Origin of the sequence: Paenarthrobacter sp. YJN-D (genome assembly GCF_015040335.1) — a bacterium.
GTDB classification, from domain to species: Bacteria; Actinomycetota; Actinomycetes; order Actinomycetales; family Micrococcaceae; genus Arthrobacter; species Arthrobacter nicotinovorans.
Genome location: NZ_CP053549.1, coordinates 1,256,614 through 1,369,180, shown reverse-complemented (window position 1 = coordinate 1,369,180; position 112,567 = coordinate 1,256,614). Strand labels below are relative to the sequence as shown.

The following is a 112,567-nucleotide window of genomic DNA, read 5'->3' as shown; positions in this document are numbered from 1 at the left end:
CTGCTTTCGCTGCAGCGAGGATTTCGTCGGCGCGGTTGAGGTTCACGTCCAGGGGCTTTTCGATCACCACGTGCTTGCCGGCGTTGAGTACCTCCAGAGCCTGCTCGATGTGCAGTCCGCTGGGGGTAGCAATGATGACGAGATCGACGTCGGCACCTGCGAAAGCTTCGTCCAGACTCCGGAACGTGGCCGGCCGTGCCGCCCCCTGGTCTTCTATGTGCTGGGCCAGCGCGTCTGCAGCTTCCGCGATCTCATCCACCAGGGCCGTGACCTGCAGATCACCGATTTCGGCGACGGATGCCGCATGGGTGCGCCCGATAGTGCCGCAGCCGGCAATGGCGACGTTGAGGATGGGGTTGGACGTTTCGGTGCTCACTTGGTTTCCACTCCTGCTTCGTTAACGACTTTGGCAAAGGCCCGGGCGGCCATCCCGAAAGCGGTCGGTCCCGAAAAACCGCCCAGGCCATGGGCTCCGGCCAGATGTGGTTCAAGGCTCGCGAATCCTTCGAAGCCGTCAGCTTTCAACGCCTCCACGGTGCGGAGCAGATCGCCGTCGCCCTCACCGGCAGGAACCACGACGCCGTCCGCGAACCGTGCGTCTTTGACCTGCAGGTACTCGAGGTGGGGGCGGAGTTTGGCGTAGCCCTCGTCGAAGGGCTTGACGCCCACCTGGACGAAGTTGGCCGGATCCCACGCGACTTTCAAAGCCGGCGAGTTCACGGACTCGATGATGTCGAGCACACGATCGGGGGTGTCTCCGAAAATGTCCTTCTCGTTCTCGTGCAGGAGTACCACTCCGGAGTGTTCAGCGACGTCCGCCAGAGCACGCATCCGCTCGATGACATCGTCCCGGATGCTGTCCACGTCCACGCCTTCTTCGTAGTAGAAGGAGAAGATGCGGATGTAGCGGGAGCCGAGAACTTGCGCTGCGTTGGCTGCACGGCGAAGGCGTTCAACCTCGTGTTCCACGGGCAGCGTCACGTCCACCTTGCCGATGGGGGAAGCAATCGCCGAAACTCCCATGCCTGCCGCATCCAGGAGCTTCTTTAGTTCCGCCAACTGCTCGGGATCAAGGTCCACGATGTTGGTCCCCCAAGCACTGCGGACTTCGATGTGGTTCGCACCCAAAGCCTGGAGCACCGCGATCTGCAGGACCGGGTCGTCGTCGATCTCGTCTCCGAAGCCCGAAAGCGTCCACTGGACTGTTGCTGGACCGGTCATTGCTACTTAACTCCTCCGGCGGTGAGACCGCCCACTAGGTAACGTTGGAAAATCAGGTAGAGAATCACGACGGGCGCCGCACAAACGAGCGAGGCCGCCATCATTTGCCCGTACAGGGGAATGGCTCCACCCTCCTGCGAGGCTCCGAAGACCTGGAGGGCCACTGCTGCGGTCTGGCTGTCGGGCCGGGTCATCACCGAGGCGAATAGGACATCGTTCCAGCCGAGCAGGAAGGCAAAGATCCCCGAGACCACAATTCCGGGCCAGCTGAGTGGAAGGATGATCCGGACCAGGACGCCCAGGTTGCTGGCGCCGTCGATCCTTGCAGCCTCTTCAAGTTCGCGTGGCAGCCCACGCAGATAGGTGACCATCACCCAAGTGGAGAATGGCATCGCGAACGTCAGGTAGGTGATGAACAGTCCCCACTGCGTACCGATCACCTGTACGCCAAGGTAGCTGGCGGCCGAGGAAAAGAGCACGAAGACCGGAAGGACCATCAGGGTTCCCGGGACCGACTGCAGGGCAAGAAGTCCGCGGAGGATGGAGAGCCGGCCACGGAACTGGTAGCGGACCAGGACATAGGCAATGGAGACGGACATCGCAGCCGAAACCACCGCAGTGGCTCCCGCGACCAGGACACTGTTGCCGAGGCCCTTCGCCAGGCCCACACTGGACCAGATCTTGGTGTAGTTCTCCAGGGAGAACGTGGAAGGCCAGAACTCACCATTTGCCACGCCGATGTCAGAGTTGACCGAGGCCAGGAAGATATAGGCCACGGGGATCAGGACGATGGCGCTCAGGACTGTCAGGATGATCGCCAGCATGGGGCCGGGCAGGAGACGGGTTACTTCGTGCTGCCGCCTGGAACCGGGGCGGAACGTGGTTCCGGCCGGGACTCCGCGCGACGTGCCGCGGACCGAGGTGGTTGATGCGCTCACTTCTTGCCTCCCGGCGTCTCGGCGTCGTCCAGTTTGACGGCGCGCAGGTAGATGAACAGCGGAATGGCGATCAGCACCAAGGACACGAACGCCATGGCGGCGCTGAGGCCGAAGCGGAAGCTCTGGAAGCTGGTGACGTAGGTGAGGATCGGAAGCACTTCGACGTCGGACGGCGCCGGGACCCCGAACAGCACGAACGGGAGCGTGAAGTTGTTGATGTGATGGAGCATGCCGATCAGGAAGGCGAGTGCCAACGGCCCCTTGAGATAGGGGAAGATGACGTACCGCAGCTTCTTCCACCACAGCGCTCCGTCCAAGGCGGAGGCCTCGTGGACCTCGTGGTCCACGGATTGCAGGCCGGAAAGGGCCAGCAGGTAGATGAACGGCCAGGAAGCCCAGATCTGGACCAGGATCAGCGTCCAATACGTTTGCGGTCCGTTGAGCCACAATCCACCGTCCATGCCAAAGACACCCAGCGCCGAGTTGACCACTCCGTCCGGCTGGAACATGGTCCGCCACACCGTTGCCACCACGAAGGAGGGCAACACGTACGGGATCAGGAAGATCGAACGGACCAGTGCGCGGCCCTTGAAGGCATTCTGCGTGGCAACAGCCGCGGCAATCCCCAACGGCAACGTGACCACCATGGCGATCAGGGAGTAGCTGACGCTCAACCACACCGAGTGGAGCAGCGGTGAATCAGTCAGGGCCTCCACAAAGTTGTCGACACCAATGAACGGTGCGCTGACCCATTTGCGCAGTGAGTATTGGTCGAGGTTGAGCGCCGACATGTAGATGCCCAGGAACAGCGGGACCACGATGATGACGAACATCAGGACGCCGCCGGGGATCAGCATCCACAGTGGACGGTTGCGCTCACTCAAGCCCTTGCGACGGGCGGGTTTCCGGCCATTGCCGGCCGGCTGGGTGGCTCCTGTGCCTGCGTTTGGTGAGGCACCGGCGTCGAGCGCTGGTTCTGTCGACCCGGACCGGGCCAGCTGCCCGCGGGCAGCCGGACCAGCCACGGTTTTCATTTCCCTGAAGGAATCAGTGGACATGGGAAACCCTGCCTAGGACTTCGCGGCCCGGTCGAGGGAGGCCTGGCCCTTGGACTGTGCATCCTTCAGCCGTGTCTCCAGTGCGCCGTTGTCTACAGAGCCCTTGGCCAGGTCCGGAATGGACTGGACGGTGACGTTCAGGAGTCCCAGCTGGATATCGCCCCAGGCGCCTGTGAAGGGGGTTGCCTTCGACTTGCTCGCAGCATCGGCGATGGGCTGCAGTTTGGGATCAGTCAGGGACGCGAGTGCCTCGGCATTCGCAGGGAGCTCACCGAAGATCTTCTGGTAGTTCAGCTGTTCTTCCTTGGAAGTGATCAGCTCGATGTAGGCGAACGCCAGGTCCTTCTGCTGGGAGTAGTCGGCAACCACTACGTTGTCGCCGGAGAGGATGCTCGCGGCCTTGTCGCCGTCGCCCTTGGGGGAAGATTCCCCGGGAGCCGTAGTGGGCATGATCGAGTAGGCGTACTTGCCGGCGATGGCTGACTTGTCCAGGGTGGGGATCGAACTGGATGTGGTCATCATCAGGTATCCGGCCTTGCCGGACGCGAAGGCCGCTACGGCGTTGCTGTTGCTCCAACCGATGGCTGCCGGATCCACTACCTTGTCCTTGGTGAGCCAGCCGAAGTAGGTCTCGTACGCTTTCTTGACGGTGGGGTCATCCATCTTCAGCTTGTCGCCGTCCACCAGGGGGTTTCCTGCCTGCACGGACATGGCCCAGATGAACTTCCACGGGTCGAAGTTGTCCTTGTACCCGGTTGCCAGGCCATAGGTTCCGGTGCCTGCGTTGGTCATCTTCTTGGCCTGTTCGGCAAGCTCATCCCAAGTGGTTGCGGGCTTTTCGATGCCTGCGGCGGCGAGGAGGTCCTTGTTGTACGCCATGACAAACGGGCGGCTGACGAAGGGGATGCCGGCCTGGTGCTCGGAGTCAGGACCTGAAATGCCCAGTGCGGCCGGGTTGAAGCGGTCCTTACCGCCGACCTTCCTCCAGTCATCCTCCGACAACGTCACGAAGGCCTTGGTGGCGTAGGCGGTGGGCGTGAAGGTGGTGCCCAGGCTGTAGACGTCCGGGCCCTGGCCGGAAACAACGGAAGTCTGGATGCGGGTCAGCTCATCGTTGGCTGAAGCAAAGGTCTCGAACTCGACGTCGGCTCCGGTCTTCGCCTTGAACTTTGCGGCGATGTCCTTGAACCATTCCTTCTGCTGCTCGGGGTACTGGTTGTTGACGCCGGTCAGGACATTCAGTTTCTTGCCCGTTCCGTCAACGGCGCCCCCGGAGCTGTTGGACGTGCTGCTGTTGTCGCTCCCCCCACACGCTGTCAGTGCCAGGGCCGCCGTCAGAGCGACGGCGGCAAGTTTGGCTGATGGTGCAAACCTCATTGTTTCCTCCTTGGATACACAGCCCGTTAGTGGTCTACGTCACAGGGGCTTCGGCATCGAGTCTATGAGTCCGGCAATGGTGCGGCAAGCGGTTGCCAAAAGTTGCCATGAATGGTGCAATCTTCCTATGGCTGAGACAAACGCGCGGGGATCCGCACCCACCATCCGGGACGTCGCCGCATTGGCGGGAGTGGCCACGTCCACTGTCTCCCGGGCCCTGTCCAACCCCGACCGCGTCAACAGGGCCACCCGCGAACGCATCGAAAAGGTGGCTGCCGAGCTCAACTACGTCCCCAGTTCACAAGCCCGTGGACTCAGCTCGGGGCGCACCAACGCCATCGCGCTCCTTGTTCCCGACGTCACCAACCCGTTCTACTTCGACATCATCCGGGGCACCCAGAACCAGCTCAAGGCAGCGGGTTACACGCAGTTGCTGGTTGACACCGAAGAGTCTGCGGAAATGGAGGCCGATACGCTCCAGAAGATGCAGCGGACAGCTGACGGGTTCATCCTGGCCGCCTCCCGCCTCACCGATGCCCAGATCCTCGAAGCGGCAACGTCGCAGGCAATCGTCACCATCAACCGGTCATCAGCCAATGCCCCCACGGTCGTCATCGATACCCCGGGCGCCGTCGTCCAGGCGCTTGAACACCTGACATCACTGGGCCACACCAGGATCTGCTACGTCGGCGGCCCGGCGTCGTCATGGTCGAACGCCAAGCGTTGGAAGACCTTCGAAGACGAAAGCCGCGACAGGGGACTGACGACGTCCCGCGTCGGGCCCTTCACGCCGAAGACGACCTCCGGGGCAGCAGCAGCCGACGCTGCGGCGCGAACCGGGGCAACGGCGTGCATCGTGTTCAACGACCTGCTGGCCATCGGCATGTTGCAGCGCCTCAGGGAACGCGGGATCCGTGTGCCGGAAGACATGAGCATTGTGGGTTGCGACGACATCTTTGGCGCCGACTTCTGCAATCCGCCGCTCACCACCATGGCTTCACCGATTGAACAGGCAGGGCGGGTGGCCGTTTCGATGCTCCTGGCGCAACTCGACCCCCTGCACGCAGGCTCCAGCCGGCGCCTTGCGGTCATGCCCACCCATCTCACCGTGCGGGGATCAACGGGGCCGGTGTCCCCCAACTAGCTGACACGTGGGCTGGATGTGTGCAATATGGTTGAGCGTCCGCAGCCATGCTGACTAGTGTGGAACACATGCGCGAACTCCAGGCCAAGATCATTGAGGAAATGGGCGTCCAGCCCCGGATCGATCCTGCGGAGGAGATCCGCAAGCGGGTCACCTTCCTGAAGGATTACTTGAAGGCAACAGGAACCAAAGGCTTTGTCCTGGGCATTTCGGGCGGCATCGATTCGTCGTTGGCCGGCCGCCTCGCCCAGCTCGCAGTGGAGGAACTGGAGGCCGAAGGTGTCGATGCAAACTTCGTGGCTGTCCGCCTTCCCTACGGCGTGCAGCACGACGAGGACGACGCCCAGGCAGCACTGGACTTCATCAAGGCCAAGACCGAATGGACCTACAACATTTCCCGGGCCGTTGACGGTTTCGAGGACGAGTTCGAGAAAACCACCGGCGCTCCGATCTCCGACTTCCACAAGGGCAACACCAAGGCGCGCGCACGGATGATCGCCCAGTACGCACTAGCCGGCGAACACAACTACCTGGTGATCGGAACCGACCACGGCGCCGAGTCCGTGACGGGCTTCTTCACTAAATTCGGCGACGGCGGCGCGGACATCCTGCCGCTGTTCGGCCTCAACAAACGCCAGAACCGCGCACTCCTTGCCGAGCTCGGAGCTCCGTCGCGCGTCTGGGAGAAGGTCCCCACGGCCGACCTCCTGGATAACAAGCCCGGCCGCACCGATGAGGACGAGCTCGGCATTACCTACGACCAGATCGACGACTACCTTGAAGGCCGCGACGTCGACCAGGCGTCAGCGGAACTGATCGAGCAGAAATATCTCCGGACCCGCCACAAGCGGACGGTGCCGGTCACGATCTTCGATACCTGGTGGAAGTAGGCGCAGCCTTCCAGCGACGCCACTAAAGACATCCACGACGGCGGGTGCGGACTTAGCGATAAGTCCGCACCCGCCGTCGTTCTTTAACCCTCCCTCACCTCCCGCGCCCTTCCCCCAAACCCTCCCTCACCTCCATTGACACTGCGATAGCTACCGATATATCGTTAACTATCGCCGATACTCCTTCGGTGACAACTATCGAAAGGACGATGCTGTTATGAAAGGCATCCACAATCACGAAGAAAACTCTTTCCCGGAACGCGGCGAAGGTCCCCACGGCCGCAGCCGCTTCAACCGCAGCAAGGGCCGTCGCGGTCCGGGCGGGCACGGCGGAGGCGGCTTTGGGCCAGGGCGCGGACCAGGCTTTGGCCCGGGATTCGGCCCCGGCGGATTCGGTCCCGGCGGATTCGGGCCGAGAGGCTTCGGCCCGGGCGGCCCCCGCCGTAACCGCGGCGATGTCCGCGCGGCAATCCTCTCCCTGCTCGCTGAGGCTCCTTCCAACGGCTACGGCCTGATCAAGACCATTGCCGAGAAGACGTCCGGAGCGTGGCGCCCGAGCCCCGGCTCCGTCTACCCCACCCTCCAGCAGCTGGTTGATGAAGAGCTCATCACGGCAGTGGGCGAGGGTCGCCGGACGGAATTCACCCTCACCGATGACGGCCGCGCCTACGTTGCCGAGCATGAGGAAGAACTCGCCAACGCTTGGAATACCGAGGCCGACGGAAACATGCAGGAATTCCACCAGAGCATCGGCAAGCTGATGGGGGTCATCCACCAGTTCCGCGGCGCGGCCACGGAGGAACAGCGCCGGGCCGCAATCGAGAAACTGGACGAAACCCGCCGGGCGCTCTACCTGATCCTGGCCGACTAGTGGCAGGCACGATCCCCTTGACCTTGACGTAACGTCAACCTCTAATGTCGAAGCACAAGGAGGAGACGGAGGACAGATGGACTGGTCAATCCAGGAAATCGCAAGGATCGCAGGGACTACCAGCCGCACACTGCGTCACTACGACGACATCGGGCTGCTCAAGCCAAGCCGGACCGGCCATAACGGCTACCGCTACTATGACGGTCCGGCCTTGGTCCAGCTCCAGCGCATCCTCCTGCTCCGGGAACTGGGGCTCGGCCTGCCGGCCATCGCCGAAGTGCTCCATCGCGAGACGGACACGGTCAAAGCACTGAGCAGCCATCTGGAATGGCTCGGCCAGGAGCGGGACCGGCTTGCCCGGCAAATCGCCTCAGTCCGGCAAACAATCGACACGATGCAAGGGGATGGAAAGTACATGGCACAGGACATGTTTGATGGTTTCGACCACACACAGTACAAGGACGAAGTCGAGGAACGCTGGGGCAAGGATGCCTACGCCGCCGGCGATTCCTGGTGGCGCGGTATGAGCGCCGAAGAAAAGCAGCAATGGAAGGACCGTGTCCGGAAGCTCGGCTCGGACTGGATTGCGGCCGCCGAATCCGGCGTCGAACCGGACAGCGCTGAAGCGCAGGACCTCGCGAAACGGCACGTCGAGTGGTTGCGCGGCATCCCGGGAACCCCGACGGCGGCACCTGGCGGAGACGTCAAAGGTTACGTCTCGGGCCTGGGCGAAATGTATGTGGCAGATCCGCGTTTTGCCGCCAATTACGGCGGGGAATCAGGGGCCGCTTTTGTGCGGGATGCCCTGCGTATCTACGCGGAAAGAAACCTCTAGGCGGTCGGGATGCGCTGATCCGGGTTTGGCAATAGTCTGGCCGGATGGGTACAAGCACCGTAAAAACCGGCGAACAGGCTGACAGGCAGACACGCATCCTCGAAGCAGCCCTGGAGTTGCTGTCCCGCCACGGCATTTCGGGCATCAACATGCGTGCGGTGGCGCGCGAAGCCGGCGTGGCCCTGGGGCTTGTGAACTACTACTACGAGGACAAGTCGAGCCTGATCCGTGCGGTGCTGCACCAGATTGAGGAACACGACCTTCTGTTGGTGGAGCCTGAACCGGCTTCGACTCCCGAGGAGCAGTTGCGGGAGGCTCTTCGGCGCGTTGCCGACCCCGGACTCCTGACAACGAGGTATCTGTCCCTTCGCCTTCACTTGTGGGCCCTCGCCCAGGCCGATGAGGAGTTCGCACAAATCAACGCCGCAGCCTTTGACCGGTACCTGCAGGGGCTGGCTGCACTGATCGGAAACGCAGTTCCCGGGCTCTCCGCCGATGAATGCAAGGCCCGGGCGGACGACGTCGTCGTCGTGCAAAACGGCATGTGGCTCACCACGCTTCTGGGCATCGACAAGGCGGCCATCGAGCGGGGAATTGCGCGCACGGAAGAGATTGCGTTTGGCTCTGCCCTTCAGGGCGAGCACCGCTAGGTAGCAGGAAGGCAGTCAGGGACGTTCGCGGAGGACCGTGCTTGCCGTCTCGATGGCCCTGACCCAGCCGGCGGTGGCAGCGCAGCGCATGTCCACTAGTTCGACCACTCTCTTCAGATCGTCGGCGAGGTGTCGTTTGAAGATTGGTTCATGGTGGGCGATACGGTTCCGGAGCAGACGAATTGCATCCAAGTCTGCATAGATCTGTCCACGCAAGGCCTCTGCGGTCTTGGCTGATGCATGAGGGAACAGGGATAAAATGGCTTGATCCCAAAGGCGTTCGTCATGACGCGCGGTGAACATCTTCTGCCAGAAGACGAACTTCAATTCAGCGATGACTTTGCCCGTTGTAGGTTGGCTAGTACGGGTCGAGACCAAATCCCACCGAGGACTGTAACGTCCACGAGGCCCCCTGGGAGGCTGCCCTCGAACGTTGGGTTCCATGGCCAGTCCGGACCGTAAAGTCCGGTCAAGGCATCAGACACAGCGTTCCGAACGATAACTTCGGCGAAATGCGCTGGCAGCATCAGGGCTGCCGACGCCCGAGCATTCCATCCGTAGAGGTCCAACGCTCTTTTCGAGTCTCCAGAGGTGGCCTGAAGGTAGGTGGACATGCGGGGTCCGGACAGGGACGCGTGAATCGCGGCCTGTGCAGCTGAATTGGCATACGGCACATATTTATCCTAAAGTGATTACCACGAGTCGCGTGTTTCGTGGGCTTAGGCCTCCCCTCGCGGACAAAAGATTACGAAAGAGCCCGCTGTCCAGCGGGCTCTTTCTCTTTCCGAAACCATCTCTTGGTTCCCGGCCGCATCGTCACGGATGAGCAGACACTCCGAATAGCTCGTTGACGAGTACCCGCAGCTACTCCACCGTCACCATCACCGACGGCCAGCCCGAGGCGCCGTCAGGCACAGGATCTGCGCGCTTTTCCGTCTGGACTTCTCCGGTACCGTCGGTGGCGCGGGCCTTGACGTAATGGATCCCGGGTGTGGCATCCCATTCATAGGACCACTGGCGCCAAGTAATTGTGGATGCCTCATCGGAGAGGGTTGCTTCGACCCACTCGCCGTCGTCGATCTGCACTTCCACCTTGGTGATTCCCCGCGTCTGCGCCCATGCACTGCCACCCACGGCGACCTTGCCTGCCGGGAACTTCGCAAAGGACTTGGGTACGTCCACACGTGCCATGGTCTTGATGGGGCCGCGCTCCGACCAGCCACGCTCAGTCCAGTACGCCTTACTGTCCGCGAAGCGGGTGACTTCCAGGTCCACCACCCATTTAGTGGCTGAAACGAACCCGTACAGCCCCGGAACCACCATCCGCACAGGGTATCCGTGCTCCACCGGAAGCGGCTCCCCGTTCATGCCGATCGCCAGCATGGCATCGCGGTCATCCTGAAGGACCTCGAGCGGGGTGGAAGCACTGAAGCCGTCGATGGATTTCGAAAGCACCATGTCCGCGCCTTCCTTGGGTTTGGCCCTGGCCAGGACCTCGCGGATGGGAAGACCCAGCCACTTGGCGTTGCCTGCCAGCTTTCCGCCCACAGGGTTGGACACGCAGGTCAGCGTTACATGCGATTCGATCAGTTCGGCATCGAGCAGGTCCTGGAAGCTGAGGGTGACCTCTTCCTCGACCATTCCGTGCACCCGCAATTGCCAGTCATTGACGTTGATTTCCGGGACACTCAGGGCGGTATCAATACGGTAGAACTCGCTGTTGGGTGTCAGCCATTGCAAGACTCCCTCAACCGGGGACTGGACGCCGGCCGGCACGGGAGGCGCGGCCTTGACCGGCGCGGGGAGCTTCAGCGCGTTCCGGGCCTCGGCTATGTTGTTGCGCGCGGCTCCGAGCAACCGCCCACCGGTTGCGGCGATGCCGGCAGCCACCGCGGTGATTCCGGCAGCGGCAAAGAAACGACGGCGGCTGGTCCCGGCGGTGCCAACGCCGGCACTGCCGTTGCGGACTTCGGCGTCGGCCGCCATGTCCGCGGGAGCTTCCGGCCACGCCTTCATCCCCCACAACGGCACCATGAGGCGCCGCAGGACCAGAAGCCCGGCGATGGTTCCCAGGATCGAGGGGATGGCGTCGGCGAAACCCACCCCTGCACGGGTCAGGACGCAGGCCACGATCACTGCGCCCATGAACAGCACGCCCAGGACGCCGAGGGCCCACTTACGGTAGGCCACCACACCCAGTACGCAGGCAAGCACGGCGATGGTTACGCCCATGCCCACGAACAGGGCGGCCTTGTCGTTGGTGCCGAACGTGGCGATCGCAAAGTCCTTCATCCAGGGCGGCGTGAAGTCGATGAAGGTGGATCCCAGTGCAAACACCGGGGTTGCCCTGGCAGTGAAGAATGCGCCGATCAGTTCCGCTACGGCGAGCACGACGCCGGCCGACACCACGCCTGCCAGCGCCGCCATGCTGTCGGTACCTCTGGTCCGGGATCCAAGCTTTTTCATGCAACTGATTCGTAGCGGCCCGGGGCTTGGATGGGTTGACGAATGCCGCGTCACTGGAAGGACGAGACAGCTACCACTTTGAACATCTGTTCATGATTTTCCTTGAACAGATGTTCAAAGTGAACTAACCTGCTTCGTATGACCCAAGCCACATTTTCTGATTCCGCATCCACTCTTTTCATCAACGGATCGTGGGAGCCGGCTGCGTCCGGCGCGGTCCGCGACATTCACAACCCAGCCGACGGCGAGTTGGTCGCCACGGTATCCGAGGGCGGCCGCGAAGACGCCGAGCGCGCTATTGCCGCAGCCCGCGCGGCCTTCGACTCCGGAGTCTGGTCCTCCGTCCCGGCACCCGAGCGGGGCGCATTCCTGCTCAAAGTCGCCGCGGAACTGCGCGAACGCCGCGAGAAGTTCGCCCGCGCAGAATCCCTGGACACCGGCAAGCGCATTATCGAGAGCCGGATCGACATGGACGACATCGCGGCCTGCTTCGAATACTTCGGCAGGCTCGCGGGCCAGCAGCCGGGCCGCGTTGTGGACGCCGGAAATCCCGACGTCGTCAGCCGGATCGTCTACGAACCCGTAGGCGTCTGCGGCCTGATCACACCGTGGAACTACCCACTGCTGCAAGCAGCCTGGAAGATCGCCCCGGCACTGGCCGCCGGCTGCTCTTTCGTCCTCAAGCCCGCCGAGCTGACGCCGTCCACCGCCATTCTCACCATGCAGCTGCTGAAGGATCTTGGCCTGCCCGACGGCGTCGCGAACCTTCTCACCGGACCCGGCCGCAAGGTGGGCGCACCGCTGACGGAACATCCCGACGTCGACCTCGTTTCCTTCACCGGCGGACTGGAAACCGGCAAGAGCATCGCCGCGGCCGCAGCCGCCACCGTCAAGAAGGTGGCGCTGGAACTCGGTGGCAAGAACCCCAACGTTGTCTTCGCCGACGCCGACTTCGATGCCGCCGTCGACAACGCCCTCAACGGAGCCTTCGTCCACTCCGGGCAGGTTTGCTCCGCAGGTGCCCGCCTGGTGGTGGAGGAGTCCATCGCAGAGCGTTTTGTCGACGAGCTTGTCCGCCGCGCCGAAACCATCCGCCTGGGCGGGCCGTTCGATGAGGACGCCGAAACCGGCCCCCTGATCTCCGCCGAACACCGCGACAAAGTCCACGAGTACGTCCAGCGCGGCATCGCGGAAGGCGCCCGGCTGCGGACCGGCGGCTCGGCGCCTGAAGGACAGAAGTACGACGCCGGGTTCTACTACCAGCCGACCATCCTGGACCGCGTCACCCGGGGAATGTCGGTGGTGGTCGACGAGGCGTTCGGCCCGGTAGTAACCGTTGAGACCTTCCGGACCGAGGACGAAGCCGTGGCCATCGCCAACGACACCATCTACGGACTGGCTGGAGCTGTCTGGACGCAGGACGCCGGCAAGGCACAGCGCGTGGCCGGCCGGTTGCGTCACGGCACCATCTGGATCAACGACTACCACCCCTACCTCCCCCAGGCGGAGTGGGGCGGCTTTGGCCAATCGGGAGTGGGCCGCGAGCTCGGCCCCACCGGCCTGGCTGAGTACCAGGAAGCCAAGCACATCTACCAGAACACCAGCCCCCAGGTGACCGGCTGGTTCGCTGACCACGGCAAGGAGAACTAGATGCACAGCGACAACATCGAAACCCTCGGCGAGCGCGCGTTCGACTACGTCGTCATCGGCGGCGGGTCCGCAGGGGCCGCGGTTGCCGCCCGGTTGAGCGAGGATCCGGACGTGACGGTGGCCCTCGTTGAAGCCGGTCCGGATGACCGCAACCTGCCCGAAATCCTGCAGCTGGACCGCTGGATGGAACTGCTGGAGTCGGGGTACGACTGGGACTACCCGGTGGAACCACAGGAGAACGGCAACTCCTTCATGCGTCACGCCCGCGCCAAGGTCATGGGCGGCTGCTCCAGCCACAACTCCTGCATAGCTTTCTGGGCTCCCCGCGAGGACCTGGACGAATGGGAATCCAAGTACGGGGCCACGGGATGGAACGCCGACGCCGCCTGGCCGCTGTACAAAAGGCTCGAAACGAACGAGGACGCCGGCCCGGACGCTCCCCACCACGGCGATTCCGGCCCGGTCCACTTGATGAATGTCCCCCCGGCGGACCCTGCCGGAGTGGCCTTGCTTGATGCCTGCGAGCAGACAGGGATCCCCCGGGCCAAGTTCAATACGGGCACCACTGTTGTGAACGGAGCCAATTTCTTCCAGATCAACCGCCGCTCGGACGGAACCCGCTCGTCCAGCTCGGTGTCTTACATCCACCCGATCATTGACCGCCCCAACTTCACGCTCCTCACGGGCCTCCGGGCCCGCCAACTGGTGTTCGACGCGGACAAGCGCTGCACCGGCGTCGACGTGGTTGATTCAGCCTTCGGCCGCACCCACCGCCTCTCGGCACATCGCGAGGTGATCCTCTCCACCGGCGCCATTGATTCCCCGAAGCTCCTCATGCTCTCCGGCATCGGCCCCGCCGACCACCTGGCGGCCCATGGCATCGAGGTGCTGGTGGATTCGCCCGGCGTGGGCGAGCACCTGCAGGACCACCCGGAAGGCGTCGTCCAGTTCGAAGCCAAGCAGCCGATGGTGCAGACCTCCACCCAATGGTGGGAAATCGGCATCTTCACCCCCACCGAGGAGGGCTTGGACCGTCCGGACCTGATGATGCACTACGGCTCGGTCCCCTTCGACATGAACACCCTGCGCTACGGCTACCCCACCACGGAGAACGGCTTCAGCCTCACCCCGAACGTCACCCATGCCCGTTCCCGCGGGACTGTGCGGCTCCGCAGCCGGGACTTCCGCGACAAGCCCATGGTGGATCCCCGGTACTTCACCGATCCGGAAGGCCACGACATGCGCGTCATGGTGGCCGGCATCCGCAAAGCCCGGGAAATCGCGGCCCAGCCGGCCATGGCTGAATGGGCCGGCCGGGAGCTCTCCCCCGGCATCGAAGCGCAGACCGACGAGGAACTGCAGGATTACATCCGCAAGACGCACAACACCGTCTACCATCCCGTCGGGACAGTCCGCATGGGCCCGGTGAGCGACGACATGTCGCCCCTGGATCCCGAACTGCGCGTCAAGGGCGTAACGGGCCTTCGCGTGGCCGACGCCTCCGTTATGCCCGAGCACGTCACGGTAAACCCCAACATCACCGTGATGATGATTGGCGAGCGGTGCGCAGACCTCATCCGCGCCGGCCGGTCGGGCGAAACGACGACGGCGGAGGCGGACTTCAGTTTGTCCCTTGCCTGAGCGGGCACGGGACATCATCCGAAACCAGCGGTGAAGAGGGCGCGCCTTCACCGGCGCTTCCGCGCACCCCCAGGGGCGCGGCGGTGAACGGAAAGGCGCGCATTATTCTTGAACATTTGTTCATTCACAAGTCTTGAACGCATGTTCAAACTAAACTAACCTGCTTCTTATGACCCACGCCACACTTAAACGGAAGTGGCTTGGCGGACCGGCCCGGACATCGACCACCTCGAACGTCCCGGCCAGCCACGCAACATCAACGGGGGAAACAGCCTGAGGCACGCAGATGTGCCCGGCCTTTTGATTTCGACTGCGACCAATGGCGGCCGCAGGTCATCACCATTCGTGCATGTCTGAGTTAGGAGTTCGAATGTCAGAACCCAGCAAATTAGGACCCTGCAAGAGCGATGCAAGCGGTATGGACGAGTTTGGCTATGCCCAAACCCTGGACCGCAGCATCGGAAAGTTTGCCAGCTTCGCAGCCGGCGTCAGTTACATCTCCATCCTCACCGGCGTTTTCCAACTGTTCTACTTCGGCTTCTCCACGGCCGGTCCCGCGTACGCGTGGTCATGGCCCATCGTGTTCGTCGGCCAACTCATGGTTGCCCTGTGCTTTGCGGAATTGGCCGGACGCTACCCCGTGGCCGGCTCGGTCTACAACTGGGCCAAGCGGCTCTCAACAGGAACCTGGGCGTGGCTGGCCGGATGGCTGCTGCTGCTCTCGTCCATCATGGCGCTGGGATCTGTTGCCCTGGCCCTTCAAATCACCTTGCCGCAGATCTGGAGCGGTTTCCAACTGGTCGGCGACGGTACCGGCCCGTACGACTTCGCCGTCAACGGGGTCATCCTTGCCAGCATCATGATCGGCATCTCCACGCTCATCAATGCGTTCGGCGTAAAGCTCATGACCATGATCAACAGCGTGGGCGTGTTCGTGGAACTGGTGGCGGCCGTCCTGCTCATCGTGGCCCTCATCTGGCACTCCGTGCGCGGACCGGAAGTTCTCCTGGACACCGCCGGGTTCGGCGAGGAACACCCCTTGGGCTTCTTCGGCGTGTTCCTCATCGCCGCAATGGCTTCCGGCTACGTCATGTACGGATTCGATACCGCCAGTTCACTCGGTGAAGAAACCAAGGACCCCAAGCGCACGGCCCCCAAAGCGATCCTGCGTGCCGTCACAGCATCCTTCCTGCTGGGCGGGCTGCTCCTCCTGGGCGGAATCCTGGCAGCCCCGGATCTTTCCGATCCCAAAATCGGAGCGGCCGATGGCGGCTTGCAGTACATCGTACTTTCGGTGCTGGGCGGCCCCTTCGGCAAGGCCTTCCTTGTCTGCATCGTCGTGGCCGTCGTCGTCTGCACCCTGGCCGTCCACGCAGCCGCCATCCGGATGATGTTCGCCATGGCGAGGGACAACAACCTTCCCTTCAGCCGCCAGCTCAGCAAAGTGCATCCCACCCGGAAAACCCCCACGGTGGCCGCCATCGTCATCGGCGTCGTGGCAGTGATCCCGCTGATCGTCAACATCTCGCAGCCTGCAATCTTCACTATTCTCTCCAGCATCAGCATCGTCCTGATCTACCTCTCCTACCTGCTGGTCACCGTGCCGATGCTGCGGCGCCGGTTCCTCAAAAAGTGGCCACTGAAGGACGACGGATCAGAACCCGGATTCAGCCTCGGCAAGTGGGGGCTGCCCGTGAACATCCTGGCAGTCCTGTGGGGCGGCGCGATGACGCTGAACCTGGTGTGGCCGCGACCGGAGATCTACAACTCAGTCCCGCCCTTCGAGTGGTACCTGCAATGGGGCGGTGTGATGTTCGTTGCCGCAGTGGTGGTGGGCGGAGCCCTCCTCTACCGCCTCCGCATCAGGCACAAGACAGGGGTCCTGGCCGAACACGCTGCCGTGCCGGCTGCCGCGCCGGAAGACCAGGCAGACCCGGCAAAGGCCGACCCCTCCCTCGCCGCGGCCCGCAATTCCTAGCAAGCACACCCCTGGCAATCACACCCCATAGCAAGCACGACAAGGGCATCCCTTCGCTGGTTCCGCACCAGCGAAGGGATGCCCTTTCCACTTTTAGACGAACGCCGATTTCCCCGTCACCGCGCGGGCCACGATCATCGAGTTGATCTCGTAGCTGCCCTCGTAGGTGTAGAGGATTTCGGCGTCACCGAACAGCTTTCCCATCTCGTAATCGGTGGTGATTCCGTTCCCGCCCAGGAGGGACCGGCCCATGGCCACCGATGAACGCGCCAGGCGTGTGGTGGTGGCCTTGCACATGGCGGCCTGCACCATCTGGAGCTTTCCCGCCTGCTGGATCCGCGCCAGTTCAACCATCATGGACAGGGAAGCATTGGCGTTGCCCAGGATGTCGGCGAGCTGCTGTTGCACCAGCTGGAAGCGGGCGAGTTCCTTGCCGAACTGCTTCCGCTCCAAGGCGTAGGACCGCGCAATATCAAAAGCGGCCAACTGGATGCCCGCAGCCTGCCAGCCCACCCACGCACGGGAATCCCGCAGGAGATCGTTCGCCCGGGAGAACTCTGTTGCGCCCGGCAGGAGGTTCGACGCCGGGATCCGGACCTCCTCCAGGACAATATCGGCATTCTGCATGATGCGGAGGCCGATTTTGTTGGAGATTTTCGTCGCAGAATAGCCTGGCCGGTCCGTTTCAACAATGAAGCCCTTGACGTGGCCGTCGGAAACATCACGCGCCCAGACCAAAGCGAAGTCGGCGATGGTGCCGGCCCCGATCCAGCGCTTGGCACCGCTGATGACCCATTCGCCGCCGTCGCGCCGCGCCGTCGTCGAGAGTCCGCCGGCGATATCCGAACCGTGGTCCGGTTCCGTCAACGCGAAGGCGCCCAGCTGGGTGAAAGCCTGCAGGCCGGGCAGCCACTTGCGCTTCTGCTCCGGGGAGCCGAGCTCGTTGATCATGCCGACGATGAGTTCATTGTGGATGCCCACCAACGCGGAAAGGGACACGTCGGCGCGTGCAACTTCGGTGTACATGAGCCCCTTGAACAGCTGCGAGGAGCCGTCCGTTTGCAGCCCACCCAGCCCGAACCCCGCCATCTCCGCGAGCAGTCCGAAGGGAAATTCTTCCCGGTTCCAGTAATCGATACTGGCTGCACGGATGTGTGACTGCAGGAACTCCCTGATCTGCACGTACCGCTCCCGTTCCCCGTCGGGGAGCAGGTCGACCACGTGCATGAGGTCCGCCTCCGGGTAAGGAGGGAGGACGCGTTCTGAAGCTGGACCGCTGGTAACGGTGCCGGCAGCTTTTTGCTCGAGCATTAGACCCCTTCGTCATGTCCCGGAAGGCTCTTCCAAACCCTTGGATGTCCTAGTATATTGCAAGGTGATGTGGATCACTAGGCGGGATGCCGGGCAAGGGTGCCCTGGCAATCCCACAGCGAAAGGCGGACTATGACAGTCACAGAAGACTTCCGTGCGGCCCGCGACCGGCTGCTGGCATTGCGCGAGGACTACGCGACCGCGCACGCAGAATTTCAGTGGCCCCGCTTCGACGAGTTCAACTTCGCCCTGGATTGGTTCGACCAACTCGCAGCGGACGGGGAACGGGGCAACAAGCCCGCGCTCATCATCGTGGAGCAGGACGGCAGCTCCACGCGGCGCACGTTCAAGGAACTGTCGGACAGGTCGTCACAGCTCGCCACTTGGCTCCGTGGCCAGGGGGTACGGCGCGGCGACCACATGATCATCATGCTCGGCAACCAGGTGGAGCTCTGGGAACTCATGCTGGCGGGCATCAAGCTGGGCATCGTCATGATCCCCACCACCACGCTCATGGGAGCCAGGGATCTCCAGGACCGTGTCGAGCGGGGCGGCGCAGCCTGGGTGGCGGTCGGCAGTGCCAACATCGGCAAGTTCGCCGACGTCGAGGGCAACTACCAACTCATTGAGGTCGGCGCGGAGCGCACCAACGCGGACGCCAAACAGTACACGGATTCCTACGACGCCGGCACGGACTTCACGCCCGACGCCCCCACCCGCGCCGACGAAACCCTTCTGCTCTACTTCACGTCCGGCACCACATCCCGCGCCAAGCTGGTGGAGCACACCCACACTTCCTACCCAGTGGGCCACCTTTCCACCATGTACTGGATCGGCTTGGAACCGGGCGACGTGCACCTGAACGTCGCCTCCCCGGGCTGGGCCAAGCACGCGTGGTCCAACGTCTTCACGCCATGGATCGCCGAGGCCACGGTCTTCATCTACAACTATGAACGCTTCGACGCGGCCGCCCTCATGGCACAAATGGGCCGGGAAGGCGTGACAAGTTTCTGCGCCCCGCCCACCGTGTGGCGCATGCTCATCCAGGCCGACCTCACGCAGCTGGCCACCCCGCCACGGAAGGTAGTCTCGGCAGGCGAACCGCTCAACGCGGAGGTCATCGGCCAGGTGGAGCAAGCCTGGGGCGTCACCATCCGCGACGGCTTCGGCCAAACCGAATCGACAGTCCAGATCGCCAACACCCCCGCCCAGCCGGTCAAGATCGGCTCCATGGGCCGGCCGCTGCCCGGGTACGACGTGGTCCTGGTGGACCCGGTCACCGGAGAGGAAGCCGACGACGGCGAACTTTGCCTGCGCTTGGACCCCAGGCCCGTGGGGCTGATGAAAGGCTACTTCGGCGATGCAGCCAAGACGGCCGATGCCTTCCGCAACGGTTATTACCACACCGGCGATATGGCCAGCCGGGACGCCGACGGGGTGATCACCTACGTCGGCCGGGATGATGACGTCTTCAAGTCCTCCGACTACCGGTTGTCCCCCTTCGAGCTCGAAAGCGTCCTGATCGAGCATCCCGCAGTGGCGGAGGCCGCCGTCGTGCCTTCGCCTGATGCCGTGAAATTGTCGGTGCCGAAAGCTTTTGTGGTGCTGGCCGCGGGCTACGAGCCCGGCCCTGCCGTGGCGGAGGACATCCTGAAATACTGCAGGGAACAACTTGCACCCTTCAAGCGGATCAGGCGCCTGGAGTTCGGCGAATTGCCCAAAACGATTTCAGGCAAGATCCGGCGGGTGGAGCTCCGGGGAACGGAAGTTGCCCGGCATGGAGACGGTCCGCTTCCCACAGGTTTAGGGGTGGAATACACCGAAGAAGAGTTCCCGAATCTGAAAGACTAAGCACCCGAGCAACCAAGGAGGCCCATGGGCACCCCACTCCCCCGCGATCCCATCGCCGATGCCCAGCGGAACTGGGAACGGCATGGTTGGGGCGATGTCGCCGCGCCCATGGCAGCCATCACCGCGATCATGCGCACGCAACAGATCCTGCTTGCGCGGATCGAAACCGTCCTCAAACCGTTCGGGCTGACGTTCGCAAGGTACGAGCTCCTGGCGCTGCTGAGTTTCGCCCGCAGCGGCGCGCTGCCCATGAACAAAGCCAGTGCGCTCCTGCAAGTGCACCCCACCTCGGTAACCAACGCCGTCGACCGCTTGGAAAAGGCCGCCCTGGTGGCGCGTTCACCGCACCCCACTGATGGCCGCACCACGCTCATTGAGCTGACTGCTGAGGGCCGCACCCTCGCGAAAAAGGCGACGGCGGCTCTCAACTCGGAGGTGTTTGGCAAGTCGGGTTTCGGGGACGACGACGTCGACCACCTCATCCGCGTACTCGGCGCCTTCCGCAGGGATGCCGGAGACTTCACGGAAGAATAACGCCCACGTCAACGCCGAGGGCAATGAGGGCCCTACGTTCTGGAGGGTCGGTATCCAGGTAGTGGCGGGGCCTTTGACCGGTAGCTGTGTCCTGTGGGGGTTCTGATTTCGAGCGTATGCACGTCACCGTGGATGGCTCTGGCGGACCAGCCGGGGTTTTCCTTGGTGTGATTGCAGGCTTCGCACAGTCCTGCGCCGTTGGCGAGGTTGGTCTCGCCTCCGGAACGCCAAGGCACAATGTGGTCGATATGCCGGATGGGTGCATCGCAATACGGTGTCCGGCAGGTATCGTCGCGGGTTCCGATGAATCGCCGAAGTCGACCAGTAAAGAGCCGCGCTTTGGAATCGGTGGCAAGCAGCTCTCCCGTGGACGGCGCGGTGTATAGCCGGCGAAGCCAGACAGTGAGCTCGTTGGCATGGTTCTCATCAGGTTGATCCTGCTCAACTTGGCCCTCGGCGACCATTGATCTGGCCCACTCGGCAGGGACGATTCCGTAGCCGTTGAGGCGTGCTGGTTCGCTATCGCCCTGAAAAAGGGTCCGGTCGGTCATGACGAGGTCCAGATTGATCCCGGAGATTCCGCCCGGGGTACCAGTGACGCGCTCAACCAGAGTATCGGCCATGAGCTGGCCGCGTGTCGGGACGACCCCGGCAGATACGGCATCCCCACCAGCCAGTTCACTGTGGCAGCGGGCCGAATCAGCAGCCTTGGTCAGGGCTGCGTAGACCGCCACTCCTTGGGCGACGGGAAGCAGCGCGGTCAGGTACGTCATGGTGTCCGGCGCAGGACGCAGGCTCACGGTTCGTTCGGCCGCGGCACGGCTGGCACGCCCGACCACCGACCTCGGATCCCGTCGATACGCCGCCGCCTTCGCAGCTGCAATGATCGCCCGGTCGCCCTTGCCCGCAAAGGTCCCGGTATCGGGCGCGAGTTCCTCATCCACTGCGCACCGATCCTCAACAGACAGACACGCAGTCTCCTTCACCAGCAGTGTGGCCCGCCACTCATTCAGCTGCCCGGACTGCAGCGCTGCCAAAGTCCGCGGCATCTCCATAACAAGGGCTTTCGCCAAACCAAGCAGCCGGGAACCACGGTTCGGTGACTCCCGCCGGGCCAACGCAACCTGGGCACCTACTCCTTGGCCACGCTTCGATGCGGGGACGTTGGCCTCGGCTTGTTCGGCGCGCTGGGCAAGGTCAAAGGCGACGGCAACCCGCGCCTGCAATCCGCAGATGGCTGACTTCATCTCCTCCAGGACACGCAACTGCTCGATCAAGTCCGCGCTGACGGTGCTGGCCGGAAGTACGCCGACACCGGGCGGAAGGAAGCCCGGTTGACCAGCATCCGGCGCGGAGCGACCACGCCCAAGCGCCACTGCTGCGCCCGGTCCACTCTCCCCAATCAGCCCCATGTCCCAACTCTGGCAGCAGGCACCGACAATATAACGAAGGAAGTCGCAGGGGCCTTGGACCTCCATAGAGGAGGGGGCAGAGCCCCGCTGCTAAGCTCCGAGGGCCGACAACTCAGGAGGAAACAGCGTGAGCTTTGCCAATGAACTCAGGAACCAGCACGCCGAGGACTGGGACGCCGCCGTCAACCATCCGTTCGTGGACCAGTTGTTGGACGGTTCCCTCCCCGATGAAAACCTGCGCCACTACCTCGTGCAGGACTATCAGTTCTGTGATGCCTTCACAGCCCTGCTGGGCCAAGCGGTGGCCTCAGCGCCGTCGTTGCCCTCCCGGTTGGTCTTCGCCGGTGTACTGGGAGGCTTTGCCTCCGATGAGAACACCTACTTCCAGGATTGCTTTGCCGAGCTCGACGTTCCCGAGGCAGATCGCGCGGCGCCCGCACTCCACAGGGTGACCCGCGACTTCGATGCCCTCATGCGCAGCGCCCTGGCAACCCGCTCCTACCCTGAGGTCCTGGCGGTCCTTCTGGTGGCAGAGTGGCTGTACGGCGATTGGGCAGCCCGCGCCGGCGACCCCGGTCAGTGGCCCACCTCGGCAAAGCACGCCGAGTGGATCCGTCTCCACAACAACCCGGAGTACAACGCATGGGTGACCTGGCTGCGCGACGAGTTCGACGCCGTCGAGCCTAAAGACGCCGCAGCCCGGGGGCGCGTGGCAACCACCTTCGCCGAAGCCGTGCGGCTGGAGCGCGCGTTCTTTGACGCGGCGCTGGTCCCGGCGGAGGTCCGGGGGATGGAACGTGAGCCGGGCCCCGCTGCATTGCGGAAGTAAACGCGGAGAACAGCCGCTGCGTGTCGGCCGGCCCGGTTTGAGCGATCTCCTACCGGTGCTTGAACTCCGGCTCCCGTTTTCCGCTGAACGCGGCCATGCCTTCCTTCTGGTCTTCGGTGGCGAAGAGCGAGTGGAAGATCCTGCGCTCGAAAAGTACCCCTTGGGCCAGCCCGGTTTCGAAGGCCGCGTTGACGGCTTCCTTTGCCATCATCGCCACGGGCTTGGACTTGGATGCGATGACTTCGGCCGCTTTGACAGCTTCCTCAATGACCTCCGCAGCCGGCACCACCCGGGACACCAGCCCGGAACGCTCAGCCTCTTCAGCATCCATGTACCGTCCGGTCAGCACCATGTCCATCGCTTTGGCCTTGCCGACGGCGCGTGTCAGCCGCTGCGAACCGCCCATGCCCGGAATGACGCCCAGGTTGATTTCGGGCTGGCCGAACCGTGCGTTGTCACCGGCGATGATGAAGTCAGCCATCATGGCGAGCTCGCACCCTCCACCCAGGGCAAAACCGGAAACGGCTGCGATGACGGGGATCCTCAATCGGGTGAGGTCCTCCCAGTGCCGGAACCAGTCCGCCGCGTACATTTCCATATAGCTGTTGGAAGACATTTCCTTGATGTCGGCGCCTGCCGCGAAGGCCTTGGCCGATCCCGTGATCACTACCGCCCCAACATCGGGATCGGTGTCCATGGCGGACACGGCTTCCACGAGTTCGTTCATGAGAGCAGTGTTCAGCGCGTTCAGCGCCGACGGCCGGTCCAACGTCACCAAGCCAACCCTGCCCCGCCGTTCCACCACAATGTTCTGGTACTGCTCCGTCATGCTCTCCCTCTCGTCAAAACCCTCATGGACACAGCTCAAACTCTCACACGGATTTGTCCCGGATCTCGGTGATGATTCCGGAGAAGTCCCTCCCCGCGCCCTCGCCTGCCGCGAAAGCGTCGTAGATCCGGGAGGCCAGCGGACCCATCTCGGCGGCAACGCCTGTGCTTTCCAAGGCGTTCACGGCCAACCGCAGATCCTTGGCCATCAAAGCGCCGGCGAACCCGGGCTGGTAGTCACGGTTGGCGGGGCTGGTGGGTACCGGCCCTGGGACCGGGCAGTTGGTGGTCAGTGCCCAGCACTGGCCGGAGGCATTGGAGGCGACGTCGAACAGCGCCTGGTGCGTGAGGCCCAGCTTCTCGCCGAGTACGAAGGCTTCCGCAACTGCGATCATGGACACCCCCAGGATCATGTTGTTGCACACCTTTGCGGCCTGCCCGGCACCGTGGTCACCGCAATGGACAATCCTCTTCCCCATCAGTTCAAGGATCGGCTTTACGGTTTCGAAGTCCTCCGGCAAAGCACCCACCATGAAGGTCAGCGTGCCTGCCTCGGCCCCCACCACACCACCGGAAACCGGCGCGTCCACGGACCGGTGGCCTGCTTCCACGGCAATGACGGCGGCCTGCCGGGCCTCGTCAACGTTGATGGTGGAACAATCCAGGAACAAGGTGTCCGGCTTGGCGACGGAAAGCAGTCCCGGCCCGTCCACACCCCGGTACGCATCCAGCACGTGCTTGCCGCTGGGCAGCATGGTCAACACCACCGCGGCTTCAGCTGCAGCCTCGTGTGCCGAGGCAGCCATGGGAATCCCGTGCGCTTCCGCAGCTTCAACGGCTGCGGGGACGGGGTCATAGCCAATCACCTGGTGGCCGGCCTTGATCAGGTTGGCGGCCATGGGTCCGCCCATATGACCCAGGCCGAGGAAAGCGATGAGTCCCGTTGCGGATGCTGCGTTCTCTGTCATGTCGTCTCCTTCGACTGGCTGCTGAATAGCTGCTGACTGCAGGTCATGTGGTTTTCGCGCCCAAGGAGGCGAGGCCCAACTCCCGTTCGCCGAGCGGCGCAAAGTAGCCCTCGACGTCGGATGCCTGGACGTCCGCGAGGGTTGCCGGCTTCCATTGCGGATTTCGGTCCTTGTCCACCACCTGGGCCCGGATGCCCTCCCGGAAATCGGGCCCGGCCAGGCAACGCAGCCCCACACGGTATTCCTGGTCCAGCGCTTCCTCCAGCGTCACTCCCCGGACGCGGCGCAAGGACTCCAAGGCCACCTTCACGGACGTGGGCGATTTTGCCTCGATCGTGTCCGCCGCGGACGCTGCCTCTCCCCCAGCTTCGCGCAGGCTCCGCACGATTTCCTCCGCGTCGTCATACGCGTAGGCGGGATCGATCCACCCCCGCTGTGCCGCAAGCGCCGAGTCCGGCGCGGCTTGCGCAAAGCGCTCGACGGCGGCCTCCGCCGTCGAGCTTTCCAGCGCTTCTGCCAGCGCGGGGAGGCTGTCGGACGGCACAAAGTGATCGGCGAGCCCAAGGAACAGGGCATCCCCACCGGATAGGTGGGCGCCGGTGAGTGCAGCGTGGGTGCCCGCTTCACCAGGTGCGCGGGACAGCAGGAGCGTGCCACCGACGTCGGGCACGAAACCGATGGTGGTTTCCGGCATCCCGGTGCGGGTCCGTTCGGTGACCACACGGACCGAGCCATGGGCCGAAACGCCAACGCCCCCGCCCAAAACCAGCCCATCCATGAAAGCCACATAGGGCTTGGGGTATTGCGAAATGAGCAGGTTCAGCCGGTACTCGTCAGCCCAGAACGCAGCCGTTTCCGTGCCGCCGTGCAGCATGTCCTTGTAGATGGCCACGATGTCGCCGCCGGCGCAGAGCCCACGGTCTCCGGCACCGCGCACCAAGACAGTTTGCACCGAATCGTCATCAGCCCAGGCAACCAGTTGTCGAAGCATGGCTTTGACCATGCCGTGATTCAGGGCGTTGACCGCTTTGGGACGGTTGAGCGTGACAACCCCCAAGTGTCCGCGACGCTCAAACAGGACTTCGTCTTCCTCCTGCGGATCTCCCATCAGCTGCCTGCCGGCATCACGAAGCTGGCGCCCTGGCGGATGCCGGAGGGCCACCGCGAGGTGACGGTCTTGGTCTTGGTGTAGAAGCGGAAAGCGTCGGCGCCGTGCTGGTTCAGGTCGCCAAACCCGGAGGCCTTCCAGCCACCGAAGGTGTAGTAGGCAATCGGGACGGGAATCGGCACATTGATCCCCACCATGCCCACCTCGACGCGGCTGGCGAAGTCGCGTGCGGAGTCGCCGTCGCGGGTGAAGATTGCGACGCCGTTGCCAAACTCGTGCTCGCTGCAGAGCCTCAGCGCTTCGTCGTAGTCAGCTGCCCGCAGCACGCTGAGGACGGGGCCGAAGATCTCTTCCTTGTAGATCTTCATGTCCTTGGTGACGTTGTCGAAGAGTGTGGGGCCAACCCAGAACCCGCCGTCGTAGCCTTCCACGGTGAGGCCGCGACCATCCGTGACCAACGTTGCGCCTTCGTCCACGCCGGACTGGATGTAGCCCTCGATCCGTTCCTTCGCGGAAGCTGCCACCACGGGCCCGAAGTCGGAGTCCTTGTCCAGGCTGTGGCCCACCTTCAGGTCCTTCACGCGCTCGGTCAGCTTGGCCACCAACGCGTCGGCGGTTTCCTGGCCAACGGGCACCGCCACGGAGATGGCCATGCAGCGTTCGCCCGCGGAACCGTACCCGGCACCAATCAGGGCGTCGGCAGCCATGTCGAGGTCGGCGTCGGGCATGATCACCATGTGGTTCTTCGCCCCGCCGAAGCACTGCGCACGCTTGCCGTGGGCGGCGGCCGTGGCATAGATGTACTGGGCAATCGGCGTGGAGCCAACAAAGCCGATCGCCTTCACCCGAGGGTCCTCCAGCAGTGCGTCCACGGCTTCCTTGTCACCGTTGATGACGTTGAAGACGCCGTTCGGCACGCCGGCTTCGCTGTACAGCTCGGCGAGGCGCAGCGGAACCGAGGGGTCCCGCTCCGAAGGCTTCAGGATGAAGGCGTTGCCTGCTGCGAGCGCCGGGCCGGACTTCCACAACGGGATCATGGCCGGGAAGTTGAACGGCGTGATCCCTGCGACGACGCCCAGCGGCTGGCGCAGCGAATGGACGTCGATGCCCTGTCCGGCGTTGTCCGAGAACTCGCCCTTGAGCAGATGCGGGGCACCCGCGGAGAATTCAACGACTTCGATGCCGCGCTGGATGTCTCCTTTGGCATCGGCAAAGGTTTTGCCGTGTTCGGAGGACAGGAGCCGGGCGAGTTCGTCCATGTTCTCGTTGACGAGGTCCACGAACTTGAGCAGGATGCGTCCCCGACGCTGCGGGTTCATGGCTGCCCATTCGAGCTGGCCCTTTTCGGCATTTGCGACGGCGTTGCGAACCTCGTCGGCGCTGGCCAGCGGCAGCCTGGCCTGGACTTCGCCCGTGCAGGGATCGTAGACGTCGCTGAACCGGCCCGATGTGCCGTCAACCCTCTGGCCGTCTACGTAGTGTGAAAGCTCGCGCACCATAGTGGAATGCTCCTTTGCATCGTGAATGACTACCGTGCCGCTCAGTGCTGGGAACACGGCGGGAACACGTGACCAACTGTGATCCAGGTCATCTCTGAATCCGAATATACTCGGACTTCCTACTAATTTCCAGAGGGCTGTTTTTCGGATCCGGCAGCGCCGCCCACCGCCTCCGTCCGGGCGGGCCAGTGCCCGGTGACCTGATGAAAGTCGATGGCGCGCAAGAGCGGTGTCATGTCGTAGGCCCTGATATTCAGGCTGAGCTTGACGCCGTTTACCGACTTGACCGTCAGGTACGGCTGCCCCTTCAAGGTCTGGAAGCTGTAGTGCGCAATGTCGCTGTAGTGAAGAATGTGCTCTTTGCCGAGAACACTGCGGAAAGCCACCTCAAAGTCGCGGGGTGCCACATAGAAGTTGCGGTACATGAGAACGAATACCACTCCACCCACCACGATCGCCACCGAAGCGATACGGAAGGCCAGAGGGTCCCGTGCATGGTCGGAGGTGAAGGCGACGAGTCCCATCAGGAGGCCCACAACAAGGAAAAGCCAACCAACTCCCGGCACGACCTTTGGCATGCGAACCCGCTCCGGGTACTCCTTGGACCGGTTGGGATGCTTACGGGCCCACCAGGCAACCGCAGCGATGAACATGGCCGCGAACGCCATGATGAGGACCTTCAGGATGGACTCCGTCGACATGGACCCAGCCTATAGCCGGGCCTGCGGGACCTGCGGGACCTCCTTAGTGGACTTCCCTCATCTCCTTGTAAGCCTCCAGCGCTTCGGCGCGGGTGGTCTTCAGATCAACGATCTCCTCCGGATATTCGGGAGTGCCGAACTCGGGAATCCAATGGGCAATGTACTTCCCCTGGGGATCGAACTTCACGCGTTGGGCCTCCGGGTTGAAAATCCTGAAGAACGGCGAGGCGTCAGCCCCGGACCCTGCCACCCACTGCCAGTTGGCGGGGTTCGACGCCGGATCGGCGTCCACCAGGGTGTCCCAGAACCACTGCTCACCGAGCTGCCAATGGATGCCAAGGTTCTTCACCAGGAAGCTGGCAGCGACCATGCGGACACGGTTGTGCATCCAGCCTGAGTGCCACAGCTGGCGCTGGCCCGCGTCCACCATGGGGAAGCCGGTGCGGCCCTGCTGCCAGGCGCGGAACTCCTCGGGTGCCGACTCATGGCCGGGATGTTTGCCATTGCCGTTATTGCTGCCCGGCCACGCCCAGGGGAAACGGTCAAACTCGGGACGAAGGTTGGCTGTGGCCAGGTTCGGATTGTGAAAGTACTGGTGCCAGCAAAACTCCCGCCACCCCAGCTCCGAGGCGAAAATGCCCGCACTTTCGGAGCGCTTGGACCCCAGCGCGTGCCACACCTCGAACGGGCTGAGCTCACCCCAGCGCAGGTAGGGCGAGAGGCAGCTGCTGCCATCGGTGTCCGGACGGTTTCGGCCCTCGCTGTAGTTGGAGAGACCGTCAGCCACGAAAGCGTCCAACCGCTTGTGCCCCGCGGCAGCACCAGGAGTCCACATCTCCGCCAGCCCGCCCGACCAGTCAGGCTTGCCGGGCAGGAGGTTCCAGGAATCCAGCTCGTCATAAGCCGGGAGCTTGCCGGTGAATCCGTGGCCTTTTTCCGGTACGGCCAACGGCTCCCGGAAGTCCTGCGCGGACACCGTCCGCCAGAAAGGCGTGAAGACCTTGTACTGGCCACCGGTCTTGGTGGTGACCTCCCAGGGTTCATGAAGGAGGGAGGCCTGGAAGCTGGCAACATGCAGACCGGCCTCACCCGCCCAGGCCTTGATCCCGGCGTCGACGGTGCGCTCGGCCGCACCATAGCGCCGGTTCCAGTACAAACCGCCGGCACCGAGCGCCGTCGTGGTTTTTTGGACAACGGAGGCAGCGTCGCCGCGCCGCAGAAGCAGGGGGATGCCAAGGGCCGCGAGGTCCTCGCGAAGGGACACCAGCGAATGATGCAGCCACCAGCGGGAAGCGCCACCGTGAGGTCTGAGGCCTTCCGATTCCTCGTCAAGGACGTACAGGGCCACCGCAGCACCGTCGTCGACGGCGGCCCGCAAGGCCGGGTTGTCGGCAACCCTGAGGTCATCCCGGAACCACACAATGGAAGGCTTCACGTATTTCCCTTCAGAAGACAGCCCGGACATGGAAACAGCCCATGCCCCTATCAAATCCTAGGTGCATGGGCTGTAGAAGCGACGTGATATCAGGCGATGGACGGAACCGCATCCTCCACAGCCTCGGAAAGTGCATAGGCGCTGGCTGCGGAGTCGTTCCACATGGGAACGCTGTTGACTACGTAGTCCCTTGCGGCCGGGCCGACCATGCTCATGCCAGGGTAGATCCGCTGGCCATTCAGCTTGATGGTTTTGAGGCCCTCCCGCTCAAGGGCGGTCTTGAAGGCGGAGTCGGGGATGGGGATTTTTCGTCCGAGAACGCACCAGCTGATGTACAGGCCGTAGAAAGTGTCAAATTCCAAGCCGTTCTCAGTGTCGTCCTCAAACACCACACAGTCGCGGATAAAGCTACTAATTTGGGTGTCGGTCATTACGGGGCCTCCGGCGTCGGAAGAAAAAGCGGGCCGCCGGGCTGCATCAGCGAATGTCCTGTTCTCTCACTATAGACCCCTTCTGGTTTCCCGGACGAGGAAATGAGATTAACTCTGGATGACGGGCCGGCACCTCCTTGCGCCGGGAAGTCATATAGAGGGTGTGGAGAGCGGCCGGGATCTGGCGCCGATCCTTCCGTCGGCGTAGCGTCGACTTCATCTCCACAAGCGGCCGGACAGGCGGCATCGGCTGCAGCTCAAGCGGATCGATAAGGAGCGTCTCGTGGCTGGATGGAACGCTGATACAGCAGCTGGACCCCTTGGTGCCGGGACCGTGACCCTGGTGGAAGGCTCATCCTTCTGCATCTCCTCCGCCAACGGAGACATCCACCCCGAATTGCCCCAGGGCGTCTTCCATCTGGACACCCGGATCCTCTCCAAATGGGAGCTCACTGTCAACGGACAAGTCATCGAACCCTTGGCAGCAGAAACCAGGGAACCGTACCGGGCGTCATTCGTCGGCAGGGTTCCCCGCCCGGATGGGTACGCCGACAGCCCCTTGTTGGTGGAGCGGCTTCGGGAGGTAGGAAACGGAATCCGCGAAGAAATCACCGTTCGGAATTATTCAAACCAGGCAACACAATGCCGCATCCTGCTTTCTGCCGAATCGGATTTCGCTGATCTTTTCGAAGTCAAGGAAGCACGGATCACGCGGCAATGGACCGAAACCCACCTGCCGGATGGTGATTCCCTGGAAATCCGCGGAAAATGGGAGGACATTCGGAAAAGCGTCCTGATACGGGCCGACGGCGCCGGTGCAGGTGCCAGGGCATTGGGTTTCACGGCCAAAATTCCCGCGTTCGGGAGCTGGAGTACGCGGGCCAGCGTGGTGCCAAAGCAACCAAGTGCCGGGGCCGCTTTCACCCACCAGGATCCGGTCGGGCTCTCACCCAGCGATCAGCGCAGGCAGGATTGGGTAGCCCGGATCCCCGTTGTGCAGCTCAGCAACCGGTCAATCGAAGACACCCTCCGCCGCAGCTACGAGGACCTTGGGGCGCTCCGCATCCAGGATCCGGACCACCCCGAAAGGGTGGTGGTGGCCGCCGGCGCCCCGTGGTTCATGACGCTGTTCGGCCGGGATTCCCTGTGGGCGTCCGAAATGGCCCTTCCCGTGGACCCCTCCCTGGCCCTGGGCACCCTGCGAACGCTGGCCGACCGCCAGGGCACGGTGGTGGATCCCGCCACCGAAGAAGAACCCGGGAAGATCCTGCATGAGGTCCGGCTGGGCGTCTCCGGCGGCCTGGCGTTGGGCGGAAAGTCCGCTTATTACGGAAGCGTGGACGCCACCCCGCTGTTTGTGGTGGTCCTTGGCTCGGTGAGCCGCTGGGGTTTCGGCAAAGACGCGATCTCGGGCCTGCTCCCCCACGCGGACCGCGCCTTGGAATGGATCCGGACCTACGGCGACCGTGACGGCGACGGTTTCGTGGAGTACGGGCGGCCCAACGAGCACGGACTCATCAACCAGGGCTGGAAAGACTCCTGGGACGGCATCAATTTTGCGGACGGCACCCTCGCTGAACCGCCCCTGGCGCTGTGCGAGGTCCAGGCGTATGTGCACGGGGCCTATGTGGCGCGCGCCTGGATGGCGTACGACGACGGCGACCTCACCTTGGCGGAAAGCCTGCGGGAACGTGCCGAGGACCTGAAGAAGCGGTTCAACGAACAGTTCTGGATGCCGGACAAGGGCTACTACGCTGTGGCGCTGGACCGCAACAAGCGGCCCGTGGACGCTTGTGCTTCCAACATGGGCCATTGCCTGTGGTTTGGTCTGATTGACGAAGACAAGGCCCCTGCGGTGGTGGAGCGGCTGATGTCCCCCGAAATGTTCAGTGGATGGGGTGTCCGGACGCTGGCCAGGAACATGGGCGCCTACAACCCGGCCAGCTATCACAACGGCTCCGTGTGGCCCCATGACAATGCGCTGATCGTGTCCGGACTCCTCCGCTATGGCTTCGTGGAGGAAGCCCAACGGATAGCAACCGCAATGCTTGAAGCCGCCGAGATCTCTGGCGACCGATTGCCCGAACTCTTCTGCGGATTCGACCGCACGCAATTCCGGGAACCCGTCCCTTATCCCACGGCTTGCTCACCCCAGGCGTGGGCCGCCACGACGCCCATCCACCTGGTCATGAGCCTGTTGCGCTACGACACGCACATCTCCTTGGGCGGCATCTGGCTGGATCCGGTGCTGCCGCCGTCGTTCGGGGACCTGCACATCCGCAATGCGCCCATGGGCGGCGGGCGGATCACCATTGACGCTTCCGGCACGGAAGCGACGGTTCAGGGCATCCCCGACGGCCTCACGGTCCATCACGGGCAACGGCCGTGGATGTCGGAACTTGTTGAGCGGGCGCACCACCGGACTCCCGACAAAACCTAGGCACGGAAGCCTGTTACTGGATGGCTGCTTTGAGTTCCTTCGCAGCCAGTTCAGGATCAGCGGCACTGTAGATGGCGCTTCCGGCCACTGCTACGTCGGCACCTGCCAACTGCACGGCCGCAATGGTGGATGCGTTGACGCCTCCGGCCACGGAGAACGGCACGCGGGCTTCTTCTCCGGCATTGAGGAGTCCGCGCAGGTCATAGCCCGGCTGTGCCTGCTCGTCGAGGCCCGCGTGGAATTCGATGAACCTGGCTCCGAGGGAACGGGCTTGCTTGGCGCGGGAGACCTTGTCGGCCACGCCAATGAGATCCACCACGATGCCCTTGTTGTGGGACTGAGCGGCCTTGACGGCACCGGCGATGGTGGAGTCATCCGCAGTTCCCAGGACGGACACAAGATCGGCACCCGCCTTGAAAGCGATGTCCGCTTCGAGTTCACCGGCGTCCATGGTCTTCATGTCGGCAAACACGATCTTGTTGGGGTGGGCTTCCTTGATGGCCGTCACGGCGGCGAGACCCTCAGCCTTGATCAGCGGAGTACCGAGCTCGATGATGTCCACGTGCTCGGCAACTTTGCCGGCGAGTTCCAGGGCATCTTCGATGGTGAGGAGGTCAAGGGCGACTTGCAGTTTCATGGTGTATCGCTTTCTTCTGTTTGGGGTGGCTTTGGAGGACGGGTTTGCGGTCTATTCGAGGTTTGCGTGACGCAGCCAGAGCTTCTCGGCGGGCTCTGCAGTGGCTTCCCACAGAGTTTGGAAAACCGACTCCGTCACCAGGAAAAGGGATTGTTCAAAGAGGCTGCCCGAGTATTGCCGGGACAGGTCGGAGCCGTGGTCTGTCTTCCGCGCGGCGGGAATGACCACCAGCGCGTCGGCGAAGCCCGCAACAGCGGACGAGGGGTTGGTGGTTACTGCTGCCACCCGCGCCCCAGCGGACAGTGCTGTCTGGGCTGCTTTGACCACGCCGGAGGTGGTCCCGGAACCGGATGCCACCAGCAACAAATCGCCGGCAGTGATGGCCGGTGTTGTGGTGTCGCCGGCTACGTGGACCGTCAGGCCCAGATGCATCAAGCGCATCGCGGCCATGCGGAGCACCAGCCCGCTCCGGCCGGCTCCGGCCAGGAAGACGCGCTCCGCTGCGCCAACTTCCTCTGCAAGGCGGGCAACCTGGCCGTAGTCCAGTTCGGAAGCAATGCCCCCAAGCTCTGCGAGGATCAGGGAGGCGTTGCCGGCTACGTCTTCAGCTGTGGCTGTCGCGGTGTCCGCAAAGACGTTCACGGTTCACTCCGTTCGTGGGTGGTTGATAGCGGCCTTCCGACCTTGTAACTATTCTTCCGGCTGGCAGGGGTGACTGAAACGCCGAAAAAGGACAGTCTTGGCCACCCTTTCGGGTAGGTAAGAAGGTAGCTGCTCGTCTACGCTTGGGATATGCCCCAGCAACCGTCCGTGCCCTGGCAGCTCCTCAAAGCCATTGAAGACATCGCCCAAGCGCCCCTCGCGCGTATCGCGGAGAGCCTGCGGACGGCCCTCTCGCCGTTGGTCCCCTCCAGCGCCTTGGTGATTTTCACGGAAGAATGCACGGGCCGGCCCCAGAAAAAGGCTGGTGCCGAGGGCATTGTCAGCCGCGTTTCCATCCCCGAGCTTGATGGGATCCGGGCATCCATGGAGGCGAAAGGGCCGTGGCGGACGCGAGCGTGGATTGCGGGGCAGGAGCGCGACATTCTGGCCTTCACCTACCCGCCCAGCAACGCCCTCCTGGTCCTCACCGACCCGGAGTTGCCGGAAGACGATGAACCACTGCGCCTCGCCTCCTACCTTTGGGGACTCACAGCGGCCCGTATCCAGGAGAAGGTCAGTGACGCGCCGCCGTCGTATCTTTTGGAGTCCCGGGCAGCATCAGCTGAACGGATCCGCGTAACCGCGGAGCTGGTGGACCAGCACTCCACTACCCTCGAAACCCTGCTGGCCGCACTGCGGTCCAACTCCTTGGACGATCACGCGGCCCGGGTCTCCGTGACCGACCTCGCCGTCAAGGCACTGATCGGCCTCAGGACCCTGAACGACCGCACCAGCGATCTCGTGGAAGAACCTGTGAGCACCGCCTTCCAAAGGCTCCGGGAGGACCTCCGTCCATTGATGCACTTCAGCAACATCGACATCCAGTTCATCGAGCCACCCGCCAACGGACGTGCCCTGCCCGGAGAGGTAGCCCACGCTGCCAGGGCCGTCGTCCGGGGCCTGGTCCTGGCGATCGCCGAGCAACCCGATGTGCACCGCGTACGCGCCCAATGGGACTGCGACGGGGAAAGCCTGCTGATCAATGTCAGGGATGACGGACGCGGGGAACTGTCCCCGGATGCCCCGAACATGGAACGGCTTCGACAGAAGGTGCAGGCCCTTGACGGCAAAATGAGCGTCGACGTCATGCACGGGTGGGGAGCAGACATCTCAGTGGCGCTTCCCTTGGACCCGCCGGCAGCGCCCGTGGGGGATGTCGCGGCGTGGGGCCTGGCCACCAGGGAATTGGAAGTTCTTCAGGCATTGGCCGCCGGGCAACGCAACCGGGCCATCGCCGCAGAGCTGAACATCAGTGAAAACACGGTCAAATTCCATCTGCGGAACCTGTTCCGGAAGCTGGACGTCCGGTCCCGCACTGAGGCCATTGCGCTGGCCCACAGTGCGGGACTCCGGTAACAGCTAGGCGTCGATCACCATATCGGTGCGCGCCGTGGAGCAGCAGGGCAGGAACTTGCCGGCGTCGATTTCCCGCGAGCGGATTCCGCCCTGGTGGTTCATTTCCACCTCGCCGGAAAGCTTGACCACCTTGCAGGAACCGCACATGCCCTCTTTGCAGTTGGCACCGATCCTGACACCGGCCCGCTGGGCCACGCCCAGGATGTGCTCATCGGGGTCAATGCGGACATTGACGCCGGTGCGCAGGAAGGACAGGGTGAGGCTTCCCGTTCCTACGGTCTCGAAGCTCGAGGCATCAGGCGTTGCAGCCTCGGGCGCTTGGCTTGGACCGCCGTCGGAAGCTTGCTGACCTGAGGCGTCCGGTTCGGAGGTTTCCAGCGGGAGGCCCGTGGCTTCCAAAGTCCCGTCCGCGTCGTAACCCGGCTCGTAGAGCCCGAACGCTGCCGGCTGGCTTTCGTAGTAGTCCTCGGCGGAATCGGCGATTTCCTCGGCGATTTCCTCCGCAATATCTGCCGCGAGCGCGAGCTCTGCCTGGTATTCGAGGAGGGTCTGGCGGTCACCGGTGAAGAACTCCATGTAAATGGAGGTGTCGTCAACGCCTACCTTTTTCAGCAGCTCAGTGGCCGTGTTCAGGTAGCCTTCCGGGCCGCAGGCATAGACCTGCCTGCCGTTGGCGTCAGGGGCCACCTCTTCGAGCATGGCCGCTGTGAGCCGTCCGCTGAACCCTTCCCATCCTTCCGGTTTGCTGCGGTCGCCCAGGGAGTAGAAGACCTTCACGCGTGAGTCCACGGAGGCGATGTATGCCAGCTCCCGGTGGAACGCGAAGCCGCCGGCCTCCGCTCCGTGGTACAGCACCACGACGTCGGCATGGCCGGGCAGGGAGTGGATGGTCCGCACCATCGACATGATGGGGGTGATCCCGGCACCGGCGGCCAACAGGAGGTACCTGGCGCGCCGGTCGGCGTCTGGCAGGTGGAAAGCCCCCACCGGTCCGAGCATGTCCAGCACAGTGCCGGGCTTGACGTTCTCATGAACCCATGGCGACACAAGGCCTGTGGGATCGCTCTTGACAGTGATGTTGAAGGTCCAGGGCTCCGTGGGCGAACTGGACAGCGAGTAGCTGCGGTCCACCGGGTCCTGGTCCTCGCCGTTTACCGGAAAAGCGATGTTGACATACTGGCCGGCACGGAACGCCAGGGGCGCCCCGTCGCAACGGCGGAAGACGAAGGTCATCATTCCGCCGGCCTCGGGAACAGTCTCAACACATTCGGCCATGAACTCCTGCGGATGCCAGGGACCCAGGGCGCGTGCGGCACGCGCGGGTGCCTCGCTGCTGCCCATCACCCGGTTCCACGGCATCTCAAGACCCCGGATGCGCTGCGGCTCCCGGATTGCCGTTTCAGTGAGGAGTTCAATCATGCCAAGTGCTCCTGCACGCGCTGGACGTACCAGTTGATGAATGCCTCCACCTGGTATTCGCTCTTCATGTAGGGGCCGGGCTCGTAGGCGGGGCTGCCGGCACCCGTCTGGCACAGCTCAACGAACGCCTTGTCCTGCAGGTTCGTCTGCTTCCAGGTGTAGGTGAGTTTTTCCAGGTCGTAGTCGACGCCTTCCACGGCGTCGTCAGCCACCAGCCAGGTGGTGCGGACCAGCGACTGGTGTTCGTTGATGGGGAAGACGCCGAACGTGATGACGTGGTCGCTCTGGAAGTGGAACCAGCTGTTGGGCTGCAGGTGCATGGAGCAGCGGCCGAGGCGGAAGTCGCGCAGATCGCCCAGGAGCTTCTTGGAAAGCCTGCGCCCGTCGGGCGAGAACGATTCGCCTTCACCGTCCAGGGATTCGCGAGAGATGCGGATGCCGGCGATGCGCGTGTCGAGTTCCTCCACTACCTCGTAGGGGAGGCCATAGCGGCGGCAGCGCTCCTCGAGGGAGGACTGGGCTTCCTTGTTGCGGTCCCAGACTTCCTCAAGGTGGGCCGGAATCAGGCCCTCGGTGAGTCCCCACGTGGGAAAGAGCGAGCAGGCGAGTTCCGGGTGCCCATCGCAGTGGTAGCACTCACGGTTGTTCTCCATGACGAGCTTCCAGTTGCCCTCTTCGATGATGTTCTGCTGGTAGGCGATTTTTGTCTTCGCCAGATCGTGGGGCGCGAGGTAGGGCTCGAAGATCTTGGAGGTTTCATCGAAGTCGGCCGGCGGCTCGCTCGCGATGCAGACGAAAATGAGCCCCGCGACGACACGGCTGTGGGCGCGCTTGAGGGCGAAGCAGTTCTTGTCGAACTTCGTCTCCCCCGGTGCCGAGGCGTGGATCAGGTTGCCCTCGGGCGAGTAGGTCCAGGAGTGGTAGCCGCACACCAGGTTTCCGGTGGAGCCTGCGGCTTCGGTCAGCACCCGGGCACCGCGGTGGCGGCAGACGTTGTGCAGGACGTTGACGTCGCCGTCGTCGTTGCGCAGGACGATCAGGGAGTACGGGCCGTAGTCCACCGTGATGTAGTCACCCGGTTCCGGCAGTTCGGCGACGCTTCCGGCAAAGATCCAGTGCGCACCGAAGATGGCTTCCATGTCGATCTTGAAGATCGTGGGATCGGTGTAGAAGGGGGCGTCCAAGGAGTAGCCGGTGCGCCGGAACTCGAACAGGGCACTGATCTCGGCCAGCTGCTCGGCAGGCAATGTTGAGGCGAGTTTTCCGCGTGAATTCAGGGGCACGTTCACTTGAGCAGTCATGGGTTTCCTCCCGGGAGGCTGGGTAAGTTGGGGGATCTTGGGGGCCGCGGGTGCATCGTCGCAAGCGGCGTTATCGAAGTCTTCGTAGTACGAGATTAGGGACGAATGCACTGCAACAAAAGCGCAATATTTAGGAGATAACCATGCGCAATGGGTGCATGATTGGTCCATGATCGATCAGAGGCTGATAACACTTCGGGTGTTTGCCCGATGTGGCACCGTGGGGGCGACGGCCGAGCTCACGGGATATTCCCCTTCCGCCGTCTCGGCGCAGCTGCGCGAGCTCCAGCGCGTCCTCGGCATGCAACTGCTGACCAAGGACGGCCGGGGCGTGCGGCTGACCGCCACAGGACGCTTCCTCGTGGCGGGTTCGGACAGCCTTATCGCCGAATGGGAGAGCCTGAGAGCCGCGGCAATGGAGGCCGGCGACCAGGTGCAGTCACATTTCGGCCTGGGCGGATTCTCGACGGCGGCCGCGCAGCTTCTCGCGCCACTGGCCGCAACGCTGCGCTCCACGCGGCCCCTGCTGGAGGTGCAGGTGCTGGAGGCAAATCCATCACGTTGCTTCGACCTGCTTGTGGCAGAACGCATCGACCTCGCCGTCATTGTGGCCATGCAGTCCGACACCTACGGCGAGGACGATCCCCGCTTCGAGCAGACGGTCCTGCTGGACGATCCACTGGACGTCATCATTCCCGCGGACCATCCCCTGGCTTCACGGCAGACGGTGACGCTCGAGGAACTGGCGTCGGAGCCGTGGATCACGGAGGCAGCGGGGTCCACCTACCATTCCTTGTTCACCGCAGCATTTACGGCAGTGGGAGTGACGCCGCGGATCGCGCATGAGGCAGTTGAATGGGAGACCCAGATCGCGTTCGTAGGGGCCGGGCTTGGCGTAGGCCTGCTGCCCCGGCTGGCGCCACTGCACAGCGCGGAGAACGTGGTGCGGCTGCGCATTACGGGCAAGGGGAAACCTGCGCGCCGCATTGTCGCAGCGGTCCGCAGGGGCAGCATCGCCTCGCCCCTGATCCAGGAGTCACTGGGCATCCTGCAGGCCAGCGCCAAACGGATTCTGGCGGCGCGGCCCGAAGACGACCTCTGAGCCCCACGGCAACAAAACCGGCCCGGCCGGCAACAGCGCTCCGGCTAAGCCCAGACCTGGTAGCCGGTGGACTTGTCAAAGAGCCGCCGGGTGTCGGCTCCCGCCGCCGCGATCCACAAGACGGAGTCGTCATCCGCCGCCTGCTCCACCACGCCCGTCATGACGTGGTCTTCGAAAAGCCAAACCTCCACGGTGTGGCCGGTCAGCTTGGCCCAATCCATCCGCAGTCCCCGGCCGTCCGCCGTCCTCACCGGCCTCACGTCCAGCACCCCGGCCTACCAGCCGCGTTCTGCGAGGCGGTGGGGCTGCGGGATTTCGTCGACGTTGATGCCGACCATCGCTTCGCCCAGGCCGCGGGAGACTTTGGCAATAACGTCAGGATCGTCGTAGTAGGCAGTAGCGTTCACGACGGCGGCCGCACGCTCTGCCGGGTTGCCGGACTTGAAGATACCCGAACCGACGAACACCCCATCGGCGCCGAGCTGCATCATCATCGCAGCATCAGCCGGGGTCGCGATGCCACCGGCAGTGAACAACACCACCGGAAGCTTGCCCGTGGCAGCGATTTCCTTGACCAGCTCGTACGGGGCCTGCAGCTCCTTGGCCGCAACATACAGCTCATCCTCGGGCAGGGCGGCGAGCTTGGCGATCTCCGAACGGATCTTGCGCATGTGACCGGTGGCGTTGGAAACATCCCCGGTACCGGCTTCGCCCTTGGACCGGATCATCGCCGCGCCCTCGTTGATACGGCGCAAAGCCTCACCAAGGTTGGTGGCACCACACACGAACGGAACAGTGAAGTTCCACTTGTCGATGTGGTTGATGTAGTCCGCCGGGGTCAGGACCTCGGACTCATCGGTGTAGTCAACACCGAGGGACTGCAGGACCTGGGCTTCGACGAAGTGGCCGATACGGGCCTTGGCCATCACCGGGATGGACACGGCAGCGATGATCTGATCGATCATGTCCGGATCCGACATGCGGGACACGCCACCCTGGGCGCGGATATCAGCCGGGACACGCTCAAGCGCCATCACGGCGACCGCACCGGCATCCTCGGCGATGCGGGCCTGCTCGACATTAACGACGTCCATGATGACGCCGCCCTTGAGCATCTCAGCCATGCCCCGCTTAACGCGGCTGCTGCCCGTGAGCGGAATGTGTTCGAAAAGAGGGTGTCGTGTAGTCACGTGGTACTCCAGGGACGTGGGGGCCGTGATTGCATCACGAGCACAGGACCAGGATGGGCCAGGTAGGCCGCGCCTAATATCCGAGTGATATATTAGTAAGAAGTCCAGTATGCAAGTGACCCGTCGCCGAGTCAACCACTTTGGCGGCAGACGCCCTTAGGCGGCGAACAGCGCCTGACGAACAGCCTGCTCAAATCCGCTGACATGGACGCGGGCGAGTTCGGCGGCCTCTTCTTCGTTGCCGTCAATCACAGCCCGCAGAAGATCCAGGTGCTCGCGCACGTGGTGCTCGAGGTCCGGAAGCCTGTCAAGTACCATGCACCAGATCCGCGTGGCCAGATTGTCATAGCGGATCAGCACGTCCTCCAGGTGCGGATTCGCTGCAGCCGAATAGATGCCCTGATGCACGCTCGCGTCAAGACGCAGGGTTTCCACCACGGACGCCGCGCTGACATCGAAGTCCTCCACGGCCCGCATCACGTTCCGCAGATGTTCCCTGGTGGCAGCTGAAGCCACCCGCGCTGCGCGGGCCGCGGCAAGCGGTTCAAGCTGGGCGCGGATTTCGGAGATGAAGGCGAGGTCGGTTACCTCCACACGGGTGGCGAACGTTCCGCGCCGGGGGTAGGTAATCACCAGCCGATCCAGCTCCAGCCGTTTCAAAGCTTCACGGACGGGAGTCCGCCCCACTTCCAGCTCCTTGGCGAGCTGTTCGTCATTAAGGATGTCCCCTGGCTTGATTTCAAGCATCAACAAGCGGTCGCGCAGCCGTTCGTAGGCCACGTCGGCCAGTGATTTCCTGGTGGCGTCGCCAATGCTTGCGAGAGTTCCAGTAGCCACAGCGTGAGCTCCTTCTTCAAAACCGGGAAATCTATTGACCTGCCCCGGACACCAGTATACGCTGATTTCCAATCCTAATATATCAGTTTGTATTTCAGGAATATATCTAGGCACACACCTAAGGAGGACACATGACCCTCGTGGCTTCAGACTCACACCTCAGCACCCTTCCGGCAGAACGCGGCCAGCTCAAGGACGAGCAGGCGCAGAAGTTCGTACTCACACTGTCGTGCGTCGAACAGCCGGGCATCGTGCAGGCAGTCACCACTTTCCTCTTCGAGCGCGGCTTCAACATCGAAGAGCACCAGCAGTTCGATGACAGCCTGCGCCAGACATTGCACCTGCGCACTGCCTTCTCCGGCGGCCAGACTTACTCACCGGATCAGCTGGAGGATGAGTTCCGTTCCATCGCGGACCGCTTCGATATGAAATTCAGCTTCCACGACCAGACCAAGCAACGCGTCCTGGTGATGGTCTCCAAGTTTGGCCACTGCCTCAACGACCTCATCTTCCGCTGGCGCGGAGGCAGCCTCGGCGGCGAGCTCGTCGCCGTCGTCTCCAACCATGAGACCCACCGCGCCATGGCCGAGGCAGCCGGGCTGCCCTTCATCCACATCCCCGTAACCCCGGACACCAAGGCCGAGGCGGAGCAAAAGCTCCTGGAACTTGTGGACGAATACAAGGCCGACCTCGTGGTCCTGGCCCGCTACATGCAGGTCCTTTCGAACGACCTGTGCCGCAAGCTGGAAGGACGCGCGATCAACATCCACCATTCCTTCCTCCCCGGCTTCAAGGGTGCCCGCCCCTACCACCAGGCCTACGACCGCGGCGTGAAGCAGGTGGGTGCTACCGCCCACTACGTCACCGCCGACCTGGACGAGGGCCCGATCATCGAGCAGGAAGTCATCCGCGTGGACCACAGCTACGGCCCCAACGCGCTTTCCACTGTGGGCCAGGACGCAGAAGCACTGGCACTTTCCCGTGCCGTCCGCTGGCACTGCGAACACCGCGTCCTCCTGGACCGGACCAGCACGGTCGTCTTCCGCTAACCAGCCCGTTCAAGCCCGCCCCACACGAACTTCCGCAGGAGAATTTTCATGGCATCCACGCCTCGCATTGTCATCATCGGAGCCGGGATCGTCGGCACCAATCTCGCCGACGAACTGGTCACCCGTGGCTGGAACAACATCACCGTCCTGGACCAGGGCCCCCTGAACATGCCCGGCGGTTCCACCTCGCATGCACCGGGACTGGTGTTCCAGACCAACCCTTCAAAGTCCATGGCGTTGTTCGCCAAGTACACGGTGGAAAAGCTCCTCTCGCTGACCGAGGACGGCCAAAGCTGCTTCAACCAGGTGGGCGGCCTTGAAGTAGCCACCACGGAAACCCGCTTGGCGGACCTCAAGCGCAAGCTGGGTTACGCGCAGTCGTGGGGCATCGACGGCAAGATCCTCTCCCGCGAAGAGTGCAAGGCGCTGTACCCCCTCATCAACGAGGAAGACATCCTCGGAGGCCTGCACGTTCCCACGGATGGCCTGGCCCTGGCCGCCCGCGCGGTCCAGCTGCTCATCAAGCGCACCGAGGCCGCCGGCGTCAAGTACATCGGCAACACCGAGGTGACCGGGATCGAGCAGTCCAACCGCCGCGTCACCGGCGTCGAGACCGCCGACGGCGTGATCCCCGCGGACATCGTGGTTTCCTGCGCCGGCTTCTGGGGCGCCAAGGTAGGCGAGCTGATCGGGATGTCCGTCCCGCTCCTGCCGCTGGCCCACCAGTACGTCAAGACCACACCGGTCCCTGCACAGAAGGGCAAGAACGAACTGCCCAACGGCGCACAGCTGCCCATCCTGCGCCACCAGGACCAGGACCTTTACTACCGCGAGCACGGCGAACGCTACGGCATCGGCTCCTACGCGCACCGCCCCATGCCCGTGGACCTGGACGAACTGGGCAGCTACGAGCCCAGCAGCATCAGCGAACACAACATGCCTTCCCGCCTGGACTTCACCCTGGAAGACTTCCTTCCCGCGTGGGAAGCTACCAAGCAGATCCTCCCGGCACTGCGTGAAAGCGAGATCGAGGACGGCTTCAACGGGATCTTCTCCTTCACCCCGGACGGCGGCTCCCTGGTGGGCGAGTCCAAGGAAGTGGATGGCTTCTTCGTAGCCGAGGCCGTGTGGGTTACCCACTCCGCCGGCATCGCCCGCGCCGTGGCAGAGCTGCTGGTGGACGGAAAGTCGAAGATCGACCTTGGCGACTGCGACATCCACCGCTTCGAAGAGGTCCAGCTGACGCCCGAGTATGTCAGCGAAACGTCCCAGCAGAACTTCGTGGAGATCTACGACGTCCTGCACCCGCTCCAGCCCAAGCTGTCCCCCCGCAACCTTCGCGTCAGCCCCTTCCACGCCCGCCACAAGCAGCTGGGCGGCTACTTCCTGGAAGGTGCCGGTTGGGAACGCCCCTACTGGTTCGAAGCGAACGCCGAGTTGCTGAAGGAAATGCCGGACGAGTGGCAGCCGCCGGCCCGCGACGCCTGGTCCGGGATGTTCAGCTCCCCCATCGCTGCGGCGGAGGCGTGGAAGACCCGCACGGCAGTTGCCATGTACGACATGACGCCGCTGAAGCGCCTGGAAGTTTCCGGCCCCGGCGCCTTGAAGCTCCTGCAGGAACTGACCACCGGCGATCTCGCCAAGAAGCCCGGTGCCGTTACCTACACCCTGCTCCTGGACGAAGCCGGCGGAATCCGAAGCGACATCACGGTGGCACGCCTGAGCGAAGACACCTTCCAGCTGGGCGCCAACGGCAACATCGACACCGCCTACTTTGAGCGCGCGGCCCGCCACCAGACCGAAAACGGCAGCGCAGGCGACTGGGTCCAGGTCCGCGACACCACCGGCGGCACCTGCTGCATCGGCTTGTGGGGCCCTCTTGCCCGCGACCTCATCAGCACCATCAGCAACGACGACTTCAGCAACGATGGCCTGAAGTACTTCCGCGCCAAGAAGGTCACCATCGGCGGGGTCACGGTGACCGCGATGCGCTTGTCCTACGTCGGCGAACTCGGTTGGGAGCTCTACACCAGCGCAGACAACGGCCAGCGCCTCTGGGATGCCCTGTGGAAGGCCGGCCAGCCGTTCGGCGTCATCGCAGCCGGTCGCGCTGCCTTCAGCTCGCTGCGCCTCGAAAAGGGCTACCGCTCCTGGGGCACGGACATGACCACCGAACACGACCCCTACGAAGCCGGCCTCGGTTTCGCCGTGAAGATGACCAAAGAGAACTTCGTCGGCAAGGCCGCCCTGGAAGGACGCAGCGAGGAAAGCTCGGCCCGCCGCCTGCGCTGCTTGACGGTCGACGACGGCAGGAGCCTGGTGCTGGGCAAGGAACCGGTGTTTTATAAGGACCAGGCGGTGGGTTATGTCACCAGCGCCGCCTACGGTTACTCGGTCCGCAAGCCGATCGCGTACGCCTACCTGCCGGCAGCGGTCTCGCTGGGAGACTCCGTAGAGATCGAGTACTTCGGCCGCCGCATCCAGGCAACGGTCACCGAGGATCCGCTGTACGACCCCACGATGAGCCGGCTCCGCGGCTGACCCCGCACACTGCGGGTCCGTCAACGACCCGCAGCCAGGACATGCGGCCCGGGCCCTTCCCCTCTCCCGACAGACCGGGGTCCGGGCCGCTGTTTCCGGCCTTCACATCCAGTTCAGCGTCTTACCCAGTTCAGCCAGGACGGCACATGATCAGCTCTGAAACCATCAATGATTACCTCTCCAGGCTGGCCTCCCGCCAGCCCACACCGGGCGGCGGTGCTGCCGCTGCGCTGCACGCGGCACAAGGAGCCGCGTTGGTTGCCATGGTGGCCCGGTACACCACAGGCGCGAAGTTTGAGCAGCATGCCGCGCTCGTAGCCCGGATCACCAGCGCCGCCGACCACCTGATAGTGGAAGCCTTGCGCCTGGCCGACGCCGATGAGCACGCCTTCCAGACCGTCATTGACTCCTACAAACTCCCGTCGGACACGGACGAACTCAAGAGTGCCCGCAGCGCAGCCATCCAGGATGCCCTGGTCCAGGCAGCCCAAACTCCCGCGCAACTCATCCGGGTCGCCGGCGAGGTCGTCAGCCTCGCCACCGATCTCCTGGATGCGGCAAACCCCAACGTCATCAGCGATGTCGCCGCGGCTGCAGATGCCGCCCGCGCTGCCGCCACGACAGCGCGCGTGAACATCGACATCAATGTCGTGGCCATCAAGGACAGCGCCGCCCGCAGCCGCCTGGCGGGGCAGACGGACGGACTTGAGGACAAAGTGGTCCTCGCAGCCGATTCCCTGGTCAAGCGCGTCCGCGAAAGGATCCTCTCGTGAACACCCAAGTGCTTTCCGGCAAGCAACTGGCAACCCTCATTCAACAGCGCGCCGGGGAAGAAGTCCGCGCCCTGGAGAACAGCGGGCGCCATCCCGTCCTGGCCGTGGTGGTTGCCACCGATGACGAGTCGACGCTTTGGTACGTCCGCTCCATCGAACGTGCAGCCGAACGGCTGGGCATCGGTTGCAGGATCGTGGACCTGGGACCCGAGGCCACCGAGCAGGTACTGGCAAGCGTCCTCGGGGATCTCAGCACTGAACCTTCGGTCAACGGAATCATCCTGCAGACGCCGTTGCCGGTGGGCGTAAAGGCTGATTCGCTGGTGGGCCTCATCGCCCCGGAAAAGGACATCGACGGCGCCAATCCCCTCAGCCTCGGCCGCTTGGCTGTAGGCCAACCCGCCTTCGCCCCCGCAACAGCGCAAGCCGTGGTGGAACTGCTGGACCACTTCGACGTGCCCGTCGCGGGACGCAACGTGGTCGTCGTCGGACGTTCCGCAGTAGTGGGCAAGCCGCTGGCCTTGCTCCTCCTGGAGCGGGACGCGACTGTCACCATCTGCCATTCCAGGTCGGGGCCGCTGGAGCGCTATACCCGGCCGGCCGACGTCGTGGTTGTTGCCGCTGGAAGGACGGGCCTGCTTAAAGGCAGCCACATCTCACCGGAGACGGTAGTGGTCGACGTCGGAACCAACGTCCTGCCCGACGGCTCACTGGTGGGGGACGTTGACGAGGCGAGCGTCACCGGTATCGCGGCCGGGTTGACCCCGGTGCCCGGCGGCGTAGGCTCAGTCACCACAGCCCTGTTGCTCCTGCACACGGTTGAAGCCGCACGGCAGCAGGAGCCGGCCCACTTGGCCACCGCCACCTCCTCCGCCCGGATCTGAAGGGAAACCTCATGGCTACCAAAGCCCCCGACGGAAACATTGATGAGTCAAAGCTGACCGTCACCAAACCCAAAACCAAGGCGGTGGGCATCCCGGCCGTCGCCAACGCGTTGAAAATCTCGCTGGAACAGATGGGTCCGGTGCGCAGCGTCCAGACCCTGCTCGCCGTAAACCAGCTGGACGGTTTCGACTGCATGGGCTGTGCCTGGCCCGAACATGAAAAGCGGAACGCGGCGGAGTTCTGCGAGAACGGCGCCAAAGCCGTTGCTGAGGAAGCCACCCGCCGGCGCGTCACTCCCGAATTCTTCGCCAAGTACTCAGTGGAAGAACTGAAGACCCGCGACGACTACTGGCTGGGCCAACAGGGGCGCCTGACGCATCCCATGGTCCTTGAAGAAGGAGCCACCCACTACACCCCGATCGAGTGGGACGACGCTTACGAGCTGATGGCGCGGGAACTCAGGGAGCTGGAAAACCCGGACCAAGCGGTGTTCTACACCTCGGGCCGGACGTCCAACGAAGCAGCTTTCGTGTATCAGCTCCTGGTCCGCGGAATCGGCACGAACAACCTGCCCGACTGTTCCAACATGTGCCACGAATCCTCCGGTTCCGCCTTGGTGGAAACGATCGGTATCGGTAAAGGCTCCGTCAGCCTCACCGATCTGGAGACGGCGTCCCTGATCTTCGTCGCCGGGCAAAATCCCGGAACCAACCACCCTCGCATGCTCAGTGCGCTGGAGAAGGCCAAGAAGAACGGTGCGGTCATCGTGTCCGTCAATCCGCTTCCCGAAGCCGGACTCCTGCACTTCGAAAACCCGCAGCATGTGGCAGGAATGATCCAAGGAACGCAGCTGACGGACGATTTCCTGCAGATCCGTGCCGGTGGCGACCAGGCTCTCTTCCAGGGCCTGGGTAAATACCTCCTGGAAGCCGAAGCCGAGGGCCGCAAGACCCCGGGTCTGGAAACCGTTCTTGACCATGCGTTCATCAATGACCACACCGTGGGCATCGACGACTATCTCCGTTTCCTGGAGAAGGTGGAATGGGATGACATCGTGGAGGCAACGGGGCTCACCCTGCAACAGATCCACGCCACCGGTGAACGGCTTCTGGCTTCCAGCGCCACCATTGTCTGCTGGGCCATGGGCCTCACGCAGCACAAGCACTCCGTGCCCACGCTCCGCGACGTTGTGAACGTCCTGCTGCTCCAAGGAAACATCGGCAAGCCCGGCGCCGGCGTCTGCCCTGTGCGTGGCCACTCGAATGTCCAGGGCGACCGCACCATGGGCATCTTCGAGAAGATGCCGGAAGCATTCCACGACCGACTGGACCAGGAATTCGAATTCCGTTCGCCCCGGGACCACGGCTATGACACTGTTGCGGCCATCCGTGCCATGCGGGACGGGAAAGTCCGTTTCTTCATGGGAATGGGCGGCAATTTCGTGCGGGCCGCCCCCGACTCGGAGGTCACCGAGCACGCCTTGGCCAACACCCGGTTGACCGTCCAGATCTCCACCAAGCTGAACCACTCGCACCTGTCCACCGGCCGGCGGGCACTGATCCTGCCGACCCTCGGCCGCACCGAAAAGGACACCCAGCGAACCGGCGACCAGCGGGTCACGGTGGAAGATTCCATGAGTGCCGTCCACGCCTCACGTGGCCGCCTGAAGCCTGCAAGCGAGCACCTCCACTCCGAAGTCGCGATCGTCTGCAACCTCGCGGACAAGCTTTTCACCGACGGGTACCAACGCTTGCCCAACACCCCCAGGGCTTCCTGGCTCGCCATGAGGGACGACTACACCCTGATCAGGAAACACATCGAGGCGGTCTTCGACGGTTTCGAAGACTTCGAAGCCCGGATCCAGCATCCCGGCGGCTTCGTGCTGCCCCACCCGCCCCGCGACGCCAGGAAGTTCGACACGGCCTCCGGGAAAGCGCACTTCACGGGCAATGAACTGGAGTTCATCAAAGTCCCGCCGGGCAAGCTGGTCCTCCAAACCCTGCGCTCCCACGACCAGTACAACACCACCATTTACGGCAAGGACGACCGGTACCGCGGCATCCACGGCGGGCGTCGGGTGGTGCTGATCAACGCAGGGGACATCAGCGAGCTCGGCTTTGCCGATGGGGACATGGTCCACCTGGTCTCAGAGTTCCACGGGACAGAGCGACGGGCCGAAAACTTCCGCATCGTTTCCTATTCGACGCCGAAAGGCTGCGCCGCCGCGTACTACCCCGAAACCAACGTCCTGGTGCCGCTGGATTCCGTCGCCGACACCAGCGGCACCCCGACCTCGAAGTCCGTGATCATCCGGCTGGAAAAGGCCTAGCCGCACCACAACTGTCCATTTGTCCGTTTATCGATATGTCCAACTGTCCGTGAATGGTGCTTCGGTGGCCTGAAACCTGGGGAGGTATTCCTCATCGAAGCACCGCTTTCGGACCGTTGGACAGCTCAGTTCAACAACAGCAAGGAACAGGGAGTAACCATGTCAGGAAACAGAGCAGTCGCCTACAAGGAACCCGGTGTCGTCGAAATCATCGACACCGACTACCCAACGTTTGAACTCAAGGACGGACCGGGCGTCAACCCGGCCAACGTCGGCAGGAAGGTCCCGCATGGGGCCATCCTGCGGACAGTGACCACCAACATCTGCGGTTCGGACCAGCACATGGTCCGCGGACGCACCACCGCACCGCAGAACCTTGTCCTTGGCCACGAAATCACCGGTGAAGTGGTGGAGGTGGGACCCGACGTCGAATTCATCAAGGTAGGTGACATCGTCTCGGTACCGTTCAACATCTCCTGTGGCCGCTGCCGGAACTGCAAGGAACAGAAGACCGGCATCTGCCTCAACGTCAACCCCGACCGCCCCGGCAGCGCCTACGGCTACGTGGACATGGGAGGCTGGGTCGGCGGACAGGCGGAGTATGTCCTGGTCCCGTACGCGGATTGGAACCTCCTGCGCTTCCCGGACCGCGACCAGGCCCTGGAGAAGATCATGGACCTGACCATGCTCTCGGACATTTTCCCCACCGGCTTCCACGGCGCAGTCACAGCCGGTGTCGGCGTCGGTTCCACCGTGTACGTTGCCGGTGCCGGCCCCGTGGGCATCGCTGCCGCGGTCGGCGCCCAACTGCTGGGGGCCGCCGTCGTGATTGTGGGCGACATGAACGAGGACCGCCTCGCCCAGGCCCGATCCTTCGGCTGCGAAACCGTCAACGTCTCCCAAGGCGATCCCAAGGACCAGATCGAGCAGATCCTGGGCGTTCCCGAAGTGGACTGCGGCGTTGACGCTGTGGGCTTCGAAGCCCGGGGACACGGAAAGGACGCCTCGCACGAAGCCCCGGCCACCGTGCTGAACTCACTCATGGACATCACCGCGGCCGGCGGTGCCCTGGGCATCCCGGGCCTCTACGTGACCGGCGATCCGGGCGGAATCGACGACGCCGCCAAGCACGGTTCGCTCTCCCTGTCGTTGGGGACAGGCTGGGCCAAGTCCTTGTCCTTCACCACCGGTCAATGCCCCGTGATGAAGTACAACCGCCAGTTGATGATGGCAATCCTCCACGACAAGGTCCAGATCGCCAAGGCGGTCAACGCCCAGGCCATCCCGCTCGAAGACGCGCCCCGCGGCTACGCCGAATTCGACGCCGGAGCCGCAACCAAGTTCGTACTGAACCCCAACGGCTACGTGAAGGCCTGACAACAGCTACCGGGGACTGCGCGGCAGTAATTACGGGAAGGCCGTGCATTCCCCGGTGCCTTCCACACCGGAAGCACCACCCAGGAAACGGACACCCATGCTTGCACAAGAGGAGTTAACAGCCGGCCTCCAGCGGAACCATGCCATGACGTGGGCCGAAGCCCGGCAACTGGCGTACCACTGCGCAGCTCCCCTCCCCTCCGCACCAACAAGCCTCGACGCGGCGATCGGCTGCACTTTGGCCCGCGATGTTGTTGCCCGGCAGGACCTTCCCCATTACGCGTCATCAGCCATGGACGGCTGGGCCATCAGCGGTGAAGGACCCTGGGCACTCACCGGGCCCGGGCGGCGCCTTTCTGCCGGAGAAGCCAGTGTCATTGCCACCGGAGGCCTCATTCCTGCCGGAGCCACCACCGTGCTCCGCAAGGAAAGCGGACAGCTGTCCGACGACGGGCACCTCACCTTGGGGCCGGAGGTGAAACCGGGCGAAACACTTCCCGGCCGCCACATCCGCCCGGCCGGCGAAGAAGCCACCGCAGGCGACATCCTCATACCCGCCGGCACCCTCCTCAATCCGGCACACCTTGCCCTGGCCGCGGTGGCCGGCCACGATCAGCTGCAGGTACAGCGCAAGCCGAGGGTCGCCGTCGTCATGACCGGTTCTGAAGTGGTCACCTCAGGTGACCCCGCGCCCGGACAGGTGCGCGATGCTTTTGGTCCGCAGCTCAATGCCGTCATCCCGCAATTGGGCGGAGTGCCGGACGGGCAGCTACGGATCGGCGACTGGTACGGAGAGTGGCTGGCGGCACTGGACGGCGCCGGTGACGGGCGGCGTCCCGAGGTGACGATCACCACCGGAGGCACCGGAAAATCCGGTACAGACCACTTCCGTGCCGCCGTTGCGGCGCTCGGCGGGCGGCTCCTGCTGGACGGGGTAGCCATGCGCCCCGGACATCCCGCCGTCATGGCCGAACTGCCGGACGGTCACTTCATCATCGGGCTGCCGGGCAATCCGCTGGCAGCCATGCTGGCCCTCATGACCCTGGGCGAACCCCTGCTCGCCGCCCTGGGAAACCGCCCCTTCCAGGAGGCCACTCCGCTGCTTTCCGGCGCCGACATAGAACCCGTTCAGGGAAAGACGCGCCTCATACCCTGCCGGCTCATCCACGGGCTGGTGTTCCCGGCCGCCCACGCTGGTCCCGGGATGATGCGCGGGCTCGCGTGGGCCGACGCGTATATGGCGGTGCCTCCGGAAGGAGCAGTGGCCGGCGAGCCGGTTCCCGTGCTGCCCCTGCCGTGGACAGCGCCCATCGGTAACCCGGGCCAGAACCAGCCAGGAAGGCCCTCCGTATGGCCCGCATGACGCAGCGCAGGAAAATCCACCGTTTCCAACTCGATGGGACGGGCGGCGAGCACCCTGTTCGTCACAAAGAGGACGTCCTGGCTGCCGAGGAGCCACTGGAAATCAGGATCGGTGGGACCTCCTTCGCAGTGACAATGCGGACACCCGGGGACGACTTCGATCTTGTGGCCGGGTTCCTGGTGTCCGAGGGGATCATCCGGAACCCATCGGAACTGCTCTCCCTGCGGTTCTGTGCCGGCGAAAAGGGCGGGACACAGACCTTCAATGTCGTCGACGCCCAGCTGCGCCCGGACGTGCCTCTGCCGGACACCAAACGCCACGTCTACACGTCCAGCTCGTGCGGCATCTGCGGAACCGACTCGATCGACGCCGTGCGCAAGACCATCCACTACGACGCGTCCCTGGATGGGCTGCGGGTTCCCGTTGATCTCCTGGCCGGGCTGCCGGACCGCCTCCGTGAGGCCCAGGCCGTTTTCGACAGGACCGGCGGTGTCCATGCTGCGGGACTCTTCAGGGTGGATGGTTCCGAGCCGGAGCTCCTGTGCCTTCGCGAGGACGTGGGGCGCCACAACGCCGTCGACAAGGTGGTGGGGTGGGCACTCCGCCAGGACCTGTTGCCGCTGACGGGCCTGGTCCTGCAGGTCTCCGGCAGGGCATCGTTCGAACTCGTCCAGAAGGCCGCGCTGGCCGGAATACCGGTCTTGTCAGCGGTCAGCGCACCCTCGAGCCTGGCGGCCGATCTTGCAGTGGGGACCGGCCTGACCCTGGTGGGCTTCAGCCGTGGCCACAGCCTGAACGTCTATGCAGGAAGGGAACGACTCATCGATTCTCGGGCCAACGTCCAGGAGGTGGCCGTCAGCGCATAAGTTACGAGTGCCCCATGATGTGAAAGAGTCCGTGTAAAACTCCGTCTAGGATGAGGAAAGACGAGGGTGCAGGCCGTTCAGGGCTACCAGGCCTAGGGCCGCCTGCCTGGACAACGACACGAGGCAGCATGGCCGCACGCAACAACCCGGACTTCGACAAGGACGCGGACGCCCAGGGCGGAGGCGTCCAGTCAGTGGACCGCGCCCTCCAGATCCTGGAAATCCTGGCCCGGGAAGGCGACGCCGGAGTGAGCGAAATCGCCGAGGAGATGGGCGTCCACAAATCCACCGTGTCCCGGCTTGTGGGCTCCCTGGTTGGCCGCGACCTCGTCCGGCAAAACAGCGAACGTGGCAAGTACCAGCTGGGCTTCGGCATCCTCCGCCTGGCGTCATCCATTCCCGGCAGGCTGAGTGTTGTCCACGAGGCACGGGAAGTGCTGGAGGCCCTGGCTCACGAGTACAAGGAGACGGTCAATCTGGCTGTCCTGAGGTCCAACTATGCGGTCAACGTGGACCAGGCGATGGGACCGTCGACTTTGGCCACCTATGACTGGGTGGGGAGCCTGACGCCGTTGCATGCCACGTCGAGCGGCAAGGTTCTCCTGGCAGCACTGACGGCAGACGAAAGAACCCAGGTTTTCAAGGCGGTTGGGCTGCCTGCACGAACGCCCCGCACGGTGACGAACCGCGGAGAGCTGGAGAAGCAACTGCTGGACGTGGCCCGCAACGGATACGCCACGGTCCACGAAGAGTTTGAGATCGGCCTCACCGCCGTGGCTGTGCCCATTTTCAACCACACCGGCAGTGTCATTGCCGCCGTGAGCATCTCCGGTCCGGCGTTCCGTTTCTCGCCAGAAGAGCAGCCGGGCCTCATCGATGGACTGCGCGAGGCCGGGCTGAGTATCAGCGCCAGGATGGGCTACAGGCCCCGTTAGTCCGGACCCGTAACCAGCTCTTCCCCCGCGGCGCTCTTGGCGCAACGGTCATCATGATAGGCAACACCCCACGTCAAGGCCAATTGATATATCAAGTGGCCGTCAAAGACGGGAAAAGCCTTGACTTTGATGTGTGACGGGGCGCACTCTGTTGCTTAGCGCGAATGTTGTTGATTCATGCGGAACGTTCCTAACCTTCTCCGAACGCACAGTCCAAGGCCGTGCATCAACGCAAAACCCATGACTCGCCGAGCAAAGGACCCGCTCATGGCTACAAACAGTGACATAAAACCGTTAACACCTGAGGAGTTGCCTGCCGACGATCGTCCGGCAGGCAGTCCAGCAACCCGACCCGCCCACGTGGAGCTTCCTGAAGAAGTCATCAGCAGCTCCCCCGATGCAACAAACCCGGCAGCCCTCAACGACGAGGATGGAGGCGCAGAGACTCTCCCCGATTCTGAAGAATACGATCAGATCCTGGTGGAACTGCGCAACGCCAAGACCGAGCAGGCCGTCTCCGCCCGCCGGAACCAGAAACTTACCCTCGACAAAGTCACCTTCGGGATCACGGGCGCCATCGCCGTCGCCTTCGTGGTCTGGGGCTTTGTCGGACGCGACAGCCTTTCGGAAACATCCAAAGGTGCCCTGAACTGGGTCATGGAATACACAGGCTGGCTCTTCATGGTCCTCGCCTCCTTGTTCGTCGTCTTTGTCCTGTGGCTGGCCCTGGGCAAATTCGGCAACATCCCGCTGGGCAAGGACGGCGAGAAGCCCGAATTCCGCACCGTCTCCTGGGTGGCCATGATGTTCGCCGCGGGCATGGGCATCGGCCTCATGTTCTACGGCGTGGCTGAGCCTCTCTACCACTACATCTCGCCCCCGCCAGGGACCGTGGACGGCCGCACGCCCGCCGCCATCCAGACCGCCATGGCCACCTCGATCTTCCACTGGACCCTCCACCCGTGGGCCATGTACGCAGTGGTTGGCATCGCCATGGCCTACGGGACCTACCGCCTCGGCCGCAAACAGCTGGTCTCCGCAGCGTTCACTTCGCTGTTCGGCATCCGGATGGTCGAAGGGCCGATCGGAAAGTTCATCAACATCCTTGCCATCTTTGCCACCCTCTTCGGAACCGCTGCTTCCCTGGGCCTCGGCGCCCTGCAAATCGGCAGCGGCATGACGTCCAACGGCTGGGTGGGTGAGATCGGCACTCCCGTGCTGGTGGTCATCGTCGCCGTCCTGACGTTCTGCTTCGTAGCATCAGCGGTTTCCGGCATCAGCCGCGGAATCCAGTGGCTGTCCAACATCAACATGGTCCTGGCCGTGGTGCTTGCACTCATCGTCTTCGTTGCCGGCCCCACCCTGTTCATCCTCAACCTGATCCCCTCGGCCATCGGCGACTACGCCCGCGACCTCGCGGAGATGTCGTCCAGGACAGAAGCCGTGGGCGACGACGCGTTGCGCAGCTGGATGACCAGCTGGACCATCTTCTACTGGGCCTGGTGGATCTCCTGGACGCCCTTCGTTGGCCTCTTTATCGCGCGCATCAGCCGCGGCCGCACCATCCGCCAATTCGTTACCGGCGTGCTTCTGGTCCCCAGCGTTGTCAGCGTGATCTGGTTCGGCATCTTCGGCGGAGCCGCATTCCACGTCCAGCAGGAAGCGGACAAGGCCGGTACGCCCGGCCTGGTGACCACGACCAACGGGGTCCCTTCAGTCAACTTCGACGGCGCACTCTTCGACCTCGTCAAGAACCTGGGAATGCCCGGCTGGGCCACGGCCGCTGTCATTGTCCTGGCCATGGTGCTCGTGGCGATCTTCTTCATCACCGGTGCCGACGCGGCCTCCATCGTCATGGGCTCACTCAGCTCCAACGGTGCTGAGCACCCCCGCCGTGCCGTGGTCATCTTCTGGGGAAGCCTCACCGGTGCTGTTGCAGCGGTCATGCTGCTGGCTGGTGGTGATGAACCATCCGAAGCCCTGTCCGGATTGCAAAGAGTCACCATCGTGGCGGCGCTGCCGTTCGTGATCGTCATGCTGCTGCTCTGTTTCGCCCTGACCAAGGACCTGCGGCGCGATCCCCTGTCGCTGCATAAGCGACTTGCCACCTCGGTGGTTGAACGAGCCATCCGGACCGGTGTCGAGCAACACGGCGGCGTCCAGTTCGACCTCGTCACCAAGCATGAGTGCGCCGGGAAATGTAACGAGTCCGATTGCCCCGGAGGAACGGCCACAGGGACCATACCGCTCGTCGGCAAACCCCAGCTGAACTCCGAAGACAAGTGACCGGCTCCGCCCCAAGCACTTCACCTGCACAGTTCTTTACCTGCACAGTTCATCCCACATAGTTAGGGCCCGCATGTCTTACATCTCAACCACCGACGGAACCCTCCGGCTCAGCCACCAGGCAAACGACGTGACCCTCACCTTGGACGCCTCCAAGCCCATGACGCTGCGCATCGAGGTTGACCGTTGTCCCTGCGGCTCGGAACACAGCCGCCCCGGTTCCTACGTCGACAGCGACTTGAACAACTAGCACCGCAACTTAACAGCAAAGCAGGCGCCGGATTCTTCCGGCGCCTGCTTTTGTTTGTACTGCTGTGGAGCTGTTTGTACCGCTGTGGGGCCTGGGCCTACTTGGGCATCAGCACCGAGTCAACCAGGTACACCGTCGCGTTGGCGGTCTGGACGCCACCGCAGATGACGTTGGCACCATTCACGGTGAGGGCGTCCTTGGTGCCTGCAACAGTCACTTCGCCGCCCTCTACAGTCTTGTGGGTGCCTACGATCTTGTCCGGGGACAGCTGGCCGGGGACTACGTGGTAGGTGAGGATCTTGCTCAGCAGGGCGTCATCGGTCTTGAGCGTTTCGATGGTGGCCGGGTCGATCTTGGCGAAAGCGTCATCAACCGGTGCGAAGACCGTGAATTCGCTGCCGTTCAGGGTGGAGACCAGGTCAACCTTGGGGTTGAGCTTGCCCGAGACGGCGGCGGTGAGGGTCTTGAGCAGCGGGTTGTTGGAAGCAGCGGTTGCTACCGGGTCCTTGGCCATTCCTGAGACCGAACCGGCACCGTCCGGAACCTGTGCGGCGTAGCCGGCGCAGCCGGGGCCTACAAGGTTGGCGGCGGGATCCATGGCGGCGCTGCTCATGGGGGACGACGACGGCGACGGTGCCATCGACGACGGAGCCGCGGAGGAACTCATCGGGGCGGGTGACGAAGAAGAGGGCGAGCTGGAGGTGCTGGATCCACCACAGGCAGTGAGCCCGAGAAGGGTGGCTGCAGTGAGGCCAACGAAGGCGAGGGCGGGGCGCTTTGTGGACAACATGTCATTCTCCTTGTTTTTGGAACCAGGGCGTTGGGTCCATTGGGTGGTGGGACACGGGCTGCAGGTACCGCTTTTGCTGTACCTCCGGTTTGTGTCTCACCAACTATTCGGAGGATGGGGCAGGGTGGATGGGTGCGGATTGAAAAAGTTTTTCGAACACTTTGAAACCGGGTCCACTTATGGCCCGCGGTGAGGCCATGCCGGGCCATAAGTGAACCCCGTTCTTACAAGTACGGCCGCGTGATGAGTTCGAGCGCGTGGCCCGAAGGGTCTTTGAAGTAGACGCCCCGGCCGCCGTGCTCGGTGTTCGTCTCACCCGGGCGGGTCATCTGCGGATCGGCCCAATGTTCGACGCCGGCACTCAGCAACCGCTGATAGGCGCGGTCGAAGTGTGCGTCGTCCACGAGGAACGCATAGTGCTGCATCTGGATCTCCACCGGCGGCTCAGCGAACTGGAGCATCACTCCTCCAGCCAAAGTGAGGTTGCTGAATGGCCCCCAGCCGGGAGCTTCGTCGGCCTCGAGGATGGACCGGTAGAACCTGGCAGAAATTTCGCGGTCAAGGGACGCGATGATGGTGTGGTTGAAAAGCGCTGGCATTCATGACTCCTTTTATGTGGGTTCGTTTCGATGGGTTGCTGGGTCATCGATCCACAAGGCGGAGCACGCTGGCGCGTCAGAGGTCGGCCGGGTAGCCGATCCGTGCAGGGCAGAAGCCCGATCCGGTCATCACGACCGCAAGCCTACCTGAGCCTCGCGGCAGTCCTGGCATATTTCCCGCCGTCGCCCCAAAACCCGTCCACCCGCCGTCGTCCGTTGCCCACCACCGGCCCGGGTGACAGGATGGGCGGCATGGCTATCGAGGTGAGACCGGCGACGGTGTTCGATGACGTGAAGACCATGGTCGGTCCCAAGCGCCCCGATTCCAACGTGTGCTGGTGCCTGAGTTACAGGATCCCGTCCAGGCTGAACCAAAGCCTCCAAAGACAGGAGCGCGGGAAGTACGTCGAGAAGCTGGTCGCCGAAGACCCGCCTCCCGGGGTGTTGGCGTACGACGGCGACGAAGTAGTTGGGTGGGCAGCGGTGCACCCGCGCGCGGACACCAGTTTCGCGACGAACCGAAAGATCCCGCAGGTGGACGATGCCAAGGTGTGGTCCGTGTGGTGCATCCGTGTGCGGCCCGGGCATCGCGGCAAGGGCATCTCCCACGAGTTGCTGCGCGGAGCCATCGAATTCGCCAAGAGTCATGGCGCCCCGTTCATCGAGGGCTATCCCGTGGACAACCAGGGCGGCAAAGTGGACCTGACCATGGCTTATGTGGGTACGCGAAAGCTCTTCGAGAAGGCCGGCTTCAAGAAGGTGGCCGAGACGACGTCCGTGCTCAACGGTTTCCCCCGGGTACTCATGCGCCTGGACCTGCGCTGAAAACCATCCAACTAGGTGCCCTGTAACCGCGCCGTCATCCGGTGCGCTTCCTCGAGCAGCAGCTTGCCCAGGAACTCCTGCCGGTCAGGGCGGAACCGTGGCTCGATCCCCGTCAGGGACAAAGCCCACGCCGGCCGGCCCTGGGGGTCAAACACCGCAGCCCCCATGCCCCAGCTGCCTTCAAGAATCAGTCCGGGATTCACGGAGTAGCCGGTCAAACGGGTCTGCTCCAGGTTGTCCCGCACCACGTCCGCGGGGTGTCCTGAAGCGAAGTCTCCCGCATGTGCCGGCCAATCCGCCAGGAGGGACTCTTGCTCCTCAAGAGGCAGGAAAGCCATGATCGCCGTTCCTGCCGAAGCGATGCCCAGCGGAAAGCGGACGCCCTCGTGCAGCACGAACGACCTCACAGGGAACGAACCTTCTTCACGCAGCACGCACACTGTTTCATTGCCCCGGCGGATGGAGAAGAACGCGCTCTCCCCGGTTTCGGCTGCCAAGCGGCGCAATGACGGGCGGGCAATGTCTTCCATGGGAAAACGGGCCGCCGCCACCGACCCTAACAGAAAGACTTCCGGCCCCAACACCCATTTACCGGAGCTTGAATCGTGTTCCAGCAGGCCCTCCGCAGCCAGCGAGGTCAGTAGCCGGTGCACAGTTGGCCTGGTCAGCCCGGATTCACGAACCAAACCCGCCAACGAGGTGCCCTCGGGTTTCCGTCCCACCAGCCGAAGCAGCAGCGCTACGCGCCCCACCACTTGCGCTCCCTGTACCGTCACCACGACCTCCTGAAGATTTCATCCACAATATGGACAGCTTCCACCATAGCGTCCATAGGGTGAGTAGCCAACGGGAGAGAGCATTGACCCGTCCCCCCAATAAACCTAGGCTCCAAGGAAAGACCGCATTGTCCACAAAGTGGATGCCACTCAGCAACACTCAACATCACTCAACGAGGAGTCCACCATGTCCAAGATCCACGCGAGCGCAGCCCAAGCGCTCCATGACCTGATGGCAGACGGCCTGACCATCGCCGTCGGAGGTTTTGGCCTCAGCGGCATCCCCGCCGACCTGATCGACGCCGTTCGCGCGTCGGGCGCCAAGGATCTGACCATTGTTTCCAACAACATGGGCGTGGACGGCAAGGGACTGGGCGTGCTGATCGAGGCGGGCCAGGTCCGGAAGGTCATCGCATCCTACGTGGGCGAGAACAAGCTCTTCGCCGAGCAGTATTTGGCCGGCCAGCTGGAGGTCGAGTTCACCCCGCAAGGCACCCTGGCCGAACGCCTTCGTGCCGGCGGCGCCGGAATTCCCGCTTTCTACACGCGGACGGGCGTGGGCACCCTGGTTGCCGAAGGCAAGCCGCTGGAAGAGTTCGACGGCGTCACGTACGTCCGCGAGCGCGCCATCACTGCCGACGTCGCACTGGTCCACGCCCACACCGCGGACACGGACGGCAACCTGGTGTACCGCTACACCGCACGGAACTTCAACCCGGTGGTGGCCACGGCAGGCACCGTAACTATTGCCGAGGCGGAGGTCATCGTTGAACCGGGCGAGCTGGACCCTAACCACATTGTCACCCCGGGCGTCTACGTCCAACGGCTTGTCCAGGCAAGCAACCGGGTCAAGGACATCGAACAGCGCACAGTCCGCCAGCGTGCTGAAGCGCACCACGCCGAACCCCTCACGGTCTGAAGCAGAAGGAGCAAACCATGGCTTGGACACGAGACCAGATGGCCGCGATTGCGGCAGAAGAACTGAACGACGGCGACTACGTCAACCTCGGCATCGGCATTCCCACGCTGGTGGCCAACAACCTGCCCGATGGCGTGCGGGTAGTCCTCCAGAGCGAGAACGGGCTACTGGGCATGGGTCCGTTCCCTTATGAGGGCGAGGAAGACGCCGACCTTATCAACGCAGGCAAGCAAACAGTCACCATCACCCCCGGCGGGAGCATCTTCGACTCCGCAACCTCGTTCGGCATGATCCGTGGCGGGCACGTGAAGGTAGCCATCCTTGGCGCCATGCAGGTGTCCGGCAGCGGCGACCTCGCCAACTGGACCATCCCCGGCAAGATGGTGAAGGGCATGGGCGGTGCCATGGACCTGGTGGCCGGGACCCCACGCGTCGTGGTCCTGACCGAGCACAACGCCAAGGACGGTTCGGCCAAGATCGTCACCGAATGCACCCTCCCCCTCACGGGGCTCCGCTGCGTGGACCGGATCATCACGGACCTGGCCGTCTTCGACATCGTGCCGGTTACGGAAGGGCACGACGGCGGCACCCGCCTGCTGCTGACCCGTCTCGCCCCGGGCGTCACCGTGGAAGAGCTCCGCGACAAGACCGGGGCCGGGTTCGCGGTAGCGCTCGCCTCTGTTGAACACACCCTCGAAGGAGCCAACGCATGAGCCTCAAAGACCAGTTCGGCAAAGACATCCTGCTCACGGGATGGGGCCACAGCAAGTTCGGGAAGTTGACCGATGAGACGCTGGAATCCCTGGTGGTCCAGGTGGCCGGGGAGGCCATCAGCAACTCCGGGCTGGACCCCAAGGACATCGACGAGATCTACCTCGGCCAGTTCAACTCCGGCATGCAGCCGCTGGGTTTCACGTCATCCCTGGCACTCCAGCTCTCCGCGGACCTGGCCAACGTCCCCGCGACCCGGACGGAGAACGCCTGCGCTTCCGGGTCCGCCGCCTTCCAGCAGGGCGTCAAAGCCGTGCTGGCCGGGACTGCCCGGAACGTGCTGGTGATCGGTGCGGAGAAGATGACCGATGCCGGAGCCGACGTCGTGGGGGCAGCGTTGCTCGGCGCTTCCTACGAAATGGCTGGTAAAGCCTCCAGCACCGGATTCACGGGCCTCTTCGCGGAGGTCGCCAAGCATTATGACAAGCGCTACGGGGCGGGCATCACCGGTCCCGGTGTCCAAGGCCTCGGCGACGTCCTGGGTTCCATCGCCGCCAAGAACCACCGCAACGGCATGGACAACCCTTACGCTCAGATGCACCGCGACTTCGGCGAGGAATTCTGCCGGACCATTTCGGACAAGAACCCCATGGTGGCCGAACCCTTGCGCCGCACCGACTGTTCGCCGGTCTCGGACGGAGCTGCCGCCGTCGTGCTGTCATCGTCGGCGACCGGGGGCGCAACCGCCCCCGTGCGCCTGGCTGGGTTCGGTCACGCGAACGATTTCTTCCCCGCAGAACGCCGCGATCCCACCGAATTCGCCGCCACCAGGGCGTCGTGGGAGCGCGCCTTCGCCATGGCCGGCGTCGGCATTGAGGGGCTGGACTTCGCCGAGGTTCACGACTGCTTCACCATCGCCGAACTCATCATGTACGAGGCCATGGGCCTGGTTCCCCGCGGTGAAGGATCGCGGGCCATCACGGAGGGTTGGGTCTACAAGGACGGCAAGCTCCCCATCAACGTCTCCGGCGGCCTGAAGGCGAAGGGCCATCCTGTGGGCGCCACCGGTGTGTCGCAGCATGTCATCGCCGCGATGCAGCTCAGCGGCACAGCCGGCGACATGCAGTTGCCCCACGCCCGTCGTGGAGCCGTCCAAAACATGGGCGGCGTGGGAATCGCCAATTACGTGAGCGTGCTGGAAGCCGTCTAGCCCATCTACGTCAGCGGGACCGGATCAGCGCCGCGATCTCCGTAAACCCGAGCCGCTCTGCATTTTGCAGGGCGGTTCGGCCTTGCGGATCGCGGATGTCCGGGTTGGCTCCGGCCGCGAGGAGTTGCCGGACCACGTCCTGCTGCTTGGGGCCGCCGTTATTGAGGAGGATGGCTTCCTGCATGGCGGTCCAGCCCAGGTTGTTGACGTGGTCCACGGGCACGCCGGCTGCGATAAGGATCCGAACAGTGTCCGTGTGTCCGTGTTCGCTCGCCGGGATCAGGGCAGTGCCGCCGTAGCGGTTGGTGCTGCGCACGTCCGCCCCCGCTGCCAAAGTCAGCTCCAGGACTTCGTTGAAGCCCTCCGCGCCGGCATACAGGAACGCGGAGTCCTGGATGTCGTCCTTGGCGTTCACGTTTCCGCCGGCCGCGATCAGCTCCCGGACCCTGGCAACGTCGTTGGCCTTCGCGGCGAGGATCAGGAGTCGGTCGGTTTCCATTTGGGCCTCCGGTGTCAGTGTGGGCGGCACGGCAGCCGACGACGTCGGGCCGGGACCCGCGCTCGACGGCGCGGCTGAAGTGGGGGCTGCCTGTGTCGGCGCTTGGTCGGACGGTGAGGCGCCGGACGGTGAGGCGCCGGACGGTGAGGCGGCCGCCGTCGAGCTCTGTGTAGTTGACGGCCCGGGCGACGACGGCGCGCACCCGGCCACGAGCCCGACCAGCACCAACCCCGCCCCCACCACCCGAGTTTTTGTCCAGATATCGCCCTTAAGACGCTCCCATAAGGGCATCACGTGTACAAAAACGCGGGCGCGGGTGGTCATGGGTCGAGGCTACTTCGCCGCTGCGGCCAAGGCTTCTGCACCGGCGGTGGCGCAGGCCTCGTCGAGGGCACCGTCGGGAGCGCCGCCAACACCGATGCCGGCAACAGAAACGCCGTTGACCTTCAGCGGAACTCCACCGGCCAGGAACAGTGTGCCGGGGAGGTCGGCGATCGAGGGACCGTTGCCGTTGATGCGCTTGGCCAGCTCGCTCGTGGGAGCACCGAACGCGGCAGCCGTGTAGGCCTTCTGCTTGGCAGCTTCGATGGTGTGCTCGGCGGCGTTGTCACCGCGGAGGACCGCCTGGACGGTGCCGAAGCGGTCCACCAAAGCGACGGTAACGAATGGCAGCTTGTCCGCTTGGCACTTGGCCAGTGCGGCATTCACGGCTTTGCTGGAAGCGCCCACGGTGATGCGGTTCTGCGCCACGACGTTCTCGGGGGCGGGCTGCACATCAGCGGCAACCTTTGCAGGCGCGGCCTCAGGTGCCGCGACAGGTGCCACGGCGTTGGCCACAGCCGTGATTCCGCCGGTGAGCAACAGCGCTCCGGCAGCAGCGGCGGCAATCATCTTGTTGGACTTCTTCACGGGGGTTCTCCTTCGGGACTGCATGGACATTCCGGGTACACATCCATGCTTCCCGGACGGCCCCGTTGCCACATCGGCCCGAAGCAGGCCCCGGGCTCATCCTTTCCGCACGCTGTATCAGCCAAAAGGTGGAGAGACCAATAACCGCCCGGGACCTAGCATGGAAAGATCGCCCGCCACGCACGAAACCGCCACAGCCAGGAACGGAACCGGGAACCATCCATGCCAACTGCTCCTCCACAGCCAGGGCCAAGCAGCCGCTTCGACGGCCGCATCGATGCCGTGGTGCACGTGGGCTTCGCCGTGCTGATGGTGGCCTCCGGGGTCCGGTACGTCATGCGGCACTCCCCCGCGGACAACCTGTGGACGGTGGCTTTGGCGGCGGCAGTGTGCGGGCTCTACGCCGTCACCGCCCTCCTGGCACATCGACGCCCGGCCCGGGGCAGCCACTGGATCCCGTGGATGATCGCCCTTGTGGCAGCATGGGCCGCCCTGGTGATCGTGGCTCCGAGCTTTGCGTGGTGCTCGTTCGCCATCTTCTTCCTTGCGCGCAGGGCTTTCCGCGGCTGGGCCGGATACGCGGCCAGCAGCCTGACCGCAGCGGCCACCGCCGTCGGGCTCTTCCGGATGAGCGGCTGGACGGACGTTGCCATGCTGCTTGGCCCGCTCGCCGCGGGGGCCCTCCTGACCTTGATCTACGACAAGATCGAACGCGACCAGGAGCAGTTGGCCGCCACCGAACGGCAGGCCGGGATCGCCACCGAACGCGAGCGCGTCTCCCGGGAAATCCACGACACCGTGACCCAGGGCCTGGCAAGCAGCCTGCTTCTGCTGGAGGCGGCGCAGCGCTCCTGGCCGGATGGTTCGGCACAGCGGGACGTTGCCAAGGCGTCCGGCCTGTTGAGGCGGAACCTCGCCGACACCCGCAGCCTGGTGCACGAACTTTCCGCGCCGGGTCTCGAATCAGGCCCGCTTCCGGAAGCCCTGCAGCACGCCGCGAGCCAATATGTGGATACCATCCAGGTCCACGTCACCGGCGATGAACGGCCGCTCCCCGCAGAGGTCCGCCATGCCCTGATCCGGGTGACCCAAAGCGCAGCGGCCAACATCAAGCTCCACGCGCACGCGGACCACTCCAGCGTGACGCTCGGGTACCTCCCGGAGTCGGTCACCTTGGACGTGTACGACGACGGACGCGGCTTTGATCCCGCAGCGGTACCTGCGCCGTCGGAAACCGGAGGGTACGGCCTGCGGGCCATGCGGCAACGGGTTGAGCAGCTGGGTGGAGAATTGTCAGTGGAGAGCTCGCCGGGTGAAGGCACCATCATCGCGGCGCAGCTGCCGCTCAGCCAGCCTGCCCGGTCGTCCAAGGAGGGCCTGTGACCGCCATTTCCGTTCTGCTCGTTGACGACCACACCGTGGTCCGCAGCGGACTCAAGGCGCTGTTGGGCACCCAGGCGGATATCGCCGTCGTCGGTGAAGCCTCCTCCGGCGAAGACGCTCTGGAAGCGGCCCGGGTGCACTCGCCGGCGGTTGTGCTGATGGATCTGGCCATGGGAGCCGGGATGGACGGCATCGAAGCCATCAAGCAGCTCCGGCAACACAACCCGCAGCAAGCGGTGATCGTGTTCACCACCTACGACTCCGACGCCGACATCGTCCGCGCCGTGGACGCCGGAGCCATGGGGTACCTGCTCAAGGATGCCGCGCCGGAGGAAATCTTCGCAGCCGTCCGTGGTGCTGTGCAGGGCAAGAGCGTGATGAGCGCACCGGTCGCCTCACGGCTGTTCCAGCAAATGCGGAATCCGGACGACATCCTTACTCCGAGGGAAGCCGAGCTGCTCAGCCTGCTGACCGAGGGACTCAGCAACCGGGACCTCGGAAAACGCCTCTTCATCTCCGAGGCCACGGTCAAAACACACCTGGCACACATCTACGCCAAACTCGGTGTCGAGACGCGTGCAGCAGCCATCGCAACAGCCATCCGGCGCGAGGGGATGCGGTAAAGGCACACGGTTGGTTACGCTGACCATATGTCGGACACAACGGGTCGCAGAATGTTCACAACTCCAGGGACAGCTTTGTTGGTCCGGGGAGCCCTCGCCATCGTTTTCGGACTGCTGGTCCTGGTCTTGCCCAGCGCCACGGCGTTTGCAGTGGTGGTGGTGTTCGGCTTCTTCGCCATCATCGACGGCATCACCAGCGTGGCCCACTACTTCTACGACCCCGCCGGCCGCTCACGCTGGAGCGTTGTGGGTGGATTCATCTCCATCGCCGCCGGCATCCTGGCCATCGCCTGGCCCGGCATTACCGCTGCCGTCATTGGCGTGATCATCGGCTTGTGGGCCCTGGTACTGGGGATCTCGCAGATCATCCTGGCCCTTGCCGCCCGCAGCTTCATCCGCAGCTGGGGACTATGGCTGCTCACCGGCCTCATCACCACGGTGTTCGGAATTGTGGTCCTGGTCAATCCGGGCATCGGGCTCCTCGGCCTGATGGGAATGCTCGCAGCTTTCGCCATTGTGACCGGCCTGCTCCTGATCGCTTCGGGCATCGGTCTCCGCAAGCTGGCCAACACCCAGCCGCTGTATGGCCACTAGCTTCGGCGCGGTAAAAAGCCGTAGGGGGATGCGCTCAGCCCCAAGTTCGGTAAGTTAGTGGCTGTGAAGATAGCTACCTGGAATGTGAACTCCCTCCGTGCCCGAGCCGACCGTGTTGAAGCGTGGCTTGAGCGCAGCGACTGCGATGTCCTGGCCATCCAGGAAACCAAGTGCAAGGACGAGAACTTCCCCTGGGAACTCTTTGAACGCATGGGATACGAGGTAGCGCACTTCGGCGTGAACCAGTGGAACGGCGTGGCCATTGCCTCCCGTGTGGGCCTGGAAGACGTTGAGCGCACCTTCGTGGACCAGCCTGCCTTCGGCAAAGCCGGCAAGGACCCCGCCCAGGAAGCCCGCGCGATCGCTGCCACCTGCGGCGGAATCCGCGTCTGGAGCCTCTACGTTCCGAACGGCCGCTCCCTGGACGACGAACACATGCCCTACAAGATCAAGTGGCTCGAAGTCCTGCGGGACCAGGCCGCCGAATGGGTCAAGGCCGACCCCAACGCGCAGATCGCCCTCATGGGTGACTGGAACATCGCCCCGTTCGACGACGACGTCTGGGACATCCAGCTTTTCCGCGACAACAACTACACGCACGTCAGCGAACCCGAGCGCGCAGCGTTCCACGCGTTCGAAACCGCCGGATTTACCGACGTCGCACGTCCCTATACGCCGGGGCCGGGGGTCTACACGTACTGGGACTACACGCAGCTGCGGTTCCCCAAGAAGGAGGGCATGCGGATCGACTTCTGTCTGGCCTCCCCGGCACTGGCTTCCCGCGTCACGGGTGCGTCCATTGACCGCGAGGAACGCAAGGGGAAGGGCGCCTCGGATCACGCTCCCGTGATCGTGGAGCTCACCGACTGAGCACTGCACCTGATGACTCATTGACGAAAGGGGTGGCTGGACATGGCGGGTAGTCTGTACCGGGGCCAGGCGGGACTGCCGTTCTCTTCGTCGCTGCGCATTTACGAGCCGCTTGAGGCGTTCCCTCCCGAGCAACAGCGCCAACTTGTGGCGGAGGGCAGCAAGGCAGGTTCCCGGGCCGCCGTCGAAAATGCCGAGCTCCAGGCCTCGCTGGGACGCATCACCCGCTCCGGCGGCGATCCGTTCCCCACCGGCCGCACCGATCTGGTCCGCATGACGCGGGTCCCCATGGGACGGCACGCCGCTCCCGGCAATGATGAGGACGACGCCGGACGGCTGCTTTACTGCCCCAGCCAACTGGTGATTCGGGCCGGCTTGGCGGCCAACGCGCTCATGGACGGAGTCCACAGTCCGCTGGCCGACCTGCTCATTCCGGTTTCGCAAAGGGACAAACACCAGATGCGGATCGACCGGATCAACGCCCGCGAAGACGCCAAACGCGTCCACACCCGGGCCTCAACCTGGGGTATCCCGTTCAGCTGGTTCTCGCTGTTTGCCGAATCGGACCGCAAAGACGTCGTCGAATCCGACGGCCGCATCCTGACGGTGCGGGTATGGACCCCACTGACTGAAGCCTTGGAAAGGGCCCGGTTTTCCGTGGCCCATCTGGCGCTGGCCGCTCCGGACCTGGACATGCTGGATGACCTGACGCAGCTCACTGAGTGGCTTGAGCTGTTCCACGTCCAGTCGATGGTGGAGCTCGATTACGGCGCCGTTGCAGACAAGGTGTACCCGGACGACTCCCCCATGGATGTCCGCTTGGGCATCGAGTGCCTGGCCGAAGGCGACATGACAGGCGCCGCGGCCGCGTACCGGCGCCTGGCTTCCCGCTGGATTCCCATCCGGCAGTTGGCGCGCGCTTCGTAGCTTCACGGTTTCCAGGTTCCCGCTTGTGCGGGCTCCTGCGTCCTTAGTTGGGGCTGTTGGTGAATTTCCCGTTCGGCGGCGCTGTAGTCTCGCGGACAATCAACTGGTGGGGAGCCACGGCGGAGTGCACCGCTCCGACGTTGCCGTCGAGTTCGTCCAACAGCATCTTGGTCGCAAGTTCGGCTTGGTTGTCCGGGCGCTGGCCGACAGTGGTCAGGCCCAGCGAGGACGAGAAATCGTGGTCATCGATACCGATCACGGAGAGGTCCTCCGGGACCCGCACCCCGTGGCGGCCGGCTTCAAAAATCACGCCCATCGCCATCTCATCGGAGGAACAGAAGATCGCGGTCGGTTTCCGGCCGGGCTGGCTCCACAGCCGGTTGAAGGCCTGCTGCCCGCTGGCGACGGTGAAGTCACCCCACTGGTCCCACTCAGGGCGGACTTCCAGCCCGGCGTCGGACATGACTTCCTGGAACGCCTGGATCCGCACCCGGGGGACGTCGAAGTTCAGATCCGTTTCGTCATCGCCGTGCAGCAGGGCAATGTCCTTGTGTCCCAGATCCAGCAGGTGCTTCACGGCGGTGGATGCGGCGTCGTAGTCATTGATGCCGATGTAGGGGCAGTCCTCAACGTGGCCACCCACCACCACCAACGGAATGTCGATCTTGTGAAGATGCTCCAGTTCGTCCTCAGTCAAGGACATGCAGAGCACCAGCAGGGCGTCGATCTGCTTGTACACCATGGTGGAACTGAAGAGGCGTTCACGGTTACTGCCGTGGCCGCCTAGGTTGAACAAGGAGAGGTTGTATTTCCTTGAGTGCAGCTCACGGTCGGCGCCTTCGATGGCTTTCGAGAAGAACCACCGGCTGACGAAAGGAGCCAAGACGCCTATGGTCCGGGTGCGGCCCGTCGCCAGCCCGGAGGCCGACGACGACGCCACATATCCCAATGAACTTGCTACTTCGAGGATCTTCTCGCGGGTTGCGGGAGATACCCGCGGCAGTCCCCGCACTGCACGGGAGACGGTCGCCGTCGAGACTCCCGCTGCTGCGGCAACGTCCTCGATGCTGACGCCGGTGTGGCCGCCGCGTTGGGACCGCTCGTTCGTCTTTGCCACTCAAGCCCCCTTTTTTGGTGCATGCCGAAAGCCGAGGGCTCGTTCCCGGACGGCACCTTCCAGCCTATTCCGCCTGCCTGCTGTTCGCCGATTTCGCACAAGTTATTGCGACGCCGGTCAGGTACTGGTGTTCTCCATGGGCCGCCTCAACCAATCCGCCGTGTCGTACGGCGCGGTAGCTTGCGCCGCAAGCGGAGCATTCCCCAGAGGGCGAGGACAACGGCCAGGAGCCCCAACGCCCAGCCGAGGGCGGGCTGGCCGGTGACCTCCATCGAGATGGTGGCCACCAGGAGCACCAGGCCCCAGAAGGCGAGGAACCCGATGATGATGTCGAAGTCCTCCGCGGACCGTACCCGCTTGGTGCCCGGGTCGGGCTTCGCTGCGGGGGACTCCCGACGTCGATTTCCATAACTTGTCACTTGACAGCGCCTGCCGTAAGGCCGGCCACGATCTTGCGCTGGAAGATCAGCACAAGGACAACCAGCGGAATGGTCACCACGGTACCTGCGGCCATAACGGCTGTGTACGGTTCCTGGTGCGGCTGCGCACCGGCAAAGTACGCGATGGCTACCGTGACGGTCTTGGTGGCGTCATTCGACAACTGGCTGGCGATGAGGAATTCATTCCAGGAGGCAATGAACGCCAGGATCGCCGTGGTGAACGTTGCCGGGGCTGCCAGCGGAAGGATCACTTTCCGGAACGCCTGTCCCTGCGTGCAGCCATCGATCCTTGCGGCTTCTTCGAGCTCCCACGGCATCTCGCGGAAGAAGGAGGTCAGCGTGTAGACCGTGAGCGGGAGAACGAAGGAGATGTTCGGAATGATCAGCGCCTGGTAGGTGCCGAACCAGCCGATGTTGGTGAACAACTGGAACAGCGGGGTTACCAAGGCAACGCCGGGGAACATCGATGCGCCCAGGATGAAGCCGAGGACCACGAACTTGAACCGGAAATTCAACCGGGCCAGGGCGTAGGCCGCAAACACACCGACCAGCAGCGCTACGACTGTCGTCACGGCGCCAACGATCAGGCTGTTCAACAGGTTGCGGCCGAAGTGGTTGCCAAGGCTCTCGTCGAACACCGTCGCGAAGTTGTCCCACGTGAAGTGGGTGAAGAACGGCGTGGTGTCGAACGTGTATCCGACGTCGCGGAAAGCGGTGACCAGCATCCAGTAGAAGGGTGCCATGCACCAGACGAGGATGATGGCGGCGCTGATGTAGGTGCGCAGCGACCCCCAGTTGAAGGGCCGTTTGGGCCGTTCCACGGAGTCGGCGGAGGTCTTCGAAGCTGTGGCTGTGCTCATCTCACTTGGCCTTTCCGGAAGATGTGGCCGCGTCCACGGCATTCGCCCCGAGGAAGCGGACGAAGATAAACGCCACGAGGAAGATCACCAGGAATGTAATGGTCGATAGCGCCGCCGCTGTATTGAACCCTTGCCTGATTTGTTGGACAACAAGGATGGACAGCGTGGTGGTGCCGTTCGCGCCCTGGGTCATGATGGCGGGGAGATCGTACATGCGCAGTGCGTCGAGGACACGGAACAGGATGGCCACCATCAGCGCCGGCTTCACCAGCGGCAGGGTGATCAGGCGGAACCGCTGCCAGGTGGACGCGCCGTCAACCTTGGCGGCTTCGTAGACTTCGTCCGGAATCAGCTGCAGGCCCGCCAGGATCAGGAGGGCCATGAACGGCGTGGTCTTCCAGACGTCGGCAATGATGATTGCCCACTTGGCCGGCCATTCCGAGCCGGTCCACAGGATCTGGGTACCGAACAGCTTGTTGGCGATGCCTTCGAAGGCGAAGATGAAGAACCAGAGCTTGGCGGTAACGGCCGTCGGGATGGCCCACGGAACCAGGACGGCTGCGCGGATCAGGCTGCGTCCGCGGAAGGCGCGGGCCATGATGATTGCCATCCAGAAGCCAAGAACGGTCTCGAAGGCCACGGTAACCACCGTGAAGAAGAAGGTAGTGCCCATGGAGTCCCAGAACTGGGCTCCGAGTGTGCCCGGAGGGCAGGCCAGCGAGCCGCCGCCGGGGGCCGTGCATTGCTGCAGCAGCCAGTGCGTGTAGTTTTCAAAGCCGGCCGGGCCGCCCTCGGAGAAGAACCCCGTGGCCGGGTCGAGGCCGGAGTCCTTCTGGAAGGACATGATGATGGCGTTGAGCACCGGGTAGATGATGACGATCGCCAGCAGGATGAGCGACGGCGCCAGGAGGGTGTATGCCCAACGGCCCTGCGTAAGCTGCTTCCGGTCGGCGCTTTCGCGGCTGGGCATCGTGTGTCCGGAAGCCGCCGTCGCGTCTGGTTTTTGTAGTTCTGTTGACATGTCAAGACTCCTGTCAGGGAGAAGGCCGTGGCCGGCAGTCCGGCTGCCCGCCCCTCAGGGACAGGCAGCCGGACTGTAGCCCGGGTGGTTACTTAGCTCCGGCCGACTCAATAGCCGCTTGCATGTCGGAGATTGCCGCATCCACGGTCTTCTCTCCCTTGAGGGCAGCGTAGGCGTTGTCCTGCACAGCCTTGGTGACGGCGGGGTAGAACGGCGTCACGGGACGCGGAACCGCGTTCTCGATGGACGTCTTCAGCACCGGGAGGTACGGCAGCTTGGTCACGAGTTCCTGATCGTCATACAGCTTGGTCAGGACCGGGGCCAGCGAACCCTGGGTAGCGTAGAAGCGCTGGGTTTCCTCGCTGGTGATGTACTTGATGAAGTCCGCAACAGTTGCCTTGTTCTTGGAGTAGACGCTCATGGCGATGTTGTGGCCACCAAGCGAGGAGGCACCGGGGCCGTCCTTGCCCGGGAGGGGTGCCATCTTGAACGTGTCCTTCACAGTGGAGGAACCGTCGGTCTTGGCCAGGTTGTACACGTACGGCCAGTTGCGGTGGAACAGCAGCTTGCCGGCTTCGAAGGCCTGACGTCCCTGCTCTTCCTGGAAGGTGATTGCTTCGGTGGGGATGTTGCCATCTTTGTAGGCGTTCACCAGGTTGGTGAGGCCGGCCTTGGCTTCGCTGGAGTTCACGGCAGCCTTGCCGGAATCATCAACGATCTTGCCGCCTGCCGAGTTGATGGCTTCAGCAGCGTTGACCGTCAGGCCCTCATACTTCTGGAACTGGCCTGCGTAGCAGCCGATGTTGTTCTGCTTGGCGATCTCGCACATTCCCATCATCTCGTCCCAGGTCTTGGGCGGGTTGGGAACAAGGTCACCACGGTAGTAGAGGATGCCGCCATCCGAACTCTGGGGGGCTGCATAGAGGGTGTTGTTGTAGGTGGCGCTCTTGACAGTGGACTCGAGCATCCCGTCCGTGGAGATTGCGGTCTTGTCCTTGAGCGGCTGCAGCCAGCCCTTGGCAGCGAACTCAGCAACCCAGATGAGGTCGACGCTCATGACGTCGTAGTTGGTGTTCTTGGCCTGGAAGTTCTGGACCAGGTCATCGTGCTGCTGGTCGGCCTGGTCCGACTGCTCCTTGAACGTTACTTTCTCGTCCGGATGGGCGGCGTTCCACTTTTCGATGAGGGGCCGGACAACGTTGCTGTTGTCCTTGCCCTGGACGTAGGTGATCGGCCCGCGGCCGTCAAGGTTGTTGGCTGCGTCGCCGCTGGCACCTCCGGAACTGGTGCCGCCGCCACCCCCGCCGCCACCACAGGCGGTCAGGGACAGAGCCAGGACTCCGGCTACAGCTGCCGGAAGCAGGAACTTTTTGGATTTCATGCTGGGAACTCCTCGGTGAGTGGACCAGGTTTTTCCGCGGTGCGGTTGATGTGGTGAGGCTCACAATAGTCACGGGAGGAAGCAAAATGCAAGCGCTTACACGCGTCGTGACCACAACGATACAAAGTAGCCTGATTATTCACGCCCACCACCCTGGAAGCGGGGGCTCTTTCCGCCGACATGGATGCGTTTTGGTATGGTCGCGGCCTTGAGTCGATTTGATTGCCCACTATTGCCTATGGAACAGTGGGAAGCGTGGATGAACTCGAAGCACTGCAGACCATTGGACGGCTCATCAAGGAAGAGCGTCTCGCGCAAGGTCTCAGTCAGGTGCAGCTGGCCAAACAAGCAGGAACCGCCATCAAGACAGTGCGGACACTGGAGTCGGGCACGCGACGCACGCAGGAAATCAACCAACGCAAACTCGAGCATGCCCTGGGTTGGCGTGCAGGATCGGTGTCCGAAGTCCTCAAGGGAAAATCGAACTTCGCACCGGACATGATCACGCCGGACGACATGCGCTCAGGGGACGACTCACGGCAAGGACCACCCCGCATTGCCGTTCCCGCGGCACCCGTCGCCCGGGCCTCACATCTTTCCGACGAGGAACTCCTCGCAGAGCTCACCTACCGGATGATGCACCGCAACAGGGGCTGAATGCCCTGTTCTTCGCCGGTGCTCCTTCAGTTCCGGCGCATCGGACGTTTGGCCAGTTGCTGCAGATATTCGTTGTAGGCGTCCAGCTCAGGGTCTCCGGCCACGGCGGACTTACGGGCGGCCGCAGCCCATCCCCGGGCCTCGTCCCGCTGCCAGCGCACCAGAATGAACATGAGCAGCAGCACTCCCGGCAGTTCCCCGTATGACCAGGCCAAGCCTCCGGCCATGCCCTGGTCCGCCATGGGGTCGAGGCTCCAACTTGCCGGTGGGGTGGCAAAGAATTTAACCATCGGAGCCGTTGCCATCATGATGACCACGCCGAAAAAGGCGTGCAGCGGCATCTCGGCAAAGATGTCGAGCATACGACCGAAGTGCGTCTGCCGGGTGGGCAGCGGGTCTGCCGAGATCAGCGGCACGGTGAACAGGACGCCCGCAGCGAGGAACAGCAGTTCCAGCCCCACATGCCCGTACCAATTCGGCAGCAGCAGGTCCCCGAGGCCGGAAAAATAGACGCCGTAGAAGCTCAGCAGGAACAGGGGCACCATGAAAGCCGGGTGGATGGCCAATCTGCCCCAGCGTGAACGCAGCCCCCACATGGCCATCCTCAAGACGGGCCGGCCGAAGCGGCCATGAGGGGTTGCCCGCAACAGCAAGGTGCCCGGAGAGCCGATGACCAGCAGCGGAGGCACGGCCATCATCAGGGTCAGCTGTTGGAACATGAAGACGGAGAACATCCGCAGTCCGTAGCCCTCGATCCCGGCGCCCATCACAACGATAATGGCCACGCAGCCGAGCAGGAACGACGCCGTCCTGACCGGCGACCAGTGCCGGCCCTTGCGCCAGAGGCTGATGGCACCGGCGAGGTAGAACACCGCCGCCAGCAGTGTCATGGCTGGAATCAGCGGAACCGGCTGAAGGTTCGGCGCGAGGTACTCACCCAGCGAGGGTGGCAGCGAGGGAAGCCAGACGGGGCCCTCGATTCCAGGCTCGCCCATCTCAGCACGCCCACTTGGTGAACGCGCCGTGTACCGGGGTGCTGTTTAGCCGTTGCTGACCGCTTGGAGCCTGTCCTGGCCCGCGTGTCCGACGTGCGTGAGCCCGAGGTCGAGCAACATCCGCACATGCGAATCCGCCAGGGAGTAATACGCCATCCGGCCGGCCCGACGGACCTGCACTACACGCGGTCCGCGCAGCAGCCGCAGCGCATGGGAGACTCCTGATTCGCTCAGCCCGGTGGTGGCAGCTAGATCGCACACGCACATTTCCCCATCGAGGAGGGCAATGAGGATCCGCACCCGGCCCGGGTCCGAAAGCAGCCCGAAGATCACGGCCAGATCGTTCACGTCCGACTCGGCAGGCATCCGCGCCCTGACCTCCTCGACCCGGTCGGCGTCGACCACACGGACTGCACAATCGCTGCCGGCCCGACGGGGCGTCGCCTGCCGTGCCCGTGCTGTTCCAGTCATCCATCAAGACTACCCCTACCTGCGAATGCGTCGCATTTGTCTTGCCCTAAGCGGCCGTCGAAAGGATGACGGACACAGAGTCCGGCCGTGCTTGGTGTGGCCACAAATTAACGTCTGAACAACTCTACATATATTCTGAAGAGGTGCCGGAATGCCTGGCACCTCCCGGCCCCGGGCTGAGGGACCGGGCCGGGGATCAGCACCTAGGAGCCATCGTGACTTTGAAAGCCGCACTTGCAGGAGGCAGCCCGGCCATTTCCCCGGGACTGCCGTTCCTGATCGCGTCGGGCGGGACGGCTGTGATGGCGGACGGTGCTGCTGTCCTGCCCGCCATCCGGCAGGCCCGCGCATGAGCGGTCACGATCACGCTTCCGAAGCGACTGTTCGGCGCAGCAAACTCATCACGGTCTTCGCCATCACCTTCACTGTGATGATTGCCGAAATCATCGGCTCCGCACTTACCGGGAGCCTGGCGCTGTTGGCGGATGCCGGGCACATGTTCACCGATTCCGCCGGGCTGCTGATAGCCCTCGTCGCCGCGTCGCTGGCCATGAAGCCCGCCACGCTGAAATGGACCTGGGGCTATAAACGCGCCGAGATCATCGCCGCGGCCGGACAGGCGGCATTGCTGCTCGCCGTCGGCGGCTTCGTCATCGTCGAGGGCATCCGCAGGCTCTTCGAACCACCCGAAATCGGCGGGTCCACGATGCTCTGGTTCGGCGTTATTGGCCTGGCCGGCAACGCCGTAGGCCTGATAATTCTGGCCTCCGGCCGGAACCACAACTTCAACATGAAGGCCGCCTTTCTTGAGGTCCTCAACGACGCCCTCGGATCGGTAGCGGTCATCACGGCGGCCATCGTCATAGCCGTCACCGGCTGGCTTCAGGCCGACGCCGTCGTGTCCTTGATCATCGGCGTCCTGATCATCCCGCGGACCCTGAAGCTGCTCCGCGACACCGTGAACGTGCTGATGGAATCCACTCCCGAAGGACTGGACCTGGCCAAGGTGCGCGACCACATCCTGGCTCTCCCGCACGTCATCGATGTGCACGACCTTCATGCTTCGCTTGTGGCCTCCGGAACTCCGGTGCTCTCGGCGCACGTTGCAGTGGAAGACAGCTGTATGACCGACGGCCACGCGGCCGGCATCCTCGCTCAGCTGCAGGCATGCCTCGCCCAGGACTTCGACATCAGCGTCGAACATTCCACCTTCCAGATCGAACCAGCATCCCACCGCGACCAGGAAAGCATCCACCACTGATGACGCACAGCAAAACACTGCCCCAGCCCATGGACAAGGCAAAGAAGGTCCGGGTATTCATCTGGGTCCTGCTGGCTGTCCTCGTCGCCGTTGGAGTGATCTGGTACACCGTATTTACGCTGAACAAACCCGCTCCGACAGAACCTACGCCTGCTGCTGAAGCCCAAGTGGTCCGTGACGACAGCCATCGAGTCACCTCCCCGGCTGTCGAAAAGGCACAACTGGTGGAGTTCCTGGACTTCGAGTGCGAAGCCTGCCTCGCCGCGCAGCCGGTGGTCGAGGAACTGAAGAAGGAATTCGGAGACCGCGTCACCTTCGTCCACCGCTACTTCCCATTGCCGGCACACCGCAATTCGGCCACGGCAGCCCTCGCTGTAGAAGCAGCCGCCCAGCAGGGCAAATATGAGCAAATGTACGCAAAAATGTTCGAAACCCAGGCGCAGTGGGGCGAGAAGACGGAGTCCCAAGCACCCCTGTTCCGCACATTCGCCGGGGAACTGGGCCTCGATCTGAGTGCCTACGACGCTGCTGTGGCGGACGACAAGACCAAGGAACGGATCAAGAAGGACATCGCGGACGGTACAACCCTGGGAGTGAAAGGAACACCGACGTTCTTCCTCAACGGTGAGATGCTCACCCTGGACACCGAGGCACAATTCCGTCAGCTCGTAGCCGATGCCGTGAAATAGCTGACCACCCGCCAAGCGGCCCGTTATCATTGCCCCGGAGTGCCCCGGGCAGACGCCCGGGAGCGGCTTAGGCGCCTACCTGTCCCTGGCAAACCAGCAGAATTGCAGAACACTTCGATGAAACTCTTTACAACGCGACTCCTGCGCATCCGCTTGGTGATTGCCGCCGTCGTCCTTTCCCCTGCGGTCGCCGCAGCTCCGGCGCAGGCACACGCCGCCGCGGAAGCGGTGTTTCCGGCCAGGGAGAGCATCACCGTCCAATACCCTGCCCAAGCCCGGACCGCGACACCATCGCCGACGCCCGAAGCGACTTCGCCGTCCAGCACCCCTGCCCCGGCGACTGAAACCACACCGGAACAGGTCAAACCCAACGATGACAACGCTCCCATGGCCGTAGGCATTGCTGCCGCGATCCTGGTTGTCGCCGCCCTTGTCCTCTACATCGCCCAAAAGCGCAGGGACAAGACATCCGGGGCATAGGCACCCGAAGCTGCCCGGGCATTAGTTTCCGGCTTGGCGCCTGACCATTTCATTGATCCAGGCCGGGGCGAACGGAGAAGTGCAGTTGGGTGGCGTTGGATAGTCCTTCAGCACTTCCAACCGCTCTCCGATGTCCAGGGCACGCGGACGGTACTCCGGGTGTTCAATCCCAATTTGCGCCAGACAGTTATTCATTGCCCACTGCAGGCGGTCCGGGGCGTCCTTCATTTCTGCTTCGATAATGTCCAGCAGTCTTCCGAGGTCCAGGCCTTCGGGGCGTTTGGCCACACGCTCGGCGGTCAGTGCCCAGCCAGCACTGGACACCACAGGATCAGGGTCGGCAAACCATGCCACCCTCAAATCCTCAGCAAACGGGCTTTTCTTGACGACGTAATTGACGAACCAGTCATGTACTTTGGGTCGCTTGGCTTCCCGGAGCATGGAGTCGAGTTCATTCTTTCCGAAGTCTTTGGGACGGCAGATCAGAAGTGACAGAAGACGCGCAGCGGTGTCGCCCGTGGACCACAGTTCGCGGGACAGATCCTGCTGGATTTTGAGCCTCTTGGCTACAGCACGAAGCTTGCTGAGATTCACCCCGTGATCGTCGCCGTGCTTCTCATTGACCTCGCGGGCCCGGGGATCCTCCAAGGCGGCAAGCTCCGCCAGGACCGCGTCCAGGGAAGATTCGGGCGCCATTGATCCTGCCACTGCTGTCTCCTGTCCTCCGATGGCAGAAACTACTGCTGCTTGCCGTCCTTGAACAGTCCGGCAATCTTAGCGCCGAGGTCCTTCACGTTTTCGGCTACGTCCCCGGCAATTTCCTTTGACTTCTCCGCGACGTCACCGGCCAATTCCTTGGCATTCTCTCCAACGTCACCGGAGAAGAACTCCTTCACGTTCTCTGCGGCTTCACCAGCGAATTCCTTGACATTCTCCACAGCGTCACCAGCCAATTCCTTGGCATTTTCAAGTGCGTCGCCTGCGGCGTTCTTCGCGTTCGATGCCCCGTCATTCACGGCGTCGGCTCCAGTGTTTTCCTCAGTCATGACGAACTCCTCTGTCGGGTTGTGGCTTTGCGCATCAAAGGAGGTTTCCCCCTCTGGCTTCAAACTATTTGCAGCAGCGGAATTCCGCAACGTCAGCGCACCCGTTCGGCTTTCGTGAATCTTGAGCGCGCCCCCGAAACCATGTGCACCAGCACCGGCGTCTTTTGTCCGATGACGAGGTCCAGTGCTTCGACCAGTTGTGAGACCTCCGCAGCCAGGAGGTGGGGTGCCACGCCCTGGCGCGGTTGGATGCGTATCCGCAGACCCGGTTGCCCCTTGAACTCATAGGTTGCCACTGACACCCCGGCAAGGTCGGTTCTTTCCGTCAACGCAGCCCTCAGTGCCTGTTCGGCGACGCCACCGCCAATCCTGACTTCGCCGTCGACATTGCTGTCATCATCACTGGCGACCAGGAGGTTGGCCCGTCCTTTGCCCTGCTGTGACAGCCACGCAATCATGGCGACGATGAGGGCCACCAGGATCACACCCGCCACAATCCACAGCCAGCTCTCTTCGCGTCCGGGAAACCGCGTCTGCCGGAAGGCATTCTCAGCTCCGGCCCAGACGCCGGCGGCCCATCCATGCCACCAGGCGGCCACTGCAGGGACAGTCGCCAGCAGCAGGAGCAGAAGACCCACCGCCAGGAGTTTGATCCCGATGATAAAGAGCAAGACGCGGTTGAGTGCCCGGGGTGTTCCGTTCACGCCCCAATCACCCCCGACGACGCCAGGTTGACCCGGACCGTGGGCATGGGAACCGGCGACATCTCTTCAAGTTCAGCCTGCACAGCCGCGAGCACGGCGTCGTGGCTAACGCGGCTCCCGGATGTTGGCCGCACATTGACCACCACTGTCTGTCTGGAAACCACCACCATCACCTGCTCCTGGGTAACGTTCGCTGCCATCCGGGCACGACGGGCAAGTGCGGAGGCCAGGACTTCGTCGTCAACCACGACGGCGGTCCGCGGGTCCCGGAGCAGATGGCGGGCCCGCCTGCCAGGCAGCACTGCGTGGAGCAGGAAGAACAGCCCCACCATGGCGACCACGGCACCGCTCGCTCCCAGCAGGAGGGGTGAAATGCCCTCAGGTAGGGCGATGATGCGTTCGGCAGCAGTGGTGGGATCAACCAGCCAAGGAGGCTGGCCGACCGCACGGACTCCGGCTTCCAGCAACGCGTATACGCAGAGAATGATGACGAGCACCGCAGCAATGACGGCGGCGCCGGCCCGTGATGAATGGGTCTCGCGACGGAGGATACGGCTCATCGCCGGGTCCTCCCCCGCCACCGGCGCAGCGTCGTTGTCCAGGCCCACGGCCATGAACTTCCCGGTTTCCTGGTCCTGTGTCATTGAACGCGGCCTCCCTCCCTGACCTGGGCCCCACTGATCCTGATATCCACCCTGCTCAGCTGGGAACCACTGAGCCGGGTCACCGTCTCGAGGACTCTGGATTTGGCAGCTACGGTGCGGTCCCAGATGGAGCCACCGAAACCCTGGACACGCCTGGGATCCCGGAGTACTTCCGTCAAAGCCGGAACGCTGATGGGTGCGACAATCGACAAAGCCAGCAGGCCGTCGTCGTCTGCCCAATCCGCGCGGATGTCGCTGGCCTCAACGCCGAGCGCCTCGGCGGCAGCGGCGCGGGCCAGGGAAGTCAAAGCCTGGGTACTGATCCGGTTATGGCCGGCCAGGCTGGTGGTGGTGTACTCCACAGCCTCAGCCACGCTCATGACGAAGAGCGCCGGCCCGTAATGGCGTCAAGGACACTTCTAAGATCCAGTTTCCCTTCGGCGGCCCGCCCCAACAGCGCTCCGATTCCCATGAAAAGCAGTGAGATGAGGAAACCCCACAGCCCGAACGAGAACGACATGAACGCCACGAAGGCTCCGATCGCGATTCCCACTACGGTCATGCTCACTGGAGTGCCTCCCTTTCCACCACGACGGTCTTGGCCCCGGGCTGTTTTGCCGGCGGCGCGATGAAAACGTCGGTAATCTCTATGTTCACTTCGATTACCTGAAGGCCAACCAGTTCTTCGACAGCGCGGTACACCGCCGCCCGGACCTGATTGGCGACGCCATGCAAAGGATGGCCGTAGAGGGCAACCAAGGTGATGTCCACTGCCACTTGGGTTTCGCCCACCTCGGCGCGGACGCCCGCTGCGTGGTCTGAACTGCCGACAGCGTCACGGATCGCGCCAAGAGCGCGGGAAGGACCTGAACCAAGAGAGTAGACACCGGGCACTGTGCGGGCGGCGATACCAGCCACCTTCGCCACCGCGGCCTCGGAGATGATGGTGCGTCCGGTACCGGGAATCTCGCCCCCAGGCACAGGATCCGGCTGCACGTTCTGGACTTCCATGGAGCACTCCCCTTCTCTTGAGTACCACCCTAGCGTCTAGCTACGACGCTTTGGAGACAAGGGGTGCGCGCGGCGGTGCCCTAGGAGCAGTTCTTCTCTGTCCACGTCTGGATGGGCTTCATGAGTTCCTCGAACTGGCCATCGCCGTACTTGCTGAAATCCGACCCCGCGGACTCAGTGAAGGCCCGCAGTTTCTCGAACGACGGCTTCAGCTCTTCCGGCACCTTGCCCTGCATTTTCGACAACTCATCCTTGGCCTTCTGGATGTCTTCAGCATTTCCGCCGGTCATGGCTGCCAGGGGGAGAATGGTGACGCTCAGCATGGTGGCGCTGACAGACAGGCAAGCCTCTGACATTGAGGTGAATTGGCCGTATACACCGTCGGTTCCTGCCGAGCCGTCCGGGCTGGGCGCGCTGGCGGAAGCGGAGCTTGAACCCACTTCCGCGGCGGGGGTTTCGGACGCCGCCGCGGGGGTGTCTTGAGCTGCCGGCGATGGTGAGGAGCAGGCGCTGAGCGTCAGCATTGCGACGAGACCGGCAGCTGCTGCCAGGCGGCCGGAAAAGGACAGGCGTGAACGTTCGATGGCGACCATGAATTCCCCCAAAAAGATGCGTGCGATGACAAGCTGGCAGGCCAAGAATACTTCGGCCATCGCCCCGAGGCCAGAGACGAGTTATCCACAAGGCCCGTTTCCAGACTGGGAGGCGACTGGAAACCCTGCCTAGACTGGCCGACACATCACCTGAAACAGCTGCTGGGGAGCTCGCCATGCCACGCCTTACGTATGCCGCTTTGTTGCCTCTCCGTGCGCGACCGGCGGCAATCGTCGTTGTTGCAGCGGTGCTTCTCAGCGGCTGCCAGGGCGGGTCACCCACTGCGGGCAACTCGGAAACACACACGACGACGGCGTCGCCCACCTCAAGTGTTTCGTCGCCTGTTGCTTCGGCTGCTCCGCCTTCGTCAGGTGCATACAAGCCGGCGGATGCTAGCGGGAAGGCGCAGAACGTGCCGGTGCCTGTGATGCCCGAGTTGGCGAAGGAGAACTCCAAGGCGGGGCTGGAGGCGTTTATTGGGTACTGGTACGCGACGTACTCTTATGCGATTGAAACTGGGGACCTTACGGCGTGGTCAAAGGTCACCGACACGACACTCCCTGTGGCCATCGCCCACAGGGACTCAGTGAAACTGAATTACGTTGAGGGCAGATGGATGGCTGGAGGCCGGCTTACGGTCCCAGTTGTTGAAGTCTCGTGGAACAGCGGATCAGATCAGATCCACTCGTCCAGGGTGCAAGTGCTGCAAGAACCAATCCGGTATTACGATGCTGGCGGCACCAAGGGACAAGAGGATTCAGCCGCGACCAACACAGCCGATGCCGTCTTCGCAAAGTACGTTGCCGGCTCCTGGCAGGTCACCGACTATGGATCGATAGTCGGTTAAACATGGGCCGCTTCACGTCTTATGGCGCCATTCTGCTTCTTCTCATCCTTCAAGTCCTGCTCGTCTCCCGGGTGGCAGCAGCCGCAGACGAACCACGCGTCACCGCCGATCGACACGAACGGCAAATAGAAGTCGGGGCCACATTTATCTTCAACCCCGAGACCGGCATATCTGAGCCGAGCCCTGGCGCGTCCCCGGCCGCCGAGGACCCCAACCAGTACATGGCCGATACCCACTGCCGTGCCGACGGACCCGACACCAAAGACCCCGGCTGCGACGCCCTCGACTGCCCCGCCACCACACCCGGTGGCCCAGAAGGCACCCCCGTCATCTGGAAAGAAGCCCCCAAAGCCATCACCAACCCCGGCTGGACCAACTGGATCCCCATCACCGGCCCCACCTGCCTCTACGACCCCCAACCCGCAAACGTCCTCGCTGACATCGCCGCCCGCATCCTCAACGACTTCCGCCAACTCCCCATCAACCCAGGAAACCTCCAAGCCCAACCCTTCCCCCACACCCTCAAAGGCGGACCCACCAACTTCTACACCACCGCCACCGAACAAACCTTCGACGTCACCATCCTCGGCCAAGCCATCCACCTCACCGCTACCCCGGCCAACCACACCTACACCTTCGGAGACGGCACCACCCTGGGCCCCCCCCCCCCCCCCGGCTACCCCATCCCCCAAACCGAATGGCTCACCACCGAAACCCGCACCAGCCACAGCTACACCCAAACCGGCAACTACCCCGCCACCATCACCACCACCTTCACCGGCACCTACTCCGTCAACAACGGCCCACCACTACCCATCAACGGAACCCTGGACCTGACCACACCAGCCACAACCATCCACGTCTGGAAAACACAAAGAGCACTCGTCGCCGACACCTGCCAACAAAACCCCAACTCCTGGGGCTGCCCCACCACCGAACCAACGCACTAAGGCCTCGGAACAGTAGCTTCCTGACCCGTTTTGAACCCGAAACAGCTCGAAACCGCGGGAAAAGCGCACTCAACGGCCTCAAACAAGGTCACAAAGCCACACCACCCAGGTGCCGACGTCGAATCTTGCGGAAACCCCTGTACCCCCACCATCCAATTTGAGGGCGGACAGCCCGGCAACACATCCAACACGGTGTATTGGATCCCTCACAGTGTCAAAGTGGGTGGCGGCGGTACGCGGGGACGAAGAAGCCGCGTCTTCAACGGAGATCCTGGGCCTTAAAAGAAGAAAAGCACCAGTTCCAAAGAACTGATGCTTCCCAGTGGTGGCTCCGACCGGCGTCGATCCGGTGACCTTTCGATTTTCAGTCGAACGCTCTACCAACTGAGCTACAGAGCCTAGGTGACATGTCACCTTGAGAACCGAATTTCTTCGGCGCTCAGAGCGACCCTGACGGGACTTGAACCCGCGACCTCCGCCGTGACAGGGCGGCGCGCTAACCAACTGCGCTACAGGGCCTTGCGTTTGCAGTATCTCTACCGCGTTTTTTTCAAGGCTTCTAGCTTACCAGACTTTTTCAGTCCGATTTACCACTTCCTTGCGTACCCCCAACGGGATTCGAACCCGTGCCGCCGCCGTGAAAGGGCGGTGTCCTAGGCCGCTAGACGATGGGGGCCTGAACTCAATTCGGATTTTGCAAAGAAAAGGGACGCTTTACGCGTTCTTTCCGTGTCTCGCTCGTCCGAACTGGACTCTAAAACTTTAGAGCATAGATGCCGATATTCCCAAATCGAGGTTGGAGGGGCATTACGGGCCCCCGCTTGCGAACGCGCCGAGGGGTTGGATCCCACCCCTTTGGAGGCTTCCTAAGAGTCGAAAGGTAACCCCTCGCGAGACCCGAGAAGGGAAGCCCGCGAACATTGGCAGGATCTTGCCCTGACGCGTCCGAAAACCGCCAGCCGTCCCGGCCGATGCCCCGATAGATTTGGCACATGACAACCACTTCCCCGGCCGAACCCGGCCAGCCATCCCCGAGCCTCCCCCCGCGCACCACCCCCGCGCCGGGAGCGGCCATCAGCAAACTGGGCATCGCTGCGGTCATCGTTACCGTTGTCCTGTGGGCATCCGCATTCGTGGGCATCCGGGCGGTCGGCCCCAGCTTCTCCCCCGGGTCGTTGACGCTCGGGCGTTTGGCGGTTGCCGCCGTCGTTCTTGGCATTGTGGTGCTGCCGACGCTGAAGGTCTGGCCGAAAGGCCGGGAGTGGCTTCCGATCGTGGCCTACGGCGTGATGTGGTTCGGCGGCTACAACGTCGCCCTGAACGCCGCGGAACACATGCTCGACGCCGGCACCAGCGCCATGCTGATCAACGTCTCGCCCATCCTCATCGCCATCCTGGCGGGAATCTTCCTCAAGGAGGGCTTCCCGCGGTGGCTGCTGATCGGCAGCGGGGTGGCTTTCTGCGGTGTGGCGATGATCGCCTTGGGTTCGGGGCAACGTTCGACGGCGGATGTCGCCGGAGTGCTGTTGTGCCTCCTCGCTGCTGTGCTCGCCTCAGTGAGCGCAATCCTGCAAAAGCCCGTGCTCCGGAAATTCTCAGCAGGCCAGGCAACGTGGTTCGGCATCATGGTCGGAGCGCTTTGCTGCCTGCCGTGGGCAGGTCAGTTGGTGACCGAAGTCCAGGCAGCGCCTCTTCCGGCCACGCTCGGCCTGGTGTACTTGGGCATCTTCCCCACCGCCATCGCCTTCACCACGTGGGCGTACGCCCTCTCGCTGATCTCGGCCGGCAAACTCGCTGCCACGACATACCTGGTGCCGGGAACAACGATCCTGATCTCCTGGGCCGTCCTTCAGGAAGTACCAACCATCTGGGGCCTGATCGGTGGAGTGGTGTGCCTGGTGGGCGTTGGGCTCACGCGGCGTCGGACCAGCTGAACCTGCCGCTAGCGGGCCATCTCTGCCAGGAGTTCACGGTGCGTGGGCGGGTTGGCCCCCGGACGCCCGACAGTGATGGCGGCTGCCATCGACGCGATGCTGCCGATCCGCTCCAGCACGGTTGGCGCCAGCCCGTCGCTGCCACGCAACAAAAGGCCCATGATGAGCGCCGACATGTAGGAATCGCCCGCGCCAATGGTGTCCGCCACGGTGGACGGCACGGCGCGGACCCGGAGCTGAAAGTGGCGCGTGGCCATCAACGAGCCCTTCGCACCCTCAGTCATGACCGAGAGGGTGGTACCCAGCGTCAGAAGATGGCTCGCGATATCCTCCAGTGCCTTGCCCGGGTAGAGCCAGTGGGCGTCCGAGGCACTCATCCTCACGACATCCGTCAGCGGCACAATTTCCTCAAAGAGGGCAAGTGCTTCGTGATGGCTGCCCAGGAGATCGGTGCGGATGTTGGGATCGTAGGTGACCATGCAGCCTCCCTGCGCCTGCTCCAACAAGCTCCGGACCACTCCGGCGCCGGGCTCAAGGAACGTAGCAATGGAACCGGTGTGCAGGATGCGCGGCGCATACGGCAGTGCCAAAGGGGCCAGCGCCCACTCAATGTCGAAGGTGTAAGCGGCCGAACCGTCGGCAGCGATCCTGGCTGTCGCCGTCGCGGTCTTTCCCATGGACTGGGACCCGGGCAACAGCACCACTCCCGCGCTCTGGAGGTGCGCTGCGATGGCGTCGCCCCGGGGATCCCGGCCGATCGCCGTCAAAAGACCGGCTTTCACGTCCAGCCGGCCCAACCCGTAAGCAACATTGGTCGGCGAACCGCCGGGGTATTCGGCCTGGCCGTCGGGCGACTGCACGATGTCGATCAGCGCCTCGCCCACAACGACGACGTCGAGGGGTTCAGACATGGGGGAAGCGGTGGAAGTCATGCGGTTCCTGTGTCTATCGGAAAGGGACTGAGATCAGTATCCCTCATGACATGGGGCGCCAATACAGCCGTGGCGGACTAAAGTCGAGTCATGCCCGCGAATCTTCCTCCCGGACTTCCCATCGTTCCCGACGGCGAGCGTCCCTCTTCGCCGCTGCCGGAGCGGAACGCGCCGCACAGGCCGCCCTTCCAAATGTCACCCGAGGAGTTTGAAGAAGCCGTCAGCGACGCCCTGCAGCTGATTCCGGCCAAAGCCGCCCGTGCCATGGACAACGTGGCAATTTTCATTGAGGACGACTACACCCCGCAGCCGGGGGAAAACCCGGACACAGTGTTGTTGGGACTGTACGAGGGCGTGCCGCTGACGGAACGGGATTCCTGGTGGGATGCGGGCTCCCTGCCGGACCGCATCACAATCTTCCGCCAGCCCATCCTGGATATCTGCGGCAGCCGCCAGGAAGTCATCGATGAGGTTGCCATCACCGTGGTCCACGAGATCGCACACCACTTCGGGATAGATGACGATCGCTTGCACGAGCTCGGCTGGGGCTAGCCTTGTATGCATGGGGCATGATCACAACCACTCGCACGGCGTTACCGCAACCGGAAAGCACCGCAAACGCCTGATCGCCGTCCTGGGCATCACCTTGGGCGTCGTGGGCATCCAAGTGGTCGGTGCCGTCGTTTCCGGTTCCCTGGCGCTGCTGGCGGATGCCGGGCACATGCTCTCCGACGCTGCAGGTGTCTTCATTGCGCTCATGGCCGCATGGATCGCCACCCGCCCGGCCAGCGATCTGCGGACCTACGGATACCAGCGCGCAGAGGTTTTGGCTGCCTTGGCCAACGCTCTGATCCTCATTGTGATCGCCGTAGTGATCATGATCGAAGCGATCCGTCGGTTCGGCGAAGCCACCGAAATCCAGACCGGCGTAATGCTGTGGGCTGCAGTCCTGGGCGCCGTCGCCAACCTGGTTTCCCTCCTCATCCTGCAGGGAGCGCAAAAGGAAAGCCTCAACGTCCGCGGCGCCTACCTTGAGGTGCTGGGCGACCTCCTGGGCTCCATCGCGGTCATCGTGGCAGCAATCGTGATCATGACCACCGGGTTCTCGGCTGCCGACCCCATCGCCTCGGTCCTCATCGCCCTGATGATTATTCCCCGTGCATGGCATCTGCTCCGCGACGTGGTGGACGTACTTCTTGAAGCCACCCCCAAGGGCGTGGACGTGAACATGATCCGCGAGCACATCATGGCCGTGGACGGTGTAGTGGAAGCACACGACATCCACATCTGGACCATCACTTCCGGCGTACCGGTGTTCTCCGCCCACGTGGTGGTGCAGGACGAGGTGCTCAATGCCACTGGCGCGGACAGCATCCTGGACCAGCTGGGCTCCTGCCTTGGCCGGCACTTCGACACCGAGCACTGCACGTTCCAATTGGAGCCCGTCAGCCATTCCGAGCACGAATCGCACCAGCACGCCTGAAAAGCTCAGCCGTCCGGGTCTTCCGTACTGACTGTCCCCGCTGCACCGTCCACGGTGATGCGCTGGCCCGTACGTAGCCGGATGGTTGCGTCCGGGACGCCGACGACCGCAGGGATCCCGTACTCGCGTGCCACCACGGCGCCGTGCGAGTTTGGCCCGCCCATCTCCATGACCAGGCCTCCCGCTGTGAGGAACAGCGGAGTCCACCCGGGATCCGTGGACGGAGCCACGAGGATCTCACCCGGCTCCAGATGTGCCCCGACCGGGTCCATGATGACGCGCGCAGGCGCGCTCACCAGACCCGTCGACGCCGGGCTGCCGGACAATGTTCCCGGGCGCGGATCGGCGTCGCCCGCAGCCGTCGCTTCCGGCTCCGTGCCGTCGGAGAGCAGCACCCGGGGAATGTGCCTGCGCCGGAGTTCGTGTTCGTAGGCCGCCCTGTGTTGTGCAATTACCTCGCGGAAATCCTGCCCCGCAAGCGCATTTTCCACCCCGTCCAGATCCAGGAAGAAGATGTCCTCCGGGCGCTCGATCCGATGTGATGCTGCCAGTTCGCTTCCCACCAAAAGCAGTTGTTGCCGGGCCACGGCGAGGCCCAGCACGAGGTTGTATTTGGGCAACTCGCGCAGACCAGCGAACCTGCGCGTTCGGTCCAGCGCTGCGCGGACCACCACTGCGTGGAGCGGACTGATGGCCCGGGCCCGGGCGATGAACTTCGTCACCTGTTCTTCGGCCTCTTCAGCTGCCCTGCGGAACTGCTCGTCGGGAGCCCCCGCACCGGGCTGCAGTCTCAGGTAATTGGCCAGGACGCCAAGAATGTGGGTGGGATCGTCTCCCCACCGGGGCATGCCAAGGTCGATTTCAGCCACGGCCCGGTGCCCGTAGGCGCGCAGGAACCCATCGAGGCCGGATTGGGCAATGGCAGGCAACCCCTCGTCCCTGTACCGTTCCAGCAGCGCTTCCGCCGTTTGGCCAGCCATGGAGGCAGCGGCGTCGTCATCTTCCCTGATCTGCGAGGCGAGCTGCCACAGGGCCAGGTCCATTTCAGTGGTGACGTTGTTGGGCAGCCCGCGGATCACGGTCTGCAGTTCAGCGTAGGATGCTTGGTCGCCGAGTATCCGGCCTACGAGCGCCAGCAGGGCAAAGCCGAGCGCCGGCAACGGCAGGATTTGCGGGACGGTGGCGAAGAGCTCCGAACCCAGGATTCTTTGCATGTGGGTTACCCGTTGATGGGCGGTGGCTTCCCCGGGGACGGCTATGGCTTTGCGGAGTTCAGAACTGTGGCGCTCTACCCGTTCCAAGGCCGCCTCCGGACGGAACAGACCCCGGAGCAACGACTCGGGGACGCGGTATTTTGCAGCAACTGGAGCCACGTGGCGGATGAGTTTCAGCGGCGTTTTGATGGTCACCGAAAAGCGGGGGTCATCGAACAAACTCCGCATCAGCATGGCGGACCGGGCTTCCATGACATCGAAGACCCGGGGCACGATCTTCCGCCCGATCCGGCTCCGCAATACCGGGGTGAGATCAAAGAAGATGCGCTGGCCGGCCTCGTAATAGGGCGACGGTCCTGACCGGGGATCCGGGACGGCAAAGCCCGCCGTTTTGGCAACACAGGAGGCTATGAGGCGGATCCCGGCCAAACCCATGGGCGTCAGCGGCCGTGTGAGGCCCTGCGCGAGGCTGAAATTCAGAAAGGCGTGGATGCCAGGGACCTGTGGGGTGCGGGTGGTTTGCGGGTAAAGGGTGGTGATGGGCCTGGCCTGGGTCAGCCACAGTTTTCCGTTGGGATCCATGGCCCACTCGGTGTCCTGTGGAGCTCCATAGTGTCTCTCCACCAAGCGGCCAAGTTCGGCCAGCTCCTTGATCTGCCGGTCACTAAGACACGGTTGAACAGCTGCATCCCGGGCGCCTTCCGGGTCCCCCGGACTTTCGTTGCGCGACCGTTGGGTCCGTTGCGTGCCGCCGCCCGGCACGGCATGGATCTCCACCCGCCGGTCCCCCAGGGTGCGTTTCACAATTGCACCGCCGGCCATATCAACAACGTACTGATCCGGATTCACGGCGCCGGACACCACGGCCTCCCCCAGACCGGGGCTCGCGTCGATCACTGTCTCGTGCCTCTTGCCCGTCACGGGATTGGCCGTGAACATAACACCGGCAGCCGTCGAATCGACCATCTCCTGGACAACGACAGCCAGGGCGGCACCAGCATGCTCAATGCCGTTGGTAGCCCGGTAAGTCACCGCCCTGTCAGTCCATAAGGAAGCCCAGCAGCGGCTCACGGCATCCAGGACAGAGTCCGCGCCCACCACGTTCAGGAAAGTGTCCTGTTGGCCGGCGAAACTCGCGAAGGGAAGGTCTTCGGCTGTTGCCGAAGACCTGACAGCGACGGGGACGTTGCTGCCCAGAGCTTCGTAGGCGGACCGCACTGCTTCAGCGATGTCGGCCGGGACCCCGGCGTCGAGGACCAGGGAACGGGCCCGCCCGGCCAACCGGTTCAGCCCTGTAAGGTCAACCGTGCTTGTCGATTCCAGGGCCGCACAAATGTCATCCAGGCCGCTCGATGACAGCGCACGCCGATAAGCATCCGTGGTCAGGCAAAAGCCTGGCGGCACGGGTAGGCCGGCGCCTGCAAGCTCGCCGAGGTTCGCTGCTTTGCCACCCACCTCGGGAAGCATGGGTCCACGAATATCCGTGAGCTGCAGCGTGAACACCGGCATCCCTTTTCCTGCGCCTTTTCCTACACCGCGCCGAGCATCGGACCAAACTTGTCGCGGTCTGCCAGACGGGGATCCTCGCGGTCCGGAACAACCAACACGGGTCCTTTCGCATGGTGCAGGACGCCATCCGATGTGGATCCCAACAGCATGCCCGCAAACCCACCGCGGCCACGGGTGCCCAAAACCACCAATTCCACGCTGCGGCTGGTTTCCACCAGAACGTCAACAGGCGAGCCGTCCCTGAGGTCCGTCTCGATGGTCAGTTGCGGGAAATGGCTCTGCAGCCAGGCAACCCCCGCGTCCAGCTGAACCTTGATATCGGCAAACAAGGCGTCCCGGTCCAAGGGAGCGGGGACCCAGGCCAGGGAACCGCTGTACTGCGGGACGGCGCAAATGACGCGGAGCTTGGCTCCCATGCGTTGGGCCTGCTCAGCTGCTTCGAGCACAGCGACCCGCGCCTGCTCCGAGCCGTCCACGCCCACTGCAACCACGTTTTCCACGATGCGGGGGCCGGCCTTGGCGTGCTCGGCCTTGATGTGTTTGTCCTCGGTATTCTCGCCGAGGCGGTCAGCACAATAGAGCGGGACAGTTACTGTGGGGCACTTGGCATGGGCGGGCAAGGCGCTGCTGACTGAGCCCAGCAGACGACCTACGAAACCGCCGCGGCCACGGCTTCCGAAAACCAGCAGCGCTGCCTCTGCGGAAAGATCCAGCAGCACGCCTGCTGCGTCACCGTTTTCGACGGAAGCATCAACGTCGATGGAGTATCGGGCGACCTTGTCCATGGCCTGCTTGACAATGGCTTCCGCGCCCTCGCGAATGACCGAATCGTCCACGGTGGCGTATCCGCCGTCGAGTCCTGAGGCGGCGAAAATAGGAACCGAGTACGCCGTGACGATGTGCAGCGGAAGCTGCCTGCGTTCGGCCTCACGTGCTGCCCACACCAGGGCGCACTGCCCGTGTTCCGAGCCGTCCACTCCCACGACGATGCCGCCCGGTGCCACTGTCAGGCCCTCGCCGTCCTGTGGCTCTTCACTGTGTCTGCCGTGCTGGTCCATTTGGGGCCCGCCTCTCCACCTACTGCTTGATGTTCCGGCCATTCTGCCAGAGGTTTTCCGCATCGGATTCCTCGAGGGCTCGATTGTCAATGGCCAGGGGCAGGGAAATCCGGAATTTCCCTGTCCAATGCCCACTATTCTCGGTCGGCAGGGCCGAATCAAGGTGGCTCGGCTGTATGTGTATAACGGTCGGGGCTCGGTTTCCTGACCCCGTTTTTGTGCTGCTGATGAACACACGGAACACGCTGTCAGGGAAGGCTATCCATGCGCGAAAAAGTTCGGTAGTGTTCGAGTCACCGAATGGCCGGCGAACGTGTCCTACAGCACACTCCGGCCATTTATTTGCGGCCGCTTGGGGAACTCGGACGCGATCCCACGCGATGCCGCAAGGCACACACGTCAAGGAGGAACCAAGCAGTGTCACACGCGCCTGATTCCGGCACGGAACGCACCACCACCGTGGTCATAGGAACCGGCTTGTCCGGCCTGGCAGTTGCCAGTGAACTCAGCCGCTACGGCGTGGGCTCCATAGTGGTGGATGGTTTCGGTGCCCTGTCAGCCACCGGCCCGGCGGTCCACACAGGCATGCTTCAACGCTGCGAGGTCACCGATCCCGCGTCCATCCAGGAACGTAACGAAATCCTCCGCCACTTACGCAATTACGCGGCCAGCCACCATCTGGACGTACGCAGCACCACCAGAGCCGTCCGCCTGGATTTCCTGGGCGCGGACCCAACCCAGCACATCGGGTACGGTCTCGCCGCGAGCATGACCCGGAGCGGTCTCCATGCCTCTGGCCCCCTCGAATCCGCCCCGCGCCAGTGGGCAGTCCACACCGCCAACGGGATTCTCCTGGCAGACCATATTGTGGTCACACGCTGCGCCCAGAGCCAGCTGCGCCGCATGCTGGCCGAACTTGGAATCGCCGTCGGGCAGAACCTGGTCTCCGCGATGCGGGCAGTGGGAATGCACCTGGTGGGCGTGGGCGAGCTCATTACGCCCAGCCCCAAGGAAGTCCTGCGGCAAGCCAAGGCAGTGGGCCAGGCAATCTCCACCAAAGTGGCGCTCCCTGGCGGCCCGGGCATCGCCATCGCCTAGCCGGCATCATTCACGGCAGCCGCAACACGAATTTTAAACGCCAAAGGCCGGTGTCCTCGAAGATGATCTTCGGAGACACCGGCCTTTGCGTTGAAGCGTGAGGCTTATGCGCCAGCGCGTACGTACGTGATGGGACCAGTAGCGGTCAACCAGCTGATCGGGTGGATGCCCGTCTGGTTGCCGTTGATTCCACCGCTGATTGCCTGGCCGTTGCCGATGTAGATGGCGACGTGGCCGGACTGGACGATCATGTCGCCCGGCTGCGGGTCGCTGACAACCTTGCCGTAGTTCATGAACTGCATGGGAGCGAGGTCGCCAACCGGAATGCCGGCGGAACCGAGGGCCCGCTCAACCATGGCGGTGCAGTCCTGCATGATGCCGATCTGGGCGTAAGCCGAGGCAACCATGGCAGCGTTGACGCCACCGGCAGCGGGAGCAGCAGCTACAGGAGCAGCAGCAGGTGCAACAGCGGCCGGAGCTGCAACTGCAGCCTGGGCAGCTACGGGAGCCGCCGCTGCAGCAGCGGTAACGGCAGCCGGCTTGGCAGCGGGGGCTTCAACTACAGGAGCCGGCTTTTCGATGACCGGAGCTGCAACGGAAGCAACAGCCGGACGCTCGAAGTTGACGGTAGCCGTAGAAAGAGCGGTAACAACCTTGGTGGGGGCCTCGGAAGCGGTCTCGGCGACCGTGGCGGGGCTGGCATCGCGCTGGACCGGAGCCTCTGCAGCGTGTGCAGCGACAGAGCCGGTCAGAACGAGTCCGGAAGCTGCTGCGATAACAGCTGCCTGGCGGCCAGCGCCGGAAGCGTTGCTGGCAACTGCCTTGGAGATGGAGATGAACGGATTAGGACGTACGCTGTCCGCCTTACGACGGCCGCGAAGAATGCGTGAAGACATGAAAGAGCCTCTCCCGATGCCTGCGAGGTTAGCTGTCGGATTCGGATGGGAGTCACCCGGCCACTATCCCCCGCTGTTCAGCGGAAGCTTCGTGACTTCACCCCAAGGCACGCTCGAAAGCGGCCCAAAATGGGTTCCCCGTCTCTGCCGTAGGTTTGTCTGCGAACGGATTCCGGACTGCGGCAGAGCTAGGCAATCAGGCCGGAAGTGCCCGCTACGTGGAACAGGCACAGGTACTACCGTACGCGATGATCCCGTCGAAGTCACATTTAAGTAACGAGGACTGCGGCTTTGGCGTGTCGCGGTAACCGAACCGAGATATTCGCAGCTACGTAGAAAAGCCCGCTATTCTGCGGCTTCCGGGCGGTTTTCGTCGTCCGATCCGGCAAGTTTCCTGCGGGCTGTAACAGCGAGGAAGATCACGAGGGCAACCGCAACAACCGCAATGACAACAATGCTCCAGGGGAACGGCTGGGACGCATCTGCGGCGGGCGCACTGCCAACTGTTCCCGGAGGAGCCGTACCTGCGGACGGCACCGATCCCGAGGTGGCCGAAGCGGACGCCGAGGGGGCGGCCGAGCCGCTTGCCGCCGTCGTGCTTCCCGCTGTGGCCGTGAACTTGAAGGTGCCCTCAATCGGGTGCGAATCGGAGCTGACAACGCGCCACACCACCGTGTACTCCCCCGCCGGCGCGCCGGCCCGGAGCTTCTGCACGGCCTGGCTGTCGATGATCTCGACCGGCCCGTCTGCCCAGTTCTCGCCGCCGGAGGTTACGGAGACGCCCGATCCGATGGCCAGCGGCCGGTTGTTGAACGTAATGGAGACCGACGCCGGCACTTCAGCCACGGTTGCACCGTTCGCCGGCGCTGTGGATTCCGCGACGTCGTGCGCGGACGCCGGAGCCGCGGAAAACAGCAGGGCAGACGCGAAGGCAAGGGCGGCGACGACGGCGGCCAGAAGCGGGCGGATGGTACGCATGGGGCGGTTTCTCCTAGTGTTGGCTTCCTTACAGACTAGGGGAATGGTCCGAAGCTCCCACATTCAACGGCATAGGATTTGAGAGCACACTCCCCCCAATACCCGGAGACCTTCATGCTTAAACAAGGTTCTGCAGTGGACCGCTATTTCAAGATTTCCGAACGTGGCTCCACGTACTCAAGGGAAATCCGTGGCGGCTTCGCGACATTCTTCGCCATGAGCTACATCGTTGTGCTGAACCCGCTGATCCTCTCGGGGGCAGACTCCAGCGGAGCTTCCCTGGGCTTCACCGCGGTCGCAGCCACCACGGCGTTCGTCGCCGGCATCCTGACCATCCTCATGGGCGCCTGGGCCAAGCACCCCTTCGCTGTGGCCACTGGGCTGGGCGTGAATGCGTTCGTCGCGGTTACCGTGGCCTCGCACCCGCAGCTGACCTGGCCCGACATGATGGGCCTTGTTGTCCTCTCCGGCGTCACGATGCTCATCCTTGTGCTCACCGGCTTCCGCACCGCGGTTTTCAAGGCTGTGCCGGAGGCGTTGAAGACGGCGATCGTGGTGGGCATCGGCTTGTTCATTGCCCTGATCGGCCTGGTGAACGCCGGTTTCGTCCGGCGCATCCCGGACGCTGCGGGCACGACGGTTCCGCTGGGACTCGGTGTTGACGGGAAGCTCATGGGCTGGCCCACTTTGGTGTTTGCCGTCGGTCTGATCCTGACCATCGCCCTGGTGGTCCGCAAGGTCCGAGGCGCCATCCTGATCGGCATCGTGGTCTCCACCGCTCTGGCTGCGATCCTCGAATTCACGCTCCACATCGGCCCCAGCTTCGATGGCAAGAACGTCAACCCCCGTGGCTGGTCCCTGGTGGCCCCCACTTTGTCGGAGTGGGGCGCTCCGGATCTCTCCCTGATCGGCAAGGCCAACCCCTTCGGGGCCTTCGAACACCTCGGCTTCATCGCCGCGGCGCTGCTGGCATTCGTGATCCTGCTGAGCATCTTCTTCGACGCCATGGGCACCATGGTGGGCCTGGCCAATGAGGCCGGAACGGTGGACAAGGACGGCAACATCCCGAACGTGGACCGCGTGCTGCAGGTGGACGCCCTTGGTGCCATCGTCGGCGGCGGGGCCTCGGTTTCCTCCAACCAGATCTTCGTTGAATCCGGCGCGGGCATCGGCGAGGGTGCCCGCACCGGCTTGGCCTCGATCGTGACCGGCGTTCTCTTCCTTATTGCCATGTTCTTCACACCGCTGATCAACCTGGTGCCGTTCGAAGCCGTGGCCCCCGCGCTGGTGGTCGTGGGCTTCATGATGGTTTCCCAGGTGGGGAAGATCGACTGGCAGGACTGGGGAGTCGGGATTCCCGCGTTCCTGACCATCGCCTTGATGCCGTTCACGTACTCCATCGCCAACGGCCTGGGTGCCGGGTTCATCTCGTTCGTGCTGATCCGTACCTTCCAGGGCCGCGCCCGCGAAGTCCACCCCTTGATGTGGGCTGTGGCCGCTGCGTTCCTGCTCTTCTTCGGCATCGGAACCGTTGAGGAACTCCTGGGCGTCAAGTAGGCATTCCGGTATTTCAGACACCCCGGACCCGGAACTGCTGGTATTGGCAGTCCGGGTCCGGTCTGCTTAAAGCATGGAAACACGCGCCGTAATTGTAGATGTCAGCCCCGCCCCGTGGACCGGCCGTTTCGACGGCGACGGCGTTGCGCACCGCCGCTGGTGGCAGGCCGTCACCCCGCACACGCCCGCAGCGGCCAGCACCGCCTCGCGTCCCGCCGTCGTGCTTGGATTCTGCAGTGACGCCGGCGTTCGACGCAACAAGGGCCGCACGGGTGCCGCCGCGGCGCCGGCCGCCATCCGTTCGGTACTGGGACCGCTGGCTTACCACCTGGAACGGGACGTGTTCGACGCCGGCGATGTGGTTGTGGAGGGCGACTCGCTGGAGGCGGGCCAGGAGCGCGCCGGCCGCGCCATCTCGGGATTGCTCGACGCCGGTAACCTCACCGTGGTGCTGGGCGGAGGCCACGAGACCGCGTTTGCCAGCTACTTGGGCGTCGCCGGCTCGGACGTGGTCCAGGGCAAGCGGCTGGGTGTGCTGAACCTTGATGCCCACTTTGACCTGAGGGATGAGCCCACACCGAGCTCGGGCACGCCGTTCCTTCAGATGGCCCGGGCGGAGGCCGCCGCCGGGCGCGAACTGCAGTACGCCGTCGTCGGAATTTCCGAGCCCAACAACACCCGGACCCTTTTTGACACGGCGCAACGCCTGGGCGTGAAGTATCTGCTGGACGAGCAATGCTCACCGGAAGCCGTGGAGGTTTTTGTAGCGGATTTCCTGGCTGGCGTGGATGTCCTGTATCTCACGATCGACCTCGACGTGATGCCGGCCTCGGTGGCACCCGGGGTGAGCGCTCCTGCGGCCTATGGCGTCCCGCTGCCCGTGATCAGCGCGGTATGCCGGCAGGTTGCCGCCAGCGGGAAGTTGCTGCACGTTGATGTCGCCGAACTGAATCCGGAATTCGACATTGATTCCCGGACTGCGAAAGTTGCAGCACGTTTGGTGAACACGCTCCTGGGATAGTCGCCCGCCCCTTTTCCCTCCGGCCTTCGCCGCTTAGCCTGTGTGGAGGGAAGGATGGCGATGCGCGCAGTTCCTGTGCAGGACAAGTGGGCCTGGGTCTCCGGGCTGCTGGCCGTCGGCCTGGGACTGGCGGCGCACCTGACGGCGGGCGGCAGCGCTCCGGCCCTTCCCGTTCTGCTTGGCTTCGCCGCACTGTGCTGCCTGGGGGCCCAACTCCTGGCCCGCTGGGTCCACGGGCCATTGATCCTGCTGCTGGTGTCAGGTGTGGCGCAGCAACTGCTGCACTTTGGGTTCGCTGCATTCGGCGGTTACTACCCCGGGAGTGGATGGGTGGAGCACCTCCACAGCGCCGCACCAGGTCCAGGTGATCCGCCGGCAGCGGCTGGCTTCAGCGGCGGTTCGCCACACATCATGCTCTATACGCACATGGCCGCAGCCATCCTGACTCTCGTGGTTGCTGCCGGGGTCACAGGACTACTCAAACGCGTGTCATTGACGGCAACCAAGGGCAATACTGCGTAGCCGCGCGAAAGCCCGCGTAGCCCTGCGAAAGCCTGCGCAACGAATGTTGTAAGCCCCTGGCCCACGCACCTAGTGTCGACTGCACGTGGTGTACCCAAGAGGCCAGGGAGCTGCCTGCAAAGCAGCGTACGCGGGTTCGAATCCCGCCACCACGTCCAATCGGTCCCGGCGATCGTCCGCCGAGTTGGCAGTTAATGAGGGTGTTTAGTCGGCAAAGTCATAGGGTCGTTGCAACGCTCTGATTGATGGAGCGTTTTATGGTCAAGTTGTTCCCCAAGGCTGCGCGTACTGAGTTTCTTGATTTGGTGTGTGCGGGGATGCCTGTTCGTACTGCTGCCCGGCGTGTCGGGGCGGTGCACGCTACCGGGCACAATTGGTGGGTTCAGTCTGGCCTAATGATGACCGTGAACCGGGGTGCTACCGGAGGTCTTGCCGATCCTGCTCCTTCAGTCGGGGGCCCTGGCCGTGCGTTGGGTCTGGAAGAGCGAGGCATGATCCAGATGGGTGTGCGGATGGGCCTCAGTTACGCGAAGATCGGCGCATTGATCGGGCGGGATAAGTCCGTAGTTTGGCGGGAGGTCAAACGCCACACGAGCGCGGACGGGAAGTACTACGCCTCGGTCGCTCACGCCAAAGCGCATCAGGACAGGCGCCGTCCCAAACCCTTCAGGCTGGCCAAGGACGAGGGTTTGTGCCGGCTGATCGGCGTCTGGATGGATGACGGGTGGAGTCCGAAGCTGATCTCCTCGATGTTGGCGTATTACTTCGGTGACGATCAGACTATGCAGGTGAGCCACGAGACGATCTACCAGGCCCTTTACGTCCAAACCCGCGGGAACCTGCGGGCGGACCTGGCCGAAAAGCTCAGCCTGAAACGCAAACAACGCATCCCCCACGGCACTGACCGGCGCGCCAACAGCCCCTATAAAGAGGCCTTCAAGATCAGCCAACGTCCCGCCGAGGTCCAGGACCGGGCAGTGCCCGGGCATTGGGAAGGTGACCTCATCATCGGCGCCAACGGGACAGCGATCGGAACCTTGGTGGAACGCTCAACCCGGTTCACGATCCTGCTGCACCTGCCAGGGGACCACACCGCGGAAACCGTTGCCGCCGCGATGATCCGGGAGATGGCCTCCCTCCCGGATCACCTGCGCCGGTCGATCACCTGGGACCGCGGCACCGAACTGGCCGACTACGCAAAAATCCAGACCGCTCTCGATACGACGATGTACTTCTGCGACCCGCACTCGCCCTGGCAGCGCGGCACCAACGAAAACACCAACCGGCTCCTGCGGTTCTGGTTCGAGAAAGGCACTGACCTTTCAGTGCACACCCCCGAGGACATCCGCCTGGTCGCAGCGAAACTCAACCGCCGCCCCAGACCAACACTGAACCTCGAGACCCCAGCCAACCGGCTAAACCAGCTGCTACAAGCGGCCTAACCCCCAGCGTTGCTCCCACCAATTGACTTTGCCGTCCAAACATTGGCATTAACTGCCGCCTCGGCGCGCCTGAGACCCAGGTCACTCCACTGCCAGTCATCTTACAAATAATGGGCAAGCTCCGACTATGATTGATGGGTCGCCCTCGCATGCGGCAAGTAATAGGAGGCCCCCAAATGACCCCTGCAATGACTGCAGAACGCGAAATCCGCCTGTCCTTTTCCAGGGCGGACGAAATCCACGACGGACTCGAGCAGGCCGTGGATGCATTGATCAAGAACGCAGCGGCAGACGCCAACTGCGGCATTCTGGTGACCAGGCACGAGCCCGGCACCTACACCGTGGCGCTGGACGAATCCGTTCCCTTCGGTCAGACCCACGAAGTACTCGCTGCCTGATTGCCACCCCTGACGGCATCACTGGCAGCGACGCCAAAAACCGGGGCTCGTCCCCTTCCGCATCTACTACCCGCGGAAGGGGACGAGCCCCGGTTTCTGTTTAAGCTACGCCCGGCGGAGAGTGACGCCGTCGGACTTCATGAACAATTCCTTGCCCTCTTCGGTGACGCCGGGCCCTGAGTGCTCAAGCCACACAACGTTTCCGCTGCTGGAAACCTCCTCAACCCGACCGGCTGCGATGACGTGGGCGTACTTGACCACTTCCACCGTGTCGCCGGCCTTCAGCGTCTTCCAATCGGAAACCGTAGCCGAGTGAGCGTTTCGCCTGGACAGGACTGCTCCGCGTGCCTTCATTGAACTTCTACCCCTTTGTGGATGTTCTCTGTTGTGTATTGAGTTGTGAACGGTTGACCGTCAAGCCCACGACATCTTCGGCGTGGACGTGACGTACACCATAAGTTCTACTACATTTGCCACGCCCCGGTGCCTGCGTTGCGAACAAAGACCGGGGCGTGACAAATCTGCCCATGAAATGAGCATTTTATTCGACGTCAGGCCAAAATCCCGACGGCGGATTCGGCGGCCGCACGGACCGCGCCGGAGCCAACCAAACGGTCAGCCGCTTCGAGTTCGGGCGACAGGAACCGGTCGGTTCCCGGTCCCTGCACCACTTCGCGAAGCACCTCAAGTACTGCCGTGCCGGCAGGACCCGGGGTGAGTTCGCCGTCGGACATCTGCGTACGCATATCAATGGCGCGTGCGCTGGTGACGAGTTCGACGGCGAGCACGCGGCGAAGGTTCTCAACGGCCTTGCGAAGCTTCCGGGCTGCGTGCCAGCCCATGGACACGTGGTCTTCCTGCATCGCGGAGCTCGGGATGGAGTCCACCGATGCCGGTACGGCCAGGCGCTTGTTGTCCGAGACCAGGCCTGCCTGCGTGTACTGGGCGATCATCAGGCCGGAGTCCACTCCGGGGTCTCCGGCGAGGAAGGCCGGGAGTCCGTGCGAGCGGGCCGGGTCCAGCATGCGGTCCGTGCGGCGCTCGGCGATGGAGCTGAGGTCCGCAACAGCGATGGCCAGGAAGTCCAGGACGTACGCCACCGGGGCGCCGTGGAAGTTGCCGTTGGAGGTGACGCGGCCGTCGGGCAGGACCACGGGGTTGTCGATGGCGGCAGCAAGTTCGCGGGACGCCACCAGCGCGGCGTGGTCCACGGTGTCGCGGACGGCGCCGGCAACCTGTGGGGCACAACGAAGCGAGTAGGCGTCCTGCACCTTGGTGTCGTTGATCCTGTGGGAGGCAACGATTGGCGAGTTGGACAGCACACGGAGCATGTTGTCGGCGCTGGCGGCCTGGCCGGGGTGCGGACGCAGTGCTGCGTGGAGTTCCGGCAGGAACACCTGGTCGGTGCCCAGCAGTGCCTCGACGCTGAGCGCTGCGGTGACGTCCGCCGTCGCGAGCAACAGGCGGATGTCGGCGATGGCCATCAGCAGCATGCCAAGCATGCCTTCGGTGCCGTTGACGAGGGCCAGGCCCTCCTTCTCAGCCAGCGTGACGGGCTCGATGCCGTGCTGGGCGAGCAGCTCAGCAACGGGCGCCTTTCCGGCAACGCCGTAGAGCTCGCCGTCGGGGCCCGTTGCTTCACCTTCACCCATGAGGACCAGCGCGCAGTGGGACAGCGGTGCGAGGTCGCCGGAGCAACCGAGCGAACCGAACTCGCGGACCAGCGGGGTGATGCCTGCATTGAGGACGTCCACCATGGTCTGCAGGACCACCGGACGGACGCCGGTGCGGCCCGATGCCAGGGTCTTGGCGCGGAGGAACATGATGCCGCGGACCACTTCCCGTTCCACGGCCGGGCCCATGCCGGCGGCGTGGCTGCGGATCAGCGACTTCTGCAGCTGCGTGCGGAGGTCGTTGGGGATGTGGCGGTTAGCCAGGGCGCCGAAGCCCGTGGAAATGCCGTAGGCGGGGACATCGCTGGTAGCGAGGTCATCGATGTGGGCGCGGACCTTGGCGACGTTGTCCAGGGCTTCCTGGGAGATGGTCACCTTGGCGTCATGGCGCGCGACGGCGACCACGTCTTCCGGGGTCACGCCGCTGGAGCCGAGGGTGACGGTCAGGGGTTCGTGGGTAGTAATAGTCACTTTTGTTGCCTACTTCTCGTTCATGGGGATGCGGACGCCGCGTTCGTTGGCGACCTCGATGGCGCGGTCGTAGCCGGCGTCGACGTGGCGGATGACGCCCATGCCGGGGTCGTTGGTCAGGAGCCGTTCCAGTTTCTGGGCTGCCAGTTCCGTGCCGTCAGCGACGGAAACCTGGCCAGTGTGGATGGACCGGCCAATACCGACACCACCACCGTGGTGGATGGACACCCAGGTAGCGCCCGAGGATGCAGCAGTCAGTGCGTTCAGCAGCGGCCAGTCAGCGACCGCGTCCGAGCCATCCTTCATCGACTCGGTCTCACGGTACGGGGACGCCACGGACCCTGAATCCAGGTGGTCACGACCGATCACGATCGGGGCCTTGACCTTGCCCTCGGCGACGAGCTGGTTGAACAACAACCCGGCCTTGGCGCGTTCGCCGTACCCGAGCCAGCAAATACGTGCCGGCAGGCCCTCGAACTCCACCCGCTCCGCCGCGGCGTCGATCCACTTGTGGAGGTGCTTGTTCTCCGGGAACAACTCCTTGATCGCAGCGTCCGTCACCGCGATGTCTTCCGGATCGCCCGAGAGCGCGACCCAGCGGAACGGGCCCAAACCCTCGCAGAACAACGGACGAATGTACGCGGGGACGAAACCGGGGAATTCGAACGCACGGTCGTACCCGCCCTTACGGGCCTCGTCACGGATCGAGTTTCCGTAATCAAAGACCTCAGCTCCGGCGTCCTGGAACTCCACCATCGCCTGCACATGGCGGGCCATGGAAGCCTGGGCCTTCTTGGTGAACCCTTCCGGATCCGCTTCGGCTTCGGTGTGCCACTCGGCCACGGTGATGCCCTCCGGCAGGTAGGACAACGGGTCATGCGCACTGGTCTGGTCCGTGACCACATCAAAAGTGACTTCGCCGGCCTTGTGGCGGCGCAGCAATTCGGGGAAGACTTCAGCGGCGTTGCCCACGTAACCGACGGACCAGCCGCGGCGCTCGTCCTTGGCGGCCTGGACTTTGGCGATCGCGGTGTCCAGATCGGTTTCGACCTCGTCCAGGTACCGCTTACCCACACGCCGACGCAGACGGGACTCGTCCACATCAACAATCAAGCACGCGCCATCATTCAACGTCACGGCCAGCGGCTGGGCACCGCCCATGCCACCACACCCACCAGTCAAGGTCAGAGTCCCCGCCAAAGGCCCCTCCGAGGAACCCTCCGCAGCCGGGGCCGGGTGCCGGCCCTCCGCAGCGAGCTTATTTCCGACGGCGGCAAAGGTTTCGTAGGTGCCCTGCAGGATGCCCTGGGTGCCGATGTAGATCCAGGACCCGGCCGTCATCTGGCCGTACATCATCAGGCCCTCAGCCTCGAGCCGGCGGAACTCAGGCCACGTAGCCCAATCCCCCACCAGATTCGAGTTCGCCAACAACACCCGCGGCGCCCACTCATTCGTGCGGAAGACACCTACCGGCTTACCCGACTGCACCAGCAGGGTCTCGTCCTTCTCCATGGTTTCCAGGGTCCGGGTAATCGCATCGAACGCAGCCCAGGAACGCGCTGCGCGTCCCGTACCCCCGTAAACGACCAGGTCGTCCGGACGCTCGGCGACCTCGGGGTCGAGGTTGTTCATCAGCATGCGCAACGGCGCCTCGGTCTGCCACGACTTGGCAGTAAGTTCAGTACCCCGGGCGGCCTTGACCGGACGGGCACCAGTAGTGAAATCGGCGGGTGCCATGGTGACTCCTTCGTCTGTGGGAAGTGTGTGGTGGAAAGATCTTCTGCTTCTACTAAAGCCCCTTTACCAAGCGGCCGGAACGGCTTTTCGGGCGGTGCTGTCCGGGATTACAGACATGCGGATGCTCTCGCTTTCGCGCCCGGATGCGCGCATGCTGGACCCATGGCAACGTATCGAGTGTCCACCTTGGTCGCCGCGCCGCCGGAGCGGGTTTTCGACACCTGGACGGATCCTGACAGGTTTACTGAGTGGATCGGCGGCGTCACACGCGTGACCGATCTCGTTGGCTCCACCGACCAGGCCGGCAGCAGCTATACGGTGTGGTTCGGCCGGATGGCGAGTCCCACGGAAGTCATCGCTGCGGAACGGCCGCGGCACATCCGCACCCGCTTCGGCAACGCGATCCTCAAAGGGGAATCGGATGTCACGTTCACCTCGGAAAGTGGTGGCACGCGCATCCAGCAGCTGTTCGAAACACGCGGACTGGTGTCCACGGTGGTGGGACGACTCTTCGCCACGGGATCCTACCGGGGCAGTTTCCGGGGCGAGCTGGAAGCTTTCCGCGCCATGGTTGAACGCGACTCCCCCGGGCCGGGCAGCCGCTAGGGTGCATCGGCGCTTACTAAGCGTCAGCCCGCCGTCGGGCGACCATGGATCCGGACCGACAGTTCGTCGGCGGCTTTCCTGATCCGCGCGGCCAGTACGGGCCATTGCTCAGCCGGCACTTTGTCCTCCAGGAACGTGACGGCGACTGCCGCCGTCGGCCATCCAACGTGGTCAGTCACGGCGACGGCGATGGAGCCGAACCCGGGAGTGATTTCGCCGTTTTCCGTGGCGTAGCCACGCTGGCGCACCTGGTCCAAATGGGACGACAAGGCGGAGTACTTCATGATGGGAAACTCGACATCGTGCCGGGACGTGAAGGCCGCAGCGTTCGGGTAGAGGGCGCGGACCTGCGACTTGGGCAAGGCGGCGAGGATTGCCCGACCGGACGCGGTGAGGTGGCTGGGAAGTCGAACCCCGACGTCGGTCACCAGGCTTGGGCGGTTCTTGGCACGTTCTTCCACGATGTAAAGGACATCGCGGCCATGGAGCACAGCCAGGTGTGCGCTCTCGCCGATGACGTCAACCAGCGACGCCAGCATGGGGCGACCCAGCCGGGACAACGGCTCCTGCCGCGAATAGGCGGAGCTGAGTTCGAAGGCACTGATGCCGAGCCCGTAGCGCTGCTCCTCATGCAGATGGAGGACGAAGCCGTTCGCCTCCATAACGCCCAGAAGGTGGTAGACACTGGACCGCGGCAGGCCCAGTGCCGTGGCGATATTCGACGCCGCCATCGGCCCTCGCCGCGAAGCCAACAGTTTCAGGATGCGCAAGGTGTTTTCGGCAGCCGGGACTTTGGACGTGGCCTTGCCGGGCGCGGTGGGCGTGGTGGTCATGGTTCCTCGCTGCTGGGGGATCTTGAGGGGCGCCGGAGCATACTGTCCGGTATCCCGTACTCAAGCGTGCACCTTTCACAAGGCATTGACCAGCACCGGGCCGCCGGGAGTGTCCGGTATACCGGACACTCTGACGACGTTTTCCGACTGCCCGGAGGCGTTGCCGGCTATCCCTCGGCTGGGGAGGGACCCTTGCGGCGCAACAGGAACGTGATGGCTCCAGCTGCTGCCAGGACCAGTGCCACGATGAGGCCGATGGTCCAGCCACTCATGCCCGCAGAAGAAGCAGCCATCGGAGCAGCCGCCTCCTGTGACTGGGAATCCACCGATGTGGAGCCCTTTGCTGCCGAGGTCGTCGGCGGCACGGAAATGCTCGGTGTGGCGGACGGTGTTGCTGCGGGCTTTTCTACGGACTCCGTGACAGCTCCGGTCTCAGCAAGTCCGACGGCGGGAGCGTACTCGCGCGGCCACGGAATGACGATCGGGGCTGCTCCTGTTCCCGATTGCTGCGATGCATCAACGCTGCCGGCCGCAAGCTGCCCACCAGCGGCTTCAGCCTGGCGTGCGGCTTCAGCGGCCTTCGCAGCGTCAGCCGCCCTACCGGCGTCGAGGATTGCCTGGTCAGTGAGCCGCGACAGCTCTGCGAGAGCGGTGTTTACGGCGGCGGTATGCCGGGCATTCGCCGCGTCCTTTTCGGCAGCAGTGAACTGTTCGCTTGATGCAAATGCCTGAAGTTCCGCTCGCCCGCCCGCCATCGCTACGCCAGCAGCAGTCTGGAGCTCCGGAGAATCGAGCCTTATGAGACCGTCGGCCAATTCCGAGTTATCCAAGTACTGCGCGTCGGAGTGTCCGTACTCGAGGAAGTACCGGACATCTGCATGGTTGACGGACTTAACAGCGTCCTTAGCAGCCTGGACCACGTGCACGCCGCCCGCGGCCATGTGCTGGAAAGCACGCTGCCTGTCGTTAACAAAGGCTGCACTGTCCTGTTCGCTCGCGAGACCGTGACCATCGGCAATGAAGTCCTTGACGGCAGAGTTCCCACCCAGCAGAGCAGCCTCAGCTGCCTTCCGCACTTCAGGCGTACCCACCAATGCGAGGTCCAGTGTGGCCTGGCGGGCTTCCATGATCAAAGGATCAAGATCAGCTCCAGGGGCCGTTAGCGTCGACAGCAAAGCCGGAAGCTCGGCGGCGGCCTTTTTGAATGCAGCCTTGGCGGGCTCTTGGGATGCGAGCCGGGCTTTGTCTATGGCCTGCTTGGGCCAAGCCTGCGAGAAGCGATAGTCCCGCTCTTCCAGCAAGCGCCTCAGGTCGGTCTTCTTGGGGCCATCAACGGCGTGTCGCGCGTTCTCCAGAGCAGTCTTCGCGCGATCCGCCACGGCTGCCGAGCCAGCAGGGTTGGCTGCGATATCTGCCCTCACAGCGTCGAGTGATTTGGTGACCGTAGTCAATTTTTGGTCCTGCGCTGCGGCAACGAACTGACCGTAGCGCAGGTATGTAGCAAGGACTTCAGGGTCGTAGGTGTCCAGAGCAGCCTGCGCTCCGCGAGTGACGGCGGCAATGGGCGAATTGGTCAGGTAGGTTACTGCCTCACGATCCTGGCCCTGAGCGGTCTTTTGCCAGCCTTCGAGAACGAACTTCTCGACAGCCTCACTGCCGTTGTCCAGGCTCTTGGAAGCAGCCATCCGGATGGGACCCGAGTAGTTGAGGAACCGAGTGGCCGTTATCCGCAGGTCGAGATCCCAGGCGCCGGCCCAGCCCTTTGACAGGAAGCTAGTCATCACGCTGGGGTCGTTAGTGGCCAGTACCCTGACCGCGCTCTCCCTGACATTCTCGCTCCCCCGTGTCGTCAGCTCGGTGACCAGCTGCTTCCGGTCAGCTGCCAGCGCGACGTCCTGGCCGCCGTCGAGGAATGCCTGGACCGCGTCCGGCCCACCCACCAAGGCGGCAGCGGCGGCGGTGCGGATTGCGGGACCGCCGGTCTTCCAGAGCTCAACCACGCCAGCGGCGTCACTCACCCGTTCCACGAAAGGCACGGGAGCTTGCGAGGCGTTCGGAACCTCAAAATTCGGCACGTCATAGGCCTGCGCGGGTGCGGCAAAGAGCAAGGATGCCCCGGCCACTACGGCAACAACGGCAGCTGCCCAACGGCGTCGGGTAGCGCGGATTACGGAAATCATGAGTCCCCCAAGTAACAGATGCAAGAGTCAGCACAGAGTTCAAAGGGGGCGACGCGAAATGCGAGGGATGCCTGACCGTGTTGAAGAGCTGTCCGCGGTCATCATATCCGACCGGGAACTATGACTTTTACCACCCTCTGATGAGACCCACAGCATGGTGTCTGCGATCAAAGACACCAATCCCTCGTGAGTCCGATCACAAGGCCGTCAAAAGTGATCTGCTGGATAGCGATCCCCTCCCAAAGACGAGAAGGTTTTACTATGCAACAAACCAAGCTGGCTGTGGAGAGCTCTGTCCTCCAGGCCGCAGGTACGGCGCTCAGCCGAGGCCTCAACGTCCGTCACATCCGCTTCATGGCACTCGGATCCGCGATCGGCACCGGCCTGTTCTACGGCTCGGCATCCGCCATCCAAAAGGCCGGACCGGCCGTCCTGCTTGCCTACATCATCGGCGGCGCGGCCGTGTTCATGGTGATGCGCGCCCTCGGCGAAATGGCCGTCCGACACCCCGTGTCCGGCTCGTTCGGCCAATACGCGAGCCGCTACCTGGGGCCTTTCGCCGGTTTCGTAACCGGGTGGACCTACGTGTTCGAAATGGCGATCGTGGCAATCGCCGACGTCACGGCCTTCAGTATCTACATGGGCTTCTGGTTCCCACAGGTGGACAGATGGATCTGGGTGCTGGCGATCATCCTGTTCCTGGGCGCCATGAACCTGCTCAGCGTGAAGGTGTTTGGTGAGCTTGAGTTCTGGTTCTCGCTGATCAAGGTGGTGGCGATTATCGCCATGATCGTGGGCGGTGCGGCGATCATCGTGTTCGGTTTCCAAACGGGCGACGGCGGTGGCGTGGCACCGGGGCTGGGGAACCTCGTGAACCACGGCGGTTTGTTCCCCAACGGGTTCGAAGGGCTCCTGGCAGCGTTCGCCGTCGTGATGTTTGCGTTTGGCGGGATCGAAACGATCGGCATCACCGCAGGCGAAGCCGCCGACCCCAAAAAGGTCATCCCGCAGGCCGTCAACACCGTGCCCGTGCGGGTGCTCCTGTTCTACGTGCTGACTTTGGGCGTGCTGATGAGCATCTTCCCGTGGAACGAGATCGGCAGCAGCGGCAGCCCGTTCGTGCAGATCTTCGACGGACTGGGCATCCCGGCCGCTCCGCACATCCTCAACGCCGTGGTCATCACCGCCGCGCTCTCGGCGATCAACAGCGACATTTTCGGGGCCGGGCGCATCCTGTTTGGTCTGGCACAGCAGGGCCACGCACCCAAGAGCTTCAGCAAGATTTCCCGCCACGGCGTTCCGTGGATGACCGTGGTGATGATGGGTTGCATCCTGCTGGTGGGCGTCGTTTTGAACGCCGTCATCCCCGAAGACGTGTTCGTGCTCATTGCCTCGATCGCCACCTTCGCCACCGTGTGGGTCTGGGTGATGATCCTGGTTTCGCACGTCGCGATGAAGCGGGAGATCAAGCGCAAGGGCCTGCCGGCGTCGGAATTCGGCTCGCCGCTCTGGCCTGCTGCGTCCATCCTGACCATGGCGTTCATGGCGATGGTCATCGTGATCCTTGGAGTCTTCGAGGACACCCGGGTTGCGCTGTACGTTGGCGGAACCTGGCTGGTACTCCTGTTCGTGGCCTACAAACTGTGGGTCCGCGGTGGTGGCCTTCGCCGGGCCGAATTGGTGGACGAAACCGCCTGATTTTCCACGCCCGTATGACAGTTAATGCCAATGTTCGCGCGGCAAAGTCATAGGGTCGTTGCAACGCTCTGATTGATGGAGCGTTTTATGGTCAAGTTGTTCCCCAAGGCTGCGCGTACTGAGTTTCTTGATTTGGTGTGTGCGGGGATGCCTGTTCGTACTGCTGCCCGGCGTGTCGGGGCGGTGCACGCTACCGGGCACAATTGGTGGGTTCAGTCTGGCCTAATGATGACCGTGAACCGGGGTGCTACCGGAGGTCTTGCCGATCCTGCTCCTTCAGTCGGGGGCCCTGGCCGTGCGTTGGGTCTGGAAGAGCGAGGCATGATCCAGATGGGTGTGCGGATGGGCCTCAGTTACGCGAAGATCGGCGCATTGATCGGGCGGGATAAGTCCGTAGTTTGGCGGGAGGTCAAACGCCACACGAGCGCGGACGGGAAGTACTACGCCTCGGTCGCTCACGCCAAAGCGCATCAGGACAGGCGCCGTCCCAAACCCTTCAGGCTGGCCAAGGACGAGGGTTTGTGCCGGCTGATCGGCGTCTGGATGGATGACGGGTGGAGTCCGAAGCTGATCTCCTCGATGTTGGCGTATTACTTCGGTGACGATCAGACTATGCAGGTGAGCCACGAGACGATCTACCAGGCCCTTTACGTCCAAACCCGCGGGAACCTGCGGGCGGACCTGGCCGAAAAGCTCAGCCTGAAACGCAAACAACGCATCCCCCACGGCACTGACCGGCGCGCCAACAGCCCCTATAAAGAGGCCTTCAAGATCAGCCAACGTCCCGCCGAGGTCCAGGACCGGGCAGTGCCCGGGCATTGGGAAGGTGACCTCATCATCGGCGCCAACGGGACAGCGATCGGAACCTTGGTGGAACGCTCAACCCGGTTCACGATCCTGCTGCACCTGCCAGGGGACCACACCGCGGAAACCGTTGCCGCCGCGATGATCCGGGAGATGGCCTCCCTCCCGGATCACCTGCGCCGGTCGATCACCTGGGACCGCGGCACCGAACTGGCCGACTACGCAAAAATCCAGACCGCTCTCGATACGACGATGTACTTCTGCGACCCGCACTCGCCCTGGCAGCGCGGCACCAACGAAAACACCAACCGGCTCCTGCGGTTCTGGTTCGAGAAAGGCACTGACCTTTCAGTGCACACCCCCGAGGACATCCGCCTGGTCGCAGCGAAACTCAACCGCCGCCCCAGACCCACACTGAACCTCGAGACCCCAGCCAACCGGCTAAACCAGCTGCTACAAGCGGCCTAACCCCCAGCGTTGCTCCCACCAATTGACTTTGCCGGGGCTACCTGGCCGACCACCCGCCGTCCATGGTGTAGCTCGCGCCGGTGACCATACCGGCGTCGTCGGAGGCCATCCAAGCTGCCAACGACGCAACTTCCTCCGGCTCCACCAACCGCTTCACCGCCGACTCCGTGAGCATCACCTTGGCCAGGACTTCGGCCTCGGGGATGCCATGGAGCCGGGCCTGGTCCGCGATCTGCTTCTCAACAAGGGGCGTGCGGACGTAGCCGGGGTTGATGCAGTTGGACGTGACACCGTGCTCACCGCCTTCCAAAGCAGTGACCTTGCTGAGTCCCTCAAGACCGTGCTTGGCGGACACGTACGCGCTCTTGTAGGCCGAGGCCCGGAGCCCGTGGACCGAGGAGATGTTGATGATCCGGCCGAAGTTGTTGGCGTACATGTGCGGGAGGGCGGCACGGATCAGGAGGAACGGCGCCTCCAGCATCAGGGCCAGGATCCGTCGGAACTCCGCTGGTTCGAACTCCTCGATCGGCGCGACCTTTTGGATGCCGGCGTTGTTGACCAGAATGTCGCAGTCAAGGCTCAGTGCGGCCAACGCCTCAGTATCCAGCAGGTCCACCGTCCAGGCCGTGCCGCCCAGCTCGTCGGCAAGGGCCGCAGCTCCGGAGGCATCGACGTCGGCCACTACTACCTTCGCGCCACGGGCGGCGAGCGCACGGGCACAGGCAGCCCCGATACCGCTCGCGCCTCCGGTTATCAGCGCTTTGCGTCCGTTCAAGGAGTTGTCCATCAGATCAGCCCTTCGAGGTAGCGGGTGCGGTGGTGAGTCCGTGCCTTACTGCGTCGGCCTCGTCCACCTCCTGGAGTGCGATGCCCTTGGTTTCCTTGAGTGAAATAACCGCGACGGCGGTAATCGCGCAGGCGACCACGAGGTAGATCGCTGTGGGAACCCATGAGCCGGTGTCCTTGAGCCACTGGGTTGCCAGCAGCGGAGCGAGTGATCCGGCGAAGATGGACGTGACCTGCGAGCCCAGTGAGACGCCGGAGTAGCGCATGCGGGTGGGGAAGAGCTCGGACATGATGGCCGGCTGACCGGCGTACATGAAGGCGTGCAGGCAGAGGCCGATGGTCACGGCGAGCACGATGATCACGGCGTTCTTGGTGTCGAACATGGGGAAGGCGAAGAACGGCCAGGTTGCACCGGTAATGGCGCCGATGAGGTACACGGGCTTGCGGCCCCACGAATCAACAAGCCGGCCGACCTGCGGAATGACCAGGAAGTGGATGACGTGGGCGATCAGGAGTGCCAGCAGGAGCGAGGACGTGTCGTACTTGTGGACGCTCTTGAGGTAGACGATCGCGAAGCTCACCACGAGGTAGTACATGATGTTCTCCGCGAAACGGAGTCCCATGGCCTGCAGGATGCCCTTGGGGTACTTGCGGATGACCTCGCCGACGCCGTAGCTGATGGCCTTGGACTCTTCCACCTGTGCCTTGGCTTCGAGGAAGATCGGGGCTTCGGTGACGTGGGTTCGGATGTAGTAGCCAACGAACACGATCACCGCGGAGAGCCAGAATGCAACGCGCCAGCCCCAGCCGAGGAACGCTTCGCTGCTCAGGGTGGTGGACATAACGAACAGGACCAGTGTGGCCAGGAGGTTGCCCACCGGCACAGCGGCCTGCGGCCACGAGGACCAGAAACCACGCGACTTGTTGGGGCTGTGCTCAGCTACCAGCAACACAGCGCCACCCCACTCGCCGCCGAGCGCGAAGCCCTGGATGAAGCGAAGTGCCACCAGCATGGCCGGCGCCCAGTACCCGATGTCCATGAAGCCGGGGAGGCAGCCCATCAGGAACGTCGAGACGCCCACGATCACGATGGTCAGCTGCAGCGTCGGTTTGCGGCCGAGCTTGTCGCCGATCTGGCCGAACACGATGCCACCCAGCGGCCGCGCGACGAAACCCACGGCGTAGGTGATGAAGGCCTGGATGATGCCGTCCAGTTCGTTTCCTGTGCTCGGGAAGAAGTACTTGCCGAAAACGAGCGTGGCGGCCGTGGCGTACAGGAAGAACTCGTACCATTCCACGACGGTGCCCACCATCGAGGCCGCGACGATCTTCTTCAGGCCGGAGCCTTTGCCGGCGCCTTTCCCTGCTCTTGATGCGGAGCGCTGCTCTACGCTCATATCCATCTCCTCAGTGTCCTCTTTGACCCTTTTGAACGTGATGTGATCCACAACACGAAATGCTCCACTGAGTATTGCCGCAGATTTGTTATGCCTCAATGACCAAAGAGGCACCACGTGTGTGCAAAATTGCAGATATGAAGCCGAACCCCGATGACCTCCTCATCTTCCTTGCCGTCTCACGTTCAGGGAAGTTCACGACGGCGGCACAAGCCTTGGGGCTGAACCACACCACCGTTTCGCGCAGGATAGCGGCGCTGGAGAAGGCATTGGGCGGCAGGATCCTGGCGCGTGCGGCCGGCGGATGGGAGGTGACGGAGTTGGGCGCCGAAGCGGTTCTGGTGGCAGAGCGGATCGAAGCTGCGGTGGGTGCGCTGGGACCCAGCGACCGCGCACCCGACCCCATTACCGGCGTCGTACGCATGACCGCGACGGATGGTTTCAGCGCCTATATCGCGGCACCAGCGGTGGCCCGGCTGCGGCGCTCGCACCCTGGTCTCAGCGTGGAGATTGTGACGGTGACGCGTCGGGCGTTGCAGCAGCGCTCGGGCCTGGACATCGAGGTGGTGGTCGGGACGCCGCAAGTGCACCGGGCTGAAGCGATCCGGCTCGGAGAGTACCGGCTGGGAATGTACGCCTCCCGTGCCTATCTGAAAGACAACGGGACGCCTTCCAGCATCGAGGAACTGACGCAACACCAGCTGGTGTACTTCGTGGATTCCATGCTTCAGGTGGATGACCTGGACGCTCCCCGGAGGCTGGTTCCGACCATGCGCGACGGGCTGAGTTCAACGAACGTCTTTGTCCACGTCGAAGCAACCAGGGCCGGCGCCGGGGTGGGGTTCCTGCCGTGCTTCATGGCTGACCGGCACGCGGATCTGGTGAGGTTGCTGCCATCGGACTTCGCGGAGCTGCTCCCCTACTGGATGGTCCTCCGCCCGGACTCCATGCGCCGCCCCGCGGTAGCCGCCGTCGTGCAGGCTTTGCGGGAGGAGACGGAGAGCCGGCGGGAGGAGCTGCTGGGGGCGGGATGACTCTCCGAGGTGGCAGTTAATGGCAATGTTTTCGCGGCGGTTTCAGCTTGCTAGTGCAACACCATCGATTAGTTTGGTCAGTCTTTCAGTTGGGGTGTCCCATTGGAGTGTTTGACGCGGTCGGATGTTGAGCAGGTGCTGGGTGTGGGCGAGTTCTTCGTCGCTGACCTGGTTGAAGTTCGTGCCTTTGGGGTGGATATCGCGGACCAGTCCGTTGGTGTTCTCGTTCGTGCCGCGTTGCCAGGGTGAGTGCGGGTCACAGAAGAACAGCTGGCAGCCGGTCGCTACTGTGAACTTGGCGTGTTGAGCCATTTCCGTGCCTTGGTCCCAGGTGATCGTTTTAAGGATCGCCTGGGGCAGGGTGTGGATCATTTTCTGCATGACCTCGATGACCGTCGCGCTGTCCCTGGCTCCCGGCAGCCGGCCCAGCAAAGTGAACCGTGAGGAGCGCTCGACCAAGGTGACGATCCCGGAGTTACCGGGACCCACGACCAAATCACCTTCCCAATGGCCGGGCACGGCCCGGTCCTGGACTTCGGCGGGCCGGTCGCTCAGCCGGGCCCCTTCAAGCCAGGGCCTTACGTTCCTGGCAGGCAGCTTTGATTGGGGCTTACGACCGGTCCGGCCCGAACGTAGGGCCTTCTCCACGGCAAGTTCATGCCGCAAGGCACCCCGGCCCTGCACGTAAAGGGCTTGGTAAATTGACTCGTGGGACACGTGCATCTCCGGCTGCTCGGGGAACGTCTTCTTCAGGTCCGCAGCGCTCTGTTG

Annotated in this window: 110 protein-coding genes, 4 tRNA genes and 1 riboswitch (2 of these 115 running past the window's edge); of the genes, 55 read left to right on the top strand and 59 right to left on the bottom strand. The window is 63.6% G+C overall.

Annotation, left to right across the window (positions count from 1 at the left end; genetic code table 11):
- The 5 genes in view from HMI60_RS06535 to HMI60_RS06515 are tightly spaced (at most 12 nt apart) and all read right to left on the bottom strand, a layout consistent with a single transcriptional unit that may run on beyond the window.
- Positions 1-376: the beginning of a Gfo/Idh/MocA family protein gene (locus HMI60_RS06535; protein WP_018779461.1), read on the bottom strand. 821 nt of this gene lie to the left of the window's left edge; only the first 376 of its 1,197 coding nucleotides appear in the window; the start codon lies at positions 374-376; the stop codon falls past the left edge of the window.
- A complete protein-coding gene (locus tag HMI60_RS06530) occupies positions 373-1,221 on the bottom strand; it encodes a sugar phosphate isomerase/epimerase (RefSeq protein WP_110505379.1) in 849 nt (282 codons plus the stop codon). The genes HMI60_RS06535 and HMI60_RS06530 overlap by 4 nt, the downstream gene beginning before the upstream one ends.
- 2 nt (positions 1,222-1,223) lie before the next feature.
- A complete protein-coding gene (locus HMI60_RS06525) occupies positions 1,224-2,159 on the bottom strand; it encodes a carbohydrate ABC transporter permease (protein ID WP_018779463.1) in 936 nt (311 codons plus the stop codon).
- On the bottom strand, positions 2,156-3,217 hold the full coding sequence (locus tag HMI60_RS06520) for a carbohydrate ABC transporter permease (RefSeq protein ID WP_193590782.1): 1,062 nt from the start codon (positions 3,215-3,217) through the stop codon (positions 2,156-2,158). The genes HMI60_RS06525 and HMI60_RS06520 overlap by 4 nt, the downstream gene beginning before the upstream one ends.
- A 12-nt stretch (positions 3,218-3,229) precedes the next feature.
- The gene (locus HMI60_RS06515; protein WP_193590781.1) at positions 3,230-4,594 is read right to left on the bottom strand and encodes an ABC transporter substrate-binding protein; all 1,365 of its coding nucleotides are present in this window, start codon (positions 4,592-4,594) and stop codon (positions 3,230-3,232) included.
- Between the two features lie 127 nt (positions 4,595-4,721).
- Here HMI60_RS06515 and HMI60_RS06510 point away from each other — a divergent pair, with 127 nt between their 5' ends.
- The 5 genes from HMI60_RS06510 (at position 4,722) to HMI60_RS06490 (ending at position 8,984) form a co-directional block, all read left to right on the top strand.
- On the top strand, positions 4,722-5,738 hold the full coding sequence (locus HMI60_RS06510; RefSeq protein WP_018779466.1) for a LacI family DNA-binding transcriptional regulator: 1,017 nt from the start codon (positions 4,722-4,724) through the stop codon (positions 5,736-5,738).
- A 68-nt stretch (positions 5,739-5,806) separates the two neighbouring features.
- Positions 5,807-6,628, top strand: coding sequence for an ammonia-dependent NAD(+) synthetase (nadE, locus tag HMI60_RS06505; RefSeq protein WP_018779467.1), 822 nt, complete (start codon positions 5,807-5,809; stop codon positions 6,626-6,628).
- Between the two features lie 217 nt (positions 6,629-6,845).
- Positions 6,846-7,499: a PadR family transcriptional regulator gene (locus HMI60_RS06500; RefSeq protein ID WP_193590780.1), complete on the top strand. Its 654-nt coding sequence runs from the start codon at positions 6,846-6,848 to the stop codon at positions 7,497-7,499.
- Between the two features lie 76 nt (positions 7,500-7,575).
- Positions 7,576-8,334, top strand: a complete 759-nt coding sequence (locus HMI60_RS06495; protein ID WP_193590779.1) for a MerR family transcriptional regulator — start codon at positions 7,576-7,578, stop codon at positions 8,332-8,334.
- A gap of 44 nt (positions 8,335-8,378) precedes the next feature.
- The gene (locus HMI60_RS06490) at positions 8,379-8,984 is read left to right on the top strand and encodes a TetR/AcrR family transcriptional regulator (protein ID WP_193590778.1); all 606 of its coding nucleotides are present in this window, start codon (positions 8,379-8,381) and stop codon (positions 8,982-8,984) included.
- A 15-nt stretch (positions 8,985-8,999) separates the two neighbouring features.
- Here the strand turns inward: HMI60_RS06490 and HMI60_RS21010 are convergent, their stop codons facing one another.
- Together HMI60_RS21010 and HMI60_RS06480 are read right to left on the bottom strand one after the other, a co-directional pair.
- A complete protein-coding gene (locus HMI60_RS21010; protein ID WP_200888217.1) occupies positions 9,000-9,311 on the bottom strand; it encodes a hypothetical protein in 312 nt (103 codons plus the stop codon).
- A 537-nt stretch (positions 9,312-9,848) separates the two neighbouring features.
- A complete protein-coding gene (locus HMI60_RS06480; RefSeq protein WP_193590777.1) occupies positions 9,849-11,450 on the bottom strand; it encodes a molybdopterin-dependent oxidoreductase in 1,602 nt (533 codons plus the stop codon).
- A 138-nt stretch (positions 11,451-11,588) separates the two neighbouring features.
- Here HMI60_RS06480 and HMI60_RS06475 point away from each other — a divergent pair, with 138 nt between their 5' ends.
- The 3 genes from HMI60_RS06475 (at position 11,589) to HMI60_RS06465 (ending at position 16,719) form a co-directional block, all read left to right on the top strand.
- Entirely contained in the window at positions 11,589-13,100 is a 1,512-nt protein-coding gene (locus tag HMI60_RS06475; RefSeq protein ID WP_018779473.1) for an aldehyde dehydrogenase family protein, read from the top strand.
- Entirely contained in the window at positions 13,101-14,741 is a 1,641-nt protein-coding gene (locus HMI60_RS06470) for a GMC family oxidoreductase (RefSeq protein WP_039239459.1), read from the top strand. It abuts the gene before it with no gap.
- Between the two features lie 370 nt (positions 14,742-15,111).
- Entirely contained in the window at positions 15,112-16,719 is a 1,608-nt protein-coding gene (locus tag HMI60_RS06465; protein ID WP_052247096.1) for an APC family permease, read from the top strand.
- 93 nt (positions 16,720-16,812) lie between these two features.
- Here the strand turns inward: HMI60_RS06465 and HMI60_RS06460 are convergent, their stop codons facing one another.
- Positions 16,813-18,030 carry an acyl-CoA dehydrogenase family protein gene (locus HMI60_RS06460; protein WP_018779476.1) on the bottom strand — a complete coding sequence of 406 codons (1,218 nt, stop codon included), beginning with the start codon at positions 18,028-18,030 and terminating at the stop codon, positions 16,813-16,815.
- Positions 18,031-18,162: 132 nt separating this feature from the next.
- Here HMI60_RS06460 and HMI60_RS06455 point away from each other — a divergent pair, with 132 nt between their 5' ends.
- The gene (locus HMI60_RS06455; RefSeq protein ID WP_193590776.1) at positions 18,163-19,881 is read left to right on the top strand and encodes an AMP-binding protein; all 1,719 of its coding nucleotides are present in this window, start codon (positions 18,163-18,165) and stop codon (positions 19,879-19,881) included.
- A 24-nt stretch (positions 19,882-19,905) separates the two neighbouring features.
- On the top strand, positions 19,906-20,415 hold the full coding sequence (locus tag HMI60_RS06450) for a MarR family winged helix-turn-helix transcriptional regulator (protein ID WP_018779478.1): 510 nt from the start codon (positions 19,906-19,908) through the stop codon (positions 20,413-20,415).
- Positions 20,416-20,447: 32 nt separating this feature from the next.
- Here the strand turns inward: HMI60_RS06450 and HMI60_RS06445 are convergent, their stop codons facing one another.
- Positions 20,448-21,827, bottom strand: a complete 1,380-nt coding sequence (locus HMI60_RS06445; protein WP_227453669.1) for a DUF222 domain-containing protein — start codon at positions 21,825-21,827, stop codon at positions 20,448-20,450.
- A gap of 127 nt (positions 21,828-21,954) precedes the next feature.
- Between HMI60_RS06445 and HMI60_RS06440 the strand changes: the two genes are divergently transcribed.
- A complete protein-coding gene (locus HMI60_RS06440) occupies positions 21,955-22,656 on the top strand; it encodes a TenA family protein (RefSeq protein ID WP_193590775.1) in 702 nt (233 codons plus the stop codon).
- 49 nt (positions 22,657-22,705) lie between these two features.
- On the opposite strand, the gene HMI60_RS06435 is transcribed toward HMI60_RS06440, so the two are convergent.
- From HMI60_RS06435 to HMI60_RS06405, 7 genes are all read right to left on the bottom strand, one after another.
- On the bottom strand, positions 22,706-23,485 hold the full coding sequence (locus tag HMI60_RS06435; RefSeq protein WP_018779481.1) for an enoyl-CoA hydratase: 780 nt from the start codon (positions 23,483-23,485) through the stop codon (positions 22,706-22,708).
- A 43-nt stretch (positions 23,486-23,528) separates the two neighbouring features.
- On the bottom strand, positions 23,529-24,452 hold the full coding sequence (mmsB, locus tag HMI60_RS06430) for a 3-hydroxyisobutyrate dehydrogenase (RefSeq protein ID WP_079582492.1): 924 nt from the start codon (positions 24,450-24,452) through the stop codon (positions 23,529-23,531).
- 43 nt (positions 24,453-24,495) lie between these two features.
- Positions 24,496-25,560 carry an enoyl-CoA hydratase/isomerase family protein gene (locus HMI60_RS06425; RefSeq protein ID WP_193590774.1) on the bottom strand — a complete coding sequence of 355 codons (1,065 nt, stop codon included), beginning with the start codon at positions 25,558-25,560 and terminating at the stop codon, positions 24,496-24,498.
- Positions 25,560-27,059, bottom strand: a complete 1,500-nt coding sequence (locus HMI60_RS06420; RefSeq protein WP_018779484.1) for a CoA-acylating methylmalonate-semialdehyde dehydrogenase — start codon at positions 27,057-27,059, stop codon at positions 25,560-25,562. Before HMI60_RS06420 ends, HMI60_RS06425 begins: the two co-directional genes overlap by 1 nt.
- A 122-nt stretch (positions 27,060-27,181) precedes the next feature.
- The gene (locus HMI60_RS06415; protein ID WP_018779485.1) at positions 27,182-27,760 is read right to left on the bottom strand and encodes a hypothetical protein; all 579 of its coding nucleotides are present in this window, start codon (positions 27,758-27,760) and stop codon (positions 27,182-27,184) included.
- Positions 27,761-27,803: 43 nt separating this feature from the next.
- Positions 27,804-29,195 (bottom strand): deoxyribodipyrimidine photo-lyase, encoded by a 1,392-nt coding sequence (locus HMI60_RS06410; RefSeq protein WP_193590773.1) that lies wholly within the window; start codon positions 29,193-29,195, stop codon positions 27,804-27,806.
- A gap of 89 nt (positions 29,196-29,284) precedes the next feature.
- Positions 29,285-29,626 carry a hypothetical protein gene (locus tag HMI60_RS06405; RefSeq protein WP_026267411.1) on the bottom strand — a complete coding sequence of 114 codons (342 nt, stop codon included), beginning with the start codon at positions 29,624-29,626 and terminating at the stop codon, positions 29,285-29,287.
- 283 nt (positions 29,627-29,909) lie between these two features.
- On the opposite strand from HMI60_RS06405, the gene HMI60_RS06400 reads away from it, so the two are divergent.
- Positions 29,910-32,066 carry a glycogen debranching N-terminal domain-containing protein gene (locus HMI60_RS06400; protein WP_018779488.1) on the top strand — a complete coding sequence of 719 codons (2,157 nt, stop codon included), beginning with the start codon at positions 29,910-29,912 and terminating at the stop codon, positions 32,064-32,066.
- Positions 32,067-32,079: 13 nt separating this feature from the next.
- On the opposite strand, the gene hxlA is transcribed toward HMI60_RS06400, so the two are convergent.
- Both hxlA and hxlB read right to left on the bottom strand, forming a co-directional pair.
- Entirely contained in the window at positions 32,080-32,703 is a 624-nt protein-coding gene (gene hxlA / locus HMI60_RS06395) for a 3-hexulose-6-phosphate synthase (protein ID WP_018779489.1), read from the bottom strand.
- A 51-nt stretch (positions 32,704-32,754) separates the two neighbouring features.
- Complete coding sequence (gene hxlB, locus HMI60_RS06390) at positions 32,755-33,345, bottom strand: 6-phospho-3-hexuloisomerase (protein WP_193590772.1); 591 nt, start codon at positions 33,343-33,345, stop codon at positions 32,755-32,757.
- A gap of 150 nt (positions 33,346-33,495) precedes the next feature.
- On the opposite strand from hxlB, the gene HMI60_RS06385 reads away from it, so the two are divergent.
- Positions 33,496-34,761, top strand: coding sequence for a helix-turn-helix transcriptional regulator (locus tag HMI60_RS06385; protein ID WP_193590771.1), 1,266 nt, complete (start codon positions 33,496-33,498; stop codon positions 34,759-34,761).
- A gap of 3 nt (positions 34,762-34,764) precedes the next feature.
- On the opposite strand, the gene HMI60_RS06380 is transcribed toward HMI60_RS06385, so the two are convergent.
- Both HMI60_RS06380 and HMI60_RS06375 read right to left on the bottom strand, forming a co-directional pair.
- Positions 34,765-36,180, bottom strand: coding sequence for a ferredoxin reductase (locus HMI60_RS06380; protein ID WP_064723499.1), 1,416 nt, complete (start codon positions 36,178-36,180; stop codon positions 34,765-34,767).
- Positions 36,177-37,481 carry an SRPBCC family protein gene (locus HMI60_RS06375; RefSeq protein WP_018779493.1) on the bottom strand — a complete coding sequence of 435 codons (1,305 nt, stop codon included), beginning with the start codon at positions 37,479-37,481 and terminating at the stop codon, positions 36,177-36,179. The genes HMI60_RS06380 and HMI60_RS06375 overlap by 4 nt, the downstream gene beginning before the upstream one ends.
- A 169-nt stretch (positions 37,482-37,650) precedes the next feature.
- Here HMI60_RS06375 and HMI60_RS06370 point away from each other — a divergent pair, with 169 nt between their 5' ends.
- On the top strand, positions 37,651-38,583 hold the full coding sequence (locus tag HMI60_RS06370) for a LysR family transcriptional regulator (protein WP_039239424.1): 933 nt from the start codon (positions 37,651-37,653) through the stop codon (positions 38,581-38,583).
- Positions 38,584-38,627: 44 nt separating this feature from the next.
- On the opposite strand, the gene HMI60_RS06365 is transcribed toward HMI60_RS06370, so the two are convergent.
- From HMI60_RS06365 to HMI60_RS06355, 3 genes are all read right to left on the bottom strand, one after another.
- A complete protein-coding gene (locus tag HMI60_RS06365; RefSeq protein WP_227453668.1) occupies positions 38,628-38,843 on the bottom strand; it encodes a hypothetical protein in 216 nt (71 codons plus the stop codon).
- A gap of 15 nt (positions 38,844-38,858) precedes the next feature.
- The gene (gene pdxS, locus HMI60_RS06360; RefSeq protein ID WP_193590770.1) at positions 38,859-39,773 is read right to left on the bottom strand and encodes a pyridoxal 5'-phosphate synthase lyase subunit PdxS; all 915 of its coding nucleotides are present in this window, start codon (positions 39,771-39,773) and stop codon (positions 38,859-38,861) included.
- Between the two features lie 156 nt (positions 39,774-39,929).
- Entirely contained in the window at positions 39,930-40,610 is a 681-nt protein-coding gene (locus HMI60_RS06355) for a GntR family transcriptional regulator (RefSeq protein WP_055973833.1), read from the bottom strand.
- 131 nt (positions 40,611-40,741) lie between these two features.
- Here HMI60_RS06355 and purU point away from each other — a divergent pair, with 131 nt between their 5' ends.
- The 11 genes from purU to HMI60_RS06300 all read left to right on the top strand — a co-directional run bounded on the left by purU (position 40,742) and on the right by HMI60_RS06300 (position 55,264).
- Positions 40,742-41,659, top strand: a complete 918-nt coding sequence (purU, locus tag HMI60_RS06350; RefSeq protein ID WP_039239422.1) for a formyltetrahydrofolate deformylase — start codon at positions 40,742-40,744, stop codon at positions 41,657-41,659.
- Between the two features lie 48 nt (positions 41,660-41,707).
- Positions 41,708-44,200, top strand: coding sequence for an FAD-dependent oxidoreductase (locus tag HMI60_RS06345; RefSeq protein WP_193590769.1), 2,493 nt, complete (start codon positions 41,708-41,710; stop codon positions 44,198-44,200).
- Positions 44,201-44,346: 146 nt separating this feature from the next.
- Complete coding sequence (locus HMI60_RS06340) at positions 44,347-44,973, top strand: cyclodeaminase/cyclohydrolase family protein (RefSeq protein ID WP_018779500.1); 627 nt, start codon at positions 44,347-44,349, stop codon at positions 44,971-44,973.
- Positions 44,970-45,857, top strand: coding sequence for a bifunctional 5,10-methylenetetrahydrofolate dehydrogenase/5,10-methenyltetrahydrofolate cyclohydrolase (locus HMI60_RS06335; RefSeq protein ID WP_193590768.1), 888 nt, complete (start codon positions 44,970-44,972; stop codon positions 45,855-45,857). The genes HMI60_RS06340 and HMI60_RS06335 overlap by 4 nt, the downstream gene beginning before the upstream one ends.
- Positions 45,858-45,868: 11 nt before the next feature.
- The gene (locus tag HMI60_RS06330; protein WP_193590767.1) at positions 45,869-48,187 is read left to right on the top strand and encodes an FdhF/YdeP family oxidoreductase; all 2,319 of its coding nucleotides are present in this window, start codon (positions 45,869-45,871) and stop codon (positions 48,185-48,187) included.
- 159 nt (positions 48,188-48,346) lie between these two features.
- Complete coding sequence (gene fdhA / locus HMI60_RS06325) at positions 48,347-49,564, top strand: formaldehyde dehydrogenase, glutathione-independent (protein ID WP_018779503.1); 1,218 nt, start codon at positions 48,347-48,349, stop codon at positions 49,562-49,564.
- Positions 49,565-49,661: 97 nt separating this feature from the next.
- Positions 49,662-50,927, top strand: coding sequence for a molybdopterin molybdotransferase MoeA (locus tag HMI60_RS06320; protein WP_193590766.1), 1,266 nt, complete (start codon positions 49,662-49,664; stop codon positions 50,925-50,927).
- Positions 50,915-51,793: a formate dehydrogenase accessory sulfurtransferase FdhD gene (gene fdhD, locus HMI60_RS06315; protein ID WP_193590765.1), complete on the top strand. Its 879-nt coding sequence runs from the start codon at positions 50,915-50,917 to the stop codon at positions 51,791-51,793. Before HMI60_RS06320 ends, fdhD begins: the two co-directional genes overlap by 13 nt.
- Positions 51,794-51,921: 128 nt before the next feature.
- Positions 51,922-52,728, top strand: coding sequence for an IclR family transcriptional regulator (locus HMI60_RS06310; protein ID WP_018779506.1), 807 nt, complete (start codon positions 51,922-51,924; stop codon positions 52,726-52,728).
- A gap of 267 nt (positions 52,729-52,995) precedes the next feature.
- A complete protein-coding gene (locus tag HMI60_RS06305; RefSeq protein ID WP_227453667.1) occupies positions 52,996-55,014 on the top strand; it encodes a BCCT family transporter in 2,019 nt (672 codons plus the stop codon).
- Positions 55,015-55,087: 73 nt separating this feature from the next.
- Positions 55,088-55,264: a hypothetical protein gene (locus HMI60_RS06300; protein WP_018779508.1), complete on the top strand. Its 177-nt coding sequence runs from the start codon at positions 55,088-55,090 to the stop codon at positions 55,262-55,264.
- A gap of 97 nt (positions 55,265-55,361) precedes the next feature.
- On the opposite strand, the gene HMI60_RS06295 is transcribed toward HMI60_RS06300, so the two are convergent.
- Both HMI60_RS06295 and HMI60_RS06290 read right to left on the bottom strand, forming a co-directional pair.
- A complete protein-coding gene (locus HMI60_RS06295) occupies positions 55,362-56,054 on the bottom strand; it encodes a fasciclin domain-containing protein (RefSeq protein WP_026267414.1) in 693 nt (230 codons plus the stop codon).
- A gap of 224 nt (positions 56,055-56,278) precedes the next feature.
- The gene (locus tag HMI60_RS06290) at positions 56,279-56,653 is read right to left on the bottom strand and encodes a VOC family protein (RefSeq protein WP_039239413.1); all 375 of its coding nucleotides are present in this window, start codon (positions 56,651-56,653) and stop codon (positions 56,279-56,281) included.
- A 252-nt stretch (positions 56,654-56,905) separates the two neighbouring features.
- Between HMI60_RS06290 and HMI60_RS06285 the strand changes: the two genes are divergently transcribed.
- Entirely contained in the window at positions 56,906-57,478 is a 573-nt protein-coding gene (locus HMI60_RS06285; protein ID WP_018779512.1) for a GNAT family N-acetyltransferase, read from the top strand.
- Positions 57,479-57,489: 11 nt separating this feature from the next.
- Here the strand turns inward: HMI60_RS06285 and HMI60_RS06280 are convergent, their stop codons facing one another.
- A complete protein-coding gene (locus HMI60_RS06280; RefSeq protein WP_193590763.1) occupies positions 57,490-58,254 on the bottom strand; it encodes an IclR family transcriptional regulator in 765 nt (254 codons plus the stop codon).
- A gap of 187 nt (positions 58,255-58,441) precedes the next feature.
- On the opposite strand from HMI60_RS06280, the gene HMI60_RS06275 reads away from it, so the two are divergent.
- The 3 genes from HMI60_RS06275 to HMI60_RS06265 are packed head-to-tail and all read left to right on the top strand — an operon-like array spanning position 58,442 to position 61,094.
- The gene (locus HMI60_RS06275) at positions 58,442-59,173 is read left to right on the top strand and encodes a CoA transferase subunit A (protein WP_018779514.1); all 732 of its coding nucleotides are present in this window, start codon (positions 58,442-58,444) and stop codon (positions 59,171-59,173) included.
- A gap of 17 nt (positions 59,174-59,190) precedes the next feature.
- Positions 59,191-59,886, top strand: a complete 696-nt coding sequence (locus HMI60_RS06270; protein WP_193590762.1) for a CoA transferase subunit B — start codon at positions 59,191-59,193, stop codon at positions 59,884-59,886.
- Positions 59,883-61,094 (top strand): acetyl-CoA acetyltransferase, encoded by a 1,212-nt coding sequence (locus HMI60_RS06265; protein WP_193590761.1) that lies wholly within the window; start codon positions 59,883-59,885, stop codon positions 61,092-61,094. The genes HMI60_RS06270 and HMI60_RS06265 overlap by 4 nt, the downstream gene beginning before the upstream one ends.
- A 10-nt stretch (positions 61,095-61,104) precedes the next feature.
- Here the strand turns inward: HMI60_RS06265 and HMI60_RS06260 are convergent, their stop codons facing one another.
- Together HMI60_RS06260 and HMI60_RS06255 are read right to left on the bottom strand one after the other, a co-directional pair.
- Complete coding sequence (locus HMI60_RS06260; protein ID WP_193591140.1) at positions 61,105-61,884, bottom strand: ankyrin repeat domain-containing protein; 780 nt, start codon at positions 61,882-61,884, stop codon at positions 61,105-61,107.
- Between the two features lie 42 nt (positions 61,885-61,926).
- On the bottom strand, positions 61,927-62,502 hold the full coding sequence (locus HMI60_RS06255; RefSeq protein WP_179128474.1) for a heme-binding protein: 576 nt from the start codon (positions 62,500-62,502) through the stop codon (positions 61,927-61,929).
- Between the two features lie 222 nt (positions 62,503-62,724).
- Here HMI60_RS06255 and HMI60_RS06250 point away from each other — a divergent pair, with 222 nt between their 5' ends.
- The 5 genes from HMI60_RS06250 (at position 62,725) to HMI60_RS06230 (ending at position 66,899) form a co-directional block, all read left to right on the top strand.
- Positions 62,725-63,885 (top strand): sensor histidine kinase, encoded by a 1,161-nt coding sequence (locus tag HMI60_RS06250; protein ID WP_193590760.1) that lies wholly within the window; start codon positions 62,725-62,727, stop codon positions 63,883-63,885.
- Positions 63,882-64,508 carry a response regulator transcription factor gene (locus tag HMI60_RS06245; protein ID WP_055973875.1) on the top strand — a complete coding sequence of 209 codons (627 nt, stop codon included), beginning with the start codon at positions 63,882-63,884 and terminating at the stop codon, positions 64,506-64,508. Before HMI60_RS06250 ends, HMI60_RS06245 begins: the two co-directional genes overlap by 4 nt.
- A 27-nt stretch (positions 64,509-64,535) precedes the next feature.
- Positions 64,536-65,102 (top strand): HdeD family acid-resistance protein, encoded by a 567-nt coding sequence (locus HMI60_RS06240; RefSeq protein WP_026267417.1) that lies wholly within the window; start codon positions 64,536-64,538, stop codon positions 65,100-65,102.
- Positions 65,103-65,165: 63 nt separating this feature from the next.
- Complete coding sequence (locus HMI60_RS06235; RefSeq protein ID WP_064723726.1) at positions 65,166-65,972, top strand: exodeoxyribonuclease III; 807 nt, start codon at positions 65,166-65,168, stop codon at positions 65,970-65,972.
- 42 nt (positions 65,973-66,014) lie between these two features.
- A complete protein-coding gene (locus HMI60_RS06230) occupies positions 66,015-66,899 on the top strand; it encodes a hypothetical protein (RefSeq protein WP_018779523.1) in 885 nt (294 codons plus the stop codon).
- 43 nt (positions 66,900-66,942) lie between these two features.
- On the opposite strand, the gene HMI60_RS06225 is transcribed toward HMI60_RS06230, so the two are convergent.
- From HMI60_RS06225 to HMI60_RS06205, 5 genes are all read right to left on the bottom strand, one after another.
- Positions 66,943-68,016 (bottom strand): LacI family DNA-binding transcriptional regulator, encoded by a 1,074-nt coding sequence (locus tag HMI60_RS06225; protein WP_018779524.1) that lies wholly within the window; start codon positions 68,014-68,016, stop codon positions 66,943-66,945.
- A 146-nt stretch (positions 68,017-68,162) separates the two neighbouring features.
- The gene (locus tag HMI60_RS06220) at positions 68,163-68,435 is read right to left on the bottom strand and encodes a hypothetical protein (RefSeq protein WP_018779525.1); all 273 of its coding nucleotides are present in this window, start codon (positions 68,433-68,435) and stop codon (positions 68,163-68,165) included.
- Positions 68,432-69,316, bottom strand: coding sequence for a carbohydrate ABC transporter permease (locus tag HMI60_RS06215; RefSeq protein WP_018779526.1), 885 nt, complete (start codon positions 69,314-69,316; stop codon positions 68,432-68,434). Before HMI60_RS06215 ends, HMI60_RS06220 begins: the two co-directional genes overlap by 4 nt.
- A 1-nt stretch (position 69,317) precedes the next feature.
- Entirely contained in the window at positions 69,318-70,337 is a 1,020-nt protein-coding gene (locus HMI60_RS06210; RefSeq protein ID WP_026267419.1) for a carbohydrate ABC transporter permease, read from the bottom strand.
- Between the two features lie 88 nt (positions 70,338-70,425).
- On the bottom strand, positions 70,426-71,718 hold the full coding sequence (locus tag HMI60_RS06205) for an ABC transporter substrate-binding protein (RefSeq protein ID WP_193590759.1): 1,293 nt from the start codon (positions 71,716-71,718) through the stop codon (positions 70,426-70,428).
- Positions 71,719-71,973: 255 nt separating this feature from the next.
- Here HMI60_RS06205 and HMI60_RS06200 point away from each other — a divergent pair, with 255 nt between their 5' ends.
- Positions 71,974-72,375 carry a helix-turn-helix transcriptional regulator gene (locus HMI60_RS06200; protein WP_026267420.1) on the top strand — a complete coding sequence of 134 codons (402 nt, stop codon included), beginning with the start codon at positions 71,974-71,976 and terminating at the stop codon, positions 72,373-72,375.
- A gap of 26 nt (positions 72,376-72,401) precedes the next feature.
- Here HMI60_RS06200 and HMI60_RS06195 read toward each other — a convergent pair whose 3' ends face one another.
- Positions 72,402-73,370 (bottom strand): cytochrome c oxidase assembly protein, encoded by a 969-nt coding sequence (locus tag HMI60_RS06195; RefSeq protein ID WP_193590758.1) that lies wholly within the window; start codon positions 73,368-73,370, stop codon positions 72,402-72,404.
- A gap of 45 nt (positions 73,371-73,415) precedes the next feature.
- Positions 73,416-73,841, bottom strand: a complete 426-nt coding sequence (locus HMI60_RS06190; RefSeq protein ID WP_035734213.1) for a helix-turn-helix transcriptional regulator — start codon at positions 73,839-73,841, stop codon at positions 73,416-73,418.
- 215 nt (positions 73,842-74,056) lie between these two features.
- On the opposite strand from HMI60_RS06190, the gene HMI60_RS06185 reads away from it, so the two are divergent.
- From HMI60_RS06185 to HMI60_RS06170, 4 genes are all read left to right on the top strand, one after another.
- On the top strand, positions 74,057-74,194 hold the full coding sequence (locus HMI60_RS06185; RefSeq protein WP_160291483.1) for a hypothetical protein: 138 nt from the start codon (positions 74,057-74,059) through the stop codon (positions 74,192-74,194).
- Complete coding sequence (locus HMI60_RS06180) at positions 74,191-75,102, top strand: cation diffusion facilitator family transporter (protein ID WP_193590757.1); 912 nt, start codon at positions 74,191-74,193, stop codon at positions 75,100-75,102. The genes HMI60_RS06185 and HMI60_RS06180 overlap by 4 nt, the downstream gene beginning before the upstream one ends.
- The gene (locus tag HMI60_RS06175; protein WP_018779534.1) at positions 75,102-75,791 is read left to right on the top strand and encodes a thioredoxin domain-containing protein; all 690 of its coding nucleotides are present in this window, start codon (positions 75,102-75,104) and stop codon (positions 75,789-75,791) included. The genes HMI60_RS06180 and HMI60_RS06175 overlap by 1 nt, the downstream gene beginning before the upstream one ends.
- Positions 75,792-75,908: 117 nt before the next feature.
- A complete protein-coding gene (locus tag HMI60_RS06170; protein WP_110505314.1) occupies positions 75,909-76,271 on the top strand; it encodes a hypothetical protein in 363 nt (120 codons plus the stop codon).
- A gap of 21 nt (positions 76,272-76,292) precedes the next feature.
- Here the strand turns inward: HMI60_RS06170 and HMI60_RS06165 are convergent, their stop codons facing one another.
- The 8 genes from HMI60_RS06165 to HMI60_RS06130 form a co-directional block, all read right to left on the bottom strand.
- Positions 76,293-76,967, bottom strand: coding sequence for a DNA alkylation repair protein (locus tag HMI60_RS06165; protein ID WP_193591139.1), 675 nt, complete (start codon positions 76,965-76,967; stop codon positions 76,293-76,295).
- A gap of 41 nt (positions 76,968-77,008) precedes the next feature.
- Positions 77,009-77,317: a hypothetical protein gene (locus HMI60_RS06160; RefSeq protein ID WP_079582773.1), complete on the bottom strand. Its 309-nt coding sequence runs from the start codon at positions 77,315-77,317 to the stop codon at positions 77,009-77,011.
- A gap of 92 nt (positions 77,318-77,409) precedes the next feature.
- A complete protein-coding gene (locus tag HMI60_RS06155; RefSeq protein ID WP_064723718.1) occupies positions 77,410-78,021 on the bottom strand; it encodes a hypothetical protein in 612 nt (203 codons plus the stop codon).
- Positions 78,018-78,665 carry a DUF6286 domain-containing protein gene (locus HMI60_RS06150; protein WP_018779539.1) on the bottom strand — a complete coding sequence of 216 codons (648 nt, stop codon included), beginning with the start codon at positions 78,663-78,665 and terminating at the stop codon, positions 78,018-78,020. The genes HMI60_RS06155 and HMI60_RS06150 overlap by 4 nt, the downstream gene beginning before the upstream one ends.
- Positions 78,662-79,045: a hypothetical protein gene (locus HMI60_RS06145; RefSeq protein ID WP_018779540.1), complete on the bottom strand. Its 384-nt coding sequence runs from the start codon at positions 79,043-79,045 to the stop codon at positions 78,662-78,664. Before HMI60_RS06145 ends, HMI60_RS06150 begins: the two co-directional genes overlap by 4 nt.
- A complete protein-coding gene (locus HMI60_RS06140) occupies positions 79,042-79,233 on the bottom strand; it encodes a DUF2273 domain-containing protein (RefSeq protein ID WP_018779541.1) in 192 nt (63 codons plus the stop codon). The genes HMI60_RS06145 and HMI60_RS06140 overlap by 4 nt, the downstream gene beginning before the upstream one ends.
- On the bottom strand, positions 79,230-79,676 hold the full coding sequence (locus HMI60_RS06135; RefSeq protein WP_018779542.1) for an Asp23/Gls24 family envelope stress response protein: 447 nt from the start codon (positions 79,674-79,676) through the stop codon (positions 79,230-79,232). Before HMI60_RS06135 ends, HMI60_RS06140 begins: the two co-directional genes overlap by 4 nt.
- Before the next feature lie 80 nt (positions 79,677-79,756).
- On the bottom strand, positions 79,757-80,329 hold the full coding sequence (locus tag HMI60_RS06130) for a hypothetical protein (RefSeq protein ID WP_193590756.1): 573 nt from the start codon (positions 80,327-80,329) through the stop codon (positions 79,757-79,759).
- A 116-nt stretch (positions 80,330-80,445) separates the two neighbouring features.
- On the opposite strand from HMI60_RS06130, the gene HMI60_RS21005 reads away from it, so the two are divergent.
- The gene (locus tag HMI60_RS21005; protein ID WP_227453666.1) at positions 80,446-81,117 is read left to right on the top strand and encodes a DUF6318 family protein; all 672 of its coding nucleotides are present in this window, start codon (positions 80,446-80,448) and stop codon (positions 81,115-81,117) included.
- Positions 81,118-81,119: 2 nt separating this feature from the next.
- Entirely contained in the window at positions 81,120-82,067 is a 948-nt protein-coding gene (locus tag HMI60_RS06120; protein WP_227453665.1) for a hypothetical protein, read from the top strand.
- Positions 82,068-82,390: 323 nt separating this feature from the next.
- On the opposite strand, the gene HMI60_RS06115 is transcribed toward HMI60_RS06120, so the two are convergent.
- The 3 genes from HMI60_RS06115 to HMI60_RS06105 all read right to left on the bottom strand — a co-directional run bounded on the left by HMI60_RS06115 (position 82,391) and on the right by HMI60_RS06105 (position 82,743).
- A tRNA-Phe gene (locus HMI60_RS06115) sits at positions 82,391-82,466 on the bottom strand.
- A 46-nt stretch (positions 82,467-82,512) separates the two neighbouring features.
- A tRNA-Asp gene (locus HMI60_RS06110) sits at positions 82,513-82,586 on the bottom strand.
- Between the two features lie 84 nt (positions 82,587-82,670).
- A tRNA-Glu gene (locus HMI60_RS06105) sits at positions 82,671-82,743 on the bottom strand.
- 316 nt (positions 82,744-83,059) lie between these two features.
- Between HMI60_RS06105 and HMI60_RS06100 the strand changes: the two genes are divergently transcribed.
- Positions 83,060-84,001 carry a DMT family transporter gene (locus tag HMI60_RS06100; RefSeq protein ID WP_039239386.1) on the top strand — a complete coding sequence of 314 codons (942 nt, stop codon included), beginning with the start codon at positions 83,060-83,062 and terminating at the stop codon, positions 83,999-84,001.
- 8 nt (positions 84,002-84,009) lie between these two features.
- Here the strand turns inward: HMI60_RS06100 and HMI60_RS06095 are convergent, their stop codons facing one another.
- Positions 84,010-84,933: a carbohydrate kinase gene (locus tag HMI60_RS06095; protein WP_193590755.1), complete on the bottom strand. Its 924-nt coding sequence runs from the start codon at positions 84,931-84,933 to the stop codon at positions 84,010-84,012.
- 90 nt (positions 84,934-85,023) lie between these two features.
- On the opposite strand from HMI60_RS06095, the gene HMI60_RS06090 reads away from it, so the two are divergent.
- Both HMI60_RS06090 and HMI60_RS06085 read left to right on the top strand, forming a co-directional pair.
- On the top strand, positions 85,024-85,485 hold the full coding sequence (locus HMI60_RS06090; protein WP_193590754.1) for a metallopeptidase family protein: 462 nt from the start codon (positions 85,024-85,026) through the stop codon (positions 85,483-85,485).
- Between the two features lie 10 nt (positions 85,486-85,495).
- On the top strand, positions 85,496-86,416 hold the full coding sequence (locus tag HMI60_RS06085) for a cation diffusion facilitator family transporter (protein WP_018780272.1): 921 nt from the start codon (positions 85,496-85,498) through the stop codon (positions 86,414-86,416).
- 5 nt (positions 86,417-86,421) lie between these two features.
- Here the strand turns inward: HMI60_RS06085 and HMI60_RS06080 are convergent, their stop codons facing one another.
- Both HMI60_RS06080 and HMI60_RS06075 read right to left on the bottom strand, forming a co-directional pair.
- On the bottom strand, positions 86,422-89,139 hold the full coding sequence (locus HMI60_RS06080; protein WP_227453664.1) for a PEP/pyruvate-binding domain-containing protein: 2,718 nt from the start codon (positions 89,137-89,139) through the stop codon (positions 86,422-86,424).
- 20 nt (positions 89,140-89,159) lie between these two features.
- A complete protein-coding gene (locus tag HMI60_RS06075) occupies positions 89,160-90,197 on the bottom strand; it encodes a universal stress protein (protein WP_018780274.1) in 1,038 nt (345 codons plus the stop codon).
- Positions 90,198-90,614: 417 nt separating this feature from the next.
- On the opposite strand from HMI60_RS06075, the gene HMI60_RS06070 reads away from it, so the two are divergent.
- Positions 90,615-91,295, top strand: coding sequence for a hypothetical protein (locus tag HMI60_RS06070; protein ID WP_018780276.1), 681 nt, complete (start codon positions 90,615-90,617; stop codon positions 91,293-91,295).
- 104 nt (positions 91,296-91,399) lie between these two features.
- Here the strand turns inward: HMI60_RS06070 and HMI60_RS06065 are convergent, their stop codons facing one another.
- Together HMI60_RS06065 and HMI60_RS06060 are read right to left on the bottom strand one after the other, a co-directional pair.
- Entirely contained in the window at positions 91,400-92,191 is a 792-nt protein-coding gene (locus HMI60_RS06065; protein WP_018780277.1) for an NlpC/P60 family protein, read from the bottom strand.
- 3 nt (positions 92,192-92,194) lie between these two features.
- Positions 92,195-92,386, bottom strand: a riboswitch (cyclic di-AMP (ydaO/yuaA leader).
- Positions 92,387-92,536: 150 nt separating this feature from the next.
- The gene (locus tag HMI60_RS06060; RefSeq protein WP_039239380.1) at positions 92,537-93,169 is read right to left on the bottom strand and encodes a copper resistance CopC family protein; all 633 of its coding nucleotides are present in this window, start codon (positions 93,167-93,169) and stop codon (positions 92,537-92,539) included.
- A gap of 114 nt (positions 93,170-93,283) precedes the next feature.
- Here HMI60_RS06060 and HMI60_RS06055 point away from each other — a divergent pair, with 114 nt between their 5' ends.
- The 6 genes from HMI60_RS06055 (at position 93,284) to HMI60_RS06030 (ending at position 98,109) form a co-directional block, all read left to right on the top strand.
- Complete coding sequence (locus HMI60_RS06055) at positions 93,284-94,726, top strand: NCS2 family permease (RefSeq protein ID WP_018780279.1); 1,443 nt, start codon at positions 93,284-93,286, stop codon at positions 94,724-94,726.
- A 73-nt stretch (positions 94,727-94,799) separates the two neighbouring features.
- Entirely contained in the window at positions 94,800-95,747 is a 948-nt protein-coding gene (gene hutG / locus HMI60_RS06050; RefSeq protein ID WP_193590753.1) for a formimidoylglutamase, read from the top strand.
- Positions 95,748-95,807: 60 nt separating this feature from the next.
- Entirely contained in the window at positions 95,808-96,269 is a 462-nt protein-coding gene (locus HMI60_RS06045) for a hypothetical protein (protein ID WP_018780281.1), read from the top strand.
- Positions 96,270-96,353: 84 nt separating this feature from the next.
- A tRNA-Cys gene (locus HMI60_RS06040) sits at positions 96,354-96,427 on the top strand.
- A gap of 99 nt (positions 96,428-96,526) precedes the next feature.
- On the top strand, positions 96,527-97,711 hold the full coding sequence (locus HMI60_RS06035) for an IS30 family transposase (protein ID WP_039243563.1): 1,185 nt from the start codon (positions 96,527-96,529) through the stop codon (positions 97,709-97,711).
- 176 nt (positions 97,712-97,887) lie between these two features.
- Complete coding sequence (locus HMI60_RS06030) at positions 97,888-98,109, top strand: hypothetical protein (protein ID WP_018780282.1); 222 nt, start codon at positions 97,888-97,890, stop codon at positions 98,107-98,109.
- Between the two features lie 105 nt (positions 98,110-98,214).
- Here HMI60_RS06030 and HMI60_RS06025 read toward each other — a convergent pair whose 3' ends face one another.
- The 3 genes from HMI60_RS06025 to HMI60_RS06015 form a co-directional block, all read right to left on the bottom strand.
- The gene (locus HMI60_RS06025) at positions 98,215-98,463 is read right to left on the bottom strand and encodes a hypothetical protein (protein ID WP_018780283.1); all 249 of its coding nucleotides are present in this window, start codon (positions 98,461-98,463) and stop codon (positions 98,215-98,217) included.
- Between the two features lie 197 nt (positions 98,464-98,660).
- A complete protein-coding gene (hutH, locus tag HMI60_RS06020; protein WP_018780284.1) occupies positions 98,661-100,253 on the bottom strand; it encodes a histidine ammonia-lyase in 1,593 nt (530 codons plus the stop codon).
- A 9-nt stretch (positions 100,254-100,262) separates the two neighbouring features.
- Positions 100,263-101,990 (bottom strand): urocanate hydratase, encoded by a 1,728-nt coding sequence (locus tag HMI60_RS06015; RefSeq protein ID WP_193590752.1) that lies wholly within the window; start codon positions 101,988-101,990, stop codon positions 100,263-100,265.
- 162 nt (positions 101,991-102,152) lie between these two features.
- Between HMI60_RS06015 and HMI60_RS06010 the strand changes: the two genes are divergently transcribed.
- Complete coding sequence (locus HMI60_RS06010) at positions 102,153-102,596, top strand: SRPBCC domain-containing protein (protein ID WP_193590751.1); 444 nt, start codon at positions 102,153-102,155, stop codon at positions 102,594-102,596.
- A 23-nt stretch (positions 102,597-102,619) separates the two neighbouring features.
- Here the strand turns inward: HMI60_RS06010 and HMI60_RS06005 are convergent, their stop codons facing one another.
- Positions 102,620-103,429 (bottom strand): IclR family transcriptional regulator, encoded by an 810-nt coding sequence (locus tag HMI60_RS06005; protein ID WP_018780287.1) that lies wholly within the window; start codon positions 103,427-103,429, stop codon positions 102,620-102,622.
- Positions 103,430-103,596: 167 nt separating this feature from the next.
- Entirely contained in the window at positions 103,597-105,609 is a 2,013-nt protein-coding gene (locus HMI60_RS06000; RefSeq protein WP_193590750.1) for an ALF repeat-containing protein, read from the bottom strand.
- A 261-nt stretch (positions 105,610-105,870) separates the two neighbouring features.
- On the opposite strand from HMI60_RS06000, the gene HMI60_RS05995 reads away from it, so the two are divergent.
- Positions 105,871-107,307 carry an amino acid permease gene (locus HMI60_RS05995; RefSeq protein WP_055975539.1) on the top strand — a complete coding sequence of 479 codons (1,437 nt, stop codon included), beginning with the start codon at positions 105,871-105,873 and terminating at the stop codon, positions 107,305-107,307.
- A gap of 87 nt (positions 107,308-107,394) precedes the next feature.
- Positions 107,395-108,579, top strand: a complete 1,185-nt coding sequence (locus HMI60_RS05990; protein WP_039243563.1) for an IS30 family transposase — start codon at positions 107,395-107,397, stop codon at positions 108,577-108,579.
- 37 nt (positions 108,580-108,616) lie between these two features.
- Here the strand turns inward: HMI60_RS05990 and HMI60_RS05985 are convergent, their stop codons facing one another.
- Both HMI60_RS05985 and HMI60_RS05980 read right to left on the bottom strand, forming a co-directional pair.
- Positions 108,617-109,366, bottom strand: a complete 750-nt coding sequence (locus HMI60_RS05985; RefSeq protein WP_018780360.1) for a 3-hydroxybutyrate dehydrogenase — start codon at positions 109,364-109,366, stop codon at positions 108,617-108,619.
- A gap of 4 nt (positions 109,367-109,370) precedes the next feature.
- Positions 109,371-110,762, bottom strand: a complete 1,392-nt coding sequence (locus HMI60_RS05980) for an MFS transporter (protein ID WP_193590749.1) — start codon at positions 110,760-110,762, stop codon at positions 109,371-109,373.
- 137 nt (positions 110,763-110,899) lie between these two features.
- Here HMI60_RS05980 and HMI60_RS05975 point away from each other — a divergent pair, with 137 nt between their 5' ends.
- Positions 110,900-111,796, top strand: coding sequence for a LysR family transcriptional regulator (locus HMI60_RS05975; protein WP_193590748.1), 897 nt, complete (start codon positions 110,900-110,902; stop codon positions 111,794-111,796).
- A 42-nt stretch (positions 111,797-111,838) separates the two neighbouring features.
- Here the strand turns inward: HMI60_RS05975 and HMI60_RS05970 are convergent, their stop codons facing one another.
- On the bottom strand, positions 111,839-112,567 hold the 3' portion of the coding sequence (locus HMI60_RS05970; RefSeq protein WP_209783738.1) for an IS30 family transposase. 369 nt of this gene lie beyond the right edge of the window; the window shows 729 of its 1,098 coding nt (coding positions 370-1,098); the start codon falls outside the window, past its right edge — the gene reads right to left on this strand; its stop codon occupies positions 111,839-111,841.

Coding starts and splice junctions, on each gene's coding strand:
- HMI60_RS06240 (WP_026267417.1), top strand. CDS start 64,536: ATGTCGGACACAACGGGTCGCAGAATGTTCACAACTCCAGGGACAGCT.
- HMI60_RS06000 (WP_193590750.1), bottom strand. CDS start 105,609: ATGATTTCCGTAATCCGCGCTACCCGACGCCGTTGGGCAGCTGCCGTT.
- HMI60_RS06500 (WP_193590780.1), top strand. CDS start 6,846: ATGAAAGGCATCCACAATCACGAAGAAAACTCTTTCCCGGAACGCGGC.
- HMI60_RS06300 (WP_018779508.1), top strand. CDS start 55,088: ATGTCTTACATCTCAACCACCGACGGAACCCTCCGGCTCAGCCACCAG.
- HMI60_RS06250 (WP_193590760.1), top strand. CDS start 62,725: ATGCCAACTGCTCCTCCACAGCCAGGGCCAAGCAGCCGCTTCGACGGC.
- HMI60_RS06495 (WP_193590779.1), top strand. CDS start 7,576: ATGGACTGGTCAATCCAGGAAATCGCAAGGATCGCAGGGACTACCAGC.
- HMI60_RS06435 (WP_018779481.1), bottom strand. CDS start 23,485: ATGACGGAGCAGTACCAGAACATTGTGGTGGAACGGCGGGGCAGGGTT.
- fdhD (WP_193590765.1), top strand. CDS start 50,915: ATGGCCCGCATGACGCAGCGCAGGAAAATCCACCGTTTCCAACTCGAT.
- HMI60_RS06015 (WP_193590752.1), bottom strand. CDS start 101,990: ATGGCACCCGCCGATTTCACTACTGGTGCCCGTCCGGTCAAGGCCGCC.
- HMI60_RS06420 (WP_018779484.1), bottom strand. CDS start 27,059: ATGGTGCGCGAGCTTTCACACTACGTAGACGGCCAGAGGGTTGACGGC.
- HMI60_RS06445 (WP_227453669.1), bottom strand. CDS start 21,827: ATGGGGCTGATTGGGGAGAGTGGACCGGGCGCAGCAGTGGCGCTTGGG.
- HMI60_RS06520 (WP_193590782.1), bottom strand. CDS start 3,217: ATGTCCACTGATTCCTTCAGGGAAATGAAAACCGTGGCTGGTCCGGCT.
- HMI60_RS06340 (WP_018779500.1), top strand. CDS start 44,347: ATGATCAGCTCTGAAACCATCAATGATTACCTCTCCAGGCTGGCCTCC.
- HMI60_RS06215 (WP_018779526.1), bottom strand. CDS start 69,316: ATGAGCACAGCCACAGCTTCGAAGACCTCCGCCGACTCCGTGGAACGG.
- HMI60_RS06055 (WP_018780279.1), top strand. CDS start 93,284: ATGCTTAAACAAGGTTCTGCAGTGGACCGCTATTTCAAGATTTCCGAA.
- HMI60_RS06320 (WP_193590766.1), top strand. CDS start 49,662: ATGCTTGCACAAGAGGAGTTAACAGCCGGCCTCCAGCGGAACCATGCC.
- HMI60_RS05975 (WP_193590748.1), top strand. CDS start 110,900: ATGAAGCCGAACCCCGATGACCTCCTCATCTTCCTTGCCGTCTCACGT.
- HMI60_RS05995 (WP_055975539.1), top strand. CDS start 105,871: ATGCAACAAACCAAGCTGGCTGTGGAGAGCTCTGTCCTCCAGGCCGCA.
- HMI60_RS06385 (WP_193590771.1), top strand. CDS start 33,496: ATGCCCCAGCAACCGTCCGTGCCCTGGCAGCTCCTCAAAGCCATTGAA.
- HMI60_RS05980 (WP_193590749.1), bottom strand. CDS start 110,762: ATGAGCGTAGAGCAGCGCTCCGCATCAAGAGCAGGGAAAGGCGCCGGC.
- HMI60_RS06095 (WP_193590755.1), bottom strand. CDS start 84,933: ATGACTTCCACCGCTTCCCCCATGTCTGAACCCCTCGACGTCGTCGTT.
- HMI60_RS06480 (WP_193590777.1), bottom strand. CDS start 11,450: ATGAAAAAGCTTGGATCCCGGACCAGAGGTACCGACAGCATGGCGGCG.
- HMI60_RS06025 (WP_018780283.1), bottom strand. CDS start 98,463: ATGAAGGCACGCGGAGCAGTCCTGTCCAGGCGAAACGCTCACTCGGCT.
- HMI60_RS06475 (WP_018779473.1), top strand. CDS start 11,589: ATGACCCAAGCCACATTTTCTGATTCCGCATCCACTCTTTTCATCAAC.
- HMI60_RS06530 (WP_110505379.1), bottom strand. CDS start 1,221: ATGACCGGTCCAGCAACAGTCCAGTGGACGCTTTCGGGCTTCGGAGAC.
- HMI60_RS06100 (WP_039239386.1), top strand. CDS start 83,060: ATGACAACCACTTCCCCGGCCGAACCCGGCCAGCCATCCCCGAGCCTC.
- HMI60_RS06285 (WP_018779512.1), top strand. CDS start 56,906: ATGGCTATCGAGGTGAGACCGGCGACGGTGTTCGATGACGTGAAGACC.
- HMI60_RS06510 (WP_018779466.1), top strand. CDS start 4,722: ATGGCTGAGACAAACGCGCGGGGATCCGCACCCACCATCCGGGACGTC.
- HMI60_RS06230 (WP_018779523.1), top strand. CDS start 66,015: ATGGCGGGTAGTCTGTACCGGGGCCAGGCGGGACTGCCGTTCTCTTCG.
- HMI60_RS06425 (WP_193590774.1), bottom strand. CDS start 25,560: ATGGGAGATCCGCAGGAGGAAGACGAAGTCCTGTTTGAGCGTCGCGGA.
- purU (WP_039239422.1), top strand. CDS start 40,742: ATGACCCTCGTGGCTTCAGACTCACACCTCAGCACCCTTCCGGCAGAA.
- HMI60_RS06205 (WP_193590759.1), bottom strand. CDS start 71,718: ATGAAATCCAAAAAGTTCCTGCTTCCGGCAGCTGTAGCCGGAGTCCTG.
- HMI60_RS06345 (WP_193590769.1), top strand. CDS start 41,708: ATGGCATCCACGCCTCGCATTGTCATCATCGGAGCCGGGATCGTCGGC.
- HMI60_RS06380 (WP_064723499.1), bottom strand. CDS start 36,180: ATGATTGAACTCCTCACTGAAACGGCAATCCGGGAGCCGCAGCGCATC.
- HMI60_RS06010 (WP_193590751.1), top strand. CDS start 102,153: ATGGCAACGTATCGAGTGTCCACCTTGGTCGCCGCGCCGCCGGAGCGG.
- HMI60_RS05985 (WP_018780360.1), bottom strand. CDS start 109,366: ATGGACAACTCCTTGAACGGACGCAAAGCGCTGATAACCGGAGGCGCG.
- HMI60_RS06150 (WP_018779539.1), bottom strand. CDS start 78,665: ATGACACAGGACCAGGAAACCGGGAAGTTCATGGCCGTGGGCCTGGAC.
- HMI60_RS06515 (WP_193590781.1), bottom strand. CDS start 4,594: ATGAGGTTTGCACCATCAGCCAAACTTGCCGCCGTCGCTCTGACGGCG.
- HMI60_RS21005 (WP_227453666.1), top strand. CDS start 80,446: ATGCCACGCCTTACGTATGCCGCTTTGTTGCCTCTCCGTGCGCGACCG.
- HMI60_RS06490 (WP_193590778.1), top strand. CDS start 8,379: ATGGGTACAAGCACCGTAAAAACCGGCGAACAGGCTGACAGGCAGACA.
- HMI60_RS06085 (WP_018780272.1), top strand. CDS start 85,496: ATGGGGCATGATCACAACCACTCGCACGGCGTTACCGCAACCGGAAAG.
- HMI60_RS06305 (WP_227453667.1), top strand. CDS start 52,996: ATGGCTACAAACAGTGACATAAAACCGTTAACACCTGAGGAGTTGCCT.
- HMI60_RS06455 (WP_193590776.1), top strand. CDS start 18,163: ATGACAGTCACAGAAGACTTCCGTGCGGCCCGCGACCGGCTGCTGGCA.
- HMI60_RS06210 (WP_026267419.1), bottom strand. CDS start 70,337: ATGTCAACAGAACTACAAAAACCAGACGCGACGGCGGCTTCCGGACAC.
- HMI60_RS06180 (WP_193590757.1), top strand. CDS start 74,191: ATGAGCGGTCACGATCACGCTTCCGAAGCGACTGTTCGGCGCAGCAAA.
- HMI60_RS06120 (WP_227453665.1), top strand. CDS start 81,120: ATGGGCCGCTTCACGTCTTATGGCGCCATTCTGCTTCTTCTCATCCTT.
- HMI60_RS06135 (WP_018779542.1), bottom strand. CDS start 79,676: ATGGAAGTCCAGAACGTGCAGCCGGATCCTGTGCCTGGGGGCGAGATT.
- HMI60_RS06165 (WP_193591139.1), bottom strand. CDS start 76,967: ATGGCGCCCGAATCTTCCCTGGACGCGGTCCTGGCGGAGCTTGCCGCC.
- HMI60_RS06330 (WP_193590767.1), top strand. CDS start 45,869: ATGGCTACCAAAGCCCCCGACGGAAACATTGATGAGTCAAAGCTGACC.
- hutG (WP_193590753.1), top strand. CDS start 94,800: ATGGAAACACGCGCCGTAATTGTAGATGTCAGCCCCGCCCCGTGGACC.
- HMI60_RS06405 (WP_026267411.1), bottom strand. CDS start 29,626: ATGACCGACACCCAAATTAGTAGCTTTATCCGCGACTGTGTGGTGTTT.
- HMI60_RS06145 (WP_018779540.1), bottom strand. CDS start 79,045: ATGAGCGTGGCTGAGGCTGTGGAGTACACCACCACCAGCCTGGCCGGC.
- nadE (WP_018779467.1), top strand. CDS start 5,807: ATGCGCGAACTCCAGGCCAAGATCATTGAGGAAATGGGCGTCCAGCCC.
- HMI60_RS05990 (WP_039243563.1), top strand. CDS start 107,395: ATGGTCAAGTTGTTCCCCAAGGCTGCGCGTACTGAGTTTCTTGATTTG.
- HMI60_RS06370 (WP_039239424.1), top strand. CDS start 37,651: ATGATCGATCAGAGGCTGATAACACTTCGGGTGTTTGCCCGATGTGGC.
- HMI60_RS06080 (WP_227453664.1), bottom strand. CDS start 89,139: ATGCCGGTGTTCACGCTGCAGCTCACGGATATTCGTGGACCCATGCTT.
- HMI60_RS06295 (WP_026267414.1), bottom strand. CDS start 56,054: ATGTTGTCCACAAAGCGCCCCGCCCTCGCCTTCGTTGGCCTCACTGCA.
- HMI60_RS06310 (WP_018779506.1), top strand. CDS start 51,922: ATGGCCGCACGCAACAACCCGGACTTCGACAAGGACGCGGACGCCCAG.
- HMI60_RS06415 (WP_018779485.1), bottom strand. CDS start 27,760: ATGTCGACGGAGTCCATCCTGAAGGTCCTCATCATGGCGTTCGCGGCC.
- HMI60_RS06030 (WP_018780282.1), top strand. CDS start 97,888: ATGACCCCTGCAATGACTGCAGAACGCGAAATCCGCCTGTCCTTTTCC.
- HMI60_RS06260 (WP_193591140.1), bottom strand. CDS start 61,884: ATGCCCTTATGGGAGCGTCTTAAGGGCGATATCTGGACAAAAACTCGG.
- HMI60_RS06005 (WP_018780287.1), bottom strand. CDS start 103,429: ATGACCACCACGCCCACCGCGCCCGGCAAGGCCACGTCCAAAGTCCCG.
- HMI60_RS06290 (WP_039239413.1), bottom strand. CDS start 56,653: ATGCCAGCGCTTTTCAACCACACCATCATCGCGTCCCTTGACCGCGAA.
- mmsB (WP_079582492.1), bottom strand. CDS start 24,452: ATGACAGAGAACGCAGCATCCGCAACGGGACTCATCGCTTTCCTCGGC.
- HMI60_RS06460 (WP_018779476.1), bottom strand. CDS start 18,030: ATGCTCGAGCAAAAAGCTGCCGGCACCGTTACCAGCGGTCCAGCTTCA.
- HMI60_RS06275 (WP_018779514.1), top strand. CDS start 58,442: ATGTCCAAGATCCACGCGAGCGCAGCCCAAGCGCTCCATGACCTGATG.
- HMI60_RS06465 (WP_052247096.1), top strand. CDS start 15,112: ATGTCAGAACCCAGCAAATTAGGACCCTGCAAGAGCGATGCAAGCGGT.
- HMI60_RS06075 (WP_018780274.1), bottom strand. CDS start 90,197: ATGGACCAGCACGGCAGACACAGTGAAGAGCCACAGGACGGCGAGGGC.
- HMI60_RS06160 (WP_079582773.1), bottom strand. CDS start 77,317: ATGACTGAGGAAAACACTGGAGCCGACGCCGTGAATGACGGGGCATCG.
- HMI60_RS06170 (WP_110505314.1), top strand. CDS start 75,909: ATGAAACTCTTTACAACGCGACTCCTGCGCATCCGCTTGGTGATTGCC.
- HMI60_RS06060 (WP_039239380.1), bottom strand. CDS start 93,169: ATGCGTACCATCCGCCCGCTTCTGGCCGCCGTCGTCGCCGCCCTTGCC.
- HMI60_RS06375 (WP_018779493.1), bottom strand. CDS start 37,481: ATGACTGCTCAAGTGAACGTGCCCCTGAATTCACGCGGAAAACTCGCC.
- HMI60_RS06190 (WP_035734213.1), bottom strand. CDS start 73,841: ATGACTGGAACAGCACGGGCACGGCAGGCGACGCCCCGTCGGGCCGGC.
- HMI60_RS06470 (WP_039239459.1), top strand. CDS start 13,101: ATGCACAGCGACAACATCGAAACCCTCGGCGAGCGCGCGTTCGACTAC.
- HMI60_RS06035 (WP_039243563.1), top strand. CDS start 96,527: ATGGTCAAGTTGTTCCCCAAGGCTGCGCGTACTGAGTTTCTTGATTTG.
- HMI60_RS06195 (WP_193590758.1), bottom strand. CDS start 73,370: ATGGGCGAGCCTGGAATCGAGGGCCCCGTCTGGCTTCCCTCGCTGCCA.
- HMI60_RS06130 (WP_193590756.1), bottom strand. CDS start 80,329: ATGGCCGAAGTATTCTTGGCCTGCCAGCTTGTCATCGCACGCATCTTT.
- HMI60_RS06045 (WP_018780281.1), top strand. CDS start 95,808: ATGCGCGCAGTTCCTGTGCAGGACAAGTGGGCCTGGGTCTCCGGGCTG.
- hxlA (WP_018779489.1), bottom strand. CDS start 32,703: ATGAAACTGCAAGTCGCCCTTGACCTCCTCACCATCGAAGATGCCCTG.
- fdhA (WP_018779503.1), top strand. CDS start 48,347: ATGTCAGGAAACAGAGCAGTCGCCTACAAGGAACCCGGTGTCGTCGAA.
- HMI60_RS06065 (WP_018780277.1), bottom strand. CDS start 92,191: ATGTCTTCACGCATTCTTCGCGGCCGTCGTAAGGCGGACAGCGTACGT.
- HMI60_RS06175 (WP_018779534.1), top strand. CDS start 75,102: ATGACGCACAGCAAAACACTGCCCCAGCCCATGGACAAGGCAAAGAAG.
- HMI60_RS06090 (WP_193590754.1), top strand. CDS start 85,024: ATGCCCGCGAATCTTCCTCCCGGACTTCCCATCGTTCCCGACGGCGAG.
- HMI60_RS06265 (WP_193590761.1), top strand. CDS start 59,883: ATGAGCCTCAAAGACCAGTTCGGCAAAGACATCCTGCTCACGGGATGG.
- HMI60_RS06270 (WP_193590762.1), top strand. CDS start 59,191: ATGGCTTGGACACGAGACCAGATGGCCGCGATTGCGGCAGAAGAACTG.
- HMI60_RS06450 (WP_018779478.1), top strand. CDS start 19,906: ATGGGCACCCCACTCCCCCGCGATCCCATCGCCGATGCCCAGCGGAAC.